Genomic DNA, 115,343 nt, shown 5'->3' on the forward strand with positions numbered 1-115,343 from the left:
GAGCGGTAGTTCAGTTGGTTAGAATACCTGCCTGTCACGCAGGGGGTCGCGGGTTCGAGTCCCGTCCGTTCCGCCACCCTATTTAGGGGCGTAGTTCAATTGGTAGAGCACCGGTCTCCAAAACCGGGTGTTGGGAGTTCGAGTCTCTCCGCCCCTGCCAGATAAAAACCCTTCATTTCATTATGAAGGGTTTTTTTTCGTCCCTGTTTTCCCTTTCAATATTTACTTTTTATCCTCACTGTTTTGCTTTATCGCAGAAAAAAACATTTATCCTAACCATAAATATTTAAATAACCAACCCATTGCGGTAACTACTCAGACTACTTTTTACAGGGAGGCAAAAATAAGAGTCGTCATCTATTGATAGAGACCCTGATATATTCAACGGCATGAAGAAAATGTACGATTGCATTAACACCAAATATGGCTAGTCCTACGCTTGATACATTTCAGGTAATGAAAAAGGATGAGAAAAGTCGGATGAATTTATTTAAACAGAATCACGAGTATTATTACCGGGTACAGTAAAACAAAAAAGACTTGGCTACGGATATTTTCTGTGGTGAACATTTCTGCTCGTCATGATTTTATGTGAGTAATCATTCTGTCGTATTAAGCTTGTTGAGGCTTGATAGCGGCAAGATAGTGGTCTTGCTTCGGCTGAACGCTGTAGAGAAATCCACACTGATAAAAATGCTTTCCGGGATTATAGTCATTCAAGTAGGGAAATTATTCTTGAAGGGATACTGATTAACTCAACTAATATAGTACATTCGCAATTATTAGATGTTGATGCGGTATATCAGCAAGAAAATCTATTGCTTAACTTATCTGTTGCAGCAAATTTATTTATGGGTCGTGATCTACCCCGGTTATCTATCGTTGATTAAAAAAATATTAATCGTTATCGGATTACTGCTGTTCGCTTTGAGAGGTTTATAAAAAACATTAAGCACGTTCTGATTAGCTCAGACGTGCTTAAGCAGTGTGTATTGCTACGTCGATATAGCAATCGGTGTTTTGAGTAGTTGACGAATTAGCGCCTGTTGATCACTGTTTTGTAGCCAGACGGCATAAAATGGCCGTACTACGGGCGGCGTGTCGTTTAATGCTTTCAGATGAGGATAAATCTGTAGCCAATGGCTGGGCAGGAAGGCGCAGCCGCCAGTGGTCACCAGTAGCTGGCGAGTAAGATGTGCGGACGTGGTGGTGAGCACGGGAAGTTGATCACTGAGTAATAGCCGACTTTCTTGCTGATGAAAATCAGCCCCCCATTCCAGCTTGATGTAAGGCAGATCCTGATTATTCTCGTTTTCTTCGGAGGTGAAAAGCGAGAGTGAAAAGTTGCCTAAAAGTTGGCTTGCCAATTCTTCCATTTTCGGCTGTTCTGTCGTGATCAACAGATCCAACTGACGTTCATGCAGTTGCTTTACCAATGAGTGACGCAGTGCGATACGTGCTTCCAACTGTAGCAAAGGCCGTTTCTGATAGAGCGACTGTAACCACGGCGTAAGATAAGCCTCCCACAGTGAGGCGGTGGCGCCGACGGAGAGCAGGCTATGCTGTTGTGAACGTGCGACCTCTTTTTTGGCGATTTGCCAGGTGCCTATCAAGCTTTCCGCATAGGGTAACAGCCGCTCTCCTGCTGGCGTTAAGCGGATATTATTTCGGTGACGGGTAAATAAATTTGCACCAAGCTGGGTCTCTAACTGACGAATACGGAAACTTACCGCCGACTGTGTCAGATAAAGCGATTCTGCGGCGCGGCCAAAGTGTCGGGTCCTGCTGACTTCCAGAAAGGTTTTTAGTAATTCGGTATCCACGCCTATCTCCAAAAAAATTTGTCGTAATGATTTAAATGTTTTGTTTTACACAATGTCAAGCCTATCTAATACTCCGCGCCATAAACAACACGACCATAGAAGAATTAGGAGCGTGTAAGATGGCGGAAAGCTTTTCTACAAATAATCGTTTTTTTGATAACAAGTTTTATCCACGTGGTTTTTCCCGGCACGGCGACTTTACTATTAAAGAAGCACAACTGTTGGAACGCCATGGTTATGCCTTTAACGAACTTGATCTGGGTAAACGTGAACCGGTTACCGAAGAAGAAGTTCAGTTTGTGGCGATGTGTCGTGGCGAGCGTAAGGCTGAAACAGACATGGAAAAAATATGGTCCAAATATCTGGATCGTATCCGTCGTCCCAAGCGTTTCCACACGTTGTCCGGTGGTAAGCCGCAAATGGACGCGGTTGAAGAATACACCGAAAGTGATGATTAGTAATAAAATGGGGCGAAAGCCCTATTTTTTACGATGAGCATCCTTGTCCATCACTTTCTGGGCGGTAGCTGCGCAATGCTAAAAATACGCCTGACATTATTTATTCCTAATCTTCAAACGTTAATCGCTTCATGTGCATCTTTCCTGGAAACCGAGCAGTTATTCTCATCCAAGGCTTTTGTGTAGTTGTATTAACAGGCGATCCATACATCGATAACTGAGTGCTTCAGCAAGGTGATTTTTCTGAATCTCAGATTGATCGGCGAGATCGGCAATGGTGCGGGCAACTTTTAATATTCTGTGCCAGGCGCGTACTGATAATCCCAGCTTGCTCATCACCTCTTCCAGATAACCAGCATCTTCCGATTTTAACTGGCAGTATTTCTCGATTTCATTCGGCTTCAGTAGCGCATTGATTTTATTGGCACGGTGGATTTGCCGCTGTCTTGCTGCCAGCACGCGTGCCCTGACGGTGGCGCTGCTTTCCCCGTGAGCGCTTTGCTGGCGTAGGACACCAGGCGGCAATAATGGCACTTCAATAGAGATATCAAAGCGATCCAGAAACGGGCCGGACAGTTTGCTGAGATAACGCAGAATTTGCTGCGCTGGAAGGCGGTTATGTATCCCCTGATAATGACCCGAAGGACTTGGGTTCATGGCGGCAACAAGTTGAACACGTGCGGGATAACGAACTTTGGCGCGAGTCCGGGAAATAACGATCTCACCCGATTCCAGCGGCTCTCGCAGTGCGTCTAAAACCCGTCTTTCGAACTCTGGAAGTTCATCCAGAAACAAAACGCCATTATGTGCGAGGGAAATCTCCCCTGGTTTGGGCAGCGATCCTCCGCCGACAAGCGCCGTCATGGAGGCGCTATGATGCGGGGCTCTGAATGGTCGTACACGCCAGTGTTTCATGATCGCATCGATATTGATCAAACAGTTTATTGCTGCGCTTTCCAGCGCTTCTTCATCGCTCAATGGCGGCATCAGGTCACCAAGTCGGCTGGCCAGCATGGTTTTCCCTGTACCGGGCGGACCGAGCAGCAACAGATTATGGCCGCCAGCGGCAGTGATCTCCAGTGCCCGTTTTGCCTGCTCCTGACCAATAATATCTTTTAGATCAGGCGCGTCATCATCGGTCACGGTTTGCAGAAGAACATCACGGCTACTGAGTAATGCTTCCTCACTCTGCAAGAAAGCACAAACCTGCAACAGATGTTCGGCCATCAGCACGTCTCCCTGAGGGATAAGCGCCATTTCCTGCTTATTGTCTTCAGGCAAGATCAGTTGGCGACCGGATTTTATGGCAGCCAGCGCCGCTGGGATTGCGCCGTTTACGCCACGTAAAGTACCTGAAAGGCCTAACTCGCCAAGAAACTCATACCGGCTGAGTCTTGTGCCGTCAATTTGTTCTGAGGCCGCCAGAATCGCCAGAGCGATAGGGAGATCGTAACGCCCGCCTTCTTTCGGCAGATCGGCTGGCGCAAGATTTACCGTTATCCGCTTAGCGGGGAACGTAAAACCGCAATTAATCAGCGCGCTGCGCACGCGATCGCGAGCCTCTTTGACGGTGGTTTCGGGTAAACCAACCAGGGTTAATGCCGGTAATCCACTGCTGATGTGTACCTCAATGTTCACATCCGGCGCCTGTACGCCTATCATCGCCCGTGTGTAGGTAACCGCCAGTGACATCTATTCTCCTCCTTGTGTATGGCGACATAATGCGCTATCACCCCGCTTGCCGGGAGCATGTCGTGATGAGTTTGCGAAGGCGGAGCAAGGAAGTTTTTTCTCTCTCATTGCGTTACCGCATTTGTGCGAGCCGTATCGCGGTTTCTAATGACAAGAGAGGGGATACCCGATAATTTCCCCTGATCCGATGGAAATAAACGAAAATTACTCTACCCTATGATTAGACTGTGTTTTTTAATGTTCTGACGCTGCCGCTTAAAATTGATCATGCAAAAAATGGTTGTCATCTAATGACTGACTGTGATAACTCTGTAGGTATTCGTTCAACAGTGGGTTACTGAACAGCCTATTTATGAAAGCCCTATCCCTGGTGATTAGCCTAGTCGTGATTAGCGTGGTGGTGATTATTATCCCACCGTGCGGGGCAGCACTTGGACGAAGAATGGCTTAGAAATCAAGCCCGAATTCAAGAAAACCCCCGCACCGTAAGGTCGGGGGTTTTTTATTGGGCGCAATGTCTAACGTAAGGGAACAGATGATGAGTAGTAGCGTAAAATCCTGTTATTCCAACAAAAGCTTGGGGGAATAACGATGAATGGGGCAAGGTGGGTGGTACAAGCGTTGCGAGCGCAGGGAGTGGAAACCGTATTCGGTTATCCAGGGGGCGCGATAATGCCCGTCTATGATGCACTTTATGACGGTGGCGTAAGACATCTACTGTGTCGCCATGAGCAAGGCGCAGCAATGGCGGCGATCGGTTATGCGCGGGCAACAGGGAAAGTTGGCGTGTGTATTGCCACATCAGGTCCCGGCGCAACCAATCTGATCACCGGGCTGGCCGATGCTTTGCTGGACTCTGTTCCCGTTGTCGCTATCACCGGTCAGGTCGGTTCGTCGCTGATTGGTACGGACGCTTTTCAGGAGATCGACGTACTAGGACTTTCTCTGGCCTGCACTAAGCACAGTTTTCTGGTTGAGTCGCTGGAGTCGTTGCCGGAGGTGATGGCCGAAGCGTTCGCCATTGCCAGCAGTGGTCGCCCCGGTCCGGTTCTGGTGGATATTCCAAAAGATATCCAACTGGCTGTCGGGGATTTCGCGCCGCACGTTGCGGCGGTTGACAGCGGTTTTGATTTCCCGGATCAGGAAATTGCATTGGCGCGTGAGATGATATCGCAGGCGAAAAAACCCGTGTTATATGCTGGAGGCGGTGTCGGCATAGCGCAGGCGGTGCCCGCCTTGCGCCAGTTTCTGGCGATGACCGATATGCCTTCCGTGGTGACGCTGAAAGGGTTGGGGGCTGTTGACGCCGAACATCCTTACTATCTTGGCATGATTGGCATGCACGGCACTAAAGCCGCCAACCTGATGGTGCAGCAGTGCGACCTGTTGATCGCCGTCGGATCGCGGTTTGATGATCGTGTGACTGGCAAACTGAACGCCTTCGCGCCCCATGCCAATGTGATCCACATGGATATCGATCCGGCTGAACTGAGTAAATTACGTCAAGCTAATGTGGCGTTGCAAGGCGACCTGAAAGCGTTATTGCCCGCGCTGCAACAATCGCTGAACATCGCTGACTGGCAACAGCAAGCTTCGATGATGAAGGCGGAGTACCCCTGGCGCTATGATCATCCAGGGCAGGCTATTTATGCGCCAGCCTTGCTGAAGTCTATCTCCGATCGTATGGATAAAGATACCGTGGTGACGACGGATGTCGGTCAGCATCAGATGTGGGCTGCTCAACATATGACATTCAGCCGCCCGGAAAATTTCATCACGTCCAGCGGCCTCGGCACCATGGGTTTTGGCGTGCCTGCCGCGGTTGGCGCGCAGGTCGCCCGCCCGGAGGATACGGTAATTTGTATCTCCGGTGACGGTTCTTTTATGATGAATGTTCAGGAACTGGGCACCATCAAGCGAAAACGGCTGCCGCTGAAAATCGTCTTGCTGGATAACCAACGGTTAGGCATGGTGAGGCAATGGCAGCAGCTGTTTTTTGATGAACGCTACAGTGAAACGAACCTCTCCGATAACCCTGATTTTCTGACGTTGGCAAGTGCTTTTGCTATCCCCGGCCAACGTATCACGCGTAAAGACCAGATTGATGCAGCATTGGATGCCCTGTTTAACAGCGAAGGGCCATATTTACTGCATGTCTCCATCGATGAATATGAAAATGTCTGGCCTCTCGTTCCCCCCGGCGCTGGTAATGAAACCATGTTGGATAAAACCGAGTAATGGCTGGCCACAATAGGATAAGTGTTGGAGAAAACAGAATGACACATCATCAACTTTCCATTCAGGCGCGCTTCCGTCCCGAAGTTCTGGAGCGTGTATTACGCGTTACCCGCCACCGCGGTTTTAAAGTATGCGCCATGAATATGGTGCATACGACGAATAATGAGCAGATTAATATTGAACTGACCGTTGCCAGCCACCGTCCGGTGGATCTATTGTCGGCTCAATTAAGTAAATTGTTGGATATCTCTAATATCGATATTCAGCCGATGACAGCGACGCAACAGATCAGTGCTTAACGTACAAGTGAAGGGAAAATAAAGAATGACCAAGAAAGCTGATTACATTTGGTTTAACGGGGAAATGGTGCCGTGGGCGGAAGCGAAAGTACACGTCATGTCGCACGCATTGCATTATGGCACCTCGGTGTTTGAAGGGGTTCGTTGCTATAGTTCGCATCAGGGGCCGGTGGTGTTCCGCCATCGCGAACATATGCAGCGTCTGCATGATTCGGCAAAAATCTACCGTATGCCGGTACAGCAAAGCGTTGACGAACTGATGGAAGCCTGCCGGGAAACGCTGCGCAAGAATAATCTGACCAGCGCCTATATTCGTCCGTTGGTATTTGTCGGCGATGTTGGCATGGGCGTCAACCCGCCAGACGGCTATAAAACCGACGTCATTATCGCGGCATTTCCGTGGGGCGCCTATCTGGGTGAAGAAGCGCTGGATCAGGGCATTGACGCCATGGTTTCCTCCTGGCACCGTGTGGCGGCGAATACCATCCCTACTGCGGCGAAAGCGGGCGGTAATTATCTTTCTTCGTTATTGGTGGGAAGTGAAGCTCGTCGTCATGGCTATCAGGAAGGGATTGCGCTGGATGTACACGGCTATGTGTCGGAAGGCGCGGGTGAAAACCTGTTTGAAGTGAAAGACGGCATTCTTTTCACGCCACCCTTTACCTCGTCCGCGTTGCCCGGTATTACGCGCGACGCCATCATCAAACTGGCGAAAGATTTGGGCTTCGAAATCCGTGAACAGGTGCTGTCTCGCGAGTCGCTGTATCTGGCCGACGAAGTGTTTATGTCCGGTACGGCGGCGGAAATCACGCCAGTGCGCAGTGTGGACGGTATTCAGGTGGGGATCGGCAAATGTGGGCCGGTGACGAAAAAATTGCAGCAGGCGTTCTTTGGCCTGTTCACCGGTGAGACGGAAGATAAATGGGGCTGGCTGGATCCGGTAAATCGTTAATAGATTGTTAATTAATAGACATAAGATCAGGCGGTGGTTCATTTCACCATCGTCCATTACGTTATTATTGGAGTAATAAGAGCATGCCTAAGTACCGTTCAGCCACCACCACGCATGGCCGTAATATGGCGGGCGCCAGAGCCTTGTGGCGCGCCACCGGGATGACCGACGACGATTTTGGCAAACCCATCATCGCGGTGGTTAACTCCTTCACCCAGTTTGTTCCCGGCCATGTGCATTTACGCGATCTAGGGAAACTGGTCGCCGAGCAAATCGAGGCCTCCGGCGGTGTCGCTAAAGAATTCAATACGATAGCGGTTGATGATGGTATCGCCATGGGGCATGGCGGCATGCTCTATTCTCTGCCTTCCCGTGAATTGATCGCCGACTCGGTGGAATATATGGTTAATGCGCACTGTGCCGATGCGATGGTGTGTATTTCCAACTGCGATAAAATCACGCCCGGCATGTTGATGGCATCGCTGCGCCTGAACATTCCGGTGATTTTTGTTTCCGGTGGGCCAATGGAAGCCGGAAAAACCAAATTATCCAATCAGATCATTAAGCTGGATTTGGTGGATGCCATGATCCAGGGCGCCAATCCGAATGTCAGCGACGCCGACAGCGATCAGATTGAGCGCTCCGCCTGCCCGACTTGCGGTTCCTGTTCCGGGATGTTCACCGCCAACTCCATGAACTGTCTGACCGAAGCGTTGGGGCTGTCTCAGCCGGGGAATGGTTCGCTGCTGGCGACGCATGCCGATCGTAAGGAATTGTTCCTGAATGCGGGCAAACGAATTGTCGGTCTGGCGAAACGCTATTACGAGCAGGATGATGAAAGCGTGCTGCCGCGCAATATCGCCAACAAAGCGGCGTTTGAAAACGCCATGACGCTGGATATCGCCATGGGCGGTTCCACCAATACCGTGCTGCATCTGCTGGCGGCGGCGCAGGAAGGCGAAGTCGATTTCACCATGACCGATATCGATCGTCTGTCCCGGCAAGTGCCGCACTTGTGTAAGGTCGCGCCGAGCACGCAGAAATATCATATGGAAGACGTGCATCGTGCGGGGGGCGTCATCGGTATTCTGGGCGAACTGGACAGAGCGGGCTTGCTGAACCGGGATGTGAATAACGTGCTGGGCAAAACGCTGCCGCAAACGCTGGAAGCCTATGACGTGATGTTGACGCAGGATGAGAGCGTGAGAAGCATGTATTCCGCAGGTCCGGCGGGTATCCGCACCACCAAAGCATTTTCGCAGGATTGCCGTTGGGATTCGCTGGATACCGATCGTCAGCAAGGGTGCATTCGTTCCCGCGAATTTGCCTACAGTCAGGACGGCGGGCTGGCGGTGTTGTACGGCAATCTGGCGGAAAATGGCTGTATCGTGAAGACGGCGGGGGTGGATGAAGGCAGCCTGGTATTCCGTGGCCCGGCTAAAGTTTATGAAAGTCAGGATGATGCCGTGGAAGCGATCCTGGGCGGCAAGGTAGTGGCGGGCGATGTGGTGGTGATCCGTTACGAAGGGCCGAAAGGGGGGCCGGGCATGCAGGAAATGCTGTATCCGACCAGCTTCCTGAAATCAATGGGGTTAGGCAAGCAGTGCGCACTGATTACGGATGGCCGCTTTTCCGGCGGAACTTCCGGTCTATCCATCGGTCATGCTTCGCCGGAAGCGGCCAGCGGCGGCACCATTGGTCTGGTACAGGACGGCGACATGATTGCCATCGATATTCCGCAGCGCAGCATCGTACTGGACGTAGCCGACAGTGAGTTGGCCCGCCGCCGCGAAGCGGAGGAAGCACGGGGCGAGGCGGCCTGGACGCCGCATCATCGTGACCGTCAGGTTTCTTTTGCCCTGCGCGCCTACGCGAGTCTGGCGACCAGCGCCGATAAAGGGGCTGTTCGCGATAAGAGTAAGCTGGGAGGCTGATTCTGATGGCAGTGTCACAACCACTTCCTGCCGCGCCCGGTGGCGCGGAATATTTGCGGGCGATCCTGCGCTCGCCGGTTTATGAAATTACTCAGGTCACGCCGCTGGAGAAAATGGACAAACTGTCTTCGCGGTTGGGTAATGTCATTCTGGTAAAACGTGAAGACAGACATGCGGTGCACAGTTTCAAGCTGCGCGGTGCTTACGCGATGATGGCGGGGCTGAGCGATGAGCAGAAATCGCATGGCGTGGTGACGGCATCGGCAGGTAACCATGCGCAAGGCGTGGCGCTCTCTTCCAGTAAACTTGGCATTAAATCATTAATCGTGATGCCGGTGGCGACAGCCGATATCAAGGTTGACGCGGTGCGGGGCTTCGGCGGTGAAGTGTTGCTGTATGGTGCCAACTTTGACGAGGCGAAAGCCAAAGCGATAGCGTTGTCGCAACAGCAGCATATGACTTTCCTGCCGCCGTTCGATCATCCGGCGGTAATTGCCGGACAAGGTACATTGGCGATGGAGCTGTTGCAGCAGGACGCGCATCTGGACCGGGTGTTTGTACCGGTTGGCGGCGGTGGACTGGCCGCGGGCGTGGCGGTGTTGATCAAACAGTTGATGCCGCAGATTCAGGTCATCGGCGTGGAAGCCGAGGATTCCGCCTGTCTGCGGGCGGCGTTGGATGCCGGACATCCTGTCGATCTCCCGCGCGTGGGTTTGTTTGCCGAAGGTGTTGCGGTGAAACGTATCGGTGATGAAACCTTCCGCGTGTGCCGTGAATACCTGGATGATGTGATCACGGTGGATAGCGATGCGATTTGCGCGGCGGTCAAAGATCTGTTTGAAGACGTGCGGGCGATTGCGGAACCATCCGGGGCGCTGGCGCTGGCGGGAATGAAGAAATACATTCAGCAGCACCAGATCCAGGGCGAACGTCTGGCGCACGTGCTGTCAGGCGCTAACGTCAACTTCCACGGCCTGCGTTACGTTTCCGAACGCTGTGAACTGGGCGAACAGCGAGAAGCGTTGCTGGCGGTCACCATTCCAGAAAAGAAAGGCAGTTTTCTGAAATTCTGCCAACTGCTGGGCGGTCGTTCCGTGACCGAATTCAACTACCGTTATGCCAATGCCAACGATGCCTGCATTTTTGCCGGCGTGCGTCTGACACGTGGCTATGCCGAGCGTGAAGAAATCATCGCCGAGTTGTCGGCGGGCGGTTATGAAGTGGTGGACCTGTCTGATGATGAAATGGCGAAGCTGCATGTTCGCTACATGGTCGGCGGGCGGCCTTCAAAACCGTTGCGGGAACGGCTCTATAGCTTTGAGTTTCCCGAATCGCCGGGCGCCTTGCTGAAATTCCTGCATACGCTGGGCACGCACTGGAATATCTCGCTTTTTCATTATCGTAGCCACGGTACGGATTTTGGTCGCGTATTGGCGGCGTTTGAACTGGACGTGCGAGATCCTGAGTTTGAGCATCATCTCCAGGCGCTGGGTTATGAGTGTCATGATGAAACCGATAATCCGTCTTTCCGTTTCTTTCTGGCGGGTTAAGGAGGAATCGCGCTCCCGGTGGTGTTTCACTGTCGGGAGCGTTATCTTTATGCCATCAGATACAGCATGGATGACAGACAACGATGGCTTCACATTTCACTGGATTTTCTCAGCAAGGGCTGACATTCCTGCAACAGGTGCGTCAGCACAATGATAAAGACTGGTTCGAAACTCATCGCGCTATTTACGATGAACAGTTGATCGCGCCTTTTCGGGCGCTGGTGGATGAACTGAGTCTGACCATGTTGCAGATTGACGATCATTTCGAAACCCGTCCGGCCATCGGCAAGACATTGTCGCGCATCCATCGCGACACTCGGTTTTCCCACGATAAATCACGTTACCGCAGCCAGATGTGGCTGACCTTCAAGCGTACTCGTAAAGACTGGACGGACGCGCCGGTCTATTTCTTTGAGATATCGCCGGATAGCTGGCGTTACGGGCTGGGATATTACAGCGCGACGCGCACGACCATGGATTTGTTCCGTCAGACGTTGCGCGGTAACCCCGCACAGTTTCTGGCGGTGGCTGGTTGTCTGGGGAATACCTTCACGCTGGAAGGTGAAAGTTACAAGCGACCGCTGATTAAAGAGCAGCCGCCGGCACTGGCCGATTGGTATAACCGTAAATCCTTTGCCGCGATTTGTACCCGGTACGATATGGAAGCGTTGTTTTCCGGTCAGCTGGTCACCACGCTGGCGCAAGGATTTAGCCGGCTTGAGCCGCTCTATCACTACCTGATGAACATCGAAACCATGAAGAGAACCGCGCAGGAATCTGAAGCGCCAGGTTCGCGCGCCTTTCCTACCGACAAGTGGTTTGAACGCTAGAGAATCGGACGTGTTGGTGAACCCTGTTTCATGGTTTGTCCGGCAAGGTTTGCCAGAAAGCTGAGATTAACGGTTCGCTGAGCCGTTTTTTCTGTACGCAGACGCCCAGTTCAAGCGGCTCCATGGCTTGTTCGGCAAAAATGGAGACGCGGTTGCGCACCGGTTCCGGGCTGTTTTCCAGCACCACATCCGGGATGAGCGCAATGCCGCAGCCCAGCGCGACCATCGACACCATCGCTTCATGGCCGGACACGGTGGCATAAATTTGCGGATTATTGATGTGGTGGCGACGGAACCATAGGTCGATACGCTTACGCACCGGGCCGTGTTCCGGCAGAATAAACGGAATTTGCGCCCAGTCAGGGTGGGGGACTTTAACCTGCGCCTGAACCGGACACGGTAGCGCGGGGATAATCAGCGCCAGCGGAATTTTACCGATCGGCATAAACTCCACGCTGGCGGGTAAGGTTTCCGGGTTTCCGGCTATTCCCAGGTCAGCCTCGTTCGACTGGACTTTCTCAACCGCGTCGGCGGCATCACCGGTGGTCAGTTTGATCTCCACCAGCGGATGCTCCGCACGGAAGCGATCAAGAATGGGGGGCAAATGACTGTAAGCGGCGGTCACCGAACAGAAAATGCGCAACTCGCCGCTCAGCGACGGCCCGCGTTGGTTGAGGACATGCCTGAGTTGCTGATATTGCAACAGCGTTTGCTGGGCGAACAGTTTCAGGTGTTCCCCGGCATCGGTGAGTTGCACGGTGCGGTTATCGCGCTGGAACAAGGTTTGCCCCACGTCTTCTTCCAGCCGTTGAATTTGCCGCGACAGCGTAGAAGGACTGATGTGCATCGCCTTGGCGGTACGACCAAAATGTCGGCTTTCCGCCAAATGCAGAAATAATTTGAGATCACGTAAATCCATGCGATGCGAGCCTCGTTTTTATCTTGCAGATCTTGCAATATGACGTTGTTAATATATCAATTTAAGCAACGCATTTCCTGTCATATGATGAAAGCCATAATGGTTTTCGCTGCGGCGGGAGCCTTTTTCGAATAACAGACAAACAAAACCGGATACGGAGCATGACATGGCTAACTATTTCAACACATTGAACCTGCGCCAGCAGTTGGCGCAACTGGGCAAGTGTCGTTTTATGGGACGTGATGAATTCGCCGATGAAGCGAACTACCTGAAGGGTAAAAAAGTGGTGATTGTCGGCTGTGGCGCGCAGGGCTTGAACCAGGGCTTGAACATGCGTGATTCCGGTTTGGATATCGCTTATGCGCTGCGTCAGGAGGCGATCGCCGAAAAACGCGCTTCATGGCGCAAAGCCACGGAAAACGGTTTTACCGTCGGCACTTACGAAGCACTGATCCCGCAAGCCGATCTGGTGGTTAACCTGACGCCGGACAAACAGCACTCAGCCGTGGTTCAGGCGGTTCAACCGCTGATGAAGCAAGGCGCGGCGCTGGGCTACTCGCACGGTTTCAACATTGTTGAAGTGGGCGAGCAGATCCGTAAAGACATCACGGTAGTGATGGTGGCGCCGAAGTGCCCCGGTACGGAAGTCCGTGAAGAATACAAACGTGGTTTTGGCGTACCGACGCTTATCGCGGTTCACCCGGAAAACGATCCGCAGGGCGAAGGCATGGCGATTGCCAAAGCCTGGGCCGCCGCGACTGGCGGTCACCGTGCTGGCGTACTGCAATCTTCTTTCGTTGCGGAAGTAAAGTCCGACCTGATGGGCGAACAAACGATCCTGTGCGGCATGTTGCAGGCCGGTTCGCTGCTGAGCTTCGACAAACTGGTGGCGGAAGGCGTCGACGCGGCTTATGCGGAAAAACTGATTCAGTTCGGTTGGGAAACCATTACTGAAGCGCTGAAACAAGGCGGCATCACGCTGATGATGGACAGGCTGTCCAACCCGGCGAAACTGCGCGCCTATGCGTTGTCTGAGCAACTGAAAGAGATTATGGCGCCGCTGTTCCAGAAACACATGGATGACATCATCTCTGGCGAATTCTCCAGCGGTATGATGGCAGACTGGGCGAACGATGATGTTAAGTTGCTGACCTGGCGTGAAGAAACCGGCAAAACAGCGTTTGAAAACGCGCCGCAGTTTGACGGAAAAATTTCCGAGCAGGAATACTTTGACCACGGTGTGCTGTTGGTGGCGATGGTGAAAGCCGGTGTTGAACTGGCGTTTGAGACTATGGTGAGCGCGGGCATCATTGAAGAATCCGCTTACTATGAATCACTGCATGAACTGCCGCTGATTGCGAATACCATCGCGCGTAAGCGTCTGTATGAAATGAACGTGGTTATCTCCGATACCGCGGAATACGGTAACTATCTGTTTGCCAATGCTGCCGTGCCGTTGTTGAAAGAAAAGTTCATGGCTTCACTGCAACCGGGTGATCTGGGTAAAACGGTCGCCGCGACCGAAGTAGACAATGCGCAACTGCGTGACGTCAATGAAGCGATCCGGAATCACCCGATCGAAACCGTTGGTCGCAAACTGCGTGGCTATATGACGGATATGAAACGTATCGCCGTTGCGGATTAATGCTGCGGTTATAATGCTAAACAAGGCACAGCTTCATGCTGTGCCTTTTCTTACGGGTTATACCGACCTGAATTCCGTTTCCGCTTTATGAAAACGCTCGGTAATCGTCTGAGACGGCGGACGGCCCATCAGACTGACGATAAAGATGGTCAGGCAACTGAACAGGAAGCCGGGGATGATTTCATACAGTCCCAGCCAGTTATACTGTTTCCAAATCAGTACGGTCGCCGCGCCGACAATCATCCCAAGCAGAGCGCCGTTGCGGGTCATTCGCGGCCACAGCAGAGAAATCAGGATCACCGGCCCGAAAGCGGCGCCGAAACCAGCCCAGGCATAGCTGACCAGCCCCAGTACGCGGTTCTCCGGGTTTGCCGACAGGATAATGGCGATTGCCGCCACCAGCAGCACCATCGCTCGTCCTACCCACACCAACTCTCTTTGCGTGGCTTTTTTACGGAAAAAAGGACGGTATAAATCTTCGGTGATCGCGCTGGAACAGACCAGAAGCTGGCAGCTTAAGGTACTCATGACCGCCGCCAGGATCGCCGACAACAGCACGCCGGCAATCCACGGGTTGAACAGCAGCATGGACAGTTCAATAAACACGCGCTCACTGTTTTGCGCAACATTACCCGCTTGTTCCGGGTGGTTGCTAAAGTAGGCAATGCCGAAGAAGCCGACGGTCACCGCTCCCGCCAGACACAGGATCATCCAGGTCATACTGATGCGACGCGCGCTGCGAATGGTATGGTGCGAATCCGCCGCCATAAAGCGCGCCAGAATATGTGGTTGCCCGAAGTAACCGAGTCCCCAGCCCATCAGGGAAATGATGGCGACGAAATTCAAACCTTTAAACATATCCAGATTGGCCGGGTTTTTCGCTTCGATTACCATCAGCGAGGTATCAATGCCGCCCAGCGACAGGATCACCATTACCGGCGTCAGGATCAGCGCGAAAATCATCAGACTGGCCTGAACGGTATCCGTCCAGCTTACCGCCAGAAACCCGCCGATAAACGTATAGGCGATAGTTGCGGCGGCGCCAGCCCACAATGCTGCGCCATAGCTCATATCAAAGGTGCTTTCAAACAGGCGAGCGCCGGCCACCACGCCGGATGCACAGTAAATAGTGAAAAAGATCAGGATAATTACCGCTGAAATCACGCGCAGTAATTTACTGGTATCCTCAAAACGATGAGTAAAGTAATCCGGCAGCGTCAGCGCGTTATGGTTGACTTCGGTATGAACGCGTAAACGACCGGCGACCCATTTCCAGTTAAGGTAGGCCCCGATCGTCAGGCCGATGGCGATCCAACTTTCAGAGATACCGGAAATAAAGATGGCGCCCGGCAACCCCATCAGCAGCCAGCCGCTCATGTCGGAAGCGCCGGCGGAGAGCGCGGTGACCACGCTGCCCATTTTGCGTCCGCCCAGAATGTAATCGCCAAAGTTATGGGTGGCGCGATAGGCGAACAGGCCGATAAGTACCATCCCGAAGATATACACCAGAAACGTCACCAACATAGGTGTGCTCATTGTCATTCAACTCTCCATTTTCATTATTATTCGCACACCTTGTGGTTGCGATGGATCTTCATGCTTCCACGCTGGCCGGAACGAGACGCAGCATGGAATTGTGATTTTTTTCTCACCATAACATCATTTATTAACAAGGTTGCACAAAGTTGCAACATGACTGATATTGATGTTTTACCGATATGTCCTTTTCATCACAGGAGTGACGTGTATGGGCTTTACCACGATGGGCGTAAAACTCGACGAGGCCACGCGTGATCGTCTCAAGGCCGCGGCGCAACGGATTGATCGCACTCCGCATTGGCTGATCAAACAAGCCATCTTTAACTATCTCGAACGGCTCGAAAGCACTGGCGACACGCCTGAAATACCGCAATCGGCTATGCCCAGCCCCATCGAAGCGCAAGAGATTATGCCGCAATCTCAGGAAGAAGAAACCCATCAACCCTTTCTTGAGTTTGCACAACAGGTATTGCCCCAATCCGTTATACGCGCCGACATCACTTCCGCCTGCCGTCGTCCTGAAAGCGAACTGGTGCCGATATTACTTGAACAGGCTAAACTTCCTGCGGAAATGGCGAAATTGACGCAGGAAATGGCTTATCGGCTGGCGGAGCGCCTGCGAGGACAAAAAGGGGCGAGCGGGCGTGCGGGCGTGGTACAGGGATTGTTGCAGGAATTTTCTCTTTCTTCGCTGGAAGGGGTGGCGTTGATGTGTCTGGCCGAGGCATTGCTGCGCATTCCTGATAAACCCACGCGTGATGCGCTGATCCGCGACAAAATTAGTGCCGGCGACTGGCATGCGCATCTTGGTCACAGTCCGTCGCTGTTTGTTAACGCGGCGACCTGGGGACTGTTATTCACCGGTAAGCTGGTTGCGACGCATAACGAGGCGAACTTGTCGCGTTCGCTCAACCGGATCATTGGCAAAAGCGGTGAACCGTTGATTCGTAAAGGCGTGGATATGGCGATGCGTCTGATGGGCGAGCAGTTTGTGACCGGCGAAACCATTGCCGAGGCGCTGGCTAACGCCCGCAAACTGGAAGCGAGGGGATTCCGCTACTCCTATGACATGCTGGGGGAAGCGGCGTTAACGGAGAAAGATGCCGCCGCTTATCTGGCGTCCTATCAGCAGGCTATCCATGCTATTGGAAAAGCATCCAATGGGCGCGGCATCTATGAAGGGCCGGGTATTTCCATCAAGCTGTCCGCGCTGTATCCCCGCTATAGCAGGGCGCAATACGCGCGGGTGATGGACGCGTTGTATCCGCGTTTATTATCACTCACATTACAAGCGCGTCAGTATGACATTGGCATCAATATCGATGCGGAAGAGGCGGATCGACTGGACATTTCGCTCGATCTGCTGGAAAAGCTCTGTTTCGAACCGCAACTGGCGGGCTGGAACGGTATCGGATTTGTCATTCAGGCTTACCAGAAACGTTGCCCGTTCGTCGTTGACGCCGTGATCGACCTGGCTAGACGCAGTCAGCGACGGCTGATGATCCGTCTGGTGAAAGGCGCGTATTGGGACAGTGAAATCAAACGTGCGCAAGTCGATGGGCTGGAAGGCTATCCGGTTTATACGCGCAAGGTCTACACTGATGTGTCCTATCTGGCTTGTGCGCGTAAATTACTGGCGGCGCCAAACCTGATTTATCCTCAGTTCGCCACGCATAACGCACAAACCTTGAGTGCGATTTACCATCTGGCTGGCAACAACTATTACCCCGGTCAGTACGAGTTTCAGTGTCTGCATGGTATGGGCGAACCTTTGTATGAACAGGTGGTGGGCAACATCGCCGAAGGGAAACTGAATCGTCCGTGCCGCATTTATGCGCCGGTCGGAACCCATGAAACGCTATTGGCTTATCTGGTGCGCCGTCTACTGGAAAATGGCGCGAATACGTCCTTTGTCAACCGTATCGCCGATACGACCTTACCGCTTGAGACGCTGGTGGCCGATCCCGTCGGCGAAGTGGACGCGCTGGCGACGGCGGAAGGGCGGATCGGTCTGCCGCATCCCCGCATTCCTCTCCCGCGCGATTTATACGGAGCGGCGCGTCATAACGCCAGCGGGCTTGATCTGTCCAATGAACATCGCCTCGCCTCGCTCTCCAGCGCATTGCTGACCAGTGCGGCGCAACCGTGGCAAGCCGCGCCGGTGATTGACGGCAACGCTGAACCGCAAGCGGCAAAACCAGTACTCAACCCTGCCGAGTCGCGCGATATTGTGGGCTATGTCTGTGAGGCCAGCGAGCAGGATATTGCTCACGCGCTGGATTCGTCCGTCAGCGCGGCGGCGATCTGGTTCGCCACGCCGCCAGCGGAGCGTGCATCGGTGCTGAATAAAGCGGCGGACATCATGGAAAGTCAGTTGCAGCATCTGTTGGGGTTATTGGTGCGCGAAGCCGGTAAAACGTTCGCCAATGCGATTGCCGAAGTGCGTGAAGCGGTGGATTTCCTGCGTTATTACGCCGCACAGGTGCGCGAAGCATTCGCCAATGACTCACATCGACCGTTGGGACCAGTGGTTTGTATCAGTCCGTGGAATTTCCCGCTGGCGATTTTCACCGGGCAGGTTGCGGCGGCGCTGGCGGCGGGTAACAGCGTGCTGGCGAAACCCGCCGAGCAAACCCCGCTGATTGCGGCGCAGGCGGTGCGTATCCTGCTGGAAGCGGGCGTGCCAGTCGGCGTCTTGCAGTTATTGCCGGGGCAGGGGGAAACGGTTGGCGCCGCATTGGTCAATGACAGCCGGGTACGTGGTGTCGTGTTTACCGGCTCAACGGATGTGGCGAAACTGTTGCAGCGCGACATTGCCGGACGACTGGATGCGCACGGACGCCTTACGCCGCTGATTGCCGAAACCGGCGGATTGAATGCGATGATCGTGGACTCTTCCGCGTTGACAGAGCAGGTGGTGAACGATGTGATCGCTTCTGCTTTTGACAGTGCCGGTCAGCGCTGCTCGGCATTGCGTATTCTGTGTATTCAGGAGGATGTCGCGGAACATACGCTGCAAATGCTGCGCGGGGCGATGGCCGAATGCCGGATGGGGAACCCGGAATGTTTATCCACGGATATTGGGCCGGTGATCGATGCGCAGGCGAAGCAGGCCGTTGAGCGCCATATTCAGCGTATGCGGACAAAAGGACGCAAAGTGTATCAGCCGACATTGCTGCCGCAGGATGAACAGCAATGGGCGCGCGGAACCTTCGTCAAACCAACGTTGATCGAACTGGAAAGCATGGATGAACTGCAAAAAGAGGTATTTGGGCCGGTATTGCACGTCGTGCGTTACCATAGCCGGGATCTCGACGCGTTGATCGCGCAGATTAATTCAGCAGGGTATGGTTTGACGTTGGGCTTACACACACGTATTGATGAAACCATCTCGCGCGTGACCAGCAACGCCCGTGTGGGCAATCAGTACGTCAACCGCAATATGGTCGGCGCGGTGGTTGGCGTTCAGCCATTTGGCGGAGAGGGGCTTTCCGGCACCGGCCCGAAAGCAGGCGGGCCGCTCTATCTGTATCGGCTGTTGTCACACAAACCGGATGATGCGCTGCTGCATGGGCTGGCTGGTCAGGATAGCGGGCAAACCGTGGATGCCAGTGTGCGAACGACGCTATTAGCGGCATTGCAGGCGTTGGAAAAATGGGCGCTTGCCGAGCATCAACGCGATTTGGCGGCGTTATGCCAGCAGTACGCGGAGCGTGGATTGGCTGGGACGACGCATCTGTTGCCGGGGCCGACGGGAGAACGCAATACTTATACGCTGACGCCGCGTGAGCGCGTGTTGTGTCTGGCTGACAACGACGAAGATGCGCTGATTCAGTTGGCGGCAGTGCTGGCGACGGGAGGATGCGTATTGTGGCTGGATACGTCATTATTGCAGACGCTGTATCGTCGTTTACCGGATGTCGTACAATCGCGCATTCTGTTCAGTCAGGACTGGCGGCGAGATGATCAGGCATTTGATGCGGTGATCCATCATGGCGATACCGATCAATTGCGCCAACTCAGTCAACAGCTTGCCGAACATCAGGGGCCGATTATCGCCGTACAGGGTTTTAGTCGCGGTGAAACCAATATCGCGCTGGAGCGACTGCTGCACGAACGTTCGCTGAGTATTAACACTGCCGCTGCGGGAGGCAACGCCAGCCTGATGACCATCGGCTAGATGCGTTGAAATATCGTCACCTTGCCGGACGCAACGGCACCGGCAAGGTGAATGCTGGGATTAATTGCGGTACAGCACTTTAATCAAATGATAGCCGAACTGGGTTTTCACCGGGCCGAACGGTTGAAGCAACTCGCAGGAAAAGACCGCTTTATCAAAGGCGGGAACCATATCGCCTTTACGGAATTCACCCAAATCGCCGCCATTACGTTTTGACGGGCAGGTGGAGTATTTTTGCGCCAGTTGCTGAAAATCGGCGCCCTGGTGCAACTGGGTCAGAATGTCGTTGGCCTGCTGTTCGGTATCCACCAGGATATGCAGTGCCGCTGCGGTATTTGCCATGTCGTTACCCTTATTTAACAGAGAGGGGGATTCCTGAGCGCAATGTAACATCTGCAACGTCAGATGTGGATTGCGATGTGCTTTCCATGACGATAAATCCCCGCTCAAGATCGATTCTGCTTTCTGCTACAATCCCCTTCCGTTTGATGAGTGAGCCATATCGTTATGCGTTTAAATCCCAGCCAACAACATGCTGTCGAATTCGTTACCGGCCCTTGTCTGGTGCTGGCGGGAGCCGGTTCGGGTAAAACGCGCGTTATCACCAATAAAATTGCGCATTTAATCCGTCAGTGCGGCTATCAGGCCCGTCATATCGCCGCGGTAACCTTCACCAATAAAGCCGCCCGCGAAATGAAAGAACGTGTCGCGCAAACGCTGGGCCGTAAAGAAACCCGCGGGCTGGTGATCGCCACCTTCCATACGCTGGGGCTGGAAATCATCAAGCGCGAGTACGCGGCGCTGGGTATGAAAGCCAACTTTTCCCTGTTCGACGATCAGGATCAGATGGCTTTGCTGAAGGAGTTGACCGAACAGTGGCTGGAAAATGATAAGACGCTGTTACAGCAATTAACGTCAACGATCTCGAACTGGAAAAACGATCTTATCGATCCCGCAGGCGCGGCGGCAACGGCGCGCGGCGAACGAGATCGGTTGTTTGCTCACTGTTATTCGTTGTATCAAGACCATTTGCGCGCCTGCAATGTACTGGATTTTGACGATCTGATCCTGTTGCCGACGTTGTTGTTCAAGCGTAACGATGAAGTACGGGAACGTTGGCAGAACCGCTTACGTTATTTGCTGGTGGATGAATATCAGGACACCAACACCAGTCAATATGAGTTGGTGAAATTGCTGGTGGGTAGCCGCGCACGCTTTACCGTGGTGGGCGATGACGACCAATCGATCTATTCCTGGCGCGGCGCCCGCCCGCAGAATCTGGTGCTGCTACAACAGGATTTCCCGCAGCTTGAAGTCATCAAGCTGGAGCAGAACTACCGCTCTTCCGGCCGCATCCTGAAGGCGGCGAATATTCTGATCGCCAACAACCCGCATGTGTTTGAAAAGCGGTTGTTTTCGGAACTGGGTTATGGCGATGAACTGAAAGTGATTACCGCCAACAACGAAGATCATGAGGCAGAACGGGTGGTGGGCGAGTTGATTGCCCATCATTACATTAACAAGACCCAGTATGGCGACTATGCCATTTTGTATCGTGGTAATCATCAATCCCGTCTGTTTGAAAAAATGCTGATGCAGAATCGAATTCCTTATCGAATTTCCGGCGGCACATCGTTTTTCTCACGCCCCGAAATCAAGGATCTCCTGGCGTATCTGCGCGTTTTGACCAATCCAGATGACGACAGCGCTTTCCTGCGTATCGTCAATACGCCAAGACGTGAGATTGGGCCGGCAACGTTGCAGAAGCTGGGCGAGTGGGCGAATCAGCGCAACAAAAGTCTGTTTAGCGCCAGCTTTGATCTGGGACTTGGTCAATCGCTGACTGGCCGTGGGCTGGAATCGCTGCAACGGTTTACGCAGTGGCTGTCAGATATCGCTCGGTTGGCCGAGCGCGAACCGGTGGCGGCGGTGCGTGATCTGATCCACGGACTGGATTATGAAAGCTGGCTGTATGAAACTTCGCCCAGTCCCAAAGCCGCGGAAATGCGGATGAAAAACGTGAATCAGCTTTTTAGCTGGATGACGGAGATGCTTGAAGGTTCGGATTTAGATGAGCCAATGACGTTAACGCAAGTCGTCACACGTTTTACTCTGCGGGATATGATGGAGCGGGGAGAGAACGAAGACGAACTGGATCAGGTGCAGTTAATGACGCTGCACGCTTCAAAAGGCCTGGAGTTTCCCTATGTGTTTCTGGTAGGGATGGAAGAGGGGCTGCTGCCGCACCAAAGCAGCATTGATGAAGACAATGTCGATGAAGAGCGGCGGCTGGCTTACGTGGGGATCACCCGCGCTCGGCGCGAATTGATCTTTACCCTGTGTAAGGAACGGCGTCAGTACGGGGAACTGGTGCGTCCTGAGCCCAGCCGTTTTCTGCTTGAGTTGCCGCAGGATGATCTGGTTTGGGAAACGGAGCGTAAAGTAGTGAGTGCTCAGGAACGGATGCAGAAAGGACAAAGCCACCTGGCCAGCCTCCGCGCGCAGTTGGCGAAAGCCAAAGGGGAATAACACTCCCCTTATCTTCTCTTGTTATGACATCAACCCGTCAGTCAAATGGGAATTTCTTCCAGCATCAGCGTCCAGTGGACATAGCTTTGCCAGCGACTTTCCTGCTCCAGCGCTTCGGCTCTTAACGGATGTTGAGCCATCCAACCAGCAGGCAACATGACCCGCAGACTTTCTCCCTCAACGTGCAGTCGTACTGCGGGCAAGGTGTCGTCACGGCGACGGCTGGCAAAAATAATCGCCAGACGCAGCAAGCGGCACAGATGCTGAGCCTGTATCACAGGCAACGCATTTTGCTGACTGAGCGGCATCAAATCGATAGGGTTGCTTTGGTTTTGCAGCAAGGTCGCCAGCAGTTTCTTTTGTGCGGGAGTAAAGCCGGGAAGATCGCTGTGACGGATAAGATAGGCCGCATGTTGGGGAGACTGGCGGAAATCAATGCTCAGGCCAATTTCGTGCACCAGACTGGCGCTTTGCAGTAGCTCGCGACATCGATTGTCCAACTGCCAGTCGCGCGCGACCTGTTGCAGAAAGTTATCGGCCAGCGCGCTCACCCGTTCGGCTTGCTCGCTATCCAGCAGATAACGACGCTGCAAATTATGCAAGGTTCGATGGCGGATATCCTGCTCAATCGGCAGATGAAGCATGCCATACACCAGCCCTTCGCGCAGCGCGCCGCCGGCCAGCGTCATGGTTTTAATGTCGAGCTCCTGAAAGATAGCCAGCAGGATCGCCAGCCCGCTGGGGAAAACCAGGGCTCTTTCCAGCGTCAGACCTTCAATTTCAAGCTCTTCCAGCTTATCGCACTGAATCGCATGTTGTTTTAACTGCTGGAGTTTCGTCAGCGTGATGTATTCGTCCATCCCCTGCGTGACCATAATCTCCTGCAAAGCCTGTACCGTACCGGATGCGCCGACGCAGATTTGCCAGCCCTGTTCTTGCAAGGAAGCGACCACCGGACGCAACATCTCGCGGGCAGCCTGTTCAGCGCGTTCGAAATTGCCCGCTTCCAGATTACGATCGCTGAAATAACGTTCCAGCCAGGTGACGCAACCCATGGGCAAGCTGATAAGCCGGGTCGCGCTGGCGCCGATGCCGGTAGCCAGTTCCGTACTGCCGCCGCCAATATCAACCACCAGACGCTGCTCCGGCCCGCCGGTGGTGTGAGCAACGCCCTGATAGATTAGCCGGGCTTCTTCTTCGCCGCTGATAACCTGAACTGGTAATCCCAGAATTCGCTCGGCCTGTTGCAGAAACTCGCCAGCGTTGGTCGCCAGCCGTAAGGTCGCCGTGGCGACGACACGTACCTGCTCTCGTGGGATATCCTGCAATCGTTCTGAAAACAGTTGCAGACACTGCCAGCCACGCAGCATCGCGTCTTGCGATAACCGATTTTGCTTATCCAATCCTGCGGCGAGACGGACTTTTCGTTTTATCTTTGCCAGCGTCTGAATGCTGCCCGCGACTTCCCGGACAACCAACATATGAAAGCTGTTGGAGCCGAGATCGATAGCGGCATAGAGTGAGGATACGCTTGGCATTTGCGATCAACCTGGCCGTTTACGATTATTACGCGGCGCTCCACCTCGACGCGGCGCATTGTTTCTGCGCGGGCCGTTGTTGGTGCGTGGCGGGCGCGTTATGCGCTTCGGCGCCGGTAAATCGTTGAGCAATGCGTCGCTGTTGTACTTGCTGACCGGAATACCGTGACCGATATAGGTTTCGATAGCAGGCAGATTCAGCGCGTATTCTTCACAAGCCAGACTGATGGAGAAACCGCTTTGACCGGCGCGACCGGTACGACCAATACGGTGAACATAGTCTTCACAGTCATCCGGCAGATCATAGTTGAAGACATGGGTGACTGACGGAATATGCAGGCCGCGCGCCGCCACGTCCGTCGCAACCAGAATGTCCAGATTGCCGTTAGTGAACTCATCCAGAATACGCAGACGTTTTTTCTGCGCCACGTCGCCCGTCAGCAGACCCACGCGGTGACCATCGGCGGCCAGATGGCCCCAGATATCTTCACAACGGTGTTTGGTATTGGCGAAAATAATGCAACGATCCGGCCACTCTTCCTCAAGCAGTGTCTGGAGCAGGCGCATTTTTTCTTCATTGGACGGATAGAACAACTCTTCTTTGATGCGGTGGCCGGTTTTTTGCTCCGGTTCGACTTCCACATACTCGGCATTATTCATCTGTTCAAAAGCGAGTTCGCGAACGCGGTAGGAAAGCGTCGCGGAAAAGAGCATATTCAGGCGCTGGGTGACCGGCGGCATGCGGCGGAACAACCAACGGATGTCTTTGATAAAGCCGAGATCGTACATGCGATCGGCCTCATCCAGAATCACGACCTGGATTGCCCCCAGATTGATGTGATTCTGTTTGGCGTAGTCGATCAGGCGGCCAGTGGTGCCGACCAGAATATCGACGCCGCTTTCCAGCACCTTGAGTTGTTTGTCGTAGCCGTCGCCGCCATACGCCAAACCGAGTTTCAGCCCAGTCAGACGAGAAAGGGCTTCGGCGTCAGAGTGAATTTGCACGGCCAGTTCACGTGTCGGCGCCATGATTAAAGCACGCGGCTGGTTGGTCTGACGCTCTGGGCTTGCCGGGTGCGAAAGCAAATAATGGAAAGTAGACGCGAGAAAAGCCAGCGTCTTGCCAGTACCTGTTTGCGCCTGACCTGCTACATCGCGCCCTGATAAAGCCAGCGGCAATGCTAACGCCTGAATTGGCGTACAGTTATGAAACCCTTTACTTTCAAGAGCTTCTATAACCTGCGGGTGCAGGGCGAAGTCGGAAAACTTCTGTTCTGTTAAGTGTGTTTTGCTCATAGTGTGGTAGAATATCAGTTAACTATTGCTTTACGAAAGCGTATCCGGTGAAATAAAGTCAACCTTACCGTTGGTTAATGCTACACCAACAAGGTAGATATAATCCTGTGGAGTAAAACATGAGCGATAAAATTATTCACCTGACTGATGGCAGTTTCGATACGGAAGTATTGGACACTGAGGGCGTAACCCTGGTTGATTTCTGGGCTGAGTGGTGTGGTCCCTGTAAAATGATCGCTCCTATACTGGATGAAATTGCAGAAGAATTCGCGGGTAAACTGACCGTTGCCAAACTTAACATTGATGAAAACCCAGCGACGGCGCCGAAATTCGGTATCCGTGGTATTCCTACGCTGTTGCTGTTCAAAAATGGCGAAGTCGCGGCAAGCAAAGTCGGGGCCTTGTCTAAAGGACAACTGAAAGAATTCCTGACTGCCAATCTATAATTCATTTCACATTCCTGAGGGGCGGCCAACAATTGAGTAATTCTCTATTGACTGCTTGCCGCCCGCCAGGAAGCGTGCTAGATTCATCAACACTGCATATCGTACTTACCTATGTTTAAGCCCTTAGGCTTAAGCCTGAAAGTTAGAATCTAAAGTATTATTCTATGTCAAAATCAGAAAGTCATTGATTTACAAAAATGTTCGTCATCTGGTTTGGACAATCTAATAGTTTTAAAATAACTGGTTTTATGTATCTTTGAATCCCTTACGGTCGTTTTGTGCAGATACTGCATGCGTCAGGAACGCAACAAAACGGATGTTCGGTGATTGAAGGTTATTATAGAGGCACGGATGACCCTGCCATACCATTCACGTTAATAGTTCGAGATTTACCCCGAGTTTAAGAACCCACCACTATGAATCTTACCGAATTAAAGAATACGCCGGTTTCTGAGTTAATTACTCTCGGCGAAAATATGGGACTGGAAAACCTCGCTCGCATGCGCAAGCAGGACATTATTTTTGCCATTCTCAAGCAGCACGCAAAAAGCGGCGAGGATATTTTTGGCGATGGTGTGCTGGAAATATTGCAGGATGGCTTCGGTTTCCTCCGTTCCGCAGACAGTTCCTACCTTGCCGGCCCTGATGATATCTACGTTTCTCCCAGCCAAATCCGCCGTTTTAACCTTCGTACTGGTGACACTATTTCAGGCAAAATTCGTCCGCCAAAAGAAGGGGAACGCTATTTTGCGCTGTTGAAAGTGAACGAAGTTAACTACGACAAACCTGAAAACGCCCGCAATAAAATCCTGTTTGAAAACCTGACCCCTTTGCACGCGAATTCCCGCCTGCGCATGGAGCGCGGTAATGGTTCAACAGAAGACTTGACGGCTCGCGTGCTGGATTTGGCCTCCCCTATTGGTCGTGGTCAGCGTGGTCTGATCGTTGCGCCGCCAAAAGCGGGTAAAACCATGCTGTTGCAAAATATTGCACAAAGCATCGCCTACAACCATCCTGACTGCGTGCTGATGGTGTTGCTGATTGACGAACGCCCGGAAGAAGTGACCGAGATGCAGCGTCTGGTCAAGGGTGAAGTGGTTGCCTCCACCTTTGATGAACCCGCTTCCCGCCACGTTCAGGTTGCCGAAATGGTGATCGAAAAAGCCAAGCGTCTGGTCGAGCATAAAAAAGACGTTATTATTCTGCTGGATTCCATCACCCGCCTGGCGCGTGCCTATAACACCGTTGTGCCTGCTTCCGGTAAAGTGTTGACCGGTGGTGTGGACGCCAATGCCCTGCATCGCCCGAAGCGTTTCTTTGGCGCCGCTCGTAACGTTGAAGAAGGCGGCAGCCTGACGATCATCGCAACCGCACTGGTCGATACCGGTTCGAAAATGGACGAAGTCATTTACGAAGAGTTTAAAGGCACCGGTAACATGGAATTGCATCTGGCCCGTAAAATTGCCGAAAAACGCGTATTCCCGGCTATCGATTACAACCGTTCCGGTACGCGTAAAGAAGAATTGCTGACCACGTCTGAAGAACTCCAGAAGATGTGGATTCTGCGTAAGATCATCCACCCGATGGGTGAGATTGACGCCATGGAATTCCTGATTAACAAGTTGGCGATGACTAAAACCAACGATGAATTCTTTGACATGATGAAGCGTTCATAAACCACGGATGAACTCGGGGAACGCCACGCTGGGTCGTGGCGTTTTTTATGGCAGGTTATCTTTGCCCGCCATCCTACGGGTCGTTGCAGGCGACGTTGAAAATCGTTCCCGGCGATTTTTTATATTAATGCCGGTAAAATGGTCGTTTGAGCTATTCAGGTTACGAATCGTGTCCCTTTTGACTATGCTGATCGCCCGCACAGCAAGTGCGTCTTATTGAATGTCGATGTATCAATGCGCTGGTGGTATTTATGTGATGATAGTATCTAAGCGACGATAGTATTTAAGACACAAACCGAGCATATATTGAGCAGCCGCAGCGAAGCTGTGAACGGTGAATTTACTCATTATGAGTATCGAATTATTAATCATTTTCCTGTTTTCTCTGGGCTTCCTGTTTTTAGCTCGCCGGATGGCGAGAAAAATAGGACTTGTCGATCGCCCGAACTACCGTAAACGGCACCAGGGGTTGATTCCTCTGGTGGGCGGCGTTTCCGTGTACGCCGGGATCTGCTTTACCTTTCTGATCACCGATTACTACATTCCCAATTTCCGACTTTACCTGTTTTGCGCCGGTATTCTGGTGTTTGTCGGCGCATTGGACGACCGCTTTGATATCAGCGTGAAAATTCGCGCCATCGTACAGGCATGCGTCGCGGCTATCATGATGGGGTTTGCCGGGCTCACTTTGCATAATCTGGGGTATATTTTCGGACCGTGGCAGATGGGGTTGGGGCCGTTTGGTTATCTGGTGACGCTGTTTGCGGTCTGGGCCGCGATCAACGCATTTAACATGGTGGATGGGATTGACGGATTGCTGGGCGGCTTATCCAGCGTCTCCTTTGGCGCGTTGGGGATACTGTTGTATCTCAACGGTCATGCGAATCTGGCGCTATGGTGTTTTGCCATGATTGCCGCCACCCTGCCTTACATTCTGCTCAACCTTGGCGTTTTCGGTAAACGGTATAAAGTTTTTATGGGCGATGCCGGCAGCACCATGATCGGTTTTACGGCAATCTGGTTGCTGATCCAGACGACGCAGGGGATACAGCATCCCATTAATCCGGTAACCGCGTTATGGATTATTGCGATCCCGCTGATTGATATGATTGCGATCATGTATCGCCGGTTACGTAAGGGGATGAGTCCATTTTCGCCGGATCGTCAGCATATCCATCATCTGATGATGCGGGCAGGCTTTACCTCCCGACAAGCTTTTGTATTGATTACCCTGGCCGCCGCATTATTAGCCGCAGTAGGAGTCGTCGGAGAATATCTCTCTTTTGTTCCAGAATGGGTTATGTTGGCCTTATTCTTGCTTGCGTTTTTGCTCTATGGATACTGCCTGAAACGCGCATGGCGAGTCGCTCGTTTTATCAAGCGGCTCAAGCGTCGTATGCGGCATGTCGATGAGCAAAAGCAGTTACCTTAACCAAATAACATTGGGGAAGTAATGAAATCAGAGAACCAGCCTGCCGGGAATACGTTAGTTGATAACGAACTGGACATTCGCGGCTTATTTCACACGCTGTGGCGTGGTAAGCCTTGGATCATCGCTATCGCCGTGTTGTTTGGCGTTATCGCGTTACTCTATTCCTACCTGGTAAAACAGGAATGGAGCGCGACGGCGATTACGGATAAACCGACGGTGAATATGTTGGGCGGTTACTATTCCCAGCAACAGTTTCTCCGCAATCTTGATGCGCAAGCCTTTTCTGTCCCGCAAGGGGAGCAACCCTCCATCTCATCCGATGTTTATGCCGAGTTCATTGTGCAACTGGCGGCATATGATACCCGCCGAGATTTCTGGTTGCAGACCGACTATTACAAACAGCGGCAGGAAGGGGATGCGAAGGCTGATGCCGCGCTGCTGGATGAACTGGTGAATAATATTCAGTTCACACCGCGTGATGACGCCAAGAAAACCCGTGATACGGTGAAGCTGGTGGCGGAAACGTCGGCTGATGCCAATACTTTATTGCGTCAGTATGTGGTGTTTGCCAGTCAACAGGCCGCCGGTAATCTGAATGAAGAAATTACTGGCGCATGGGCGGCCAGAACCATCTTCATCAAGTCGCAGATTAAACGGCAGGAAGCCGTCGCCAGGGCGATTTACGAACGGGAAATCCAGAGCGTCGAACAGGGGCTGAAAATCGCCCAGCAGCAAGGTATCAGCCGTAGCCAGACCGATACGCCGGCGGATGAATTGCCGGCATCGGAAATGTTTTTACTGGGAAGACCGATGTTGCAGGCGCGTCTGGAATCCTTGCAAGCCAGCGGGCCGCACTATGATCGTGAATACGATCAAAATCGCGCCATGCTGACCACACTGAATGTCGGCCCCACGCTTAACGCTAATTTCCAGACCTACCGCTACCTGCGCACGCCGGAAGAACCGGTGAGACGTGATAGCCCGCGCCGCGCCTTCCTGATGGTGATGTGGGGCGCGATCGGCACGTTAGTGGGGGCGGGTTTTGCTTTGGTTCGTCGTTCACGTTAACCCGCTTAACGGGTAACGTCCGATTCGCAGTGAAAAGTCTGCGTCTAACTTGATTAAAGAGATTCACCGTGAAAGTGTTGACTGTTTTCGGCACCCGGCCTGAGGCCATCAAGATGGCCCCGCTGGTTCATGCCTTGGCTCAGGATAAAGCCTTTGAATCGAGAATTTGCGTAACGGCCCAGCATCGGGAGATGCTGGATCAGGTGCTGCGCCTGTTCGATATTACGCCAGATTATGATCTGGATATCATGCAACCGGGACAGAGCCTCAGTGAGATATCCTGCCGCATTCTGACCGGACTTGAGCCGGTCATGACTGAATTCAAACCCGATTTGGTGCTGGTGCATGGCGATACCACCACGACGCTTACCGCGAGTCTGGCCGCGTTTTATCAGCGTATTCCTGTCGGCCACGTAGAGGCCGGTCTGCGTACCGGAAACATCTATTCTCCCTGGCCGGAAGAAGCGAATCGTAAGCTGACCGGGCATCTGGCGATGTACCATTTCGCGCCGACGGAAAATGCCCGTCAGAATTTGCTGCGTGAGCATTTGTCGGATCGACACATTGTCGTCACCGGGAATACGGTCATTGATGCGTTGTTCTGGGTACGGGATCGCATCATTCGTGATGCGGAATTGGGGCGTCGTCTGGATCAACAGTATGCTTTTCTGGATACGACCAAAAGGTTGATCCTGGTGACCGGACACCGGCGAGAAAGCTTTGGCGGCGGTTTTGAGCGTATTTGCAGCGCGTTGGCGGATATCGCCAAACAGCATCCCGATGTGCAGATTGTTTACCCGGTTCACCTTAATCCTAATGTCAGTGAACCGGTCAACCGCATCCTGAGCGGCATTAACAATGTGATGTTGATTGCGCCGCAGGATTACCTGCCATTTGTTTATCTGATGAATCGTGCGTATATGATTTTAACCGATTCCGGCGGCGTTCAGGAGGAAGCGCCCTCGTTAGGCAAACCGGTGCTGGTGATGCGTGAAACCACCGAGCGGCCTGAGGCGATAGAAGCCGGTACGGTGAGATTAGTCGGCACTGATGTGACGAAAATCGTGGATACGGTTTCCCTGCTGCTGACCGACGAAAACGAATACCAGATGATGAGCCGCGCGCACAACCCTTATGGCGATGGTCAAGCCTGCCAACGCATTGTTGATGCGATAAAAAATCGCCAGGAGCGATTTTAAACGCCGCTTGCGGCGGCCCGAAGGGAAGCGGGCAGGGATAGCCCGCGATAAAAAATCGCCAGGAGCGATTTTAAACGCCGCTTGCGGCGACCAATACAATGATGGCGGAGCGCCGCCATCACACAAGAATATCAGGTGACGCTATGAGTTTTGACACAATCTCGGTTATCGGACTGGGATATATCGGTTTACCGACCGCCGCTGCATTTGCCTCTCGTAAAAAACGGGTGGCAGGTATTGACGTAAATAAACAAGCGGTGGACACCATTAACCGGGGTGAGATTCACATTGTCGAACCGGATCTGGATGCGCTGGTGAAAACGGCGGTGGAAAATGGCTATCTGCGCGCGTTTAACAAACCCGTTGCGGCGGATGCTTTTCTGATTGCGGTGCCAACCCCGTTCAAAGGCGACCATGAGCCGGATATGGCCTATGTACAGGCGGCAGCGGAGTCACTCGCGCCGGTGCTGAAAAAAGGCGATCTGGTCATTCTGGAATCCACCTCGCCTGTCGGCGCGACCGAGCAAATGGCGGGATGGTTGGCGCAGGCTCGCGCTGATCTCCGTTTTCCACAGCAGGCGGGGGATGAGGCCGACATCAATATCGCCTATTGTCCTGAGCGCGTTTTGCCGGGGCAGGTGATGGTCGAGTTGATTAACAACGATCGGGTCATTGGCGGCATGACGCCGACGTGTTCCGCCCGCGCCCGCGAACTGTATAACATTTTTCTGGAAGGTGAGTGTGTAATCACTAACTCTCGAACCGCCGAAATGTGCAAGCTGACGGAGAATAGCTTCCGTGACGTTAATATTGCGTTCGCCAATGAGCTATCGCTGATTTGCGCCGAGCAAAATATTAACGTATGGGAACTTATCCGATTGGCAAACCGCCATCCGCGCGTCAATATTCTGCAACCCGGCCCTGGCGTGGGCGGACACTGCATTGCCGTTGATCCCTGGTTTATTGTCGCTCAAAACCCGCGGCAGGCAAGACTGATCCACACCGCCAGACTGGTGAATGACGGCAAACCGCTGTGGGTTGTCGATCAGGTTAAAGCGGCGGTGGCGGATTTTCTGGCACAGACGGACAAACGCGCCAGCGAAGTCACGGTAGCCTGCTTTGGTCTGGCGTTTAAGCCGGATATTGACGACTTGCGGGAAAGTCCTGCCGTGGAAATTACGGAAATGATTGCACAGTGGCATGCGGGTACGACGCTGGCGGTGGAGCCAAACGTAAAACAGTTGCCCTCCGTGCTGGTGGGGTATGCACAGTTGGCTGATACGGCATCGGCGTTACGGGATGCCGATATCCTGGTGATGCTGGTCGATCACCGCCAGTTCAAAGCGATTAACCCTGAAGATGTTAAACAACAGTGGGTTATTGATACAAAAGGAGTGTGGCGTTGAAACGTATTTTAATCACTGGCGGAGCCGGATTTATTGGTTCGGCTTTGGTAAGACATATTCTGACTGCAACACCGGACAGTGTGGTGGTGGTGGACAAACTGACCTACGCCGGCAACCTGTCTTCGCTGGCGCCGATCGCAAACAGCGACCGTTTTGCTTTTGAACAGGTGGATATTTGCGATCGGGCGGCGCTCGATCGGGTGTTTGCCAACTATCAACCCGCCGTGGTAATGCACCTGGCGGCGGAAAGTCACGTCGATCGCTCTATTGATGGTCCGGCGGCGTTCATTGAAACCAATATAGTGGGTACTTACACGCTGCTTGAGGCGGCTCGTCACTACTGGCAAGAGATGGAATCTGTCGCAAAAGCGGCGTTCCGTTTCCATCATATCTCGACCGACGAAGTCTTTGGCGATTTGCACGGCACCGACGACCTGTTCACGGAAACGACGCCGTATGCGCCCAGCAGCCCTTATTCCGCCTCCAAAGCATCCAGCGATCATCTGGTGCGCGCCTGGCTGCGTACCTACGGCCTGCCGACCATGATCACCAACTGCTCCAATAACTATGGTCCCTATCATTTTCCTGAGAAATTGATCCCGCTGGTGATCCTCAATGCGGTGGCGGGTAAGCCGTTGCCGGTTTATGGCGATGGCGCGCAGATCCGTGACTGGCTGTTCGTCGAAGATCACGCCAGAGCGCTATATAAAGTCGTGACCGAAGGTGAGGTGGGGGAAACCTATAACATCGGTGGTCATAATGAGCGTAAGAACATTGAAGTCGTTCAGACGATCTGTGACTTGCTGGAAGAACTGGCGCCGAACAAACCTGCTGGCGTGCGGCACTACCGTGATTTGATCACCTATGTGAAAGATCGTCCTGGGCATGATATGCGCTACGCTATCGACGCCGGTAAAATTGAGCGCGAACTGGGCTGGCGTCCGCAGGAAACCTTCGAATCCGGCATGAGAAAAACCGTTGATTGGTATCTGAATAATGAAGCCTGGTGGCGCAGCGTTCAGGACGGCTCCTACACCGGCGAGCGTCTGGGGTTGAATGACTGAACGGCAAGTTGAGGAGCGAAGATGAAAAATTCTGATCGCAGACTGACGGCGGAGACGCCAATGTCCTCAGCGGTGTCTGCGATCCGCGCCACGATTGATCCGCTGCACTGGGAAAGCGAGTTTTTCAATCTGAGCAGCGGTAAGTTGAATTTCTCATCCAGCGCGCCGGTCCTGACGCCAGCGGCGTTGGCGCGCTATGCGCTGACGCAGGCGAAGATACCGGCCAATAATCTGGCGTTGGCCGATGCATTGGCGAATATCGGTTTCCGGCTGGTTGAAGGTGAAGTCGACCTCTGTTTGTCTGTGGATGATGCGCCAGCGACGATGGTATCGCTTCGCCAGCGTCTGGCTGAGCGCGCCGATATCCCGCAACTGCGGCAGGCGGCGGCGCAGGTCTTTTCCCTGAGCCGTTTCCGCGCCCCGTGGTTTCAGTCCACGGACAGTGGCCGTTTTTACGCCCGATGGATCGAAAACGCCGTGCTCGGGGTCTTTGACGATCTGTGTCTGTTGGTTGAAGACGACAATGGGCAACCACAGGGCTGGGTAACGATTCGTCAGTGTGATGATCAGGAAGCGCGTATCGGGCTACTTGGCGTTTTTCCCGGCATCGCCGGTCATGGCGTGGGTTCGCAACTGATGGCGCTGGCTGAAACATGGTGTCGGCAGCAAGGGATACAACGTTTACGCGTCGCGACACAGGTCGGCAATGTGGCGGCACTTCGTCTTTATCTTCGTCGCGGTGCCCGAATTGAGCGTACCGCTTATTGGTTATACAGGTGATCACATGATTCCGTTTAATGCGCCTCCGGTTGTGGGTACAGAGCTCGATTATATGCAGGCGGCCATGAGCAGCGGCAAACTATGCGGCGACGGTGGTTTTACTCGTCGCTGCCAGCAGTGGCTGGAGCACTATTCCGGCAGCAAGAAAGTGCTGTTGACGCCATCCTGTACCGCCTCGCTGGAAATGGCGGCCATCTTGCTGGATATCAAACCCGGCGATGAAGTCATCATGCCGAGCTATACTTTCGTTTCGACGGCCAACGCCTTTGTGCTGCGCGGCGCCAAAATCGTGTTTGTCGATATACGGCCCGATACCATGAATATTGATGAAACCAAAATCGAAGCCGCGATCACCGATAAAACACGCATCATTGTACCGGTACACTATGCCGGGGTTGCCTGTGAGATGGACGCTATCATGGCGCTGGCGAAGAAATATGATCTGTTTGTGGTTGAAGATGCCGCGCAGGGCGTCATGTCCAGCTACAAAGGGCGAGTGCTGGGTTCAATCGGCCATGTCGGTTGTTTTAGTTTCCATGAAACCAAGAATTATACGTCAGGCGGAGAAGGCGGAGCTACGCTGATTAATGACCCAGGGCTGATTGAACGAGCGGAAATCGTGCGTGAAAAAGGGACTAACCGCAGCCAGTTTTTCCGTGGACAGGTCGATAAGTACACCTGGCGCGATATCGGTTCGAGCTATTTGATGGCGGATATTCAGGCCGCTTATCTGTGGGCGCAACTTGAAGCCGCCCGCCCGATCAATGAGCGCCGTTTACGTCTGTGGCAGAATTATTATGCTGCGTTCAAATCGCTGGCTGATGCCGGTCGCATCACCTTGCCGACGGTGCCGGCCAGTTGTATCCACAATGCGCATATGTTTTATATCAAGTTGCGCGATGCGGAAGATCGTAGCGCCTTTATCGATTATATGAAAGAAGCCGAAATCCTGACGGTTTTTCATTATATACCGTTGCATGACAGCCCCGCCGGACTGAATTTCGGACGTTTTGCCGGTGAAGATCGTTATACCACGCAGGAAAGTGAACGTCTGGTGCGTCTGCCGTTGTTCTATAACCTGTCAGACGTCAATCAGCGCACGGTAATCAACACTATCCTGAGCTTCTTCGCCTGATATGTCGCTGGCGAAAGCATCAATCTGGACGGCGGGTTCCACGCTGATAAAAATCGCCGCGGGGCTACTGGTGGTCAAACTCCTGGCGGTGGCATTCGGACCCAGCGGGGTGGGGCAGGCGGGGAATTTCCGCCAACTTATTACCGTGCTGGGTGTGTTGTCCGGCGCCGGTATTTTTAACGGCGTGATCAAGTACGTCGCCGAATATCACCAGCAACCGGATCGGCTAACGCCTCTGCTTGGCACCGCTGTTACGCTGGTGTTGGGGTTTTCCACGCTGCTGGCCGCCGTTTTTCTGTTTGCCGCGACCCCCATCGCTAATGCGTTGTTCGGACACGATGAATATCGGGATGTGGTGCGGGCGCTGGCGTTTATCCAGATGGGCATCGCCTACGCCAACCTGTTTCTGGCGATACTCAAAGGCTATCGGGATGCTATCGGGAATGCGCTGGCGATCATCAGCGGCAGCCTGATTGGTCTGGCGGCCTATTGGTTGTGCTTTTCGCTAGGCGGATACCGTGGCGCGCTGGCTGGACTGGCGTTGGTGCCCGCGCTAGTAGTCTTACCCGCAGGCTGGTTGATGTTGCGGCGTACACCGCTCTCATGGACGCGCTTAAAGCCGGCCTGGGACTCGGTGATTGCCGGTCATCTCGGCAAGTTCACACTGATGGCGCTGATGACCGCTGTCACGCTACCGGTGGCCTATATCATGATGCGCAATCTGTTGGCGGCGCACTATAGCTGGGACGAGGTGGGGATCTGGCAAGGGGTAAGCAGTATTTCCGATGCCTACCTGCAATTTATTACGGCGTCGTTTACCGTTTATCTGCTGCCGACGCTCTCGCGCCTGACGGATAAAACCGTGCTGGCGCAGGAAATCGTCCGGTCGTTGACGTTTGTCCTGCCTGTGGTGACCGTCGTCAGTCTTTGTGTCTGGCTGCTGCGCGATGTGGCTATCTGGCTACTGTTTTCCAGCCAGTTTACCGCGATGAGAGATTTGTTCGTCTGGCAACTGGTGGGCGATGTCATGAAAGTGGGCGCTTACGTATTCGGCTATCTGGTAATAGCTAAAGCCGCGTTGCGCTTTTATCTGCTGACGGAAGTGAGCCAGTTTCTGTTGCTTACCGGCTTTGCGCATTGGTTGATCCCCCAGCATGGCGCCTTGGGCGCGGCGCAAGCGTATATGGCGACCTATTTGGTCTATTTTTTGCTTTGTTGTAGCGTATTCATTATTTACCGTAGGCGAGCATGACGACACTGATTCATGTGCTGGGATCGGATATCCCACACCATAACCAGACGGTTTTGCGTTTCTTTAATGATGTTCTGGCAAGCGAATTGCCGGAGCAGCAGGTGCGTCATTTTATGGTGGCGACACGCGACGCGTTGCCGTCGGCGGATTTTCCGGCGCTCGACATTGAAATGCATGCGGATAAAAAGACGCTGGCGCAGGCGGTGATGGCGAAAGCCAGTGCTGATCGCAATACGCGATTCTTTCTGCATGGGCAATTCAACCCCACGCTGTGGCTGGCGTTGTTGAGCGGTAAAATCAAGCCGACGCAGGCGTATTGGCATGTCTGGGGCGCGGATTTGTACGAAGAAGGCCGCGGTTGGAAATATCGATTGTTCTATCTGCTGCGTCGTATGGCGCAAAAACGCATCGGACACGTCTTTGCGACGCAAGGGGATTTAGCATGGTTCCGGCAGCGGCACCCTCGTGTCCCTGATTCCTTGCTTTATTTCCCGACACGGATGGATCCTGCGTTGACGGACATGACGGTTGAGAAACCGCTGGCGGGGCCGTTGACGATTCTGGTCGGTAACTCCGGTGATCGCACCAATCGTCATCAGGAGGCGTTGCGGGCTATTCATCAGCAGTTCGGCGCCAATGTGCGGGTGATTGTGCCAATGGGCTATCCCGTCAACAACACGCACTATATTGCGCAGGTTGAGGAAGAAGGGCGAGCGCTGTTTGGTGTAAAACATTTTCAGTTATTGAAAGACCAACTGGCGTTTGATGATTATCTGAATATGTTGCGCACCTGCGATTTAGGTTACTTTATTTTTGACCGCCAGCAGGGTATCGGCACGCTGTGTCTGTTGATTCAGTTTGGCGTTCCTTTTGTGATTAGCCGCAAAAATCCGTTCTGGCAGGATTTGGCGCAGCAACATCTGCCGGTGTTGTTTTACGGCGATGACCTGAATGAAGCGCTGGTGCGTGAGGCTCAGCGTCAACTGTCATCCGTTGATAAGCATCAAATCGCGTTCTTTAATCCTAATTATCTGCACGGTTGGCGGCAGGCATTAGCGTTGGCGGCGGGAGAACCAACATGACGCTGGGACAATTTGGCGGTCTGTTCGTGGTTTACCTTATTTCAGTGATTTTTATCCTGACGCTGACCTGGCAGGAGTTCCGTCGTGTTCGCTTTAATTTCAACGTGTTGTTTTCGCTACTCTTTCTGCTGACGTTCTATTTCGGTTTTCCGTTCACCTGCCTATTGGTGTTCCGTTTTGGCGTTGAAGTGACGCCGGCGCCGTATTTACTCCAGGCGCTGCTTTCCGCCACGGCGTTTTACGCGATTTACTATGTCAGTTATAAAACCCGGCTGCGCAGTAAAGAGGCCGTTGTCCGTTCGTCTTTATTTACCATGAACCGGGTGGAAACGCATTTGACCTGGATGTTGCTGGCGCTGATCGCGATAGCGACGGTGGCGGTGTTCTTCCTTAATAACGGTTTTCTGTTATTCAAATTGCGTTCTTACAGCCAGATTTTCTCCAGTGACGTCTCCGGCGTGGCATTGAAGCGCTTTTTCTACTTCTTTATTCCGGCCATGCTGGTGGTCTATTTCCTGCGTCAGACCCAGCGCGCCTGGCTGTTGTTTCTTATCGCGACGGTGGCATTCGGCATGCTGACGTATGTGATCGTCGGAGGAACGCGGGCGAATGTGATCATCGCTTTCGCCTTGTTTCTGTTTATTGGCATTGTGCGTGGCTGGATAACGCTGTGGATGCTGGCGACGGCGGGCATGTTCGGCATCGTGGGCATGTTCTGGCTGGCGCTTAAGCGCTACGGTATGGATGTCAGCGGCGACGAAGCGTTTTATACCTTCCTGTACCTGACGCGTGATACGTTCTCGCCGTGGGAAAATCTGGCGTTATTGTGGCAGAACTACGACAAAATCGATTTTCAGGGGCTTGCGCCTATCGCACGAGATTTCTATGTGTTTATTCCTTCCTGGCTGTGGCCTGAACGCCCTAATCTGGTATTGAACAGCGCCAACTACTTTACCTGGGAAGTGTTGAATAACCATTCCGGGCTGGCTATTTCGCCGACGTTATTAGGTTCGCTGGTGGTGATGGGCGGGGTGATGTTTATTCCGCTGGGGGCGGTTGCCGTTGGGCTGATTATCAAATGGTTCGACTGGATTTATGCGTTGGGCAAAAACGACAGTAACCGATATAAAGCAGCCATTTTACAGGCGTTCTGCTTCGGGGCGGTGTTTAACATTATCGTACTGACGCGTGAGGGGGTTGATGCGTTTGTTTCCCGCGTGGTGTTTTTCTGTCTGGTCTTCGGTTTTTGTTTGTTGGCGGCAAAATTGCTGTATTGGTTGCTGGAAAGCGCCGGGTTAATCAGGCAGCGTCTATCGCGTCCCCGAGCACAAACGAGTCCACCGTCAACCGCGTCGCCGGTCCCGCCCACGCGTAGCGTGCTGTAAAGGATTCAGAATGATGGAAGAAAAAGTCGTTATTCCACAGTATTCAATTCGTGGTTTATCTATCCACGGATTTCGCCATATGGCGCAATGTGTTGATTATCTGTTTGCCGATCATCGGGTAAGAACCGGTACGTTGGTGGCGATTAACGCCGAAAAAGTCTTAACGGCTGAGCAGGATAGCGCCCTGCGTACCTTGCTGGAAAAAGCGGAATATCCCTACGCGGACGGGATCAGTATTGTTCGCTCGATTCGTCGCAAGTATCCGCAAGCTGAGGTGAGCCGCATTGCGGGCGCGGATTTGTGGGAAGCATTGATGCAGCGTGCCGGTCAGGAAGGCGCGCCGGTTTTTCTGGTGGGCGGTAAACCTGAAGTGTTGCAACAAACGGCGGCAAAACTGCGGGCGCAGTGGGATGTCAATATCGTTGGTTGTCAGGACGGTTATTTCGCGCTTTCCGCGCGTGATGCGTTGTTTGAACGCATTGGCGCCAGCGGCGCACAGATTGTGACTGTGGCGATGGGATCGCCACGCCAGGAAATCCTGATGCGTGATTGTCGTCGTCATTACCCTGATGCGCTCTACATGGGCGTGGGCGGCACCTACGATGTGTTTACCGGGCAGATAAAACGCGCGCCGCTGGCTTGGCAAAATTTGGGGCTGGAATGGCTTTATCGTTTGATGTCGCAACCGAACCGTATTTTCCGCCAACTGAAGCTATTGAAATATCTTGCTTATCATTACAGCGGACGGTTATAGGTTTTTGATCGGCGCGCCGACTTTTCCTGTCGTCTTGGCCATTCTGTCCAGAAATGGGATAAAAAAGGGCGGTAATCAGCGTGAAATCATCGCTTTTTGGGGAAAGAAGTATTGATTTGTACGTTATTTAACTTGAAATGAGCAAAGCATAAGCAAACACATCAATTCGATAAAAAAGCACTAGACAGGCACTCGTTAAATCCGTAGTATCCCCTCCCGCAACGGCGCTAAGCGCCCGTAGCTCAGCTGGATAGAGCGCTGCCCTCCGGAGGCAGAGGTCTCAGGTTCGAATCCTGTCGGGCGCACCACTAAGTTGTGTGCAAGAGCTGCGGTGGTACAATTACCCCGTAAAGGAAGTACCGCGTAATAAAGCAGTAAATGTAGTAAAGCGTGGTTTATGGTGGCTATAGCTCAGTTGGTAGAGCCCTGGATTGTGATTCCAGTTGTCGTGGGTTCGAGTCCCATTAGCCACCCCAGATTCAAGTTTGTGATTGATGGTAATGCGAAGGTGGCGGAATTGGTAGACGCGCTAGCTTCAGGTGTTAGTGTCTTAACGGACGTGAGGGTTCAAGTCCCTCTCTTCGCACCACACAAACGAAAAGCATCAGTGATGCTATAGCAGTACATTCGGCGAGTAGCGCAGCTTGGTAGCGCAACTGGTTTGGGACCAGTGGGTCGGAGGTTCGAATCCTCTCTCGCCGACCATACATTAAAAAAAGCACATCGCAAGGTGTGCTTTTTTTTTCGCTGGCGATTTTGCACTATTAATTAGGCCTGGGCGTTGTTATCCCTTTGGAATCGCCAAGGGCAACATGGCGCCCTGGCAATTCGCTTCGTTTTCTTATCGTCCCGTCAATTAATTTGCCAATACCTGATCACTGCCGAAATATTTCTCCGCCAGCGTTTTCAATTGACCGTTCTGACGTAATACATTGAGTTTTTCATTAAAGCCAGCGAGGAGTTTTTCGCCTTCAGGCGTTTTGGCAAAAGGAAAACTGACCAGTTCATTGGACAGCGGTTCGCCCACCAGTTTGAGCGGCAATTGATGCTTATTGATTTCCGCCAATAGGATCGGGCGGGAATTCACATAACCTTGCACTCGGTTATTCACCACATCATTAACCGCGGCATCACGGGTTTCATAGGTACGGATAGTGACGCTGTTATCAGGAAAGGCATTACGCAGATTCGCGACGTGCGTCGATCCTAATACGCCCGAAATGGTTTTGCCTTTTAAGTCGGCTATCGACTGAATGTGATCATTTTTTACACTAGTAACGATTTGCGACGCATAAGTTAAATAAGCATCGGAAAAATTGTATTTTTTCTGGCGTTCGGCGGTATTGACGAAATTATTTGCGATGGTATCAAGTTTGCCCGCTTCCAATTGGCCCATTAATCCGCTGAAATCGGCGGTTGTCCACTGAATCTTGTATCCCAACTCTTTGGCGATGGCTTCCGCTACATCAACGTCATAACCGACTAATTTATTATTTTCTTTATAAGAACCGGGAAAGCTTTGTCCGGTGGTGCCGATCCGCAGGACATTATCTTGCTCGGTAGAGGCTTGATTATCACACCCGGTGAGCGCAACGGCTATTCCGATGGTTAACAATAGGGCTTTCAGGCCTGTGGAGAATGTTTTTTTCATGCTGGCGTTCCTGTTTGAAATTAAATTGGACACCGCCTTATCATTAGATTGTTATTTAAAGGGGGCCGATGCGGTGTATCCGCAAGGGACTATATCATCCGCAAAAAAGCGGGATTTATACCTTAACGTTATAATTTATTCCTTTTACTTGCATTACAAATCTGCGGGGGATTCTTATTATGACAACCTCGTGCGGTTGGAATTGCCGGTAACGTAAACGGTGGTTATTGGTAAAAGAAAATGAAGGAATCCTCGTGTTAACCATAAAGTCCCCCCTCGCTTATCACCATCGGGCTGGTTTATGCGACCAGGTGGGTGAACTGATCCGCGAGTTTGCCCAACGCATTGCCATCTTGACCAGCCCGCGAGCCTGGCAAGCGGTAGAAGCATCGCTAACGGCTAGTCTGGACAACAACGGGATCGAGTTTGATGTACATTTTCTTACCGGCGAATGTACTCGCACGGCGGTGGAATACCATCGGGAACGCATCGCGCAGCAGCAAATTCAATTTGTTTTGGGCATAGGCGGCGGACGCGTGCTGGATTGCGCCAAAGCGGTCGCGGATGGTCTGGATAATGGGCAAGTGGCGACGCTGCCAACGATTGCCGCTACCTGCGCGGCGTGGTCGCCCATCAGCATCCTCTATGATGAACAGGGCGGGCATCAGGGAACCTATCCGTTAAAACGGATGCCAGTCATGGTTCTGGTGGATAGCTTGGTGATTGCGCGCAGTGATGTGCGTTATCTGAAAGCGGGGATCGTTGACGCACTGGCCAAGTGGTATGAATTTCAACCCTATCAGCAAAAAAATGGCAATAGCCTGGCGTTGAATCTCAAAATTCAGGCGGCGGCTTTCGCCCGCGATGCCTTTGATCGGTGGGGCGATCAGGCCGTGCGCGATAATCAGGATCAGCAAGTCACCGTCGCGTTGCAACATGTCATTGATGCCAATATTGCTGGCGCGGGATTAGCCAATAGCATGCGTGACGAGGACCCTTCGCCGGGGGTGGCGCATGCTATCCATAATCGCCTGACGCACCTGCCTGAACTGCATCATTGGCTGCACGGTGAAAAGGTCGGGTTCGGATTATTGGTGCAATCGATTCTGGCGCGAGGCGACGGGCGGCCCGATAAAGAATTGCTGGCGCAATTACGCCGTTATGATGCGCCATTGACGCTCTCTGTGGCAGAGGAGCAACAGCCGGAGATCGCGAAATATTTGGCGAATAGTTTCAAGTTCCCTGCGGCCAGCGCCGCCATGTTGCCGTTCTCGTTGGCGCCAGAGGCAATAGAACAGGCTATTCTGGCGGTGGAGAAGCTATAATGGAGACGTTGTAAGATCGGCGTGTCGGTTTTATGGCAGAAATGGTATGGTAAACCCTGATCTTCTGGATCTAAGATAGATCCAGAAGATATATATCGGGGCTATAAGCTGCATGTTATATTCCCAAGATTAACAACGATAAAATCCCGCCTGATAAATCCAAACAAACGAGTAATCCATATGGCATCACATCTTATTGATTTTCTTCTTATAGGGAATAACTTTGGCACGCCTGAAATGCGGGACGTGTGGTCAGAACATAACCGTCTGACAAAGCAGGTTGAAGTGGAAGTCGCGCTGGCGCTGGCTGAAGGGGAGCTTGGCGTTATCCCGCAGGACGCGGCAAACACGATTGCCGAAAAAGCGGATGCCAGCACGCTGAATGTGGAGGACATTGCCAAGGATGCGGCCCGTATGAAGCATTCTCTGATGCCGACGATCACCGCCATCCAGAAACAGTGCGGCGCGGCTGGCGAGTTTATCCATTACGGCGTAACCACGCAGGATATTGTTGATACCGCCACCGTCCTGCAATTAAAGCAGTCTTTTGACATTGTTTTCCGTGATACTCAACTGCTGGCGGTTGAACTGAAACGTCTGTCGAAAAAGCATCAATACACGTTGATGACTGGCCGTACCCACGGTATGCAAGCGCTGCCGACCACGTTTGGTTTCAAGCTGGCGGTTTGGTTGGATGAGTTTGTCCGCCATCTTGAGCGCCTGCGCGAGATCAAGGAACGCGTGCTGGTGGGTAACATCAACGGTGCGATCGGAACCTATGCGTCCTTCGGTGAAAAAGGGCCTGAAATTGAGCGTTTAACGCTGGATAAGCTGGGCTTGAACACGCCAAACATCGGCTGGCAGTCCGCCCGCGATCGCTTTTCCGAATATGCTTCCGTTGTGGTGTTGATCAGCGGTACGCTGGGTAAGATTGGCAACGAACTGTATAACCTGATGCGCACCGAAATCAATGAGATCGAAGAACCTTTCTCAGAAGGTAAAATCGGTTCAACCACCATGCCGCATAAACGTAATCCGGCAGCCCTGGAAGGGCTGGCAAGTCTGACCGCGCCAGTGTTCAAAAGCGCTGCGTTGATCCATGAATCGATGAAAGTGGAACATGAGCGTGATGCGATGAGTTGGCGTGCGGAGTGGATCGCCTTACCGGAAATCAATATCTACCTGTCGGCACAGCTTCAGAATGCGTTGGGTATTTTGCGCGGTATGTCGGTGAATGAGAAACAGATGCTGGCGAACCTGGAACTGCAAAACGGCTTGTTGCTGTCTGAGAAGGTAATGTTTGAGATTGGCAAACGTCTGGGTAAACAGACGGCGCACCATCTGATATATGAGTGCTCCATGCAGGCATTCGAGCAGAACCAGTCATTCAAATCGGTTCTGTTGGCGCACCCGGTGTTATCGGCACAACTGACGTCCGCTGAACTGGAAGAATGGCTGAATCCGGCCAATTATCTGGGCAGCGCGCCTCAGAAAGTGGATGACGTGATCCGCTATGCGGATAACTCCGGCTTGCTGCCAGCGTAAAAAGGTGACGTCATGAGTACTGTATTTCGTCAGGCGACGCTGGAGGATGATGAATCCTTTCTGGCATTGGCATTGGCCGCTTTTGAACCGATACGTCAGCTAGGCATCAATTTTTCCGCCGCGCATGCGGATATTGAGTTGGTGCGCAGGCACATCGCTTCACACGGGGTGTATGTCATGGTGAAAGACGGCATCATGGTGTCGTCATTCACCATCCGCTATCCCTGGGGGCCGGAGCCCGGCCCTTATGGTTTGCCGCATCTGGGGTGGTTCGCCACTCATCCTGACTATAAAAAGCAGGGGTTGGGCAGGCAAATGATGACCTGGCTTGAGCAGAATGTTTTGATTGCTCAGCTTAAGGCGCCCGCCGTATCGTTGGGAACGGCGCAAAGCCATCCGTGGTTGGTTGAGATGTATAAAAATTATGGTTTCAGGGAGATCGGGCAAGCCAATTTAGGGAAAGGGCACCTGACGATTTATATGGAAAAAGTTCTTGATGACCAACGCTATGACCAGTGGAAAAAAAGAAATTCAAGATGAGGGGCATGCAAGTGATAATGAAAAAATTAACGTTGTCTGTTATTGCACTGACGACGGCCTTTCTTGTGGCTGGCTGTGATCCTCAGGATGGCGCGGCGCAAGGTGAGAAAGTATTGAAAGTGGGCTCGACAGGCCAGAGTTATCCCAGTGGTTTCAAGCAGGATAACAAACTGGTTGGTTTTGATGTTGAGGTCACGGAAACAATCGCCAAGGATCTGAACTACAAGGTTGAGTGGGTGACGGCTGATTTCAGCGGTCTGATGGGACAATTGGAAGCGGGTAAACTGGCTACGGTAGCCAATGTGGTGGCGATAACGCCGGCGCGTCAGGAGAAATACAATTTCGCGCAGCCTTACAGCTATTATGGGAGCCAGATTGTCACCCACAAAGATAATACGGCGATCAATACGCTGGATGATCTGAAGGGAAAAACCGTTGCCGGGGTGCTGGGTTCCAACCATGTAAACAACCTGAAGAGCGCCTTTCCTGACGGCAGCGTGACTATCCGTACCTATGAAACGCGTGACGGCGCGATGAATGATGCGTTGTCCAAACGCGTGGAAGGTTACGTGAACTCCCGTCCGATTCTGCTGGCGGAGATTAACAAGCGCAATCTGCCATTCAAATTGGTCGGTCATTCGCTGGTGGTGGAAGAAGTCAGCTTCCCGTTCCATAAAAACGAACAGGGTGACATTCTGCGTAAGCAGTTCGATGAAGAACTGAATAAAATGCGTGCTGACGGGCGTCTGAAAGCGCTGGCGATAAAATATTTCGGTGAAGATATCACCACGCCTCCTTCCGCGCTGTAATTCGTGGCAGTCTCACGACAATTTTAATGCCATCGCTGCGGTATTGACCGCACGATGGCACTATCAATGGTATGACTCATGAATATCGATTTTGCTTACCTGCTAAAAGTCTTTCCCCAGGTATTGAGCTATTTACCGACCACGTTGCTGCTTGCTGTGGTGTCGATGTTTTTTGCCATGGTTATCGGCCTGGTGCTGGCGCTGGTGCGTGAAACCAAAAACATCGTCGTGGTGAAAATCGTGGAACTCTACATTTCTTTGTTCCGCGGTATCCCTTCTCTGGTGCAGTTATTTATCATCTATTTTGGTTTGCCGCAGCTTTTCCCTGGGTTATCCAACCTGGATGCGATGTCGGCCGCCATCATTGGCTTCAGTCTGAAAAACTCGGCTTATATGGCGGAAATATTCCGTGCGGCGCTGGCTTCGGTGGATTACGGTCAGACAGAGGCCGGGTTATCCATCGGGATGAACAAAGCGCAGATTTATCGCCGTATTGTGCTTCCTCAAGCGATGCTCAATGCGTTGCCCGCGACAGGCAATACGTTTATTTCTTTGATTAAAGACACATCGGTCGCATTCGCGCTGGGGGTGTCCGAACTGTTCGCCGAAGGCAAGATGATTGCCGCGGAGTCGTTACGTTTCTTTGAAACCTTCCTGGTTGTCGGTCTGATTTACTGGTTGGTGATCATTGTTTACGCCTGGCTGCAAAAGCAGTTGGAAAAGAAACTGAATCACTCGCTACAGCGATAAGGGGCTGAAATGATCAGTGTAAAAAATCTCACTAAAAGCTTTGGCGATCAGGTGGTGCTGGAGAATATCAGCCTGGATATTGCGCAGGGTGAAGTTGTCGCCATCATCGGACCTTCCGGCTCCGGTAAATCGACCTTATTGCGCTGTCTGAACCTGCTGGAAAAACCGGAATCCGGTACGATTGAGATCGGAGATCAGCGGCTGGATACGCATAGTTATTCCACCAAGGATGCCTACGCGCTACGTCGTCAGACCGCGATGGTATTTCAGAATTACAACCTGTTCAAAAACAAGACGGCGCTGGAAAATATTACGGAAGCGCTGATTGTGGTGAAGAAAATGCCCAAAAAGCAGGCCACAGAAATGGGGCTTGCGCTGTTGGAGCAGGTCGGTCTGTTGCCGCAGGCGGCGCAGTATCCGGTAACGTTATCCGGCGGACAACAGCAGCGCGTCAGTATTGCGCGCGCGCTGGCGGTGGATCCGAAAGCGATTCTGTTCGATGAGCCAACGTCGGCGCTGGACCCGGAACGCGTGCACGAAGTGTTGCAGGTCATTCAGAAGTTGGCGAAAAACAAAACCACCATGGTGATTGTGACGCATGAGATGCAGTTCGCCAAGGAAGTCGCCGACCGGGTGATCTTCATGGCTGACGGTCATATTGTGGAGCAAGGTCCGGCGGAAAAAGTGATCAGTTTTTCTGATAATCCGCAGACACAGCGCTTCCTGCGCCAGTTGACCAAGCTCCCTGAACCCGTTGAGTACGATATTTAACTGAAAAAAAGTATCCTGACGGCCAGGCACAACCTGCATGCCCCGTATACAGGGCGGATAATGTGGAGTAAGCAGTAATGAAAATAGCATCTCAGCATGAGCCACTGGCTCAGTTTATTCAGGCATTTCGCCACGATTTGCATCGGCACCCTGAATTATCAAACGAAGAATTTGAAACGACTCGCAAAATCAGAGAAGTGCTGGAAAAAGAAGGTATCCGTATTCTCGATTTGCCGCTGAAAACAGGGCTGGTCGCCGAAGTGGGCGGACAACAAGACGGTCCGTTGGTGATCGTTCGTTCCGATATTGATGCGCTGCCGATAGAAGAAGAGTCTGGTGTGGAATTCACCTCAACCAGCAAAGGCGTCATGCATGCCTGCGGACATGATTTTCACTCTTCCGCCGCATTGGGCGCGGCAATACTATTGAAGAAAATTGAACCTGAGCTAAAAGGCACGGTGCGTATTCTGTTCCAGGCCGCCGAAGAAACGGGGCTGGGCGCCCCGCAAGTCATTGCCACTGGCGCGTTGGACAACGCGGCGGCAATCTTTGGCATTCATAACGATCCGACGCTGCCCGTTGGCGTGATTGGCGGTAAAGATGGTGCACTGACGGCAGGCGTGGACCGGTTTGAAATCAAGATTGCGGCGAAAGGGTGTCATGCGGCGAAGCCGCATGAAGGAAATGATCCGATTATCATTCTTGGCCAGTTGATCTCATCGGTGCAGACCATCATCAGTCGCACTGTTCCGTCTGATAACAATGCCGTGGTATCGATCACTCAGGTGCACAGCGGCAGTACCTGGAACGTGATCCCTGATACGGCTTATCTTGAAGGAACGGTAAGAACATTCAGTCAGGACGTGCGTGAGTTGATAGAGCGGCGCTTTCGTCAGATTGTGGCCGGTATCGCCAGCACCTTTGGCGCCGAAATTGAGTTTATCTGGCACGCCGGGCCGCCATCGGTGGTCAATACGGCGGAGTGGGTCGATTTCGCGCTGAAAGTGGCGAGCGAAGAAGGCTTTGAAGCGCGTCGTGTCGAGGCCAGCCCGATCGGTGAGGATTTCGCGTTCTATCAGCAAAAGCTGCCTGGCACCTTTATGATGGTGGGGTCTGGCGGCCCGTATGCGCTGCATCATCCTAAATTCCGTGTGGATGACCGCGCGTTGTTCCCAACGGCTCACTATCTGTACCAGATGGCGAAACAAAGTCTGGAGCAACTCGCTCAGGCATAAGCGTCGGCGCCTCCGGCCTGACAGCGAGTCATGCCGGAGGTAAACACAAGGATTGTTGTGATTTAACGACAAGGTCTGTGCTGAATGTCGCCGAAAGGTGACGTATAATTTATTGATTCATAAGAACTTAAATGTAAATTTAGTAATCTGTCTCCTGGCAGCGACGTTTTTTGTCAAGCCTTTCGCTTCGCTTATTCTTCGCTCGGTTTGCTCATCGTGCATCGCTCGCAGGAAAATAAAAATATCATTTTTTATCAGTAGATTATGATTTTTTTATATCGTCGTGGTAATTGCGATGTATGCATTGGCATATTTTGTGCTTAAATATAAGCGTAGATGCTCATTCCACCTTCTATGTTTGCTTCGGCTTCATAATCCTGGGAATGACGCAGAGCCAATTTAAGGCGCCTATCGTCCAACGCCAGATGAAGAGGTCTTTTCATCGGATTTTCCCGGACTAACGTTGAGTGAGGCGCCATACTGTAGTCTTACAGACCTGATTTTTTTAACGCTTATCATTTATTGATAAGCGTTTTTTTTCGCCATAAATAAAAACGGCACTGAATATTGTTTCAGTGCCGCCAGAGTATGACCGGGAACGATTCAGGCCAATAGTTTCAGCAATTCGGTGGCGACCGGTGCGGAACTGGCAGGATTTTGCCCCGTCACCAACAAGCCGTCAGTCACCACATAGGGCTGCCAGTCCGCGCCTTTCTCGTAGAGCCCGCCTTTTTGTTTAAGTTCGTCCTCAACCAGAAACGGCACAATATTCGTCAACTGCACGGCATCTTCTTCGGTATTGGAGAAGCCAGTGACCTTGCGGCCTTTGACCAGCGAGTCGCCATCGGCGCCACGGACATGACGCAACACGCCCGGCGCATGGCAAACCACCCCGATGGGTTTACCGGCCTGAGAGAACGCTTCGATCAAGGCGATGGAGTGACGATCTTCGGCCAAATCCCACAACGGACCGTGACCGCCAGGGTAGAAGACGGCATCGAAGTCCGCTTCTTTGACCTCAGATAACCGTTTTGTTGAGGCCAGTGCCGCTTGTGCTTCGGCATCTTGTTTAAAACGATCGGTGTCCTCGGTCTGGGCATCCGGTTCGTCGCTTTTGGGATCGAGCGGCGGTTGCCCGCCTTGTGGTGAAGCCAGCGTGATAACGGCGCCGGCATCTTTAAACGCATAATAAGGCGCAGCGAATTCCTCCAACCAGAAACCCGTTTTCTTGCCGGTATCGCCCAACTGATCATGTGAGGTTAACACCATCAATATCTTCATCTTTTACTCCTGGTATGTTGGATTCGTCGTGACAGGTTTTGTAACGGCAGCGCGATCAATACATGCCAGTGGCCTGACATTCGCTTTTGAACCATGAATATTCACTTACCGTCAAAGCATAGCAGACGGGATAAGAGCGCTTTCACGGTCATACATTGAGGGCAATGCGGGTAAATCAAGGGGCGGGGGAGAAATTGAGACAATTCAGGATAATGGGGCGCCCCTATCGACGCCCCATCGCGTTTACTCTGCCGAAGGCTGCTGTAACGTCAGCAGCAAACCTTCTCTGCGCATTTGAGCGGCTTCCTCCGGTAAATGAAGTCGATCAAGCGCATCCGCGCGCCAAGCGTAGTCATACGCATCCGGGCGTTGTTCCAGCGCGTCCCGGAAAGCATTGCTGGCCTGTTGCCACTCGCCATGTTTCATCAACAATTGCCCCAGCGTACTGTTCAGCAGTGGCGTAGCGCCGTGCTGCTTGATGTGCTGACGCAGCATTTTTTCCAGTTGGTCCGGGTTGCCCGCTTTAAGACGCGGCATCAACAGGATCAGACGTTCGTCATACTGGCGCTTGAGCCCATCAAGAATAATTTTCTGCGCGGTATCGTGGTCGTCGCATTCAATCAAATGTTCGACCATCGCCACCTGTAAAGGCACTTCATGACGAACTTTACGACTTTGGCTGTTCCACCATTGCTTCAGTCCTTCATTGCCGCCATCCGCCATGGCGTGATCCATCAGGCCGATGTAAGCCTGCTGTTGCAGTTGCCGGACATGCTCTTCGTCATAAGAAGGCAGTTTGCGCATGGCGGGCAGAATATCCAATAACGCGCTGTAAGCATGAGTGCGCAAAAACGCCTGTTCAGCCAGACGCAAGACTTCGGGATGACGAGGGGCGACTTCCAGCAGGCGGTCGACGCCATGACGCGCGGCATGATCTTCATGGCGCGCCAACTGAATGCGCACGCGGGTAATATCCACTGGTAGCGGGTCGCTATCGGCAATTTCCGCCGCGCGTTCCAGATATTGCTTGGTGCGGAATTCATCACCGCGCTGTTGCGCGGCTTCCGCCGCCAGCAGGTAATTGACCACAGGCTGTTCGGCATGATCGGCATTGCGCGTCATTAATTTCTCAACCTGTCGATAATCTCCTTCGGCCAGTTTGAGCAACGCCGCTTTGGTCTGTTTTCTGGCTCGGTTGCGCTTACGGCCAAGGAACCAGCCCCGGGTGCGCGCTCCGGTACGAAAAACGCGACGGATAATCCATTCGACGGCCAGCAGGATCAGAAACAGCAACACCAGCATAATCACCAGACCGGTCACGCTGGTTTCAATGTTGTAGTTGTCCGTTTGAATCAGCACATAGCCTTGATGACCGGCCACTATCGGGCCGAGCACCACGCCTGCAATCAGCAGTAGAAACAGCAACAAGACTCTCAACATGTTCAGCCCTCCTGCTGTATCGCCGGCGTCTGTGCCAGCAAGTTACGAACTCTGGTCTGCATCAGTTTTTCCAGCAACGGCTGACTTTGCAATTCGGCGGGCACATCCATCGAGATCGATTGTTGGCTCAGTTCATCAAGCTGATCCAGAAAGACCTGAGTCGTTGGGTCTGTAGTGTCGAAATAGGCTCTTACCCATGTAGCGGCGGTTTCCAGGGATTGTTTATACACTTCATTCTGATGACGCGGTATCGCCTGCGCCGCAACCAGCAGGCGCGAACGGATATTCTCACGCAAATACACATCCTGGCTGGGGGCTAACAGTGGTTCCGCCGCGCTGTCCCGGCGGCGAATAGTAATGAAGTCGGTCAGAAAGTTGCGCCAGCTTTTGCTGAGGTTCTGCCGCCATTCGCTGAGCGAGGCGGATAACTCCGTGCTATTTTCATCCATCGGCGCTTCGTCGATATCGTTATCGGCCAGACGCAAGTTATCTATCTGATCGGTCAATTGGTTCACTTTGAGAATGATACCGTCGAAATCGATTTGACTGACGCCAGCCAGCGCACTGATGTCATTGGTCAGCGCGCGGCGAACTTCAATCAGGCTCGGATCGTTCATTTCCGCCAGACTGTTATCCGCGCTTTTCAGTAACGCGCCGGCTGTGGCGACGTCTTTATCACTCCATAGCTTTCGGGCGGCCATTTTTACCAGAAAATCAGATTGCGCCAGCAACCAGGTGTTGGTGTCGTGATCGGACAATGCCGCCAGCTTTTCACGCAGTTCATCCGACTGACGCGTTAAGGCGTTAAGACGCTGTTCGGCCTCATCCTGCGCTTTGGCATGTTGCTGCTGCGCATCTTGCCGTTGCTGGCGTTCCTGCTGTTGCTCTTGTTGTAGCGAGCTTAACCGGGATTCCAGCCGCACAATGGCGGCAGACGCTTGTTGGGCTTGCTGCTGGCTGTAATAGTAAAGTCCGCCGCTCAGCGCCAGCGCAATAATAATCGCGATAGCCCCCAGCAGGGCGCCTGTCCGTTTGGGCGGTTGCGGTGCGGGCTCCTGTGGCTGATGAGCGGGGTCAACCCGCTCTGTCACCTCTTCGGACGGGGCTGTCGGGGTATTGTGTTCCGTCATAATGGTACATCCCATGATCAGGTTTATTGTAGTGCGCGCACGAGCGCATCGTTGTCGGCGTTATCGGCTACTCGAACATGGCGCCAGCCAAGCTGACGCGCCTGCGTTGCCAGGCGTTCACTGACCACTATCACCTGACATCCGAGTAACCAGGAAGTCCGATAGTAATCAGGAACTAAATTATAGATCTGTTGTAGCATTTCTCCGCTGGTGATCACTAGCCTGTCAATGCCAGCCTGTTGCCAGTGACGACTCTGTTCCAGCCTGTCGTAATGTATGGCGCGGCGTTGATAACATTCACAGTAAATCACGCTGGCGCCCCGTTCGGTGAGAGTGGCGCCAAGCAGTTCCCTGCCGCCGTTACCTCGTAATAATAGCGCTTGTTTACCATTAACATGCTGAAGTTCGGGAAGTTGCAACAATGTTTCGCTGGTTTCTCTATCCTGAGGATAGGAAACAGGCTGTGCGCTGACTTTGTGCAACGTCAGTGCGGTTGTCCTGCCAATAGCATAGTAGATTAGCGTGGAAGGCCAGCCATTGCCTGTTCTGGTCAGCAGCGGATCGGCATAATTTATCGCATGCTGTGAGAGTGCAAACACCATGTCGCCGGGCTGCAACGCGGCCAGCCGAGTCGGTAACTGGTTCAATTCATGGCCCGGTGAAAACTCAATCAACGGGCTGTGCCAGGCGCTGTAGCCCAGTTTTCGCAATCGGGTCACCAGTTGCTCGCCAGCCGGTGACGGACGGGTCACCAGAATGGTCATGATGAGGACGTTTCCTGATAGACGGATTGAAGGATTTTGCGGGCGCCTTTCGCTAACAACGCTTCCGCCAGCGAGGTGCCGATTTGCGCGGCATCCGCGATGTTGCCAGTACATTCACCGACGATAATCCGGCTGCCATCCGGGGCGCCGACCAGCGCGCGCAGCCACAAGGTGTCATCTTTTAATTCGGCGTAACTGCCGATAGGCACCTGACACCCGCCTTCCAGACGGAGATTCATCGCCCGTTCCGCCTGCACGCGGGCGGCGGTGGCGGCGTGGTTCAACGGGGCGAGCAATTGCCGGGTACGTTCGTCATTTAACCGGCATTCAATGCCGATCGCTCCTTGTCCGACGGCAGGCAATGATTCTTCCGGGCTGAGCGCGCAGCGGATGCGATCTTCCAGCTTCAGACGTTTCAGGCCCGCCACTGCCAGAATAATGGCGTCGTATTCGCCGTTGTCCAGTTTTGACAAGCGCGTACCGACATTGCCGCGTAAATCCCGAATGATCAGATCAGGCCGTCTGGCTCGCAACTGGCACTGGCGGCGCAGGCTGGACGTGCCTACGCAACTGCCGGCGGGTAATTGATCGAGGCTGGCATAGTGATTGGAAACGAAAGCGTCACGCGGGTCGTCGCGTTCACAGATGGTGACCAGTCCGAGGCCGTCAGGGAATTCGACCGGCACATCTTTCATGGAGTGAACGGCAATATCGGCGCGGCCCGCCAGCAGCGCCAACTCCAATTCTTTAACAAACAAACCCTTACCGCCCACCTTCGCCAGCGGGGTATCCAGAATGACGTCGCCTCGGGTCACCATAGGGACCAATTCGACCTGAAGTTGGGGATGGAATTGCGTCAGACGTTGTTGCACATATCGTGCTTGCCACAGGGCGAGCGGGCTTTGTCGGGTCGCAATTCTGATAATGTTGTCTACCATGCTTGATACCGTTTTTATCATTTTCCACCATCGTATCATTGATGGTGCGCAAGTGTCAGGTTACGGACATGGCCGGTACGTCTTTAAAGGGACAGGCGAGACGCAGAGAGGTGGAGATGAAAGATCGGGCTGGTTCGGGCAACGGAAAAAACGTAATAAAAGCAAGATAAATAAGTCTACCTTTCTTTACTTTCTTTACGCTCAATCAGCAAGGTGTTAAATTGATCACGTTTCCAGCAATATTTTGCCAAACATTCTTATAATTTCATCATCGGCAGATTTGGAATACGGGGTTTTTTCTAGGCACTGGGATAATCATCAGGCGAAACGTCTTGTACTTCTATATCGAGACTTTGAAGCAAAGACTGGATGCGATCAACCAACTGCGGGTCGATCGCGCTCTGGAAGCAATGAAGCCCGCTTTTCAGCAGGTCTACAGTCTTCTGCCGATCTTATTACATCATCATCACCCGTTGATGCCAGGCTACCTTGAAGGCAAGGTTCCGCACGGTATCTGTTTTTACACGCCTGATGAAAAACAACAGCGTTACCTGGATAACATCGAATTAAAATGGGGCCAGTTGGCGGATTCGCATGAGCAAGGCGAGTTGCCGATCACTGGCGTCTACTCAATGGGCAGCACTGCTTCCATTGGTCAGAGTTGCAGTTCTGATCTGGATATCTGGGTTTGTCATCAGTCCTGGCTCGATAATGAAGAGCGTTCCCGATTACAGCAGAAATGTACGCTGCTGGAACAGTGGGCGGCCGCGCAAGACGTGGATGTCAGTTTCTTCCTGATGGATGAAAACCGCTTCCGCCATAATGAAAGCGGCAGCCTCGGCGGTGAGGATTGCGGTTCCACACAACATATCCTGTTGCTGGATGAGTTTTATCGTACTGCGGTGCGTATGGCGGGTAAGCGTATTCTATGGAATATGGTGCCGGTTGAAGAAGAGTCAAACTACGACGAATACGTGCTGTCGCTGTACGCTCAAAGCGCCCTGGCGCCGAACGAGTGGCTGGATCTGGGCGGGTTGAGTACGCTCTCTGCGGAAGAGTATTTCGGCGCCAGCCTGTGGCAGTTGTATAAAAGTATCGATTCCCCCTATAAGGCAGTGTTGAAAACGCTGCTGCTGGAAGCCTATTCCTGGGAATATCCCGATACGCACCTGCTTTCAATGGATATCAAAGCGCGTCTGCATAAAGGCGAGATCGTTTCTTTCGGTCTGGATCCCTACTGCATGATGCTGGAACGGGTTACCCGTTATCTGACGGCGATTAACGATCCAACCCGCCTGGATCTGGCTCGTCGCTGCTTCTATCTGAAAGTGTGTGAAAAATTATCCAGGGAGCGCGCCTGTGTAGGCTGGCGCCGTCAAATCCTGAGCCAACTGGTGCAGGAGTGGGACTGGAGCCCTGAGTATCTGGCGATGCTGGATAATCGCGCCAACTGGAAAATCGAGCGTGTGCGTGAAGCTCATAATGAACTGCTTGACGCGATGATGCAGACTTATCGCAACCTGATTCGCTTTGCCCGCCGTAACAATCTGAGCGTGAGCGCCAGCCCGCAGGATATCGGCGTTCTCACCCGTAAGCTCTATGCCGCATTTGAAGCCTTGCCGGGCAAAGTGACGCTGTTGAATCCGCAGATTTCGCCTGATTTATCCGAGCCGAATCTGACTTTTATTTATGTGCCTGCCGGACGTGCCAACCGTACCGGCTGGTATCTGTACAATCAAGCGCCGTCCATGGACGCCATCATCAGCCATCAGCCGCTGGAGTATAACCGCTATCTGAACAAGCTGGTGGCCTGGGCCTACTTTAACGGCTTGCTGACGCCTGCGACGCGCTTGTACATCAAAGGCAGCGAACTGTGCGATATCACCCGCTTGCAGGCGCTGGTGGCCGATGTCTCAAGTCATTTCCCGCTGCGCCTGCCTGCGCCGACGCCGAAAGCGCTCTACAGTCCGTGCGAGATCCGTCATCTGGCGATCATCGTCAATCTGGAACATGATCCCACCGCCGCGTTCCGTAATCAGGTGGTGCATTTTGATTTCCGCCAACTGGATGTTTTCAGTTTCGGTCAGCAGCAGCAATGTCTGGTGGGAAGTATCGATTTGCTGTATCGCAACTCCTGGAATGAAGTGCGTACTCTGCATTTCAGCGGCGAGCAGGCGGTACTGGAAGCGCTGAAAACCATTTTGGGCAAGATGCATCAGGATGCCGCGTTGCCGGAATCGCTGGAAGTCTTCTGTTATAGTCAGCATTTACGCGGCCTGATTCGTACCCGCGTACAGCAACTGGTATCGGAATGTATTGAACTGCGCCTGACCAGCACACGTCAGGAGCCTAGTCGCTTCAAAGCGGTAAAAGTGGCCGGACAAACCTGGGGGTTGTTCTTTGAACGGCTGAGCGTCTCCGTGCAGAAGCTGGAAAACGCCGTTGAGTTTTATGGCGCGATCTCCAACAATAAACTGCAAGGTCAGCCTGTGCAGGTGGAAACCAACCATGTGCATCTGCCCCCGGTGGTGGATGGCGTCGCCAGTGAAGGGATTATCCAGTTCTTTTTTGAAGATCTGGAGGAAAATCGGGGCTTTAATATCTATATTCTGGATGAGTCCAACCGGGTTGAAGTGTACCACCACTGTGAAGGCAGCAAAGAAGAACTGGTGCGTGACGTCAGCCGGTTCTATTCGTCTTCTCACGATCGCTTTACCTATGGATCAAGCTTTATTAATTTTAATCTGCCGCAGTTTTATCAGATTGTACAACTGGATGGCCGAACTCAGGTGATCCCTTTCCGCAGCAGCGCGCTGTCGCATTTGTGTATTACGCCTGCCGCAGAGGGTCAATCAATGGTCATGAAGCAGCGCTTACAGATACTTTAGTTTTCTATTCCCTGACATTATTCGCCAGATCTGGCTTTATTTTTTTCGCTCTATTGAGAAAAGGACTCCACTATGGATGCATTATCACGCAACAATCTGATATTACTTGCGTTAGGTCAGGGGTTGACGGGCAGTATCATTTCGCTGATAACCCTTTCTTCCACCTTAGTCGGTGTTCTGATGACGCCGGTTCCGCTGTTGACGACGCTGCCAATTACGTCAACAGTCTGCGGCGCCACGCTGATGATTTACTCGGTTTCTTCCCTGATGGCGAAATATGGCAGACGCAACGCCTTTATCTTCGGCGCCTTGCTGGGGGTGACGGGTTCGTTGCTGGCGGCGTGGGCGATAGTGTTGAACAGCTTTGCCCTGTTTGTGTTTTCCACCTTTGTGCTGGGCATGTCCTGCGCGTTCAACCAGTATTATCGTTTTGCGGCGGCGGAAATCTTTACAGATCACCAGCAAAAAAGCAGTGCGATTTCATGGGTTATCAGCGGCGGGATCCTGGGCGGTTTTCTCGGACCTTTCGCCGCCAGCCAATCCGCTTACTTGTGGTCGCCGTATCCTTTTTTTGGCAGCTTTATTGCCGGGGCGGTTATTTGTACGTTCACGGCGCTATTGCTGTTGGGTCTGAAATTACCCAGTCCGGCGCCGGTCGCGGCAACGCACAAGGAAGAGGCGTCGTTGTCCTCCATTCTGAAAAGCCGTGCGTTTATGTTGGGAACGGTCAGTTGCACGGTCGGTTTTGTGGTGATGACGCTACTGATGAATTCAGCACCGCTCGCCATGCATCAGCACCACTTTTCGGTGGATAACAGCGCGACGGCATTGCAGTGGCATTTTGTGGCGATGTATGCCCCGGCGTTGCTGCTGGTGGTGTTGGCAAAACGGATGAGCGCGACGCAGGTGATCGTCACCGGTATTCTCTGCAACGTGATCGGTATTGTTGTCGCGTTAAGCGGCGTGACGTTCTGGCATTTCCTGGGGGCGTTGATAATGTACGGCATCGGCTGGGCGTTCATGTACAACGGCGGTACGTTTATGTTGAATACCTTTACCCATTCCGTGCATAAATCCCGGTTACAAGGGATCAACTCACTGGCTATCGCGATCCCCAATGCACTGGCGTCGCTGTCGGCGGGAAGTATGATGGCGCTTACCAGCGGCTGGCCGCTGGTGAATATGTTCGGCATCGCTGTGCTGTTGCTGATGGTGCTTCTGCTGGTGCGTACCTGGCGCGGTTAACCGCAAAAGTCTGACGGTATTATGCGAAGTGAACGTCTTCGCCTGCCTGCTCGGAACAGGCGGCGGACAGCAATGCCATAAAATCATCGCCGCGGCGATCGCATATCCAGCGACCTGCCTGATAATTGAAGTGATAGCCGTTAGTTTTGGTCGCCAGCCAGACCTGATGCATCGGTTCCTGACGGTTAATCACGATTTTGCTGCCGTTTTCAAAACGTAACGTCATCACGCCCCCGTTGGTTTCATAATCGATATCGGCATCGCCGGCAAACTGATCCAGCGTTTCTTCCAACTGAAGCATCAATTTGTCGGCTAATTGATGGAACTCGCTATCGTTCATTTTCGATTCCTATTGATTTTCATGATCCACCTGCGATTATAGAGAGCATACGAGTAGGAATTACAGGTCTTAATGTTATGAAAAAAGTATTTCGTCGGTTTTTTCTGGCGTTATCGTTACTAAGCCTGTTCGGGTGCGGCCTAAAAGGGCCGCTGTATATGCCCCCCGAACAGAAGGCCGCATCGACAGGCGCCGAGCAGAATGCGAATCAGGCATCACATCAAAATGTTCCCGTGCAACGTTAGTGCGTGACGATGTGTTTCTATCATTATTGTATAACAGGTCACGATAGCGTTTTTACCGCGCCCGGTTAAGCCAGCGGAGTCAGGATAATGCAGTTCGCTAAAATGCACGGCTTAGGCAACGATTTCATGGTTGTTGATGCAGTCACGCAGAATGTTTATTTTTCCCCCGAATTGATCCGTCGTTTGGCGGACCGGCATTGCGGCGTCGGTTTCGATCAATTGCTGGTGGTGGAGCCCCCTTACGATCCTGAACTGGACTTCCATTATCGTATTTTCAATGCCGACGGCAGCGAAGTCGCCCAATGCGGCAACGGCGCACGCTGTTTTGCCCGTTTTGTCCGCTTGAAAGGGTTGACCAATAAGCGCGATATCGCGGTCAGCACCCAGACCGGGCGCATGATCCTCTCCGTCACCGATGACGAACTGGTACGGGTCAATATGGGCGAACCCAATTTTGAGCCGCAGCAAGTGCCGTTTCGGGCGGTCAAGGCGGAAAAAACCTATATTATGCGCGCCGCAGAGCACACCATACTGTGCGGCGTCGTCTCCATGGGAAATCCGCATTGCGTGATCCCGGTCGATGATGTGAATAGCGCGAATGTGGAAGTGATCGGACCGTTGCTGGAAAGCCATGAGCGTTTTCCAGAACGTGCTAATATCGGTTTTATGCAGGTTATCGATCGTCATACGGTTCGTCTGCGGGTTTATGAACGTGGCGCGGGCGAAACGCAGGCATGCGGCAGCGGCGCCTGTGCTGCTGTGGCCGTTGGGGTACAGCAAGGGTTGCTGGCTTCGCAGGTGCGGGTGACGCTGCCAGGCGGTGATCTGGATATTCATTGGGACGGTCCGGGGCATCCGTTGTTTATGACCGGTCCTGCAACGCATGTTTACGATGGATTTATTCATTTATGAAGAATGTCGAGGAGCAGGCAGAGCGCCAAATCGCACTCAGTGACGAGATGGTTTTGCAGTTCCTGCAACAGAATCCTGATTTTTTTATCCGCAATGCCCGTCCTACCGAGCAGATGCAGATCCCGCATCCCGTCAGAGGAACGGTATCGTTGGTCGAATGGCAGCTTGCTCGTCAACGGAATCACATTACACAGCTTGAAGAAGAAATCACCTTGCTGATGGAACAAGCGAAGGCGAACGAGGTGCTGTTCAAGCGGCTGCTCAGCCTGCAAACTGAACTGACCTCTGCCGATAGCCTGCTGGATATGCTCGACCGGCTTCAGCGCTGGGCGCGCAAGCTGGGCTTGACCGGCGCATCCGTTCGCCTGTTCAGTGATAAATGGCGTATTGGCGCCCCTTCCGATTTCACGCATCTGGCGCTGAACCGAACGTTATTTGAACCGTTGCGTATTCAACGTTTCGGTCATTCCAACCATTATCTGGGCAACCTGAACGGCCCCGAATTGCTGATGCTGTTGCCGCAGGCCAAACAGGTAGGATCGGTCGCGTTATCCTTAATGGGTGAAAGCCATGATTTAGGGTTGCTGATCTTCAGTAGCCGTGACACGCATCATTATCAGGATGGTATGGGAACCGTGCTGTTGCAGCAACTGGCGACCATGTTGCCCGCCATGCTGGAGCGCTGGGTTGAGCGGATATGAGCCAGCCGGATCGACCTTCAGAGTGTGGCGCGCTGCAATCCGGCGTCGATGATTTCCTGCGGTATCTGAAAGTGGAGCGTCAATTAAGTCCGCTGACGCAAATCAGTTATGCCCGCCAGTTGGCCGCGATCATCACGATGGTGTCGGCTATCGGCGTGACGGAATGGAAAAAACTGGATGCGGCGGGCGTACGCGCCGTGGTTTCCCGCAGCAAGCGAGAAGGGTTGCAGGCGGCAAGTCTGGCGCAGCGTTTATCGGCATTGCGCAGCTTTCTTGATTGGATGGTATCGCGCGGCGCGCTGGGCGCGAATCCGGCCAAAGGGGTTTCTACACCGCGAGCCGGTCGTCATCTGCCCAAAAATATGGATGTCGATGAGATAGATCGTCTGCTGGATATTGATCTGAACGATCCGCTGGCGGTGCGCGATCGGGCGATGCTGGAAGTGATGTACGGAGCCGGCTTGCGTCTGGCTGAACTGGTGGGTATGGACTGTCAGCACGTTAATCTTGATACGGGCGAAGTCTGGGTGGTGGGCAAAGGCAGCAAAGAACGTAAATTGCCGATAGGAAAAATGGCGGTTACCTGGCTGGAACAGTGGCTGGCGCAGCGCGAACTGTTCGGACCGCAGGACGACGCTATTTTTGTTTCCAACCAGGGGCGACGTATTTCCATGCGCAATGTGCAGAAGCGCTTTGCCGAATGGGGCGTGAAACAAGGCATCAGCAGCCACGTTCATCCGCACAAACTGCGACACTCTTTTGCCACTCACATGCTGGAATCCAGCGGCGATTTGCGTGCGGTTCAGGAATTGCTGGGGCATGCCAACCTGTCAACAACACAGATTTATACCCATCTGGACTTTCAGCATTTAGCGTCGGTATATGACGCAGCGCATCCACGCGCCAAACGAGGAAAAACCTGATGCATTTTTACCGGCCTCTGGGTCGAATCCGCGCAATCACGTTCGATTTGGATGACACGCTGTACGACAATTATGAGGTGATACGGCGAACTGAGCGGGAGTCGGTGAACTTTCTCCAACAGTATCACCCCGCGTTAGGCGATTTTCAGGCAGAGGATTTCCATCGTCTGCGCGATGAACTGCGGGCGCGGGAGCCGGAGATTTATCATGACGCCACCCAATGGCGTCTGCGCACGGTTGAACAGGTGATGTTGAATGCGGGCCTGAGTGCAACGCAGGCGGCGGCAGGCGCGAGAGAAGCGATGGCGGATTTCGCCCGCTGGCGCAGCCGAATCGAGGTGACGGATGAGACGCACCGTGCGCTGTCCGCGTTGGCTGAACATGTGCCGTTGGCGGCGATCACCAATGGCAACGCCGAACCGCATCGATTTGGGTTGGATCGCTATTTCAGGTTTATTCTCCGCGCCGGCCCCGACGGGCGCGCAAAGCCGTTTGAGGATATGTATCATCTGGCCGCGGAAAAACTCGATTTGCCTGTGCATCAGGTTTTGCATGTGGGCGATGATCTCACCGCCGATGTCGCTGGCGCGGTACGCGTTGGCATGCAGGCGTGCTGGATCAATCTGCGCGCAGGCAATCTGATGCGGATTGATGACGCCCGGCTGTTGCCGCATATTGAAATTTCACGGTTGGCATCGCTGACAGCATTGTTATAATCATTTTATCAAACTGTATAAATCACCAGTGGAAAGGTGTCCTCCTGATGATGACACCCCTTCCCGCCAACGGATAACCGGTATCTATGGACGTTTCTGAACTGCTCGATGGCCTCAACGACAAACAACGTGATGCGGTAGCCGCGCCACGCGGCAATGTATTGGTGCTGGCCGGGGCGGGCAGCGGCAAAACCAGGGTATTGGTGCACCGTATCGCCTGGTTGCTGGCCGTTGAAAACTGTTCGCCTTATTCCATTATGGCGGTGACTTTCACCAACAAAGCCGCGGCGGAAATGCGTCATCGCATCGATCACCTGATCGGCACCAGCCAGGGTGGAATGTGGATCGGCACTTTTCATGGCCTGGCCCATCGTTTGCTGCGCGCGCATCATACGGATGCCGGGCTGCCGCAGGATTTTCAGATCCTGGATAGCGATGATCAACTCCGGTTGCTCAAGCGTCTGATACGTGCGCTGAATCTGGATGAGAAACAGTGGCCGCCGCGTCAGGCCATGTGGTACATCAACGGCAAAAAAGACGAAGGGCTGCGTCCTCAACATATTGAAAGCTATGGCAACCCTATCGAACAAACCTGGCAGCGGGTGTATCAGGCTTATCAGGAAGCCTGTGATCGCGCCGGACTGGTGGATTTTGCCGAGTTGCTGCTGCGTGCGCATGAATTGTGGTTGAACAAGCCGCATGTGCTGAACCACTATCGCGAACGCTTCACCAATATTCTGGTGGATGAGTTTCAGGACACCAACCGTATCCAGTATGCGTGGATCCGTATGCTGGCGGGCGACAGCGCCAAAGTGATGATCGTGGGCGATGACGATCAGTCTATCTATGGCTGGCGCGGCGCGCAGGTCGAAAATATCCAGTTGTTCCTGAAAGACTTTGCCGGCGCCGAGACGATTCGGCTGGAGCAAAATTACCGTTCGACCAGCAATATCCTGAAAGCGGCCAATGCGCTGATTGCGCACAACGGCGGACGTCTGGGGAAAAATTTGTGGACGGACGGCGTGGAAGGCGAGCCGATTTCACTCTATTGCGCGTTTAATGAACTGGACGAAGCCCGGTTCGTCGTCAACCGCATCAAAGTCTGGCAGGAAAATGGCGGATCGTTGAACGACAACGCCATTTTATACCGCAGCAACGCCCAGTCGCGTGTGCTGGAAGAAGCGCTGTTGCAACAAAGCATGCCATATCGCATCTACGGCGGCATGCGGTTCTTTGAACGTCAGGAAATTAAAGATGCGTTGGCCTATCTGCGCTTGATCGCCAACCGGAATGACGATGCGGCATTCGAGCGGGTGGTGAATACTCCGACGCGCGGCGTCGGCGACAGAACGCTGGATGTGGTGCGCCAAACCGCGCGCGACAGGCAGTTGACGCTGTGGCAGTCAACGCGCGCGTTATTGCAGGACAAGGCGTTGGCGGGACGCGCCAGCGCATCGCTACAGCGCTTTGTGGAACTGATTGATGCGCTGGCCTATGAAACCGCTGAACTGCCGTTGCATGTACAGACTGACCGGGTGATTAAAGATTCCGGTCTGTGGAGCATGTACGAGCAGGAGAAAGGGGAGAAAGGCCAGGCGCGCATAGAAAACCTCGAAGAACTGGTCACTGCCACACGGCAGTTCAGTTATCAGGATGAAGATCAGGATCTGATGCCGTTACAGGCTTTCTTATCGCACGCGGCGTTGGAAGCGGGGGAAGGACAGGCGGACGCCAATCAGGATGCGGTGCAACTGATGACGCTGCACTCGGCGAAAGGACTGGAATTTCCGCAGGTTTTCATCGTCGGGATGGAAGAGGGCATGTTCCCCAGCCAGATGTCGCTGGATGAAGGCGGTCGGCTGGAAGAGGAGCGCCGTCTGGCCTATGTGGGCGTGACGCGCGCCATGCAAAAACTGACGTTGACCTATGCGGAATCCCGGCGTTTGTACGGCAAGGAAGCTTATCATCGTCCTTCGCGTTTTGTGGGTGAATTGCCGGCGGAATGCGTTGAGGAAGTCCGTCTGCGGGCCAGCGTATCGCGTCCGGTTAATCATCAGCGGCTGGGTACGCCCGTCAGCCAGAATGACAGTGGCTATACGCTGGGACAACGGGTTCGTCACACCAAATTTGGCGAAGGCACCATCGTCAATCTGGAAGGCAGCGGCGACCACAGCCGGATTCAGGTGGCGTTTCAGGGACAGGGAATTAAATGGCTGGTTGCGGCTTACGCCAGGCTTGAAGCGGTGTGATATATTAAATTGGTATCTTCCAAAGTCGTGACTACTGTAAAAAAAACGAGGGAAAGCTTATGGGAAATAATATCTACATTACTGTCAGACGAGCCTGAAAATGAAAGATGTCCTTAATCGGTTTTCCCGCATGCGGCGTATTTCATCTCTTTTCATAATTGCGGAGAATTTTCGAACAGCTTTCTTTATTAAATAGCCTGAGAGTGGCGTTTATATTTCTTTATTCTTCGAAATAAAAGGTTAATTGACAAGTATGAAATCGTATTAAAAATCGCCATATATAATATAATGCTATAATAAATAAAGTTATTATTCTGATTTTATTCTTTTTTACGAAAAAAAATGGAATAAATAAAGGAAAAATAATGAAGAAGAAAAATCCATCGCCATCGCCTTTAGGAACTTCGCAAAGACTTTTGATCTCCCTATCATCGATCATCCACTCATATTCTATTGTGGAGAATGCATAGATTAAAAAAACACACATAATTGAGTAACCATAGAATAAAAAAGAGGGTAAAAATTTTTTTGTTTTTAACATCTGGCGTAAATCCTGTTTTTAGCTTATGAAATCATGAACATTTCGTTGAATACCTCAGACTTTACTACTATCAACTGCTCGTCGGTTAGATGAAGAGTATCGTGATTGAGATAATCATATTTGATTAAATCATAGCGTTGTGCATCACCCATATCTGAGGGATAAAACCAGAAAATTTATTCAATCGGCGACAGCGGGTTTTAACGGCGGTTTTAAAGTTGACAGCCTTTTTCATCTCGGCGTAACATGCGCGCATCATCATTCCCGGAGGACCTACGCCTTGGACACACCCAGTCGATGCTGGCTCATAAACCTGCTCATTAGGTACAACTTCTAAGGCTATCTCCTGCTGATAGCCTTCGTGGTTGTCAGCGATACTATTCATGTCGCGACGAGTCAGATCCGTCGAACGGACTGAAACCTGCCGGTGACGTTTTCACCTCTGTTTCTGTGCTTCAATCGCGTTGTCCATCTCTGTTACTGAAATGGGAGCTATGGCCTATGCTAAGCGCATTTAAACTGGATCACTGCCGTTTATCTCGTCTGGAACTGGATGACTCCGATGATCTCACTTCATCCGTGTGGGTCGATCTGATCGAGCCTGACGATGATGAGCGAGATAAAGTACAAAACGAACTGGGGCAAAGTCTGGCTACCCGGCCAGAACTGGAAGATATTGAAGCGTCGGCGCGTTTCTTCGAAGACGAGGACGGGTTGCACATTCACTCCTTCTTCTTCTTTGAAGACGCGGAAGATCATGCCGGCAACGCGACTGTGGCGTTCACCATCCGTGATGGTCGCTTATATACGCTGCGCGAACGCGAACTGCCCGCCTTTCGTTTGTATCGGATGCGGGCGCGCAATCAAACGCTGGTCGATGGCAATGCGTATGAACTGCTGCTGGATTTATTCGAAACCAAAATTGAGCAGTTGGCGGATGAAATCGAGAACATCTATAGCGATCTGGAATCATTGAGCCGCGTCATTATGGAAGGTCGTCAGGGCGAGGAGTACGATGACGCGCTTTCCACGCTGGCGGAACTGGAAGATGTGGGCTGGAAAGTTCGTCTGTGCCTGATGGATACGCAGCGTGCGTTGAACTTTCTGGTTCGCAAGGCGCGTTTGCCATCCGGTCAACTTGAGCAGGCGCGCGAAATCCTGCGCGATATCGAATCCCTGTTGCCCCATAATGAATCGTTGTTTCAGAAGGTTAACTTCCTGATGCAGGCGGCAATGGGCTTCATTAACATTGAACAAAGCCGCATCATTAAAATCTTCTCGGTGGTTTCGGTAGTGTTTCTGCCGCCGACGCTGGTGGCATCCAGTTATGGGATGAACTTCGAGTTTATGCCTGAACTGAAATGGTCATTCGGCTATCCGGGCGCCATTGTGTTGATGATCCTGGCAGGTCTGGCGCCGTATCTCTATTTCAAACGCAAAAACTGGCTGTAAACGCTATCTGAAAGTTGTCGCGCTCCCGCTTTTGTGGAGCGCTTTATCCTTTCTAACTGCTGCTATTACGTTATGTTCATCCGATACATCGACCCGCGCCGACTTTAAGACCGATTGGTTATCATCGCACGTTATCTCACCATCAATTGCCATATTCATTCTCTGACTAATCAGTTTAAAATGGCGGATAATGATTTATGGTTGAAACAGGTTGTGCGCATGAAAAGGGTTTCACCCTTAATGCAATGGGGCGTCCTGCTGTCGGTTTCACTCATTCTGGGGTTCGGGTTGCAGGTTTGCCATGTCCCGGCCGCGTTGTTGCTCGGCCCCATGTTGGTTGGCGTGGTGATGGGGTTGAATGGCGCAACCATCCGTATTCCACCAGTATGTTTTGCTGGCAGCAACGCGGTGCTGGGTTGCCTGGTGGCGCAAAGTCTCTCATTTTCCATCCTTAGTCCGTTACTCAGTGAATGGCCGCTGGTGCTGTTTATTTTGCTGGCTACGCTTGCCGCCAGTGGGCTTTCCGGTTGGCTGTTGGTGAAGTTCAGCGAATTACCGGGAACGACCGGCACCTGGGGCGCGTCTCCCGGCGGCGCTTCCGCCATGGTCGCCATGTCGGGGGAGTTTGGCGCGGATGTGCGGCTGGTGGCTTTTATGCAGTATCTGCGCGTGTTGATGGTGACGGCCAGCGCCGCGTTTGTCGCGCGCCTCAGCCTGGGAGACGCCGCTGCCGAAAACAATGCCATGCTGGTATGGTTCCCTTCGCTTGACTGGCGTTTCCCCGCGACATTGTGCGTCGCGTTTGGCGGCGCATGGTTGGCAAGGCGTCTGCGTATTCCTTCCGGCGCGCTGTTGGGGCCGATGATTATTGGTTCATTTCTGCACGCCAGCGGGGTGATGCATTTACAGACGCCGGAATGGTTGCTGGCGCTGGCTTATGCTTTCATTGGCTGGAGCGTCGGTTTGTGTTTTACCCGCCCGATATTTTTCCTGGCCTTGCGTACCTTGCCGCACATGATGGCGTCCATCGTCGGGTTGATGTTGCTGTGCGGCGGCATGGCGCTGCTGATCACGCGGATATTGCCGGTTGATTTGCTGACGGCTTATCTGGCGACCAGCCCCGGCGGGCTGGATTCGATCGCCATTATTGCGGCAGGCAGTAGGGTCGATATGGCGTTTGTCATTGCGATGCAGACGTTGCGACTGTTCTCGACGCTGCTCTTTAGCCCATTACTCTCGCGCTTTATTTCGCGTCGTGTTGTACCTGATGCGGCGTAACCTGAACCTGACGTCGCTTACGTTGCGTATGCAGCGCATCCAGAATAAACAGCGCCAGCGCACTCCAGATAAAGGCAAACGTGATCAGTTTGTCGCTCCCCATCGGCTCACCGTACAACATGACGGCCAGCAGGAACATCATGGTTGGCCCAAGGTATTGGAAAAAGCCTAATGTCGAGAGGGGCAGGCGCATCGCGGCGGCGGTGAAAAGCAGCAACGGGACGGTGGTGACCATGCCCGCGGCGATCAGCAGCAGGTTCAGCGACCACGGGTTGTCGATCATATGACTGCTTGGGCTATCGGCGATAAAAAACAGGTAGATAACCGCCAGCGGCAACAGCCACAGGGTTTCGATCAACATGCCGGTTTGCCCGTCAATCCCGATCTTTTTACGCAACAGGCCGTATAACGCAAAACTGAAGGCCAGCGTTAACGCAACGATGGGCAGTGAACCGAAAGTCCACAACTGGACGAGCACACCGACCACCGCCAGCAGCACCGCCATCCATTGCAGACGGCGCAGGCGCTCACCCAGAAACAGCACTCCCAGCAATACGTTAACCAGCGGGTTGATAAAGTAGCCCAGACTGGCTTCCAGCAGATGATTGTTATTGACCGCCCAGATATACAGTAACCAGTTACCGCCGACGAGCACGGCGGTCAGGGCCAGCAACAGCAGGTGTTTGACATTGCGGCAAACATAACGCACCTGGCGCCATTTCCGGCTGACGGTCAGCAGGATCAACATAAAGAAAAACGACCAGATAATGCGGTGTGTCAGGATTTCATCTGGCGGAACATGCACGAGCAACTTAAAGTAAACCGGTGCGATTCCCCAAATGAAATAGGCGCCCAGGGCGAAAAAGATCCCCTGGCGGGTTTGCTGCGAATTCATGGATGACTCGATAAAGAAGGCGGGTGAGAGTGGCTCTAGTCTACTCGAAATAGCGGGTGTTTTCATCCCAGCGGTTAACCGATGACGTGTTTTGCTGTCGATCGGGCAAGAGGACATTCTTTTCTTTGCAGAAAAGACTGAGAAAGCATCGAACACGGGTTCAAATACCGCCGAACTGTGTAGAATGTCGGGTTTGTGTTGGTATTGGTTGTCCGGCGGGACAGCGATCTTGAATGCTCTGGGGGAGAAGTGAATGCGTAAAATTGTTGGTATGTTGGTCGCGCTGCTGGCGACATCCGCTCATGCGGAAGAAACAAAAACAGAGCCGGGGAAGGGGCAACCCGCCGTGCGCGGCAGCATTATCGCCAGCTTGTTGCAGGATCATGACAGCCCGTTTGTTCTCTATCCTTATGAAAGCAACTATCTGCTGTATACCTATACCAGCAATATCAATAAAGCCGCGATACAAAGCGATAACTGGGCTGATGACGCGCGCAAGGATGAGGTGAATTTCCAGCTTAGTCTGGGGTTTCCGTTCTGGCGCGGGATTTTTGGGGATAACTCATTGTTGGGCGGTTCGTACACCCAGCGCTCATGGTGGCAGCTTTCCAACCGGGGCCAGTCCTCGCCGTTTCGTGAAACCGACTATGAACCGCAGATTTTTGTTGGTTGGGCGACAGACTACACCGTTGCCGGCTGGACGCTGCGGGATATTGAAGTCGGTTTCAATCATCAGTCCAACGGACGTTCTGAGCCTACTTCACGTAGCTGGAACCGCGCCTATGCGCGTCTTATGGCGCAAAACGGCAACTGGCAACTGGATCTGAAACCCTGGGTCCGTTTATCAGACAGCGAGGATGATAACCCGGACATCACCAAATACATGGGACACTATCGTCTGCGTGTGGGCTATGTCTGGGGCGATAGCGTATTCAGCGCGGAAGGGCGCTACAACTGGAATAGCGGTTATGGCGGCGGCGAACTGGGCTGGAGTTATCCATTGACGCAACACGTGCGCTTTTATACCAAAGTGTTCAGCGGCTATGGCGAATCGCTGATTGATTACAATCATCGTCAGACGCGCTTCGGTATCGGGGTCACGCTAAACGACATGTTTTAGACGCTGGGGTTGGCGGTTTGCTCGCATCGTCTTTTGCTCGCATAGCATCGCCTTTTGCTCGCATAGTTGTTTGCGCCATCTGAAGAAACAGGGAAAATTTTTCGGACGGACGCGCAAGTATGGCGATAACCTGACGCACAGCTATTTAAAACATTGCAGTTTTACCGGACGGCGCTGAAAATAGCGCCTGTTGGATTTCATCGGATTGGGGAACGCGTGTCTACGGCGGAAGTATTGAATAAGGAAACGCTTGCGGTTCAGGTGTTACGGGAGACGTTTGGCTACCAACAATTCCGGCCCGGTCAGCAAGCGATCATCAACGCGACTATCGGTGGGCGGGATTGTCTGGTCGTGATGCCGACGGGCGGGGGAAAATCGCTCTGTTATCAGATCCCCGCGTTGGTGATGGATGGCCTGACCCTGGTCGTTTCTCCCCTTATTTCGCTGATGAAAGATCAGGTCGATCAGCTACAGGCTTATGGCGTCAGCGCGGCTTGCCTGAATTCGACCCAAACGCGTGAGCAGCAGCTTGAGGTGATGGCGGGTTGCCGCAGCGGACAAATCAAGTTGCTGTATATCGCGCCGGAGCGTCTGGCGACAGACAGTTTTCTCGATCACCTGATTCACTGGCAGCCAGCCTTGATCGCCGTTGATGAAGCGCACTGCATCTCCCAGTGGGGCCATGATTTTCGCCCTGAATACCGGGCGTTGGGGCAGGTTAAACAGCGCTTTCCCCACCTGCCGGTTATTGCGCTGACCGCGACGGCGGATGAAACCACGCGGCGCGACATTATCCGGCTGCTTGATCTCCAGTCGCCGCTTATTCAGATCAGTAGTTTCGACCGCCCCAATATTCGCTACACGCTGGTGGAGAAATTCAAACCGCTCGATCAGCTTTGGCTGTTCGTTCAAGGGCAGCGCGGCAAAAGCGGCATTATTTATTGCAACAGCCGGGCCAAGGTGGAAGATATCAGCGCGCGTCTGCAAAGCCGCGGGCTGAGTGTGGCGGCCTATCATGCCGGACTGGATAATCAACGGCGGGCTCAGGTGCAGGAAGCCTTCCAGCGTGACGATCTTCAGGTGGTGGTGGCGACGGTGGCGTTTGGCATGGGCATCAATAAGCCGAATGTGCGCTTCGTTGTGCATTTTGATATTCCGCGCAATATTGAATCCTACTATCAGGAAACCGGGCGCGCCGGGCGCGACGGGCTGGCGGCGGAAGCGGCGCTGTTTTACGATCCGGCGGATATGGCCTGGTTGCGGCGTTGTCTGGAAGAAAAACCAGCCGGGCAGCAACTGGACATTGAGCGCCATAAGTTGAACGCCATGGGCGCGTTTGCCGAAGCGCAAACCTGCCGCCGTCTGGTGTTGCTGAACTATTTCGGCGAAGGCCGGCAGCAGGCGTGCGGTAACTGCGATATCTGCCTCGATCCGCCGAAGCGCTATGATGCCCTGATCGATGCGCAAAAAGCGCTCTCCTGCGTTTATCGAATCGGACAGCGCTTTGGGATGGGGTATACCGTCGAAGTGCTGCGCGGGGCGAATAACCAACGTATCCGTGAGTTCGGTCATGACAAATTGCCGGTTTACGGCATCGGACGGGAAAAGTCGCAGGAGCATTGGGTCAGCGTGTTGCGCCAACTGATTCACCTCGGCTTGCTGAGTCAGAATATCGCCTTGCATTCCGCATTACAGTTGACCGAATCGGCCCGTCCGGTACTGCGTGGCGAAGTGCCTTTGCAGTTGGCCGTGCCGCGGGTGATCAACCTCAAACCGCGCGCCAGTCAGAAATCCTACGGCGGTAATTACGATCGCAAGCTATTCGCCAAATTGCGCAAGCTGCGTAAATCCATCGCCGATGAAGACAATATTCCGCCTTATGTGGTGTTCAGTGACGCCACGTTGCTGGAAATGGCCGAACTGATGCCGATTACTGCCGGTGAACTGCTGAATATTAATGGCGTCGGTCATCGCAAACTTGAGCGTTTTGGCGCGCCGTTTATGAATATGATCCGCGATCACGTTGATAACGGCGACGAGTAATGACGGTAACCCCGGCTGGCATCAAATCCGTTAATAAACGCGTCAGGTTTTTCTGGCGGTAGCCAGCAGCGCGCCGATCAGCACAAACAGCGAACCGAATATCCGGTTGAGCGTTTGCATTTGACGCGGGCCTTTCAGCCAGCCTGCAATGCGTGTGGCTAGCGTGGCATAACCAATCATCACCAGCACGTCGACGACAACGGTTGTAATGCCTAACACCAGATACTGCGCGGCTTGCGGTTCATGCGGCATGATGAACTGCGGAAACAGCGCGGCCAGAAACACAATGCTTTTGGGATTGGTCAGATTCACCAGCACGGCCCGTTTAAACAGCCGGCGACGCGGTATGGCGCTGGCGATCGCATGTAGATCCAGCGCGCCGGCGGCGCGCCATTGCTGGATACCCAGCCAGATGAGATAGGCTGCTCCCAACCATTTAAGAATATCGAACGCCAACACGGAGTTGGCCAGCAGTGCGCCCAGCCCAATCCCCACCAGCACAATATGTATCGACAGCCCGACCTGCAAGCCGCAGATTGACGCGACCGTACCGCGATAGCCGTGGCTGATGCCCGTACTCATGGTGTTGATGGCGCCGGAACCCGGAGAGAGGCTGAGAATGAATGTTGTCAGTAAATAGGTTAGCCACCAGTCAATGGTCATTGCGAATGCTTCCTGTTGATTGTTTTCGCTGGCCGCGTCCTGCCTGCCACCTTTCAGGCCGTTGCTGCGCAACGTTAAAAATTTCTCCTGGAAATTTTTTATGCAACAATACGCTGTTATTGATATTTCAAAAAGCCTTTCAGTTAGCTTTATTGTCTGCGCCGGAGACGTGTGATGATTCCGTATTACAATAACCTGTTAACGCGAGAAGCACAGTTTTCTGCCTTTGCTACCGGAGAGTTGCTGAACTTTTGGCTTCAGCGTGAGGAAGGGGAGTTCCTCGGCGTCGATAATGTGCCGATCCGCTTTGTTCGTTTCTCTGCGCCGCAACATCAGCATGTGGTGACGGTTTTTCCTGGCCGCATTGAAAGCTATGTAAAATATAGCGAAGTGGCTTACGATCTGTTTCATCATGGCTATGACGTGTTGATGATGGATCACCGTGGACAAGGGCGATCCGGTCGGCTGTTGGATGATAGTCATCGTGGGCATGTATTACGCTTTAGTGATTATGTGGATGACATTGCCCGACTGTGGCAACAGCAAATCGAGCCGCGAGCCTATACGCGCCGATTTGCGCTGGCTCACTCAATGGGCGGCGCGATCCTGGGCCATTTTCTGGCGCGTCAGCCGGAAGCATTCGATGCCGCAGCGCTGTGCGCGCCGATGTGCGGCATCCATTTGCCCATCCCTCATTGGCTGGCGTGGCGCGTGCTCGACTGGTCGGAGCGACGTCCTGCAATGCGTGACTATTATGCGGTTGGCACCGGACAGTGGCGGCCTTTGCCCTATATGGTCAATATGTTGACCCACAGTCGTGAACGCTATCAACGCAGTGTCAGGTTTTATGCGGATTACCCGGAGTTGCGCGTCGGCGGGCCGACTTATCATTGGGTGCGTGAAGCGATGATTGCGGGTAAACAGTTATTGGCGCGGGCGGCGGATATCACCACGCCGATCTTGCTGTTGCAGGCGCAGGAAGATCGAGTAGTGGACAATCGTAGCCAGGATGCCTTTTGTCAGGCGTTGGCACAGGCCGGTCACCCTTGCGCGGGCGGTGCGCCTCAGGTTATCGAGGGCGCGCGTCATGAGATCCTGTTCGAAAAAGATAACCTGCGTGCTCAGGCATTTGCGCTGATTCTAGCTCATTTTGCCGATTATCATTAAATTTTGCGGCGTGCGCCGCTTACACCACAGAGGTTAAATCTCATCGTTATGTACCATGTCGTTGCTTCCGATTTAGATGGCACGCTGCTGTCGCCCGACCATACCTTATCGCCGTATGCCAAAGAAACGCTCAAGCTGCTGACCGAAAAAGGAATTCATTTTGTGTTCGCCACTGGGCGGCATCATATGGATGTGGCGCAAATTCGTGATGGTCTGGGTATCAGCGCGTTTATGATCACCTCTAACGGGGCGCGGGTACATAACACACAGGGAGAACTGATTTTCAGTCACAATCTGGATCAGGATATCGCCCATGATCTGTATCACATGATGCACGCTAGCCCGGATATCCTGACGCATGTCTACCGCAACGATGACTGGTTCATGAACCGTATCCGGCCCGAAGAAGAGCGTTTTTTCCGCGAGTCGGTTTTCAAATACAAATTGTTCGAACCAGGTCTGCTGGAAACGGATGGTATCAGTAAGGTGTTCTTTACCTGTGATTCGCACGAGCAATTGTTACCGCTGGAAGAAGCGATCAATGCGCGCTGGGGCGATCGCGTCAATGTGAGCTTTTCGGCGCTCACCTGCCTGGAAGTGATGGCGGGCGGCGTATCTAAAGGACATGCGTTGGAGCAGGTGGTGAAAATCATCGGCTTTTCGTTGAAAGAGTGTATCGCCTTCGGCGATGGCATGAATGATTATGAAATGTTGTCGATGGTGGGGAAAGGCTGTGTCATGGAGAATGCGCATCAGCGTCTGAAAAATCTGTTGCCGGACCGCGAAGTGATCGGCTCCAACGCCGAAAGCGCTGTGCCGAAGTATCTGCGTGATCTGTTCCTGAGATAATGACGGACGGGGGAGATGAAGGCGGATAATGAAAGAAAAGGCGGCGTCCACGACACGCCGCCAGAAGAATACTGACAAGATAAAATTATGCGCGATTCGCTAATTCCTCTTTGTGTTTTTTCTCGCTGAACATCACCACCACCAGCAATATCACCGCCAGTATGCTGCCGCCGATCATCACCATGAAGCCGCCGTCCCAGCCGAAGAAATCGACGGTATAACCGACGATGGCGCTGGCTGCCACCGAACCGCCGAGGTAGCCGAACAGACCGGTGAATCCCGCCGCGGTGCCCGCCGCTTTTTTCGGCGCCAGTTCCAGGGCATGCAGGCCAATCAGCATAACCGGGCCGTAAATCAGGAAGCCGATGATGATCATGCAGGCCATGTCCACCGCTGGATTCCCCGCCGGGTTCATCCAGTAGACGATGGTGGCGATGGTCACCAGTATCATAAAGAACACGCCGGTCGCGCCACGGTTGCCCCTGAAGACCTTATCGGACATCCAGCCGCATAGCAGCGTGCCGGGGATGCCGGCATATTCATACAGGAAATATGTCCAGGACGATTTATCCAGAGCAAAGTGTTTCACTTCTTTGAGGTAGGTTGGCGACCAGTCAAGGATGCCGTAACGCAGCAGATACACGAAGACGTTGGCAATTGCGATGTACCACAACAGTTTGTTGGGGAAAACGTATTGCATGAAAATTTGCCTGGCGGTGAGCTCTTCTTCCGCTTTTTCATTGTAATCGACTGGGTAGTCGTTTTTATATTCTTCAATGGGCGGCAGACCGCAGGATTGCGGGGTGTCGCGCATCAGCGCAAACGCGATCAACGCCACCAGAATGGCGGCAAACGCCGGCATATATAACGCGGCTTTCCAATCGTTAAACCAGGCCATTCCCAGCAGGAACAACAGTGGCGGCAATCCGCCGCCGACGTTGTGCGCGCAATTCCAGATTGACACGATGCCGCCGCGCTCTTTCTGCGACCACCAGTGAACCATGGTGCGTCCGCATGGCGGCCATCCCATTCCCTGAAACCAGCCGCATAGGAACAGCAGCACGAACATCACCGCAATGCTCGATGTCGCCCAGGGGACAAAGCCCATGAACAGCATGACGGCAGCCGACAGGATCAAGCCGGCAGATAAGAACACACGCGGATTGGAGCGATCGGATACCGAGCCCATGATGAATTTGGAAAAACCATAGGCAATTGAAATACCGGATAACGCGAAACCCAGGTCGCCACGGGAAAAGCCCTGTTCGATCAGATAAGGCATTGCCAGCGTGAAGTTTTTACGCACCAGATAGTAGGCGGCGTAGCCAAAAAATATCCCCATGAAAATCTGCCAGCGCAGGCGGCGATAGACAGGATCAATATGATCTTTTGCCATTCGCGGCCGATGAGCGGCAGGCTTAAAAATACTCAGCATAGATATCTCCAATGCGAAAGAAAACGACAATTTATTGTTCTATTGCGAGCGTAATTGTAACGGGGACGCGGGCTATTATCTGTGATTCATCACTCAAATGTTACGCTTTTATGACAATGTGATCTTTTTGGAGATGATGTTAACAATATTGACGGGATAAAAAGTTGATTTTTAGTGATTCAAGTCACATCTATAACCTTTGGTTAGCCATTGGTTTTCGTTTTTTGTTCGTTATTGCTCTTTATCAAACATTGCGCCGCTATTTTGTGTCCCAATAGCAACATGTGATGAGCGTCTGGGGCATAAACATGATGCAGAAAAGTGAAGCATACCAGGAAAGCGATGTCGTTATCATTGGCGGTGGCGCGACAGGCGCCGGTATTGCGCGAGATTGCGCATTACGCGGATTACGCTGTCTGTTGCTGGAGCGCCATGATATCGCGACCGGGGCGACCGGACGTAATCATGGTCTGTTGCACAGCGGCGCGCGTTATGCCGTGACGGATGGTGAATCCGCACGCGAGTGTATTGAAGAAAACACCATTTTGCGGCGTATCGCTCGGCACTGCATTGAACCCACGGACGGCTTGTTTCTGACGCTGCCGGAAGATGATCTTGGCTGGCAGAGCCAGTTTATTACCGCCTGTCGGCAGGCGGGGATCAATGCGCAAGCGATTGATCCGCAGGAAGCCTTGCGGCTGGAACCGGCGGCCAACCCTGCGTTGATCGGCGCGGTTCGAGTACCTGACGGCACGGTCGATCCTTTCCGGCTGACGGCGGCCAACATGATCGACGCTTGTGAGCACGGTGCGAGCGTATTGACGTATCACGAGGTGATGGGGTTGATCCGTCAGGGCGATCGCATTACTGGCGTGCGTGTTTTCGACCATAAACGATCCATTGAAACAAAAATATACGCGAACATCGTCGTTAATGCGGCTGGGATCTGGGGACAGCATATCGCCGAATATGCCGATCTGCGGGTGCGTATGTTTCCGGCCAAAGGCGCCTTGCTGATTCTGGGCCACCGGATTAACAACATGGTTATTAATCGCTGCCGCAAACCGGCGGATGCCGACATTCTGGTGCCGGGCGATACCATTTCTCTGATTGGCACCACCTCGACCCACATCGATTACGACCAAATCGACAACATGGTGGTGACGCCCGCGGAAGTCGATACCCTGATTCGTGAAGGCAGTATGTTGGCGCCGACGCTGGCGACCACGCGGATCTTGCGCGCTTATGCCGGGGTACGTCCATTGGTGGCGAATGATAGCGATCCGACTGGGCGCAGTGTGAGCCGCGGCATTGTGCTGCTTGATCATGCCAGCCGCGATGGGCTGGAAGGCTTTATCACCATCACCGGCGGTAAGCTGATGACCTATCGGCTGATGGCCGAATGGACCACGGACAAAATTTGCGAAAAGCTGAGCCATAACGTTGCCTGTTCGACGGCCCAGCGAGCGCTGCCGGGTTCCGAACCTGTCGCCGGACGCAACCAGAGCGCGCAATCCGCATCCAAACGCCCGGATGAAAAAACGTGGTCCGCGCCGCTGCGCGGATCGGCGATTTACCGTCACGGCGATCGCGCCGGACGTTTGCGCTCAGGCGAACGTCTGGATGGCAGTCTGGTTTGCGAATGTGAAGCAGTTACCGCGGGCGAAGTGCGCTACGCGGTGGAATCGTTACAGGTGAATAACCTGATTGATTTACGTCGGCGAACGCGCGTCGGCATGGGAACCTGTCAGGGAGAACTGTGCGCGTGCCGGGCCGCGGGGGTGTTGTGCCGTCTGGGGCAATCGACGCCGGAGCAATCCATCAGTCAACTCAGCCAGTTTCTGAATGAACGCTGGAAGGGCATTCGCCCGGTTGCCTGGGGCAACACGCTGCGCGAAAGCGAGTTTACCAACTGGGTCTATCAGGGACTATGTGGTTTGACGGCGGATGACGCTCAGGAGGAATACCATGCGCTATGACGTAGTCATCATTGGCGGCGGACTGGCCGGGCTAACCTGCGGCATCCGATTGTCTGAAGCGGGAAAACGTTGCGCGATCGTCAGCGCCGGACAAAGCGCGTTGCATTTCTCTTCCGGCGCGTTGGATTTGCTCGCTTGCCTGCCGGATGGCCGGGCGGTCAGTCAGCCTCTGTCGGCATTGGCCGAGTTGGTCAGCCTGGCGCCGCAACATCCCTATGCGCGTATCGGCGTCGAACGAATTACGGCATTGCTGCCAGAGGCGCAGACGTTGCTCAACCGTTCTGCTGTCGCGGTGCAGGGCGATTATCGGCAAAACCATCAACGCATGACGCCGCTGGGCAAGTTTCGCCCCTGCTGGCTCAGTCCCGCCGACAGCGTGACGCGCGGTTGGTCGGACGCGCTGCGCTGGGAAAAGCCGTTGATTGCCGGTATTGAGGGGTTTCTCGATTTTCAATCCCGTATTGTGGCGGGCACATTGCAGCAGCAGGGGATCGCCGCCCGCAGTGATGAATTAAAACTGCCGGTGCTGGATGGTTTACGGCTCAACTCCAGCGAATTTCGGTCGGTAAATATCGCCCGCGTATTGGATGATCCTGAAAATCTGGCGATGTTGAGCGATGAACTGAGCATGTTGTCCAGCGGCAATGATGTGGTCATCATGCCGGCGTGTCTGGGGCTGGAAAGCACATCGGTGTTGCGCGAATTGCACAATGCCATCGGCAAACCCGTGATGCTGTTGCCGACGTTGCCGCCATCATTGTTAGGGTTGCGTTTGCATCAGGCGTTGTCGCGCCGTTTTCGTCAATTGGGTGGCATGGTGATGCCGGGCGATAGCGTGGCGCGCGCCGAACTGGGGCCGCATAAGGCGCGGTTGTATACCCGCAATCACGGCGATATCCCGCTACGCGCGACCCAGGTGGTTCTGGCCAGCGGCAGTTTCTTCAGCAATGGTCTGGTCGCGCAATTCGACCGGATCACTGAGCCGGTATTCGGGCTGGATGTGCGTTTTGAGGCCCGTCGCGAATGCTGGAGTCAACAGGATGTCTTTGCCGCTCAGCCCTATATGCAATTCGGCGTGATGACGGATGAGTGCCTGCGGCCCGCCGTTAGCGGTAAAACCGTGGCCGGTCTGTATGCCATTGGCGCCGTACTGGAAGGGTTCGATCCTATCGCTCAGGGATGTGGCGCGGGCGTCTCCATGTTAAGCGCGTTGTATGTCGCCGACCAGATACTGAAGGAGAGCAACCCATGAGTCTGCTGACCGACAACAGTTTTGAGAATTGCATCAAGTGTACGGTATGTACCACCTATTGCCCAGTATCGCGGGTTAACCCAGCGTATCCGGGGCCGAAGCAGGCTGGCCCGGATGGTGAGCGGTTACGGCGTAAAGATCCCGCTTTGTACGATGAAGCATTAAAATATTGCACCAACTGTAAGCGCTGTGAAGTGGCTTGTCCTTCGGATGTGAAAATCGGCGACATCATTCAGCGTGCGAAAGCCAGCTACAGTGAACACAAACCGACATTGCGTGACGCAATCCTGAGTCATACCGATTTTATGGGAACGCTGGCGACGCCCTTTGCGCCATTGGTCAATACCGCGACCAGCCTCAAGCCAGTGCGCCAGTTGCTGGATAACGCACTGAAAATCGACCATCGTCGTCAGTTGCCAAAATATGCTTTCGGGACGTTTCGGCGCTGGTATCGCCAGCAGGCAGAACAGCAACGGCGCTATTGCGAACAAATCGCCTATTTTCACGGCTGCTACGTGAACTACAACCATCCCCAATTGGGGAAAGACCTGATTCGGGTGTTTAATGCGCTGGAAATCGGCGTGCAACTGCTGAGCAAAGAGAAATGCTGCGGGGTGCCGCTGATTGCCAATGGTTATCACGATCAGGCGCGTAAACAGGCGCGGATCAACATCAACGCGCTGGACGAGGCGATCAACGGCAAAGCGTTGCCGGTGGTGGCGACCTCATCCAGTTGCACCTTTACATTACGGGATGAATATCCGCATCTGTTGGGTGTCGATAACGGCAATGTGCGTGAAGGTATCGAACTGGTTACTCGTCGTCTCTATCGCTTATTGGAAGAGGAGGGACGCACCTTGCCGCTGCGTGCGCTGCCGCTGCGTGTGGCCTATCATACACCATGCCATCTGGAGCGCATGGGATGGACGGCTTATACGCTCGCGCTGTTGCAGCGCATCCCCGGTATTGAACTGACGGTGCTGGATTCTCAGTGCTGTGGTATTGCCGGCACCTATGGCTTCAAGAAGGAAAACTACACGACGGCGCAGGGCATCGGCGCGTCACTGTTCCGCCAGATAGAGGAAAGCGGAGCGGATGTGGTGGTGACCGATTGCGAAACCTGTAAATGGCAAATCGAAATGTCTACCAGTAAACCCTGTGAGCATCCTGTCACGCTACTTGCGCGGGCGTTGATGGAGACTGCGTAGCGGACAGCGTATTAAAAAACACTTTACAAATACGAATGATAATGATTATTATTGCCATGCGTTCCGGGGAAACCGGCGATATAGCGTGTATTGATGGTTTATATAGACGATGTTTGCATACATGATGTCTCTATAAATGATGTTCACGTGATAACCGCGGTTTTGCTGTGAAGGCACGACATTGCTCACATTGCTTCCAGTATTTTATTTAGCCAGCTTGGGTGCTGGCTTTTTTTTGTCCGTTTCTTGCCTTACTCTGAGCGTCTTCCATCGCGTGTTGCCACATCTGTTCTGATTTTTTGAACAGAGCGTTAAGTTTTTTACGCTATCTTATTCCCTATCACCCGTTAGACTTTGATTTATCAAAACGCGGGAGTGACTGACATGATTTATTTACGTAAAGCGCAAGATCGCGGACACGCCAACCACGGTTGGCTGGACAGCTGGCATACCTTTTCCTTTGCCGATTATTATGATCGTCAATTCATGGGTTTTTCAGCGTTGCGTGTCATCAATGAAGATCGGATCGAAGGCGGACAAGGTTTTGGCACACATCCGCACAAAGACATGGAAATCCTGACCTATGTGTTGAGCGGAACGGTTGAACACCAGGACAGCATGGGCAACAAAGAGCAGATTCAGGCCGGCGAGTTTCAAATCATGAGCGCGGGGACAGGCATCCGCCATTCCGAATATAATGCCAGCCGTGATGAACTGCTGCATTTGTATCAGATTTGGATTATCCCTGAAAAGGCCGGGCTGACGCCGCGTTATGACCAGAAGCGCTTCGATGTTCCGCAAGGGCGGCAATTGGTGTTGTCGCCGGACGCCCGTGAGGGCTCGCTGAACGTTTTTCAGGACATGACATTATGGCGTTGGGCATTGAAACCGCAGGAACAATCGGTTTATCAGGCCCAGGCGCAACGCCGTATCTGGATTCAGGTGGTGCGCGGCAGCGTGGAGATTAACGGTCATCAGGCGAAAACCAGCGATGCGCTGGCGATTTGGGATGAAGAAACGCTCTCGGTTCACGCCAGTCAGGACAGCGAAATCCTGCTGTTTGATTTGCCGCCGGTATAATCGGTTGATCCGACTCGTGAGTGTTGCAAGCGCATCAGGGGGCCGTTTTTATGGTGGGCTGTTCCTGCCCACCCATTTAACCCGCGCTGAAACGCGCCGGGATCACAGTTCCATATAGGCGCGCACGCCATCAAGGAACATCTGGGTCGAAAGCATGACCAGAATCAGTCCCATCAGTTTTTCCAGCGCGCTGACGCCTTTCTCTCCCAGCAGACGCAAAAACAGATCTGACATCAACAGAATAATAAAAGAGATGCTCCAGGCGATGAAAAGCGCGAGGGTCAGATGCGATAATTGATCCGGGTATTGGTGCGACAGCAGCATCAGCGCCGCGAGGATCGACGGGCCAGCCACCAGCGGGATCGCCATCGGCACCAGAAAAGGCTCCTCACCAGCGGGTAAACCGCTGCTGGTTCCCTCCTTCGAGGGAAATATCATGCGAATGGCGATCAGGAATAACACGATACCGCCCGAAATGGATACTGTTTCGGTACGCAGGTTGAGAAACGCCAGTATGCGCTCGCCGGCAAAAAGAAAAATCAGCATCAGCCCCAGCGCGATCAACATCTCGCGGATCAGCACCACGCGTCGGCGTTTCGGGTCCAAATGCTTGAGCACCGACATGAAGACAGGCAGATTGCCCAGAGGGTCCATTATTAGCAGCAACAGAACCGTTGCCGAGATCATTTCTGTCATGGTGTTTTTTTAACTCCTGAAATCCTGTTTCCTAAAAATTACAGCATGGCGATATTAGAATCACTGCTAAAAAACGTAGCGCCATCGAATAAATTCACTTGCGACTTTATGTACATTTTGTATGGTGGAAATACATCATTCTTAATGTATTTACGACATTAAAATAGCCAGAATTCTTTTTATTGCCCCAAGGCAGGACAGTTACCATGAAAAATGTTGGTTTTATTGGCTGGCGCGGTATGGTCGGTTCAGTTCTCATGCAACGCATGCTGGAAGAACGCGACTTTGATGCCATCCGCCCGGTATTCTTTTCCACTTCGCAGCACGGCGAACCTGCACCGGCATTGGGTAGTCAGCAAGGCGTATTGCAGGACGCCTATAATCTGGAGGCGTTGCGCGCGCTGGATATCATCATCACCTGTCAGGGGGGTGATTATACCAATGAAGTCTATCCGAAGCTGCGTGAAAGCGGCTGGCAGGGTTACTGGATTGATGCCGCGTCTTCTCTGCGCATGAACGATGACGCCATTATCATTCTGGATCCGGTTAACCACGCGGTGATTAAGCAAGGTCTGGATAAAGGCATTAAAACATTTGTCGGCGGTAACTGCACCGTTAGCCTGATGTTGATGTCGCTGGGCGGTCTGTTTGCCAACGATCTGGTTGACTGGGTATCGGTCGCTACCTATCAGGCCGCTTCCGGCGGCGGCGCACGGCATATGCGTGAACTGCTGGTGCAGATGGGGATGCTGAATGGCGAAGTCGCCAAAGAACTGCAAGATCCGGCATCGGCTATTCTGGATATCGAACGCAAAGTCACGGCGCTGACACGCAGCGGCACCTTGCCGACCGATAATTTCGGCGTGCCGTTGGCGGGTAGCCTGATCCCGTGGATCGATAAACAACTGGATAACGGCCAGAGCCGCGAAGAATGGAAAGGTCAGGCGGAAACCAACAAAATCCTGGGCGCCAGCCAGCTGATCCCGGTTGATGGATTGTGTGTCCGCGTAGGGGCGCTGCGCTGCCATAGTCAGGCGTTTACTATAAAACTGAAAAAAGATGTGGCGCTGCCGGAAATCGAGCAACTGCTGGCAACCCATAATGATTGGGTGAAGGTGGTGCCGAACGATCGTGAGATCACCATGCGTGAACTGACGCCCGCCGCCGTCACTGGTACGCTGTCAACGCCGGTTGGCCGTCTGCGTAAACTGAACATGGGGCCGGAGTACCTGTCCGCTTTTACGGTCGGCGATCAGTTGCTGTGGGGAGCGGCTGAACCGTTGCGTCGCATGCTGCGCATTCTGCTGTAACGCCGGTTTGTTTGGTGGCGCAACCTGCTGGGGTTGCGCCAATGTTCTTCTTCTTCTTTCCTTCCAACGCTCGGCGATTAAGCCGCCTTTCCAATATTCTCCAGCGCTTTACGCGGTGAAATCAGCGGTACACGCACCTCAACACGGGTAAATTTTTCGGATTCGCAGACCACCGTAATGCCGTAACGATTGCCGTAGCGGGCCTTGATGCGTCGATCCACCAGATTCATGCCCAGCCCGTCGCCGCCTGCCGGTGGCTGATACATGCCTGCATTATCTTCAACCGTCAGTTCCAGCGTATTGGCGCGCATACGTCCGCGGATGTGGATATAACCGCTGTCGATCATCTGGGAAATGCCGTGCTTGATGGCGTTTTCGACAATGGGTTGCAGGGAAAAGGCGGGTAATCGGGCTTCCAGCAAGTCGTCAGGCAGGGAAATTTCCACCGTCAGATGATCGGCGAAGCGCGCTTTCTCGATTTCCAGATAGGCATTAACGTGTTCCATTTCGTCGTTAAGCGATACCTCATCGTTGCTGCGTTTGAGGTTTTTGCGGAAAAAAGTCGACAGGGACAACACCAACTGACGGGCGTGGTTGGGATTACGACGGATCACCGCCGATAATGTGTTCAGCGCGTTGAACAGGAAATGCGGATTGACTTGCGCGTGCAGCAGCTTGATTTCCGACTGCGCCAACAACTGTTTTTGCTGCTCGAAGCGTCCGGCAAGAATCTGCGCGGACAGCAGGTGGGCGATACCTTCTCCTAACGTCCGGTTGATGCTGGAAAACAGTTTGTTCTTGGGCTCATACAGTTTGATGGTGCCGATAACGCGCTGTTCTTCGCCGCGCAGCGGGATCACCAGCGTTGAACCCAGCTTACAGTGAGAGGAAATTGAACAGGTGTAAGACACCTCGTTGCCATCGGCGTAGACCACCTGATTGTTATCAATGGCGCGTCGGGTATGAGATGACGTTATCGGCGAGTCGACCTTATGGTGATCGTCGCCCAGCCCGATAAACGCCAGCAATTTGTCGCGGTCGGTGATGGCGACCGCGCCGACGCCGAGTTCCTCGTACAGAATACGCGCCACGCGCATGCTGTTCTGCTGATTGAAGCCCTGACGTAAAGCACCTTCCGCGCGGGCGGCGATTTGCAGCGCCTTGGCGGAAAACGCCGAGGTGTATTTCTCGAAAATCGCCCGCCTGTCGAGCAGGATACGCATAAACATGGCGGCGCCGATGGTATTGGTGATCATCATTGGCAACGCGATATCCCTCACCAGTTCCAAAGCGTTGCCGAAGGGACGAGCCACCAGCAGAATAATCACCATTTGCAGGATCTCCGCCACCAGCGCGGTCAATCCCACCACCAACGGCTGGAACAGCAGATCGATGCGATTGCGCCGCGCCAGATAGCGATGCAACAGACCGCCGATCAATCCTTCGGCAATGGTCGACAGCATACAGGCCAGGGCGGTCATGCCCCCCATGGAATAGCGATGAAGCCCACCGGTCAATCCCACCAGAAAGCCGACCGAAGGGCCGCCCAGCATACCGCCCAACACCGCGCCGGTGGCGCGGGTATTGGCAATGGAATCATCAATGTGCAGACCGAAATAGGTTCCCATGATGCAGAATACGGAGAACACCAGATAGCACACCAGTTTGTGGGGCAAACGGATCGTGACCTGCATCAAAGGGATGAATAGCGGGGTTTTACTCAACAGATAGGCGATAACCAAATACACGCACATCTGTTGCAGTAAAGAAAGAATCAGATCGATCTGGCTGATCATGGCGGATCACTCTTAATCATGCACACGTTAAACGGATTATACCTGGCTTGCCGAACATAACAGCATGCTTGAGATTACCGTATTGGCGTGAGAGAGAGACTCATCCACATCATTTATTTGGCAATAAATCCGCTGACGTTCATTGGCTGATTACTTTTGACTATATCGCTTTTTCGCCGGATGGAAATTGATGATGTGCGATATAGGCGAAAAACACACTTCCATAACTTAGTTGTATAAATATAAAAAGAAAAATTCGAGGGTGTCTCGGATATTTCCTCATTTTTTGGCTACGCTGAATAATAGAGAGTTAGCCAAAGAATTATTTTACACAGTAAATTATTCTTTTGCATTTTTCATTATTTATTTATCTCAACTTTATGTTTCTATTGGCTTTATTTTTAACAGTCCATCAAGGGACAGTAAGCGCATTATGATGAACGATGTCTATAACATATTTATTTAATTCAAGTGGTTAATCAGAGGATGAATACCATGCCAGAGCTTTCTGATGTGATTAACGCACTTATTGCCGGACATTATGCCGACCCTTTTTCACTGCTGGGAATGCATCAAACCGATAAAGGTATAGCGGTCAGAGCATTATTACCTGATGCTCAGACGGTATGGGTGATAGACGCGACTAACGGGAAAAAAGTTGTTGAATTAGAAAAGATTGATGCGCGTGGTTTTTTTTGCGGCCTGTTGCCGCGCAGAAAAAAACTCTTTCATTACCAACTTGCCGTCACCTGGCGGCAGGAAACTTGGGTGATAGAAGATCCCTACCGTTTTGGCCCGCTATTGCAGGATTTGGATATCTGGTTGCTGGCTGAGGGCACGCACTTACGTCCTTATGAGCGTTTAGGCGCTCATCTGGAAACGCTGGATGGGGTGGAAGGCACGCGTTTTGCGGTGTGGGCGCCCAATGCGCGGCGGGTGTCGGTCGTCGGGCCGTTCAATTTCTGGGATGGACGTCGTCATCCCATGCGGTTGCGCAAAGAGAACGGCATCTGGGAACTGTTTCTGCCCGCGGTCGCTCAGGGGCAACTGTATAAATATGAAGTGGTTGACTGTCATGGCAATGTGCAACTGAAAGCCGATCCATATGCATTTGAAGCGCAAATGCGTCCCGATAACGCCTCTTTGATTACGCCGTTGCCGGAAAAGGTGCCGGTGAGCGACGCGCGCCGTCAGGCGAACGGCTTGCAGTCGCCGATTTCCATCTATGAGGTGCATCTTGGTTCCTGGCGGCGGCATACGGATAACAATTTCTGGCTCAGCTATCAGGAACTGGCAACGCAGTTGATTGCCTACGTCAAAGAGATGGGCTTTACCCATATCGAATTGATGCCAGTCAATGAACATCCCTTTGACGGCAGTTGGGGCTATCAACCGCTCGGCCTTTACGCGCCCACCCGCCGCTTTGGTACGCCGCAGGAATTCAGGCGATTTATCGACGCGTTTCATGAGGCGGGCATCAATGTGCTGCTGGATTGGGTGCCGGGCCATTTCCCCGGCGATGAATATGGTTTGGCGCGGTTCGACGGTACGGCGTTGTACGAATACGCCGATCCGCGCGAAGGCTATCATCAGGATTGGAACACCCTGATTTATAACTACGGACGGCATGAGGTACGCAACTATCTGGCAGGCAACGCCTTGTTCTGGATGGAGCGCTACGGCATCGATGGAATGCGGGTGGACGCGGTGGCGTCGATGATTTACCGCGACTACAGCCGGAACGAAGGAGAGTGGGTGCCGAACCACTACGGCGGCAACGAGAACCTCGAAGCGATTGCGTTTCTGCGTTACACCAACCAGATGTTGGGTCATGCCTATTCCAGCGCGGTGACGATCGCCGAAGAATCCACCGATTATCCGGGGGTGACATTGCCGCCTGACTGCAACGGTCTAGGGTTTCACTACAAATGGAATATGGGCTGGATGCACGACACGCTGACTTATATGCAGCTTGATCCGATTCACCGTAAATATCACCACGACCTGCTGACGTTCGGCATGTTGTACGCCTATAGCGAGAATTTTGTCCTGCCGCTCTCTCATGACGAAGTGGTGCATGGCAAGCGATCGCTGTTGGATCGGATGCCCGGCGATGCCTGGCAGAAGTTCGCCAACCTGCGCGCTTACTACGGCTTTATGTGGGCTTATCCCGGTAAAAAACTACTGTTTATGGGCTGTGAGTTCGCCCAGGGTCGTGAATGGAATTATGACGCCAGTCTGGACTGGCATTTGCTGGATGAACCGGAAGGCTGGCATCGCGGCGTTCAGTTGTTGGTGCGTGATCTCAACCACTGCTACCGCCAGCAGTCGCCGCTCTATCAGCTTGATTTTCAATTATCAGGATTTGAATGGCTGGTGGTGGATGACCGGGAAAACTCGGTTTTCGCTTTTGTGCGGCGGGATGAACAAGGCAATGAGGTGCTGGTGATCAGCAACTTTACGCCGGTGCCGCGTTACGGTTATCGCATCGGAATCAACCAACCTGGCCGCTGGCGCGAAATCATCAACACCGATTCAGGTTACTACCGTGGCGGTAATCTGGGCAACGAAGGGCCAGTGGAGAGCGAGAATATCGCCAGCCACCAACGTCCGCAGTCATTGGTGCTGACGATCCCGCCTCTGGCGACGCTGTATCTGGTGTTGGAGGCGTAAATGACGGTATTGCAAGCGGGCGCCGCCCATCCGCTGGGCGCAAGTTTTGACGGTGAAGGGGTCAATTTCGCGCTGTTTTCGGCGCAGGCCGAACGAGTCGAGTTGTGTTTGTTTGATGAGCGGCAACAGGAGCAGCGGTTGGAACTGACGCAGCGCAGCGGAGATATCTGGCATGGCTATCTTCCCGGCGCGCAGCCGGGGCTGCGTTACGGCTTCCGGGTGACGGGGCCGTTCGCGCCAGATCAGGGGATGCGTTTCAACCCTCACAAACTGTTGCTTGATCCCTGCGCCCGCTTGCTGGACGGCTGGGTGGTCGATGACGATTGTCTGCATGGCGGGTTCGATCAGCCCGATGAGCGTGACAGCGCCGACGTGATGGCGAAATGTGTCGTTATCGCGCAGGACTACGACTGGCAGGACGACCGTTATCCGCAGACGCCGTGGCGTCAGACGGTGATTTATGAGGCGCATGTGCGCGGGTTGACGCAATTGCACCCGGAGATTCCCGAAGCCCTGCGCGGCAGTTACGCGGCGCTCGGCCACCCGGTCCTGATCGACTATCTGACCACGCTGGGCGTGACCGCGCTGGAGCTATTGCCGGTGCAGCAACACGCGGATGAGCCCAGGCTACAGCAGATGGGGTTGCGTAACTATTGGGGTTACAACGTATTGTTGCCGTTCGCGGTGGATAATAGTCTGGCGGCCGGTGAAGATGCGCTGAATGAATTTCGGGATGCGGTTAAAGCGCTGCATAAAGCGGGTATCGAAGTCATTTTGGATGTGGTGTTCAATCACAGCGCCGAACTGGATGTGGCGGGACCGACGCTTTCCCTGCGCGGGATTGATAATCGCAGCTATTACTGGCTGACCGAACAGGGCGACTACCATAACTGGACGGGGTGCGGCAACGTGCTGCGCCTCAATCATCCCGCGGTCATGGAGTGGGTGATGGAGTGTCTGCGTTTCTGGCGCGAAGTCTGCCACGTCGACGGCTTTCGTTTCGATTTGGCGACGGTGCTTGGGCGCACGCCTGATTTTACCGCCGCCGCGCCGTTATTGACCGCCATGATCAATGACCGCCGTCTGCAAGGGTGCAAGCTGATTGCCGAGCCGTGGGATATTGGCGACGGCGGCTATCAACTGGGACGGTTTCCCGCGCCGTTCGCCGAATGGAGCGATCGTTATCGTGACGATATGCGGCGTTTCTGGCTGCATGGCGACGTGTCCCTCGGCGGGTTCGCCCGCCGTTTCGCCGCTTCCAGCGATATCTTCCGGCACCATGAACGCCTGCCTTATGCCTCGATCAATAAACTGACTGCGCACGACGGTTTTACGCTGCGCGATCTGGTCTGTTTTAACCACAAGCACAATGAGGCGAACGGTGAAGACAATCGGGACGGCGCCGACAGTAATTTCAGCCATAACCACGGCACGGAGGGGCTGGAGGCGGACGCGCAAACGCAGCAGCGCCGTTACGTCAGTCAGCGCGCCTTGCTGACGACGCTGCTGTTGTCACAGGGAACGCCGATGCTGCTGGCGGGCGATGAACACGGTCACACTCAACAGGGCAACAACAATGCCTATTGTCAGGATAACGAACTGACCTGGCTGCATTGGGATGAGGCCGACAGCACGCTGTGCCGCTTTACCGCCGCGCTGATCCATTTACGCCGCGCCATACCCGCGCTGACGCAGGAACAATGGTGGCAGGAAGGCGATGGCGCGGTGCGCTGGCTTAACGCGCAAGGTCAGCCACTGACGCCTGAGCAATGGGAACACGGGGAGCATCGGTTACAGATTGTGCTTTCTGAAAACTGGCTATTGCTGATTAACGCCAGTGAACAGGCGGGGACGTTTACCCTGCCAGCCGGGGAGTGGCGGCTTGCTTCCCCGTTCGATGAACCCCTGCCATTTAGCGAACCAGGTGAAACAGCATCCCTTCTTGATTCAGGCATATGGCAAGGGGATGCACGGATGGTATGCGTCCTGATAAAAACCTCTGACATAACGGACCAGAAGGAGAATAGTCATGGTGATTAATGACCGACATGATCCGCTGATGCTGGCGAGGCAATTACCACTGAAGTCCGTGGCGCTGATCCTTGCTGGCGGTAGGGGAACGCGTTTGAAAGATCTCACGGCGTTACGGGCCAAGCCTGCCGTTCATTTCGGCGGCAAATTTCGGATTATCGATTTCGCCTTGTCCAACTGTCTGAATTCAGGCATCCGGCGCATCGGCGTGATCACGCAATATCAATCCCACACGCTGGTGCAGCATATTCAGCGCGGCTGGTCGTTCCTGAATGTGGAAATGAACGAGTTTATCGACCTGTTGCCTGCCCAGCAGCGTAATGCCACCGAGCACTGGTATCGCGGTACGGCTGATGCGGTCTGCCAGAATCTGGACATCATCCGTCGTTATCAGGCGGATTATGTGGTGATACTGGCGGGCGACCATATCTACAAGATGGATTATTCGCGCATGCTGATCGACCACGTCGAAAAAGAGGCGCAATGCACCGTGGCCTGCCTGCCGGTGCCGCTGAAGGAAGCCAGCGCCTTTGGCGTGATGAGCGTGGATGAGCAGCACCACATCCTCGATTTCGCGGAAAAACCGGCGAATCCCGTCCCGATGCCGGATAACCCGGATATGGCGCTGGCGAGCATGGGGATCTACGTTTTTAATGCGGACTACCTTTATCGCCTGCTGGAAGAAGATCGCAACGAAACCGAATCCAACCATGATTTTGGCCAGGATCTGATCCCGAAAATTGTCGGGCAGCGTTCGGCCTGGGCGCATCCTTTTACGCTCTCCTGCGTTACGTCGAGCGAGGGCGGGCGTCCCTACTGGCGGGATGTCGGCACGCTGGAGGCTTACTGGCAGGCGAATCTCGATTTGGCTTCCGTGACGCCGGAACTGGACATGTACGATCGTAACTGGCCGATCCGTTCGGCGATTGAGTCATTGCCGCCGGCAAAATTCGTTCAGGACCATTCCGGCAGTCACGGGATGACCATGAACTCGCTGGTTTCAGGCGGCTGCATTGTTTCCGGTTCAGTGGTGACGCATTCGGTGCTGTTCCCCCGCGTGCGGGTCAATTCATTTTGTGGCATTGATTCAACGGTGATCCTGCCGGATGTCACCATCGGGCGTTCCTGTCGTTTGCGCCGCTGCGTCATCGACCGCGCTTGCCAACTCCCGGATGGCACGGTTGTCGGCGAGAACGCGGATGAGGACAGCCGCCGTTTTTATCGTTCGCCGGAAGGGATTGTACTGGTGACGAGGGCGATGCTGGAAAAACGTTAATTATCATCATGATAAAATATTCATCGCAACAAACAGGAGTAATGATGCGGGTATTACACGTTTGTTCGGAGCTATTTCCATTATTGAAAACCGGCGGACTGGCTGATGTCACCGGGGCGTTGCCAGCGGCGCAGATTGCCGCGGGAATGGATGTCCGGGTGCTGTTGCCAGCGTTTCCCGATCTGAAAAAAGGGATTGCGAATACCCAGGTGGTGTGCGAACTGGACACGTTTGCCGGGCGAGTCACGTTGCTGTTCGGTCATTTTAACGGGGTCGACATTTATCTGATTGATGCGCCGGGTTTGTATGCCCGTGCGGGCAGCCCTTATCATGACCCGGCGCTATATGCCTATGCGGATAACTACTTACGCTTTGCGTTGCTGGGGTGGGTGGGCTGCGAGTTGGCCTGCGGGCTCGATCATTACTGGCGCCCGGATGTCGTACACGCCCATGACTGGCATGCGGGGTTGACCTGCGCTTATCTGGCGGCGCGCCAGCGTCCGGCAAAATCGGTATTTACCGTGCACAATCTGGCCTATCAGGGGCTGTTTAACGCCCATCATATGGCGGAGATCCAGCTTCCGCCGTCATTCTTCCAGATTTATGGCCTGGAGTTCCACGGACAGATTTCCTATCTCAAAGCGGGGCTGTTTTACGCTGATCATGTCACCACCGTCAGCCCGACTTATGCGCATGAAATCACGCTGCCGGCTTATGGCTACGGCATGGAAGGCTTATTGCGAACCCGTGAAGAGGAAGGGCGGTTGTCCGGCATTCTCAACGGGGTGGACGATGCGATCTGGAACCCCGCGCATGATCATTTATTAACCAGCCACTACAATCGTGATGTGTTGGCCAATAAAGCGGAGAACAAACGGCACCTGCAAACATCGATGGGACTGAAAATCGATGATAAGGCGCCGGTGTTTGCCATCGTCAGCCGTCTGACCAGCCAGAAAGGGCTGGATATCGCCTTGAGCGCCGTACCGGATTTGCTGGAACAAGGCGGACAACTGGTGGTGTTGGGCGCGGGAGATGCCGATTTGCAGGAGGGATTTCTGGCCGCCGCCGCGAAGCATAATGGTCAGGTCGGCGTACAGATTGGTTATCACGAGGCGTTCTCGCACCGCATTATCGGCGGAGCGGATGTCATTATGGTGCCCAGCAGGTTTGAGCCTTGCGGGTTAACGCAGCTTTACGGATTGAAATACGGAACCTTGCCGTTAGTACGTTGCACTGGCGGGTTGGCTGATACTGTCTCGGACTGTTCGCTGGAAAATCTGGCGGACGGGTTGGCAAGTGGCTTTGTGTTTAATGACTGTAATGTGGGTTCGCTCTCCAGAGCGATTCGTCGTGTGTTTGTACTGTGGTCGCGTCCATCGCTGTGGCGTTATGTCCAACGTCAGGCGATGGCGATGGATTTCAGCTGGCAGGTAGCTGCTCAGGCCTATCGTGCGCTGTATCAACGCTTGTGGTGACACTCTCTTGGGAATGAATACTATGAACTCTCCATTTCTCTATACTTCACCAACGCTCAGCGTGGAAGCGCTGAAGCATTCTATTGCTTACAAACTCATGTTTGCCGTGGGTAAAGATCCGTCCATCGCCACCCAGCGTGACTGGCTGAACGCCACGCTGCTGGCGGTGCGTGACCGCATGGTGGAGCGGTGGCTGCGTTCCAATCGGGCGCAGCTTTCGCAGGATGTCCGTCAGGTTTACTACCTCTCTATGGAGTTTTTGCTGGGACGAACGCTGTCCAATGCGTTACTGGCGATGGGATTGTACGACGATCTGAAGGCCGCGCTGGATGATATGGGATTGGAATTGGACGATTTGTTGCAGGAAGAGACCGATCCCGGTTTGGGCAACGGTGGTTTGGGCCGACTGGCCGCCTGTTTTCTGGATTCGCTGGCGACTATGGCATTGCCGGGGCGCGGCTACGGTATTCGTTATGAATACGGCATGTTCAAGCAGAACATTGTGGACGGGCGACAGGCCGAATCGCCGGATTATTGGCTGGAATACGGCAATGCGTGGGAGTTTCCGCGTCACAGCACGCGTTATAAAGTCCGTTTCGGCGGACGCGTGCAGTTGGAAGGGAGCAAAGCCCGCTGGCTGGAAACCGAAGAGGTGGTGGCATGCGCATACGATCAGATCATTCCCGGTTTTGATACGGATGCGACCAATACGCTGCGGCTGTGGTCAGCGCAAGCCAGTAATGAAATCAATCTGGGTAAATTCAATCAGGGGGATTACTTCGCGGCGGTGGAAGATAAAAACCACTCGGAGAACGTGTCGCGCGTCTTGTATCCCGACGATTCAACCTATTCCGGGCGTGAGTTGCGTCTGCGACAGGAGTATTTTCTGGTTTCCGCGACAGTGCAGGACATTCTCAACCGTCACTGGATGATGCACAAAACCTACGATAATCTGGCGGAAAAATTTGCCATCCACCTGAACGATACCCACCCGGTGCTGGCTATCCCTGAGTTGATGCGGTTGCTGATCGACGAACATAAATTCAAGTGGCAGGACGCATGGGCAGTGGCGAGCAGCGTCTTCTCCTATACCAACCATACGTTGATGCAGGAAGCGCTGGAAACCTGGCCGGTGGATATGCTGGGCAAGATCCTGCCGCGTCATCTGCAATTGATTTTCGAGATTAACGAAAACTTTCTGGAATATGTGCAGCAGCAGGTCCCAGGGGATAATGACCTCCTGGCCCGCGTCTCCATCATTGAGGAAACCAATGGGCGCCGGGTTCGTATGGCTTGGCTGGCGGTGGTGGCCAGTCACAAGGTGAATGGCGTATCGGAACTGCATTCGGATCTGATGGTGCAGTCGCTGTTTGCCGATTTCGCCAAACTTTTCCCCAATCGCTTCTGCAACAAGACCAATGGCGTGACGCCGCGTCGCTGGCTGGCGCTGGCAAACCGTCCGCTGTCCAGGCTGCTGGATGATACCATCGGACACAACTGGCGCACCGATTTGAGCCTGTTGAGCGAACTTAAGCAGCATATTGATTACCCTGCCTTTATTCAAAAAATCCGCCAGGTCAAACTGGAGAACAAAGCGCGTCTGGCGAGTTATATCGCCGAAAACCTGAACATTGTGGTGGACCCTGAAGCGCTGTTCGATGTACAGATCAAACGTATTCATGAATACAAACGACAGTTACTCAACGTGTTGCACATCATCACGCTGTATAACCGCATCAAGGATGATCCCGACGTCGAGCGTGTGCCGCGCGTGGCGATTTTCGCCGGGAAAGCGGCCTCCGCGTATTACATGGCGAAACACATTATCAATTTGATCAATGATGTCGCAACGCTGGTCAATAACGATCCGGCGCTGCACGATCGGCTGAAAGTGGTGTTTATCCCGAACTATGGCGTGAGTCTGGCGCAGATCATTATTCCGGCGGCGGATCTTTCCGAGCAGATCTCGCTGGCGGGAACCGAGGCGTCCGGTACCAGCAACATGAAGTTTGCGTTAAACGGCGCGCTGACCATCGGTACGCTGGATGGCGCCAATGTAGAAATGCTGGAACACGTCGGCGACGAAAATATGTTCATCTTCGGCAACACGGCGGATGAAGTGGAGGAACTGCGCAAAAACGGCTATAACCCGCGCCAGTTCTACGATAATGATGAAGAGTTGCACCGGGTGTTAACGCAGATTGCGACGGGATTATTCAGCCCGGACGATCCCAGACGTTACAGCGATCTGTTTGATTCACTGGTGAACTTTGGCGATTACTATCAACTGCTGGCCGACTATCGCAGCTATGTCGATACGCAGGATCGGGTGGATGAGCTTTATCGCAACGAAGAAGAGTGGGCGCGCTGCACGGCGTATAATATCGCCAATATGGGCTATTTTTCTTCCGATCGCACTATCGCTGAATACGCGCAGGAAATCTGGAATATCAAGCCGATACGGTTATAGCGGCCCCGTTCCGCCAAAGCCGTAAGGTTATTTCCGCGCACCCAATAGCGCTGAACTTATCGACATCATTATCGGCAAATCTGTGAGTAACGAGCGGCCTGTGCAGGCCGGTCGTTACTTACAGGCTTCCAGCCGATCCCAACGAATGGAAGCAGACTCATCCGCGGGGAGCACGTGTTTGAACACATCATGTGAATAACAGTACACAAAATCGCGTTGTAGCTGAGCGTAGTTACACCACAACCCCATATCGTCAAATACGTTTAATGCGACAAAATTGGCGATGACCTTACCCTCGCCTTTTTCCTCAAAATCTTTGGGGCCGTGCGGGAACAGCGAGCTATGCGCGGTTTGGGCGACACAGGTATTCCGCCAGTGGTCGGAACGCCGTATTCGCTGGCTTGCGGAACTTTCAACTGCGCAGAGCAGCGGATGGGGCAGGCGTGGCATCCGCCCATTTTCACCGTGTATTTTTCTCCGGCTGGGCCGATAGCGGCGACGCACGCTTCAACATTGGCGGCCCGGCAAATTTCCTCGGTGGTGGCGCGGGTGCCTTTTCCCCACAGGACAGCGGCGTTTTCAATGCTGACCGTGTCGTCCTGAATATTAATCCATACCGGTTTGGCGGCTTTGCCCTCGATAATAATCGCGTTGTAACCCGCGTATTTCATATAAGCGGCGAAAAATCCGCCCATATGCGCATCGACAACCAAATTACCGCGGGTAAACGTGGAGAGTGAGGTGATATTAACGCGCGAGCTACAGGGCGCGCCGGCACCGGTTAAGGGGCCGACGGCGAAGATGATTTTATTGGCTTCATCAAAAGGTTTGGTTCCCGGCGCCACTTCGTCATACATAATTTTATAACCAAAACCCATACCGCCAATAAACGCTTTATATTTACTGGAGTCTTCTTTGGTATTTGGTAATAGCGCCGGAGCTTAAGTTGATGCGTAATATATTACCCGTTCAACCGTTAATCATCATTTATTTTCCTGAGTGTGAAGCATCTTCTGGATAAAGAAAAAGCAGCGACGGCGGATCACGCCGTAATCTCTTTCAGCGGGCCTTTTTGTTACCAGAACGCCTTTTGGGGGGGAAGTCCGACGCTTCCGCTATTAATTTCCTTCTGGTCACATCTCAGTAAAGACAACAATGCCGGCGCAATGGTTATTCCCGCCAGACCTTTGCCTGAAACACGCAGGAACTCCAATCTTGTTAATCGCAGATCCAGTAAAGGACGTTCAACCTGATTAGGCATTTAATGCTCATCTCCCGCAAAATGAGTAGGGAAGTACGCCCATAGCAAAATGGGTAAAGACAAGTACGATAGAAAATAAGTGGCAGCCAGTGTTAAAATCGTTATAGAAAAAATAAATAATGGTGATGTTATTCTCAGTGATTATGTTTACCAATGCTATTGGTTAGCACTCTATTAACTATATTTATAGTGTGATTAATGTGCCTTTTATTCTGTGATTGGCATCTTAGGGATTATTATTTTGAGTATTTTTGTTGGTATTGATTTTTATTCGCTATATTTATTATTCTGACTTTTAATCCACTTAAAGGGTAAATAATAAAATATCACCAGTAGCGTGAAATAAGACCAATGACCGTTGATCATGACGATTATTTTCAAAGGCGAGGTTGCAGGCTAAAAAGAGAGGTAAATAATCTATTTTTTGATTTATTACGGAATGGCAGAATATAAAAGAGATGAAGAAAATGATTTAAATATTAATTCAGCGGCATATTGCCGGTTAAATAAGGATAGACGGCATAGCGCGGGCAAGCCGAACAGAGACGCGGGGGATCTTTCTGATACGAAAATGTTACTTCCAGGTAGCGGTTCGTTTTTTTGAGCGGTATCGCCGCCGTGAGGCCCGCGCTCATCGCGGGCCTTAAAACATCGGCTGACTACCGGCAGAGTTAGCTGACGCGGGCTGCCTGATGGCGGTAGGTATCCAGCCACGCGCTGACGCGCTGTTTCTGCTCTTCACTCAGCAGCATGCCCAGTTTGGTTCGCCGCCAGATGACATCATCCAGGGAAATGGCCCACTCTTTCTCCGCCAGATAACGCAATTCCGCTTCATACAGGTCATGACCGAAGTTTTCCCCCAAATCGCCGAGCCCTTTGGCGTTAGCCAGGATCAATTCGCTGTTGGCACCGTATGTGCGGCTATAGCGTCGCGCCAGCGCTTCCGGCACGTTAAAGCGACGGCGCAGCGCGGCGGCGTAATCGTCACGCGTACCGGCGATATCCCCGCCGGGCAACACCGCATTCTGGGTCCAGGCTTTGCCCGCTTGCGGATAATATTTTTGCAACTTGTCCAGCGCATGTTCCGCCAGCTTGCGATAGGTGGTCAATTTGCCGCCAAACACGGAAAGCAGAGGCGCCTGACCGTTGTCATCGTCTACTGACAGCGTGTAATCGCGAGTGATGGCCTGTGGAGAATCCGATTCATCATCACATAGCGGACGCACGCCGGAATAGGTCCAGACGATATCTTCACGGGCTAGCGGTTTCCTGAAGTGATCGTTATACACATCCAGCAGATAGCTGATTTCGTTATCATCGATCTCTACGTTATGCGGATCGCCATGATATTCCACATCGGTAGTGCCGATGATCGAGAACGCATCCTGCCACGGGATGACAAACACGATACGGTGATCTTTATTTTGCAGAATATAAGCCTGAGGCTGGGCGTGGACTCTTGGCACCACAATGTGGCTGCCTTTGATAAGGCGAATACCATAGGGTGATTTCAACTGTAAACCATCGTCGAAGAATTGTTTCACCCAGGGACCGGTGGCGTTGACCAGTCCTTTAGCGCGCCAGGTGAATGTCTCACCGCTGAGCGAGTCAACGGCTTGCACCACCCACAGACCTTGCTCGCGGCGTGCGCTAACCACCTTCGTGCGGGTGCGCACTTCGCCGCCGCGTTTTACGACTTCCTGCGCATTCAGCACCACCAGCCGCGCATCGTCCACCCAGCAGTCCGAATACTCGAAACCGCGCGTCAGTTCGGGTTTCAGCACCGAGTCCGCACCGAATTTTAATCCCTTGCTGGCGGGCAGACTGACCCGCTTACCAATATTGTCATACATAAAAAGACCGATGCGGATCATCCAGGCCGGACGCAGATGCGGCTGGTGCGGGAGACGAAAGCGCATCGGGAAGATGATGTGAGGCGCCATTCTGAGCAGCGTTTCACGTTCGGACAGCGCCTCGCTGACCAGCCGGAATTCATAGTGTTCAAGGTAGCGCAAACCGCCATGAATCAATTTAGAACTGGCGGAAGAAGTCGCGCTGGCCAGATCCTGCGCTTCCAGCAGCAGAACAGATAATCCACGCCCGGCGGCATCCGCGGCGATGCCCGCACCGTTAATCCCGCCGCCGATCACAATCAGATCTTGGGTTTCCACGTTTCTTCCTCCACCGTAAAAATAAATTAAATGCTCGTTTTCGAGCATATTCTAATCGAAAACAAACAATTCAGCCAATGCTTAACCAAATAAAAACATTTATGCGTGATGTAGATAACAATTTTGCGAAGGGTATCTTTGCAAGGATTGTCGATAACAGAAGAAAGTGTGTTAGCGCCGTGCCGTCATCAGTCAAATCACCGCTGGATGGCGGCTGAAACTGCCTTTCCGGGTCGTTGTCTGCGCACCGAGTTCAAATTTCTCGGCAACCAATAGCTTATCAGAGCCACTCACCAGTGAAGCGCCCTGATAGTCCCGTAAAACCTATTGAATATATAGGGATAAACTATTTCGAATAAATCATTGTTAACTTAAATTTTAATGGTATAACAAATGGCGGCGTCTATATATTTATAATATTCTGAGTTTATTATGAACAGGCGCATTAGTTGTTTTTTAACGATCGCTGATAATGTTTTTATTATCGACCAAAACCTGTTGTTTAATATAACTTCTGTAGAATTATTCTCTGTAACGAATAATCTTTAATTAATTGAAATTATTAGATTATTTTCCTAATTGGATATAACCAATATAAGTTTTTTGACTGATCATGCCACGAATTCGATTAAATAAGGAAGTAGCGGACATAAAGGATGACGGTGAGCCGCCTGCGCGGGGCCTGCGGTTTGGGTATGGTTCAATCCTGGGTAAAGTCACATTATTTATTGTCATCGGCATTGTTTTTTCTTATGCCATCGGCGCGGCGGCGGGCTGGATGATCGTGGACAGAAGCTCGCAGGAACAGTGGCACCGTCAGGCGAAAATGAACGCCCATATCACCAGTTATATTATTCGCAGCATTTACACCTCGATTGCGGTGGATATGAACGAGATGGGGCAGATTACCGGGATCGTGACCGATCGTTTTCCGGGCGATGACGAATACATCCTTGAGACGGGGTTTAGCCCCGCCGATGTTCTGGCGCTGGCGGCAACCCAGACGCGCAATGATGTCTGGCTGTTCCGTTATGCCGAAGACACAGGGTTTATCAGTATCGCCAATGCGGACGGCGTTGCCGGCGGCATCATGCTCGAATCCGAATACGGGAAAGCCATCACGCCGCAGGCGTTGCAGAATGTGTTCTCCGGCTTTATCCGCCTTGAGCGGCAGGTGTACTTTGCCAGTATTCTTCCGGTCGTCACACCCTCCGGCACGATGCTTGGCGCCATTGTGAGCAGCATCGGCGGGAAATCGGATCTGTATAAAACCCACAATACGCTACTGCGTAATTCTTTGCTGGCGTTGTTTGCGATTTTGATCGCCACCAGCCTTATCGTTATTTTCCCCGTGAGACAATTTTTCTATTCGGTTCCGGTGCTGATTCAGGCGTTGGCCCGTATCGCACAGGATAACACCGGCAACGTCACGCCTTTTCTGGATCGCAGTGATGAAATTGGTCGCCTGGCGGCGGCGATCGAAAAGCTGAGGCAGGCGGTGGTGGAGCGGGAATATCTGCAACAGGTAAAGGAAACAGCGCAAAGAATGGAATATATGGCGCACCACGACTCGCTGACCGGTTTGCCGAACCGCACCTTTTTCAGTCTGGCGCTGGATACCGCCATCGCGAAACTGATGTCGAAGGGCGTGCATTTTAATCTGATGTTGCTCGATCTCGACCGCTTTAAAGCGGTCAATGATACGTTCGGACATGCGGCTGGCGATGAACTGCTGAGCACCGTAAGCTCACGCATCACAGTGTTGCTTGGCAGCGATGATATTATCGCCAGACTGGGAGGGGATGAGTTCGCCGTGATCCAGTCGGTACGGCGCAACCAGGTGCTGGAAGCGCGCCAACTGGCCGAACAGATTATCAAAGAGATTTCCTTGCCGTTTTATTACGCTGGCAATGAACTGCGTGTTGGAATCAGTATTGGCATCGCCTGCGCGCCGTTATATGGCGATACCGCTCATGTTCTGATGGAGAATGCCGATCTCGCCCTCTATACCTCTAAAAATAACGGACGCGGGAATTACCACTTTTTTGAATGCGGCATGACCATGCCTCATTTACGCAGCCATCTCTATGAGTGGGATATCGAGGGTGGGATCGAACGCGATGAATTTGAACTTTATTACCAGCCGCAGTGCCTTGCCGACCGTACCATCGTCGGTTATGAAGCATTGGTTCGCTGGCGTCATCCCGAACATGGATTACTAAAGCCGGATGCGTTTATCACTCTGGCGGAAAAATCCGGGCTGATCGTCATGCTGGGCGAATGGATTATCCGGCGTGCCTGCGTTGACGCCGCACTGTATATGGATGACCAGTTTGTGTCGGTGAACGTCTCGATGGTTCAGCTTAATCGCGCCGGGCTGACAGCGATTATTGAGCATGCATTGGCGGAAAGCGGCTTGCCGCCTTCCCGTCTGGAGATTGAAGTGACGGAATCCGTGATGCTGGATCGGCAGATCGCTCTGCCGGTGTTGCAGGCGATCCGCGAACTGGGGATCGGCGTCGCGCTGGATGATTTGGGAACAGGTTATGCCTCGCTGAATTGTCTGACGGACTTTCCGTTTACCCGAGTGAAGCTGGATCAAGAACTGATAGCGGGTCTGACCGAGCGTGACGCCAACCGGATTATCGTCAGTACGATTATCGGGCTGGTGCAGCGCCTGGGAATGGAAGCCGCGGCGGAAGGGGTGAAAACCGAGCAGCAACAGCAATGGCTAATCAACGCCGGGTGCCAGTATATGCAAGGCGAGCTTTTCGGCGACGCGCAACCCATTACCCGTATTGCGACACCGCGTGATGTGCGCGCTATTCAGAGTTGAACCATCCAGAGTTGAACCATCGGGGGCGGGCAGGGAGAATATGCAGAGACAAAAAACGGGGTGTCCCGATGTGGGCGCGGCGTGGTATCGCCGTTGGCGCACTGTTATCAGGGCCGGCGCGATGATCGCGGTCATCTCTTTGCTGCCCTGGCAACCAGGCAGCGCGGCGATCCCGCCAGACAGCGCGCTGGCGACCATTACGGCCACCAAAACGATAAAGCTCGGACACCGCGCCGACGAATTGCCTTTTTCTTATGTGGTGGACGACAAGGTGGTGGGGTATTCGGTCGATCTCTGTTTACGGATTGTTGATGAGGTCAAAACGTATCTGAAACTTGATGAGATCCATGTCGAGTTCGTCCCGGTGTCGACCGCGACCCGTTTTCCCCTTATCAGAAACAAAGGGATCGATCTTGAATGCGCGGCGACCACCAACAACGCCGAACGGCGCAAAATAGCCGAGTTTTCCTTTCCTCATTTTGTGACGGCGACGCGTTTTGTGGCGAAAAAAAGCACGGGGATAAACCGTATTGGCGATTTGGCCGGACGCAGCGTGTCGGCGGTGAGCGGGACGATTAACGTCGGGCAACTGATCGCTACGAATCTCCATAGGAAACTCAATATTTCCGTCGTGTTGAAAAAAACCAATGAGGAAGCGTTTGTACAGGTGGCGAACGGCAAAGCCTCGGCGTTTGTGATGGATGATATTTTGCTGGCCGGATTAATCGCGTCTTCGCCCAACCCTGATGATTTTGTGATTTCAGAAGAGGCGTTAAGTCGGCCTGAGCCCTATGGTATTTTAATCCCGCCGGGCGATCTGGCTTTCAAAGAGGTGGTGAACACCGCGTTGCGCGCTATTTTTACCAGCGGCGAAATTAATGACATCTACGCTAAATGGTTTTTGGCTCCCCTCCCGCCACAGGGCATAAACCTGAATTTCCCGATGCCGTCGCACCTTAAACCTTTTTTCACCGAGCCGACAGCGTATCTGGACTAAAGGAGAATGACGTATGCGAGAACATGGCAGGCGCTTGTACCGTATCTTTCTCTCTATGCTGTTTGCTATCGCGCAAAGCGGCCTGTCACAAGCCGAATCATTACCCGGTTCAACGCTGGAGCGAATTCGGCAAACGCAAACGTTGCGCATTGGTTACGGCATTACACCGCCTTTTTCCTATATTGGCCCCAATGGGCGCGTCATGGGTTACTCCATTGAACTGTGTGAACGGGTGGCGCAATCGTTGCGGGTCCAGCTTGGGCTGCAACGGATTAATATCGAATATGTCTTTCGTACCCCCAGCAACCGGGTGCAGTTACTCAATAGCGGGATGATGGATATTGAATGCGTGGCGAGCTCCAACAATGCCGAGCGTCGTCGACGCGTGACGTTTACCCGCAGTCATTTTCTCGTTACCACCTACTATGTCTCATTGGCGAAAAATAACCTGCGTACGCTGGCCGATCTGCGCGGCAGGAGCGTAAGCGTCGCACTGGGTACGGTGAACGTCAGCCAGATCACGCAGATGAACCGGGAAAAAAAGCTGAATCTGTCGATTATCGCGGTCGATACGCTGCAAAAGGCATTCGAGTTGGTTGGTCAGGAAAAGGCGTCCGCTTTTGCGATGGATGATATTCTGCTCCATACCATGATCGCCGCCTCGCCCAATCCCCAGGATTATGCGTTATCCAGCGAACCGGTGAGTGAACAGGTGTCTTATGGTTTTATGGTGCGACTTGATGATGACGTTTTCAGAAAGGCCGTTAATACCGCGCTGAATCATATTTTTCACAGCGCCGACATGGAAAGCATCTATGCGCGCTGGTTTACCCAGCCGCTGCCAGGTAGCGGCATCAATTTAAACTGGCCGATGAGTGATAGCCTGAAAGCGGAATTACTCACCCGCGAATAGCGGTTACGCGCTGTCCGTCGTCCGGGAGCGGTAAGTCCTCGTTGGCGGAACGATTTAACTGCCGCGATAGGTGGACCACGACCACGGCGAGATCAAAAACGGCAGATGATAATGACCGCCGTCATCGGGCAGCGTGAATTCAATTTGGGCGATCACATACAGGGTATCGCGCTGGTGGGCGGCGAACCACGCGCCGATATCGGCGGTCAGTCGGTAATGGCCGCCGGCCAGCGGTGTCGGCGTCAAATCGCGGATGCGTCCGTCCTGATCGGTCTGGCGCTCAATCAGGCCGCGCCAGCGCTGCGCCTGATACTGTTCCAGCCGCACGGTCACCCCTTGCGCCGGCATGCCCAGAGCGGTGTCCAGAATATGTGTGGTAATGGTGTTCATGGTTGTACTATCCCTTCCAGTCGCAATAAGGTGATCTGGCGTAACTGCGCCAGCGCTTCCTGAATTTCCTGCTGTTCGCTGTTCTGCAAACGTCGCTGTAATTCCTGCAAGATTTCTTCGGCGCTGCGCCCGCTGGCGCGAATTAAAAAAACCCGTCCGAACGTCGCTTCATAGCGGGCATTGCCTGCCTGTAGCGCCAAAAGCGCCTCGTTGTGCGCTGGCGTCACTCCGGCCTGTTCCTGACGCGACAGACGTGCGTGCGCCGCCTCGCCCTGCGGTTTCTCGCCGATACGCGGGTGCGCCGACAGCGCCTGATCCAGATCGCCGATCCGCCAGCCCTCACTGGCTTGGGCGGCGGCGGCCAGCAATGCGGCCCGGTCAGGATAGGGACGACCGGAAACCACGCGCGCCGCCCAGTCGGGCAACGCGACGCACGGAGACAACAGCGCCGTGGCCTGCGCCGCCTCGATCTGATTGAAATGGTCGAGTGTTATCACAATAGGACTGCTCCTGTGTGCCGATGTCATTATGGTTTACTGTAAACGTGTAGCAATTCATATGCCACGCCGATAATGGCCGTTTAAAAATGCTGCCAGGTTACTTCGCCGGTCATGCAACAAAAGGTTTATCTCTGAGCCAACAAGCAACATTAATTTCACTTTTAGCGCAAATTTCCGCTTTTTTGCACAAAAATAGTGCGAACGGGCATTAGCATTGTGGCGCGTTGCGCCTATCTCCCTTGTATTCAGAGTGATCACCGGGGTTGGTATGCAAATTGCTGGCTTGAAGAGAGCATCTGATGGAGAGCGATATGAAAGCCTTGGTGATTGGCGCGGGGATCGGCGGTTTGTCCGCCGCCGTCGCGCTACGCAATATTGGCATCGACTGCGAGGTATTTGAAGCTGTAGAGGCCATCAGACCGGCGGGCGCGGCGATATCGGTGTGGCCTAACGGCGTGAAATGCATGAACTACCTGGGAATGGGCGACATGATGCGACGCCACGGCGGGCTGATGAACAGCATGGCCTATTGCGATTTCCGCAGCGGCGATGATCTAACGCGCTTTAGTCTGGAGCCGTTGGTAGAGCGGGTGGGAGAGCGCCCCTATCCGGTGGCGCGGGCGGAACTGCAACAGCACATGCTGGCGTTCTGGGGAGAGTCGCGCGTGGCGTTCGGTAAGCGGTTGAATCAGGTGCAGGCGGATGACAACGGCGTGCGCATTGGATTCACCGATGGCGGCGAGGCATATGGCGACTTCCTGATCGCCGCCGACGGCACCCATTCGGCGGTGCGTCCTTACGTGCTGGGTTACGCCCCGGAACGCCGCTATGCCGGCTATGTCAACTGGAACGGTCTGGTGACGGCGGATGAAACGCTGGCGCCGACCCAGCAATGGACTACCTTCGTCGGCGAGGGCAAACGCGTGTCGCTGATGCCGGTGGCGGATGGCCGCTTCTACTTCTTCTTTGACGTACCGCTGCCCAAAGGCTTGCCGGAGGATCGCTCCACGCTGCGTGCCGATCTGCAACGCTATTTCGCAGGCTGGGACGATCGCGTGCAGCGGCTGATTGCCACGCTGGAGCCGCAGACCACCAACCGGATAGAGATCCACGATATTGAACCGTTCAGCCCGCTGGTGCGAGGCCGGGTCGCGCTGCTGGGGGATGCCGCGCACAGCACTACGCCGGATATCGGGCAGGGCGGCTGCGCGGCGATGGAGGATGCGGTGGTGCTGGCCATGACGTTGCAAACCCATTCGCTGGGGATAGAGGATGCGCTGGCGCGGTATCAGGCGCGACGTCTGCCGCGGGTGACGGATCTGGTGCTAAAGGCGCGCAAACGTTGCGATATCACCCACGGCAAATCCTGGCCGCACACCCAGGCGTGGTATGACTCGCTGCGCAGCGAAACGGGCGAGCACATTATGGCCGGTCTGTATGACACCATCGTCGGCGGTCCGTTGGGCTGACGGTGTGGTTCCTTTATCGGTGCGGCTGCGTGCGCCATGCCGCTGTCACCAATTACCGGCCCGTCGACCGGAGTGACGTTAGACAGGAGAACCAATGATTGAATTCCTGCTTGGATCGACGCTGGTCAGCGAAACATCCGTTGATCCGAATACCACCGTACTCAACTACTTGCGCCTACAACGAGGGCGTACCGGCACTAAAGAGGGCTGCGCGTCCGGTGATTGCGGGGCCTGTACCGTCGTCGTGGCGGAGGTAGAGGATGATCGGCTGCGGTATCGCAGCATCAACGCCTGCCTGACATTATTGTCCGCGCTGCATGGCAGGCAGTTGCTGACCGTGGAAGATCTTCGTCAACAGGGACAACTGCATCCGGTGCAACAGGCGCTGGTGAAGCATCATGCCTCGCAGTGCGGCTTCTGTACGCCGGGCATCGTCATGTCGTTATTTGCCCTGCACAAGCACCCGGAAGCGGAGGCGCGTCACAGCCAGGCGTTGAGCGGCAACCTGTGCCGTTGTACCGGTTACCGGCCGATTGCCGATGCCGCGCGCGAATGCGATCGCGCGCTGGCTGATAGTTTCAGTCAGGATGAGCGGCAAACCGTCGCCAGACTGCGGGCGATTGCAGGGCCGGCAACGCTCACCGGCGCGGGCCATCACTGTCAGATCCCGACGGATCTGGCGCAGTTGGATGCCGCTATCGCCGGCGCGCCCGACGCCCGCCTGATGGCGGGCGGCACCGATCTGGCGCTGGAGATAACTCAACATCGACGCGTCTTATCGCACTTGATTGATATCAGTCAGGTGGCGGAACTGCATACGCAGGAAGCCAGACCAGACAGTTTGCTGATTGGCGCGGCGGTGACGCTGAGTGACTGTGAAACCTTTCTACAATCTCATCTGCCTGCGTTCAGCAAGATGCTGACCCGCTTTGCCTCGCGCCAGATCCGTAACCGCGGCACGCTGGGCGGCAACCTTGCCAACGCTTCTCCTATCGGCGATGGCGCGCCGACGCTGCTGGCATTGGGCGCCCGGCTGCGGCTGCGTTGCCGTGGGCAGGAGCGGGAACTCCCGCTGGAGCAATTCTTTTTGAGTTACCGCCAGACTGCGTTACAGCCGGGCGAATATATTCGTCAGATTGTCATCCCGCGTCCGGCGACGACGCAGCGGCTGCTGATCGCTAAAGTATCCAAGCGGCGAGAGGACGATATTTCCGCAGTGTTTGCCGCTTGTCTGCTGGAGTTGTGCGACGAGCAGGTGGCGAGCGTGCGGCTGGCCTACGGCGGCATGGCGGCGATCCCGGCACGAGCGGCGGGCGCCGAAGCCGCGTTGCTGGGACGGCGGATGGATGCCTCGGCGCTGGCGGATGCGGCGCAGGCGCTGGCTCAGGATTTCGCGCCGATCAGCGATCTGCGCGCCAGCAGCCACTATCGGCTGCGGGTGGCGCAGAATCTGCTGCGCCGTTTTGCCTTATCCAGCCACCTGTCGGCGGCGCAACTGGAGGTTGATGACTATGTCTGAAACGTCTTTCGGCCCTGAGGTTGATGATCGCCGGCAACGGTTTACCGAACCTGCCGTTGGTCAGGTCGGCAAATCGCTGCCCCATGAGAGCGCTGAACGCCATGTGAGCGGCGAGGCGTTGTACATCGACGACAGGCCGGGAATGGCTGGCGCTCTGCATCTGGCGCCCCGACTGAGCGAACACGCGCATGCCCGCATCCTCGGCATCGATATCGCCCCTTGCTATCGCATCCCCGGCGTCGAGAAAGTGATCACCTGGCAGGACGTGCCGGGCGAGTTGGACGTCGGCCCGTTGGTGCCTGGCGATCCGCTGCTGGCGCGTGACGAAGTGACCTATCTGGGGCAAGTGGTGCTGGTGGTGGCCGCCATTGATGAGGACACCGCCCGCCGTGCCGCCGCTGCCGCGGTGATCGACTATCAGCCGTTGCCCGCCCTGCTGGATGTTGAGGAAGCGCTGGCGCGTGGCGAATTCGTCGATCAACCGCACCAGCACCGGCGCGGCGATGCTGACGCGGCGCTGGCCGCGGCGACGCACCGGTTGACGGGACGGCTGCATATTGGCGGACAGGAGCATTTTTATCTGGAAGGACAGGCGGCGATGGTGGCGCCGGAAGAAAACGGCATGCTGGTGTACAGTTCGACCCAGAATCCCACCGAGGTGCAGAAGCTGGTGGCGTCGGTGCTGGGGCTGCATCAGCATGACGTTACGGTGGACACGCGGCGCATGGGCGGCGGTTTCGGCGGCAAAGAAACCCAGGCGGCGGGCATCGCTTGTTTGTGCGCGGTGGCGGCCCGTATTACCGGGCGCATGGCGCGCATGCGGCTCAATCGGCGCGACGACATGCTGATGACCGGCAAACGGCATCCGTTTCTGGTGCGTTATCAGGTGGGCTACGACGATCAGGGCCTGCTGCTGGCCCTGAAACTGGATTTGATCGCCAATTGCGGTCACTCGGCGGATCTGTCGGGATCGATTGTCGATCGCGCCATGTTTCATGCCGACAACGCTTACTACCTGAGTGATGTGATCATCACCGGTTATCGCTGCCGCACCCATACCGCGTCTAATACTGCGTTTCGCGGTTTCGGCGGGCCGCAGGGAATGATGGCCATCGAAAATATCATGGATGCTATCGCCCGCGAGCGCGGACGGGATGCGCTCGCGGTGCGTCGGCTAAATTATTACCGCGATCCGCAGCGTAACGTTACCCATTACGGCCAGCAGGTGGAAGACAACCTGCTGGAAGAGATGACCGAACAGTTGTGTCGCAGCGCGCAGTACGCGCAGCGACGGGCGGAGATTGACGCCTGGAACCGCGCCGATCCGGTGCTGCGCCGCGGGCTGGCGCTAACGCCGGTCAAATTCGGCATCTCCTTTACCGCCAGCTTTCTCAATCAGGCCGGCGCGCTGCTGCTGATGTATACCGACGGCACCCTGCAACTCAACCACGGCGGCACCGAAATGGGACAAGGGCTGCATACCAAGGTCATCCAGGTGGTGGCCAGCGTATTGGGCGTGTCGCCGGAGAATATCCGCATCACCGCCACCAGTACCGGCAAGGTGCCTAATACCTCGCCTACCGCCGCCTCTTCCGGCACCGACCTTAACGGCAAAGCGGCGGAACAGGCGGCGTTGACCTTGAAACAACGGCTGGTGGATCTGCTGTGCCGCGAGTATGGCCTGACCGCCAGCGACATCGACTTTAATAACGGACTGGCGCGCGCCGGTGAACGGCTGATGACGCTGGCAGAGGTGGCGAAACTGGCGCATTTCCGTCAGGTGTCGCTGGCCAGCCAGGGTTATTATTCCACGCCTACAGTGCACTACGACCGTAGCAACGCGCACGGCAGCCCGTTCTACTATTTCGCTTACGGCATGGCGTGCGCCGAAGTGGTGGTGGATACCTTAACCGGCGAATACCGGGTGACTCAGGTGGATATCCTGCATGACGTCGGCGCCTCGCTGAATCCGGCTATCGACATCGGCCAGGTGGAGGGCGGTTTTGTGCAAGGCATGGGCTGGCTGACCAGCGAAGAACTGGTATGGAACGACGAGGGCCGTCTGCTGACCGACGGCCCCGCCAGCTACAAGATCCCCACGTTCGGCGACAGGCCAATGCGTTTCAATGTCCGTCTGGTGGAGAACCGGGCCAACCCGAAACAAACCGTGTTTCACTCCAAAGCGGTGGGGGAGCCGCCGTTTATGCTGGCGATTGCGGTATGGTGCGCGTTAGGCGACGCGGTGGCCGGGCCACACGGGAAAGCGGTGCGGCTGGATGCGCCCGCCACGCCGGAACGGGTATTGGCAGCGATTGAAGCGATGCGATCATAGGCTGTCTCAACAGGAGCAACGGCAGAGGATCACCACGCCGTTGCACTGTATCGGCGCACCAGAATGAGACGTCCGGTGAACGGTTCAGCGCTATCGTTGCCGACGATGAAATGAGTTTTATATTTCATATCAAAGAATTAATAAATATAACCCGATGATGGCGACCTGGTATCGATGTTGTTTTATTTGGCACAGTTGTTTTGGTTTTTATGTTTTTCTGAAAATGTTGTGCCAATCGTTATCCATAGCCAGCTGTCGGCTGCCCGACATGACCCTGACAAAAGGAAAGTAAAACGATGCTGATCCCCTGGTTTCACTCGCTGTCTCAACTGTATCGCGCGGCTGTGTTCGCCGCCGCCGCTCTGTCGCTGACTGCCAATGCCGCCGAACCGGTAAAGGTCAAATTTTCTCTCGACTGGCGTTTTGAAGGCCCTTCCGCGCCGTTTCTCATGGCGCAGGCCAAGGGCTATTTCCGTGATGAAGGATTGGATGTGACGATTGATTCCGGCAATGGTTCGTCCGGCGCCGTCACTCGCGTCGCCACCGGCGCTTATGACATGGCTTTTGCTGATTTCAACTCGCTGGTCGAGCAGGAATCACAGCATCCGGGCATGGGGATCAAAGGCGTGTATATGCTCTACAACTCCACGCCCGCCGCCATTTTCGTATTGAAAAGTTCAGGCATCACCACGCCGGAACAGCTTCGCGGCAAGACGCTGGCGGCGCCGGTGTTCGAAGCCTCACGCAAGTCCTGGCCCGCGCTGGCGCAAAAGGCCGGTATCAATAAGGACGATGTCACCTGGCAAACGGTGGATTCCACCGTCAGCGCCAACATGCTGGTGCGGCGCAACGTGGACGGCATCGCCAACTTCTTTTTCACCGGTCTGCTGAATCTGGAGGCCCGTGGGCTGAAAGAGAGCGATCTGGTGATCTTTCCCTATGCCGACTACGGCGTGAACCTGTACGGCAATACTGTGATCGCCAGCAAAAACATGCTGGATAACCATCCTGAGGCGGTAAAAGGATTCCTGCGCGCGCTGAACAGAGCGCTGAAAGAGACGCTGGCCGATCCAGAAGCCGCGGTGCAGTTCGTCAAGCAGAAGGATCAACTGATCAATGTCGCGCTGGAAAGCCGCCGTCTGAAGCTGGTGATCGATAAGCTGATCATCACGCCGGAAAGCCGTCGACTGGGGCTGGGCGATGTGGACCCGGCGCGGATGCGGCAATCCATTACCACCCTTGTTGACGCTTTCGGTCTGAAAAACGCCCCGGACAGCACCACATTGTTTACCAACGAGATGCTGCCCGCGTTGGCTGAACGCACGTTGCCGTAATCCGTAATGTTTAACCGTGGTTAACGGAGAGGGAACCAGATGAGCTTCGTGAAATTTGATAATGTCAGCCTGGCTTACAACGCCGATGGTCAACTGGCGATTAAAGACATTAATTTCCAGATTAATGAAAACGAGTTTGTAGCGCTGGTCGGGCCATCTGGCTGTGGTAAATCCACTTTTATGAAATTGACGTCAGGTCTGATTTCCCCCACGCAAGGCTATGTTTTTGTCAACAATCGCGAGGTGAAAGGGCCGCAGAAAGGGGTGGGCATGGCGTTTCAGGCGTCCAATCTGTTGCCGTGGCGCACCACCTTACAGAACATCATGCTGCCGATGGAAATTGTTGAGCCATTCCGCAGTACGTTGCGCCGCCAACGCAAGGCGTACGAAGAACAGGCGCGTGCGTTGCTGGCGTGCGTGGGCCTGGCGGGATGCGAGGACAAATATCCCTGGGAACTGTCCGGCGGCATGCAGCAACGCGCCTCTATTTGTCGGGCGCTGATCCACAAACCGCGACTGCTGATGCTCGACGAACCATTCGGCGCGCTGGACGCCTTCACCCGTGAGGAACTGTGGTGCATGGTGCGCGATCTGTGGCAGGACTCGCCGTTTACCGTGGTGCTGGTGACGCATGATCTGCGGGAGGCGGTATTTCTGGCCGATACAGTATATGTGATGAGCACCCGGCCAGGACAGATCGTCAGCCGCCGTACTATCGATCTGCCGCGTCCCCGGCAAATCGACGTCACCTTCACTGATGCCTTCTCAGCCCATGTGCTGGCGCTGCGCGGGCATATCTCTTCCGTGCGTTCTTCGCAATAAAGGCGTTTATCCATGGCTCGTGTTTCCCATTCAACCCTGATGAAGCTGGCCCCCTGGTTGCTTTTGCTGTTCATTGTGCTGCTGTGGCAGATGATTGTGACGGCGTTCAGCATTCCTGAATACCTGTTTCCGTCGGTGACGCAGGTGGCGGTCGCGCTGGTGGCCGACTGGCGTCCGATCATGACTCACTCATTACAAACGCTGTACACCACGCTGGCGGGGTTTGCGCTATCGATTGTGATCGGTCTGCTACTGGGCATTGCGGTTGGCGCGTCCTCGCTGGTCTATCGTTCGCTGTATCCCATTCTGGTGGGATTCAACTCGATCCCTAAAGTCGCCTTTGTGCCTGTGCTGGTGGTGTGGTTCGGCATCGGCACCATTCCAGCCATCGCCACTGCGTTTCTGATCTCGTTTTTTCCGATTGTGGTCAACGTGGCGACCGGGCTGGCGACGGTGGAGCCGGAGCTACAAGACGTGCTGCGTTCGCTGGGCGCCTCGCGTTTCGACATACTGAAGAAAGTCGGCTTGCCGCGAGCGCTGCCGTACTTTTTCGCCTCGTTGAAAGTGGCGATTACACTGGCGTTTGTCGGTTCGGTGATCTCGGAGACGGTGGCCTCCAATCTGGGTATCGGCTATCTGATGATGTCCGCCAGTTCCACCATGAATATGGCGCTGGTGTTCGCCGGGTTGCTGGTGATCGGCGCCATGGGCGTGGTGATGTATGAACTGTTCGCATTTATCGAAAAGCGCATGACGCATTGGGCGCATCGCTAAGCCGCTGCGGGCGGCAAGGCGTTCGCGGCGGTTAAGGGAAAAACATGAACCAAATCTGACAATCAACGGCGATCGGCGCACACCGCGGGGGACGTTTCGCTCAGGCAGCTTATTCAGGATTACGGCGCCCGACTGGTGCCGGTGGATGACCCCGCCATTAACTGGAATATGGACGCGCCATGTCAGTAAGCTCAATTGCAGGCGCATCAGTCGGGGCGCGTCGGCGTAAGCGATTAGTTTTCGCCGGACGCGGCATTCAGCGGGATAGCGATTTTATCCACCACATTCATGGATTGCCCGTGAGTGCGATTTTTCACCTGCAACAGTTCGGCCAGGACGCTGATGGCGATCTCCTCCGGTGTTTCCGCGCCGATATCCAATCCGATAGGCGAGCGCAACTGAGTGATCGTCTCTTCGCTAACGCCTTGCTTGCGCAGCGCGGCTTTTAGCGTCTGCACTTTGCGTCGGCTGGCGAGCAAACCCAGATAAGCAACCTGAGTAGGGATAAGCCGGGTCAGCGCTTCCCGATCCTGATTGTTGGTGGCGATAATCACGAAGCAGTTGTCATTCAACTGTAGTTCGTCAATGGCCAGGGTGAAGGTATCGGCGTGAATGCGTCGGCATTGGGGCGGTAATTGCGCAGGGTCCAGATTACCCGGCCAGATATCCAGTACCGTAATACGAAACCCCAGCGGGGCGGCTGCCTGCGCAATCGCCCGGTTGACGTGGCCGCCGCCAACCAGGATCAACTCAGGCCGGTGCAGATGCACCGCGATATGTACAGTCATCGCCCCGCCGCAGTCCGAACCAATGGCGCCTTCCCCTTGTCGGGCCATACGTCCCTGAAAGACGCGCGACTCGCCTTGTGCCAGCGCTTGCAGCGCCTGTTCCAGCACCAGTCTTTCCATCATGCCCCCACCGATGGTGCCCGTCATATTTCCCTGATCATCCACGATCATTCCGGCGGCATGGCGAGGCGTGGAACCGCGACTCTCGATAATCTGAATAAACGCGAAACTGAGGTTGTTCTTTTCCAACTCAGCCGCATGAGCAAACAGTCCGATCATTCAGGTTTTCCCCTTTTTGTTGTCAGTTGGCCTGCACCGCCGTGCGTCGAGGTGCCAGAGCGGATGGACCAGGGCAGATGTGCCATAGCGATTTACCCAAAAATTAAGCAAAAGTTGTGCCTGTTCGCCGCACCGGTAGCGTTTATTTTTTTAACCGTATCTGTTTTAAATTTTCACTTTTTTTAAATTTTAATTGTGGTACGGCAATTGCTAATTAATTGTTAATAGATACATCATGAGTAGGATCAGCAACAGGGGATGAACATGTCGGCGACCTATACGCAGGCCATACGAGGCAGTTTTTTTGATATTACCGGGCCAGCGCAAAACCCGGCGCAGATTGTCCGTCAGGCGCGTTACCTTGAAGATGGATTGTTATTGATTAATGCAGGCAAAATTCTCAGTCTGACGCCGTGGCATGAGGGAGAAAAACAGCTTGATGATGGGCAGGAATTTATTGATTACCGTGGAAAAATTATTGTTCCTGGGTTTATCGATACTCATATTCATTATCCGCAAACTGAAATTATCGGCGCTTACGGCGAGCAGTTGCTCGAATGGTTGCAGCGTTACACCTTTCCGGCGGAAAGCCAGTATGGTTGTCCGCATCACGCGGCGCGGATGTCGGCGTTTTTTCTACGGCAGTTGCTCAGTAACGGCACCACCACCGCACTGGTTTTCGGTACGGTGCATCCTGAGTCGGTGGAAGCGTTGTTCGGCGCGGCGCAACAGTTGGAGATGCGGTTGATCGCCGGCAAAGTCATGATGGATCAGAACGCGCCGGATGAATTGATCGAAACCCCGGCGGACAGCTATCAACGGACGCGGGAACTGATCCTGCGCTGGCATAAGCGCGGTCGCCTGGGTTATGCCCTGACGCCACGTTTCGCCCCCACTTCGTCGCCTGAATTGTTATCCGCCGTTCAGCGTCTGCGTGAAGAGTTTCCTGATGTCTGGATGCATACGCATCTGAGTGAAAACCAGCAGGAAATCGCCTGGGTCAAATCCCTGTATCCTGAACATAACGGTTATCTGGATGTATACGATCACTATCATCTGACCGGGCGGCGCAGCGTGTTTGCTCACTGTGTGCATCTTGAGGAACACGAGTGGGATCGCCTGAGCCACACCCGGTCATCGATCGCGTTTTGCCCTACCTCCAACCTGTTTTTGGGCAGCGGCTTATTCCGGCTGCAAACCTGCTGGGATAAATCGGTATTGATGGGCATGGGGACGGATGTCGGCGCGGGAACCACGTTCAGCATGTTGAAAACGCTGGGAGAAGCCTACAAGGTGGGCCAGTTGCAGCATTATTCCCTGTCCGCCTGTGAAGCGCTTTATCACGCCACGCTCGGCGGCGCCAGAGCGCTGGATCTGGATACGGTGGTCGGCAACTTTACTAGCGGCAAAGAGGCCGATTTCGTAGTGCTTGATCCGGCGGCGACGCCATTGCAGCGATTGCGTCAGGCTAACAGCCAGACCATTTTTGAACGGTTGTTTATCCTGATGACGCTGGGCGACGAGCGCAATATTGCCGCTACCTGGGTAAACGGCCAATGTGTCTGGCGGCAGGGCGACGAGGAGATGGCGGCCTGATCCCATTGCGGCGTGGCATGGCTTTTCTCCGGTTCGCCGCCGCGCCGCAGCCTTGTCACCGCTGCCCGTAATAGGCATTGGGGCCATGTTTGCGGCTGAAGTGTTTGTTCATCAGGTGATCGTCGATAAGTTGCAGGCCCGGATTAATGGAGCAAGCGATCCACGCCATTT

Annotated in this window: 91 protein-coding genes, 5 tRNA genes and 2 pseudogenes (1 of these 98 running past the window's edge); 70 read left to right on the top strand and 28 right to left on the bottom strand. The window is 53.6% G+C overall.

Annotation, left to right across the window (positions count from 1 at the left end; genetic code table 11):
* Positions 1-84: 84 nt before the first annotated feature.
* Positions 85-160, top strand: a tRNA-Trp gene (locus NC856_RS09510).
* A gap of 835 nt (positions 161-995) precedes the next feature.
* On the opposite strand, the gene hdfR is transcribed toward NC856_RS09510, so the two are convergent.
* Positions 996-1,823 carry an HTH-type transcriptional regulator HdfR gene (hdfR, locus tag NC856_RS09515; RefSeq protein ID WP_264090204.1) on the bottom strand — a complete coding sequence of 276 codons (828 nt, stop codon included), beginning with the start codon at positions 1,821-1,823 and terminating at the stop codon, positions 996-998.
* 119 nt (positions 1,824-1,942) lie between these two features.
* On the opposite strand from hdfR, the gene NC856_RS09520 reads away from it, so the two are divergent.
* Positions 1,943-2,281: a DUF413 domain-containing protein gene (locus NC856_RS09520; protein ID WP_264090205.1), complete on the top strand. Its 339-nt coding sequence runs from the start codon at positions 1,943-1,945 to the stop codon at positions 2,279-2,281.
* 165 nt (positions 2,282-2,446) lie between these two features.
* On the opposite strand, the gene NC856_RS09525 is transcribed toward NC856_RS09520, so the two are convergent.
* Positions 2,447-3,973 (bottom strand): YifB family Mg chelatase-like AAA ATPase, encoded by a 1,527-nt coding sequence (locus tag NC856_RS09525; RefSeq protein ID WP_264090206.1) that lies wholly within the window; start codon positions 3,971-3,973, stop codon positions 2,447-2,449.
* A gap of 352 nt (positions 3,974-4,325) precedes the next feature.
* Here NC856_RS09525 and ilvL point away from each other — a divergent pair, with 352 nt between their 5' ends.
* The 7 genes from ilvL to NC856_RS09560 all read left to right on the top strand — a co-directional run bounded on the left by ilvL (position 4,326) and on the right by NC856_RS09560 (position 11,776).
* A complete protein-coding gene (gene ilvL, locus NC856_RS09530) occupies positions 4,326-4,424 on the top strand; it encodes an ilv operon leader peptide (RefSeq protein ID WP_071531109.1) in 99 nt (32 codons plus the stop codon).
* A gap of 140 nt (positions 4,425-4,564) precedes the next feature.
* Positions 4,565-6,211 (top strand): acetolactate synthase 2 catalytic subunit, encoded by a 1,647-nt coding sequence (gene ilvG / locus NC856_RS09535; protein WP_264090207.1) that lies wholly within the window; start codon positions 4,565-4,567, stop codon positions 6,209-6,211.
* Between the two features lie 38 nt (positions 6,212-6,249).
* On the top strand, positions 6,250-6,510 hold the full coding sequence (gene ilvM / locus NC856_RS09540; RefSeq protein ID WP_264090208.1) for an acetolactate synthase 2 small subunit: 261 nt from the start codon (positions 6,250-6,252) through the stop codon (positions 6,508-6,510).
* 25 nt (positions 6,511-6,535) lie between these two features.
* Positions 6,536-7,462, top strand: a complete 927-nt coding sequence (locus tag NC856_RS09545; RefSeq protein WP_264090209.1) for a branched-chain amino acid transaminase — start codon at positions 6,536-6,538, stop codon at positions 7,460-7,462.
* A gap of 83 nt (positions 7,463-7,545) precedes the next feature.
* A complete protein-coding gene (gene ilvD, locus NC856_RS09550) occupies positions 7,546-9,396 on the top strand; it encodes a dihydroxy-acid dehydratase (RefSeq protein ID WP_264090210.1) in 1,851 nt (616 codons plus the stop codon).
* Positions 9,397-9,401: 5 nt separating this feature from the next.
* A complete protein-coding gene (gene ilvA / locus NC856_RS09555) occupies positions 9,402-10,946 on the top strand; it encodes a threonine ammonia-lyase, biosynthetic (protein ID WP_264090212.1) in 1,545 nt (514 codons plus the stop codon).
* 83 nt (positions 10,947-11,029) lie between these two features.
* Positions 11,030-11,776, top strand: coding sequence for a DUF2461 domain-containing protein (locus NC856_RS09560; RefSeq protein WP_264090213.1), 747 nt, complete (start codon positions 11,030-11,032; stop codon positions 11,774-11,776).
* A gap of 28 nt (positions 11,777-11,804) precedes the next feature.
* On the opposite strand, the gene ilvY is transcribed toward NC856_RS09560, so the two are convergent.
* Positions 11,805-12,695: an HTH-type transcriptional activator IlvY gene (gene ilvY / locus NC856_RS09565; RefSeq protein ID WP_264090214.1), complete on the bottom strand. Its 891-nt coding sequence runs from the start codon at positions 12,693-12,695 to the stop codon at positions 11,805-11,807.
* Between the two features lie 166 nt (positions 12,696-12,861).
* On the opposite strand from ilvY, the gene ilvC reads away from it, so the two are divergent.
* Positions 12,862-14,340, top strand: a complete 1,479-nt coding sequence (gene ilvC / locus NC856_RS09570; RefSeq protein ID WP_264090215.1) for a ketol-acid reductoisomerase — start codon at positions 12,862-12,864, stop codon at positions 14,338-14,340.
* 57 nt (positions 14,341-14,397) lie between these two features.
* Here ilvC and putP read toward each other — a convergent pair whose 3' ends face one another.
* Complete coding sequence (gene putP / locus NC856_RS09575; protein ID WP_264090216.1) at positions 14,398-15,882, bottom strand: sodium/proline symporter PutP; 1,485 nt, start codon at positions 15,880-15,882, stop codon at positions 14,398-14,400.
* A gap of 205 nt (positions 15,883-16,087) precedes the next feature.
* On the opposite strand from putP, the gene putA reads away from it, so the two are divergent.
* On the top strand, positions 16,088-20,059 hold the full coding sequence (gene putA / locus NC856_RS09580; protein ID WP_264090217.1) for a trifunctional transcriptional regulator/proline dehydrogenase/L-glutamate gamma-semialdehyde dehydrogenase: 3,972 nt from the start codon (positions 16,088-16,090) through the stop codon (positions 20,057-20,059).
* Positions 20,060-20,119: 60 nt separating this feature from the next.
* Here the strand turns inward: putA and ppiC are convergent, their stop codons facing one another.
* The gene (gene ppiC, locus NC856_RS09585) at positions 20,120-20,401 is read right to left on the bottom strand and encodes a peptidylprolyl isomerase PpiC (RefSeq protein WP_113866077.1); all 282 of its coding nucleotides are present in this window, start codon (positions 20,399-20,401) and stop codon (positions 20,120-20,122) included.
* 165 nt (positions 20,402-20,566) lie between these two features.
* On the opposite strand from ppiC, the gene rep reads away from it, so the two are divergent.
* On the top strand, positions 20,567-22,588 hold the full coding sequence (gene rep / locus NC856_RS09590) for a DNA helicase Rep (protein ID WP_264090218.1): 2,022 nt from the start codon (positions 20,567-20,569) through the stop codon (positions 22,586-22,588).
* Between the two features lie 41 nt (positions 22,589-22,629).
* Here the strand turns inward: rep and ppx are convergent, their stop codons facing one another.
* Together ppx and rhlB are read right to left on the bottom strand one after the other, a co-directional pair.
* On the bottom strand, positions 22,630-24,126 hold the full coding sequence (gene ppx / locus NC856_RS09595) for an exopolyphosphatase (protein ID WP_264090219.1): 1,497 nt from the start codon (positions 24,124-24,126) through the stop codon (positions 22,630-22,632).
* A gap of 6 nt (positions 24,127-24,132) precedes the next feature.
* Positions 24,133-25,422: an ATP-dependent RNA helicase RhlB gene (rhlB, locus tag NC856_RS09600; RefSeq protein WP_264090220.1), complete on the bottom strand. Its 1,290-nt coding sequence runs from the start codon at positions 25,420-25,422 to the stop codon at positions 24,133-24,135.
* A gap of 119 nt (positions 25,423-25,541) precedes the next feature.
* On the opposite strand from rhlB, the gene trxA reads away from it, so the two are divergent.
* From trxA to NC856_RS09685, 17 genes are all read left to right on the top strand, one after another.
* Positions 25,542-25,868 (top strand): thioredoxin TrxA, encoded by a 327-nt coding sequence (gene trxA, locus NC856_RS09605; RefSeq protein WP_264090221.1) that lies wholly within the window; start codon positions 25,542-25,544, stop codon positions 25,866-25,868.
* Between the two features lie 416 nt (positions 25,869-26,284).
* A complete protein-coding gene (gene rho, locus NC856_RS09610; protein WP_113866068.1) occupies positions 26,285-27,544 on the top strand; it encodes a transcription termination factor Rho in 1,260 nt (419 codons plus the stop codon).
* A gap of 349 nt (positions 27,545-27,893) precedes the next feature.
* On the top strand, positions 27,894-28,976 hold the full coding sequence (gene wecA / locus NC856_RS09615; protein WP_404802321.1) for a UDP-N-acetylglucosamine--undecaprenyl-phosphate N-acetylglucosaminephosphotransferase: 1,083 nt from the start codon (positions 27,894-27,896) through the stop codon (positions 28,974-28,976).
* A gap of 21 nt (positions 28,977-28,997) precedes the next feature.
* Positions 28,998-30,044, top strand: a complete 1,047-nt coding sequence (wzzE, locus tag NC856_RS09620) for an ECA polysaccharide chain length modulation protein (protein WP_264090223.1) — start codon at positions 28,998-29,000, stop codon at positions 30,042-30,044.
* 68 nt (positions 30,045-30,112) lie between these two features.
* On the top strand, positions 30,113-31,243 hold the full coding sequence (wecB, locus tag NC856_RS09625; protein WP_264090224.1) for a non-hydrolyzing UDP-N-acetylglucosamine 2-epimerase: 1,131 nt from the start codon (positions 30,113-30,115) through the stop codon (positions 31,241-31,243).
* Positions 31,244-31,386: 143 nt separating this feature from the next.
* Positions 31,387-32,649: a UDP-N-acetyl-D-mannosamine dehydrogenase gene (wecC, locus tag NC856_RS09630; RefSeq protein WP_264090225.1), complete on the top strand. Its 1,263-nt coding sequence runs from the start codon at positions 31,387-31,389 to the stop codon at positions 32,647-32,649.
* Positions 32,646-33,713: a dTDP-glucose 4,6-dehydratase gene (gene rffG / locus NC856_RS09635; RefSeq protein WP_264090226.1), complete on the top strand. Its 1,068-nt coding sequence runs from the start codon at positions 32,646-32,648 to the stop codon at positions 33,711-33,713. Before wecC ends, rffG begins: the two co-directional genes overlap by 4 nt.
* A 21-nt stretch (positions 33,714-33,734) precedes the next feature.
* Positions 33,735-34,493, top strand: coding sequence for a dTDP-4-amino-4,6-dideoxy-D-galactose acyltransferase (gene rffC, locus NC856_RS09640; RefSeq protein WP_264090227.1), 759 nt, complete (start codon positions 33,735-33,737; stop codon positions 34,491-34,493).
* A gap of 4 nt (positions 34,494-34,497) precedes the next feature.
* Complete coding sequence (gene rffA, locus NC856_RS09645; RefSeq protein ID WP_264090228.1) at positions 34,498-35,628, top strand: dTDP-4-amino-4,6-dideoxygalactose transaminase; 1,131 nt, start codon at positions 34,498-34,500, stop codon at positions 35,626-35,628.
* A gap of 1 nt (position 35,629) precedes the next feature.
* Positions 35,630-36,880, top strand: a complete 1,251-nt coding sequence (gene wzxE, locus NC856_RS09650) for a lipid III flippase WzxE (RefSeq protein WP_264090229.1) — start codon at positions 35,630-35,632, stop codon at positions 36,878-36,880.
* The gene (locus NC856_RS09655) at positions 36,877-37,962 is read left to right on the top strand and encodes a TDP-N-acetylfucosamine:lipid II N-acetylfucosaminyltransferase (protein WP_264090230.1); all 1,086 of its coding nucleotides are present in this window, start codon (positions 36,877-36,879) and stop codon (positions 37,960-37,962) included. Before wzxE ends, NC856_RS09655 begins: the two co-directional genes overlap by 4 nt.
* A complete protein-coding gene (gene wzyE, locus NC856_RS09660; RefSeq protein ID WP_264090231.1) occupies positions 37,959-39,347 on the top strand; it encodes an ECA oligosaccharide polymerase in 1,389 nt (462 codons plus the stop codon). The genes NC856_RS09655 and wzyE overlap by 4 nt, the downstream gene beginning before the upstream one ends.
* Before the next feature lie 13 nt (positions 39,348-39,360).
* Entirely contained in the window at positions 39,361-40,101 is a 741-nt protein-coding gene (gene wecG, locus NC856_RS09665) for a lipopolysaccharide N-acetylmannosaminouronosyltransferase (protein ID WP_264090367.1), read from the top strand.
* A gap of 231 nt (positions 40,102-40,332) precedes the next feature.
* A tRNA-Arg gene (locus NC856_RS09670) sits at positions 40,333-40,409 on the top strand.
* A gap of 92 nt (positions 40,410-40,501) precedes the next feature.
* Positions 40,502-40,577: transfer RNA gene (locus NC856_RS09675), tRNA-His, on the top strand.
* A gap of 26 nt (positions 40,578-40,603) precedes the next feature.
* Positions 40,604-40,690 (top strand) — tRNA-Leu (locus NC856_RS09680).
* Positions 40,691-40,729: 39 nt separating this feature from the next.
* Positions 40,730-40,806 (top strand) — tRNA-Pro (locus tag NC856_RS09685).
* A gap of 151 nt (positions 40,807-40,957) precedes the next feature.
* On the opposite strand, the gene NC856_RS09690 is transcribed toward NC856_RS09685, so the two are convergent.
* Complete coding sequence (locus tag NC856_RS09690; RefSeq protein ID WP_264090232.1) at positions 40,958-41,752, bottom strand: amino acid ABC transporter substrate-binding protein; 795 nt, start codon at positions 41,750-41,752, stop codon at positions 40,958-40,960.
* 254 nt (positions 41,753-42,006) lie between these two features.
* On the opposite strand from NC856_RS09690, the gene NC856_RS09695 reads away from it, so the two are divergent.
* The 7 genes from NC856_RS09695 to NC856_RS09725 all read left to right on the top strand — a co-directional run bounded on the left by NC856_RS09695 (position 42,007) and on the right by NC856_RS09725 (position 48,727).
* Positions 42,007-43,077: an iron-containing alcohol dehydrogenase family protein gene (locus tag NC856_RS09695; RefSeq protein WP_264090233.1), complete on the top strand. Its 1,071-nt coding sequence runs from the start codon at positions 42,007-42,009 to the stop codon at positions 43,075-43,077.
* A gap of 180 nt (positions 43,078-43,257) precedes the next feature.
* A complete protein-coding gene (purB, locus tag NC856_RS09700; protein ID WP_264090234.1) occupies positions 43,258-44,622 on the top strand; it encodes an adenylosuccinate lyase in 1,365 nt (454 codons plus the stop codon).
* A 12-nt stretch (positions 44,623-44,634) separates the two neighbouring features.
* A complete protein-coding gene (locus NC856_RS09705) occupies positions 44,635-45,162 on the top strand; it encodes a GNAT family N-acetyltransferase (RefSeq protein WP_264090235.1) in 528 nt (175 codons plus the stop codon).
* Between the two features lie 17 nt (positions 45,163-45,179).
* Positions 45,180-45,971, top strand: coding sequence for an amino acid ABC transporter substrate-binding protein (locus NC856_RS09710; protein ID WP_404802322.1), 792 nt, complete (start codon positions 45,180-45,182; stop codon positions 45,969-45,971).
* 78 nt (positions 45,972-46,049) lie between these two features.
* Complete coding sequence (locus tag NC856_RS09715; RefSeq protein ID WP_264090236.1) at positions 46,050-46,721, top strand: amino acid ABC transporter permease; 672 nt, start codon at positions 46,050-46,052, stop codon at positions 46,719-46,721.
* Between the two features lie 9 nt (positions 46,722-46,730).
* Entirely contained in the window at positions 46,731-47,492 is a 762-nt protein-coding gene (locus NC856_RS09720) for an amino acid ABC transporter ATP-binding protein (RefSeq protein WP_264090237.1), read from the top strand.
* Positions 47,493-47,569: 77 nt separating this feature from the next.
* A complete protein-coding gene (locus tag NC856_RS09725) occupies positions 47,570-48,727 on the top strand; it encodes a M20 peptidase aminoacylase family protein (RefSeq protein ID WP_264090238.1) in 1,158 nt (385 codons plus the stop codon).
* A gap of 603 nt (positions 48,728-49,330) precedes the next feature.
* Here the strand turns inward: NC856_RS09725 and NC856_RS09730 are convergent.
* The 5 genes from NC856_RS09730 to hemC form a co-directional block, all read right to left on the bottom strand.
* Positions 49,331-50,008: a type 1 glutamine amidotransferase domain-containing protein gene (locus NC856_RS09730; protein ID WP_264090239.1), complete on the bottom strand. Its 678-nt coding sequence runs from the start codon at positions 50,006-50,008 to the stop codon at positions 49,331-49,333.
* Between the two features lie 243 nt (positions 50,009-50,251).
* Positions 50,252-51,448, bottom strand: a complete 1,197-nt coding sequence (gene hemY, locus NC856_RS09735) for a protoheme IX biogenesis protein HemY (RefSeq protein ID WP_264090240.1) — start codon at positions 51,446-51,448, stop codon at positions 50,252-50,254.
* A 2-nt stretch (positions 51,449-51,450) separates the two neighbouring features.
* Entirely contained in the window at positions 51,451-52,578 is a 1,128-nt protein-coding gene (hemX, locus tag NC856_RS09740) for a uroporphyrinogen-III C-methyltransferase (protein ID WP_264090241.1), read from the bottom strand.
* 23 nt (positions 52,579-52,601) lie between these two features.
* Positions 52,602-53,342 carry a uroporphyrinogen-III synthase gene (hemD, locus tag NC856_RS09745; RefSeq protein WP_264090242.1) on the bottom strand — a complete coding sequence of 247 codons (741 nt, stop codon included), beginning with the start codon at positions 53,340-53,342 and terminating at the stop codon, positions 52,602-52,604.
* Positions 53,339-54,280, bottom strand: coding sequence for a hydroxymethylbilane synthase (hemC, locus tag NC856_RS09750; protein ID WP_264090243.1), 942 nt, complete (start codon positions 54,278-54,280; stop codon positions 53,339-53,341). Before hemC ends, hemD begins: the two co-directional genes overlap by 4 nt.
* Positions 54,281-54,612: 332 nt before the next feature.
* Between hemC and NC856_RS09755 the strand changes: the two genes are divergently transcribed.
* Together NC856_RS09755 and NC856_RS09760 are read left to right on the top strand one after the other, a co-directional pair.
* Positions 54,613-57,168 (top strand): class I adenylate cyclase, encoded by a 2,556-nt coding sequence (locus tag NC856_RS09755; RefSeq protein ID WP_264090244.1) that lies wholly within the window; start codon positions 54,613-54,615, stop codon positions 57,166-57,168.
* A gap of 72 nt (positions 57,169-57,240) precedes the next feature.
* Positions 57,241-58,413, top strand: a complete 1,173-nt coding sequence (locus NC856_RS09760) for an MFS transporter (RefSeq protein ID WP_264090245.1) — start codon at positions 57,241-57,243, stop codon at positions 58,411-58,413.
* 19 nt (positions 58,414-58,432) lie between these two features.
* On the opposite strand, the gene cyaY is transcribed toward NC856_RS09760, so the two are convergent.
* Positions 58,433-58,753, bottom strand: a complete 321-nt coding sequence (gene cyaY / locus NC856_RS09765; protein ID WP_264090246.1) for an iron donor protein CyaY — start codon at positions 58,751-58,753, stop codon at positions 58,433-58,435.
* 77 nt (positions 58,754-58,830) lie between these two features.
* Here cyaY and lptM point away from each other — a divergent pair, with 77 nt between their 5' ends.
* The 6 genes from lptM (at position 58,831) to uvrD (ending at position 64,499) form a co-directional block, all read left to right on the top strand.
* Complete coding sequence (lptM, locus tag NC856_RS09770; RefSeq protein ID WP_211185851.1) at positions 58,831-58,998, top strand: LPS translocon maturation chaperone LptM; 168 nt, start codon at positions 58,831-58,833, stop codon at positions 58,996-58,998.
* 87 nt (positions 58,999-59,085) lie between these two features.
* Positions 59,086-59,910: a diaminopimelate epimerase gene (dapF, locus tag NC856_RS09775; protein WP_264090247.1), complete on the top strand. Its 825-nt coding sequence runs from the start codon at positions 59,086-59,088 to the stop codon at positions 59,908-59,910.
* Positions 59,907-60,611 carry a DUF484 domain-containing protein gene (locus NC856_RS09780; protein WP_264090248.1) on the top strand — a complete coding sequence of 235 codons (705 nt, stop codon included), beginning with the start codon at positions 59,907-59,909 and terminating at the stop codon, positions 60,609-60,611. The genes dapF and NC856_RS09780 overlap by 4 nt, the downstream gene beginning before the upstream one ends.
* Complete coding sequence (gene xerC / locus NC856_RS09785) at positions 60,608-61,534, top strand: tyrosine recombinase XerC (protein WP_264090249.1); 927 nt, start codon at positions 60,608-60,610, stop codon at positions 61,532-61,534. The genes NC856_RS09780 and xerC overlap by 4 nt, the downstream gene beginning before the upstream one ends.
* Entirely contained in the window at positions 61,534-62,250 is a 717-nt protein-coding gene (gene yigB / locus NC856_RS09790) for a 5-amino-6-(5-phospho-D-ribitylamino)uracil phosphatase YigB (protein ID WP_264090250.1), read from the top strand. Before xerC ends, yigB begins: the two co-directional genes overlap by 1 nt.
* 86 nt (positions 62,251-62,336) lie before the next feature.
* On the top strand, positions 62,337-64,499 hold the full coding sequence (gene uvrD, locus NC856_RS09795) for a DNA helicase II (protein ID WP_264090251.1): 2,163 nt from the start codon (positions 62,337-62,339) through the stop codon (positions 64,497-64,499).
* Positions 64,500-64,719: 220 nt separating this feature from the next.
* On the opposite strand, the gene NC856_RS09800 is transcribed toward uvrD, so the two are convergent.
* Entirely contained in the window at positions 64,720-65,040 is a 321-nt protein-coding gene (locus tag NC856_RS09800; protein ID WP_264090252.1) for a YjeO family protein, read from the bottom strand.
* Between the two features lie 124 nt (positions 65,041-65,164).
* Positions 65,165-65,425 (bottom strand): hypothetical protein, encoded by a 261-nt coding sequence (locus NC856_RS09805; protein ID WP_264090253.1) that lies wholly within the window; start codon positions 65,423-65,425, stop codon positions 65,165-65,167.
* Positions 65,426-65,541: 116 nt separating this feature from the next.
* Here NC856_RS09805 and corA point away from each other — a divergent pair, with 116 nt between their 5' ends.
* Complete coding sequence (corA, locus tag NC856_RS09810) at positions 65,542-66,492, top strand: magnesium/cobalt transporter CorA (protein WP_113866002.1); 951 nt, start codon at positions 65,542-65,544, stop codon at positions 66,490-66,492.
* A 219-nt stretch (positions 66,493-66,711) separates the two neighbouring features.
* A complete protein-coding gene (locus NC856_RS09815; protein WP_264090254.1) occupies positions 66,712-67,770 on the top strand; it encodes an AbrB family transcriptional regulator in 1,059 nt (352 codons plus the stop codon).
* Here the strand turns inward: NC856_RS09815 and rarD are convergent.
* A complete protein-coding gene (gene rarD, locus NC856_RS09820; RefSeq protein ID WP_264090255.1) occupies positions 67,736-68,665 on the bottom strand; it encodes an EamA family transporter RarD in 930 nt (309 codons plus the stop codon). The genes NC856_RS09815 and rarD overlap by 35 nt on opposite strands.
* Before the next feature lie 253 nt (positions 68,666-68,918).
* Between rarD and pldA the strand changes: the two genes are divergently transcribed.
* Both pldA and recQ read left to right on the top strand, forming a co-directional pair.
* A complete protein-coding gene (gene pldA / locus NC856_RS09825) occupies positions 68,919-69,785 on the top strand; it encodes a phospholipase A (protein ID WP_264090256.1) in 867 nt (288 codons plus the stop codon).
* A 216-nt stretch (positions 69,786-70,001) separates the two neighbouring features.
* Complete coding sequence (gene recQ, locus NC856_RS09830; protein WP_264090257.1) at positions 70,002-71,828, top strand: ATP-dependent DNA helicase RecQ; 1,827 nt, start codon at positions 70,002-70,004, stop codon at positions 71,826-71,828.
* A gap of 42 nt (positions 71,829-71,870) precedes the next feature.
* On the opposite strand, the gene rhtB is transcribed toward recQ, so the two are convergent.
* Entirely contained in the window at positions 71,871-72,491 is a 621-nt protein-coding gene (gene rhtB / locus NC856_RS09835; protein WP_264090369.1) for a homoserine/homoserine lactone efflux protein, read from the bottom strand.
* Between the two features lie 174 nt (positions 72,492-72,665).
* Between rhtB and pldB the strand changes: the two genes are divergently transcribed.
* On the top strand, positions 72,666-73,658 hold the full coding sequence (gene pldB, locus NC856_RS09840) for a lysophospholipase L2 (RefSeq protein WP_264090258.1): 993 nt from the start codon (positions 72,666-72,668) through the stop codon (positions 73,656-73,658).
* Positions 73,659-73,706: 48 nt separating this feature from the next.
* Positions 73,707-74,507 (top strand): sugar/pyridoxal phosphate phosphatase YigL, encoded by an 801-nt coding sequence (yigL, locus tag NC856_RS09845; protein ID WP_264090259.1) that lies wholly within the window; start codon positions 73,707-73,709, stop codon positions 74,505-74,507.
* Positions 74,508-74,592: 85 nt separating this feature from the next.
* On the opposite strand, the gene glpT is transcribed toward yigL, so the two are convergent.
* The gene (gene glpT, locus NC856_RS09850; protein WP_264090260.1) at positions 74,593-75,942 is read right to left on the bottom strand and encodes a glycerol-3-phosphate transporter; all 1,350 of its coding nucleotides are present in this window, start codon (positions 75,940-75,942) and stop codon (positions 74,593-74,595) included.
* Between the two features lie 311 nt (positions 75,943-76,253).
* Between glpT and glpA the strand changes: the two genes are divergently transcribed.
* The 4 genes from glpA (at position 76,254) to NC856_RS09870 (ending at position 81,461) form a co-directional block, all read left to right on the top strand.
* Positions 76,254-77,921: an anaerobic glycerol-3-phosphate dehydrogenase subunit A gene (glpA, locus tag NC856_RS09855; protein ID WP_264090370.1), complete on the top strand. Its 1,668-nt coding sequence runs from the start codon at positions 76,254-76,256 to the stop codon at positions 77,919-77,921.
* Positions 77,911-79,173 (top strand): glycerol-3-phosphate dehydrogenase subunit GlpB, encoded by a 1,263-nt coding sequence (gene glpB / locus NC856_RS09860; protein WP_264090261.1) that lies wholly within the window; start codon positions 77,911-77,913, stop codon positions 79,171-79,173. The genes glpA and glpB overlap by 11 nt, the downstream gene beginning before the upstream one ends.
* Positions 79,170-80,381, top strand: coding sequence for an anaerobic glycerol-3-phosphate dehydrogenase subunit GlpC (gene glpC, locus NC856_RS09865; protein WP_264090262.1), 1,212 nt, complete (start codon positions 79,170-79,172; stop codon positions 80,379-80,381). The genes glpB and glpC overlap by 4 nt, the downstream gene beginning before the upstream one ends.
* A 384-nt stretch (positions 80,382-80,765) precedes the next feature.
* Entirely contained in the window at positions 80,766-81,461 is a 696-nt protein-coding gene (locus NC856_RS09870) for a pirin family protein (RefSeq protein ID WP_264090263.1), read from the top strand.
* Positions 81,462-81,563: 102 nt separating this feature from the next.
* On the opposite strand, the gene NC856_RS09875 is transcribed toward NC856_RS09870, so the two are convergent.
* Positions 81,564-82,157, bottom strand: coding sequence for a YhgN family NAAT transporter (locus NC856_RS09875; protein WP_264090264.1), 594 nt, complete (start codon positions 82,155-82,157; stop codon positions 81,564-81,566).
* Positions 82,158-82,363: 206 nt separating this feature from the next.
* On the opposite strand from NC856_RS09875, the gene asd reads away from it, so the two are divergent.
* Positions 82,364-83,467: an aspartate-semialdehyde dehydrogenase gene (asd, locus tag NC856_RS09880; protein ID WP_264090265.1), complete on the top strand. Its 1,104-nt coding sequence runs from the start codon at positions 82,364-82,366 to the stop codon at positions 83,465-83,467.
* A 77-nt stretch (positions 83,468-83,544) separates the two neighbouring features.
* Here asd and NC856_RS09885 read toward each other — a convergent pair whose 3' ends face one another.
* Positions 83,545-85,263 (bottom strand): sensor histidine kinase, encoded by a 1,719-nt coding sequence (locus NC856_RS09885; RefSeq protein WP_264090266.1) that lies wholly within the window; start codon positions 85,261-85,263, stop codon positions 83,545-83,547.
* A 495-nt stretch (positions 85,264-85,758) separates the two neighbouring features.
* On the opposite strand from NC856_RS09885, the gene glgB reads away from it, so the two are divergent.
* The 5 genes from glgB to glgP are packed head-to-tail and all read left to right on the top strand — an operon-like array spanning position 85,759 to position 95,191.
* A complete protein-coding gene (gene glgB, locus NC856_RS09890; protein ID WP_264090267.1) occupies positions 85,759-87,936 on the top strand; it encodes a 1,4-alpha-glucan branching enzyme in 2,178 nt (725 codons plus the stop codon).
* Positions 87,937-89,976, top strand: a complete 2,040-nt coding sequence (gene glgX / locus NC856_RS09895; protein ID WP_264090268.1) for a glycogen debranching protein GlgX — start codon at positions 87,937-87,939, stop codon at positions 89,974-89,976. It begins immediately after the preceding gene.
* Positions 89,966-91,243: a glucose-1-phosphate adenylyltransferase gene (gene glgC, locus NC856_RS09900; RefSeq protein ID WP_264090269.1), complete on the top strand. Its 1,278-nt coding sequence runs from the start codon at positions 89,966-89,968 to the stop codon at positions 91,241-91,243. The genes glgX and glgC overlap by 11 nt, the downstream gene beginning before the upstream one ends.
* 44 nt (positions 91,244-91,287) lie before the next feature.
* Positions 91,288-92,721 (top strand): glycogen synthase GlgA, encoded by a 1,434-nt coding sequence (gene glgA, locus NC856_RS09905; protein ID WP_264090270.1) that lies wholly within the window; start codon positions 91,288-91,290, stop codon positions 92,719-92,721.
* Between the two features lie 22 nt (positions 92,722-92,743).
* The gene (gene glgP / locus NC856_RS09910; RefSeq protein WP_264090271.1) at positions 92,744-95,191 is read left to right on the top strand and encodes a glycogen phosphorylase; all 2,448 of its coding nucleotides are present in this window, start codon (positions 92,744-92,746) and stop codon (positions 95,189-95,191) included.
* A gap of 123 nt (positions 95,192-95,314) precedes the next feature.
* Here glgP and NC856_RS09915 read toward each other — a convergent pair.
* The 3 genes and pseudogenes from NC856_RS09915 to glpD all read right to left on the bottom strand — a co-directional run.
* A pseudogene (locus NC856_RS09915) lies at positions 95,315-96,151 on the bottom strand (aldehyde ferredoxin oxidoreductase N-terminal domain-containing protein); the annotation flags it as partial.
* A 107-nt stretch (positions 96,152-96,258) separates the two neighbouring features.
* A pseudogene (locus NC856_RS09920) lies at positions 96,259-96,452 on the bottom strand (ferredoxin-like protein); the annotation flags it as partial.
* A gap of 671 nt (positions 96,453-97,123) precedes the next feature.
* On the bottom strand, positions 97,124-98,623 hold the full coding sequence (gene glpD, locus NC856_RS09925) for a glycerol-3-phosphate dehydrogenase (RefSeq protein WP_264090272.1): 1,500 nt from the start codon (positions 98,621-98,623) through the stop codon (positions 97,124-97,126).
* Between the two features lie 613 nt (positions 98,624-99,236).
* Between glpD and NC856_RS09930 the strand changes: the two genes are divergently transcribed.
* From NC856_RS09930 to NC856_RS09940, 3 genes are read left to right on the top strand one after another with little or no spacing between them, the layout of a single operon-like run.
* The gene (locus NC856_RS09930) at positions 99,237-101,459 is read left to right on the top strand and encodes an EAL domain-containing protein (RefSeq protein ID WP_264090273.1); all 2,223 of its coding nucleotides are present in this window, start codon (positions 99,237-99,239) and stop codon (positions 101,457-101,459) included.
* 40 nt (positions 101,460-101,499) lie between these two features.
* Positions 101,500-102,456, top strand: a complete 957-nt coding sequence (locus NC856_RS09935) for an amino acid ABC transporter substrate-binding protein (protein WP_264090274.1) — start codon at positions 101,500-101,502, stop codon at positions 102,454-102,456.
* A 13-nt stretch (positions 102,457-102,469) separates the two neighbouring features.
* Positions 102,470-103,369, top strand: coding sequence for an amino acid ABC transporter substrate-binding protein (locus NC856_RS09940; protein ID WP_264090275.1), 900 nt, complete (start codon positions 102,470-102,472; stop codon positions 103,367-103,369).
* Between the two features lie 54 nt (positions 103,370-103,423).
* On the opposite strand, the gene uraH is transcribed toward NC856_RS09940, so the two are convergent.
* On the bottom strand, positions 103,424-103,759 hold the full coding sequence (gene uraH, locus NC856_RS09945) for a hydroxyisourate hydrolase (RefSeq protein WP_264090276.1): 336 nt from the start codon (positions 103,757-103,759) through the stop codon (positions 103,424-103,426).
* A complete protein-coding gene (gene uraD, locus NC856_RS09950; protein ID WP_264090277.1) occupies positions 103,756-104,256 on the bottom strand; it encodes a 2-oxo-4-hydroxy-4-carboxy-5-ureidoimidazoline decarboxylase in 501 nt (166 codons plus the stop codon). The genes uraH and uraD overlap by 4 nt, the downstream gene beginning before the upstream one ends.
* A gap of 314 nt (positions 104,257-104,570) precedes the next feature.
* Between uraD and hpxO the strand changes: the two genes are divergently transcribed.
* From hpxO to NC856_RS09980, 6 genes are all read left to right on the top strand, one after another.
* Complete coding sequence (gene hpxO, locus NC856_RS09955) at positions 104,571-105,728, top strand: FAD-dependent urate hydroxylase HpxO (RefSeq protein ID WP_264090278.1); 1,158 nt, start codon at positions 104,571-104,573, stop codon at positions 105,726-105,728.
* A gap of 94 nt (positions 105,729-105,822) precedes the next feature.
* Positions 105,823-107,247, top strand: a complete 1,425-nt coding sequence (gene xdhA, locus NC856_RS09960; RefSeq protein ID WP_264090279.1) for a xanthine dehydrogenase small subunit — start codon at positions 105,823-105,825, stop codon at positions 107,245-107,247.
* Positions 107,240-109,579 carry a xanthine dehydrogenase molybdopterin binding subunit gene (gene xdhB, locus NC856_RS09965; RefSeq protein ID WP_264090280.1) on the top strand — a complete coding sequence of 780 codons (2,340 nt, stop codon included), beginning with the start codon at positions 107,240-107,242 and terminating at the stop codon, positions 109,577-109,579. The genes xdhA and xdhB overlap by 8 nt, the downstream gene beginning before the upstream one ends.
* A gap of 296 nt (positions 109,580-109,875) precedes the next feature.
* A complete protein-coding gene (locus NC856_RS09970) occupies positions 109,876-110,913 on the top strand; it encodes an ABC transporter substrate-binding protein (protein WP_264090281.1) in 1,038 nt (345 codons plus the stop codon).
* 39 nt (positions 110,914-110,952) lie between these two features.
* Positions 110,953-111,735, top strand: coding sequence for an ABC transporter ATP-binding protein (locus NC856_RS09975; RefSeq protein WP_264090282.1), 783 nt, complete (start codon positions 110,953-110,955; stop codon positions 111,733-111,735).
* A gap of 12 nt (positions 111,736-111,747) precedes the next feature.
* Positions 111,748-112,509, top strand: a complete 762-nt coding sequence (locus NC856_RS09980; protein WP_264090283.1) for an ABC transporter permease — start codon at positions 111,748-111,750, stop codon at positions 112,507-112,509.
* A 233-nt stretch (positions 112,510-112,742) separates the two neighbouring features.
* Here NC856_RS09980 and NC856_RS09985 read toward each other — a convergent pair whose 3' ends face one another.
* Positions 112,743-113,576 (bottom strand): XdhC family protein, encoded by an 834-nt coding sequence (locus NC856_RS09985; RefSeq protein WP_264090284.1) that lies wholly within the window; start codon positions 113,574-113,576, stop codon positions 112,743-112,745.
* Between the two features lie 264 nt (positions 113,577-113,840).
* Here NC856_RS09985 and guaD point away from each other — a divergent pair, with 264 nt between their 5' ends.
* Entirely contained in the window at positions 113,841-115,172 is a 1,332-nt protein-coding gene (gene guaD, locus NC856_RS09990; protein WP_264090285.1) for a guanine deaminase, read from the top strand.
* A gap of 55 nt (positions 115,173-115,227) precedes the next feature.
* Here the strand turns inward: guaD and NC856_RS09995 are convergent, their stop codons facing one another.
* On the bottom strand, positions 115,228-115,343 hold the 3' end of the coding sequence (locus tag NC856_RS09995) for an L-ribulose-5-phosphate 4-epimerase (RefSeq protein WP_264090371.1). Its footprint extends 571 nt past the window's final position; 116 of the gene's 687 nt are visible here — the last part of the coding sequence; its start codon lies off the right edge, out of view — the gene reads right to left on this strand; the stop codon is at positions 115,228-115,230.

It is taken from the genome of Brenneria izbisi, from assembly GCF_025840185.1.
Taxonomy (GTDB): domain Bacteria; phylum Pseudomonadota; class Gammaproteobacteria; order Enterobacterales; family Enterobacteriaceae; genus Brenneria; species Brenneria izbisi.

Coding starts and splice junctions, on each gene's coding strand:
- NC856_RS09930 (WP_264090273.1), top strand. CDS start 99,237: ATGCCACGAATTCGATTAAATAAGGAAGTAGCGGACATAAAGGATGAC.
- NC856_RS09560 (WP_264090213.1), top strand. CDS start 11,030: ATGGCTTCACATTTCACTGGATTTTCTCAGCAAGGGCTGACATTCCTG.
- xdhA (WP_264090279.1), top strand. CDS start 105,823: ATGATTGAATTCCTGCTTGGATCGACGCTGGTCAGCGAAACATCCGTT.
- NC856_RS09730 (WP_264090239.1), bottom strand. CDS start 50,008: ATGAAGATATTGATGGTGTTAACCTCACATGATCAGTTGGGCGATACC.
- cyaY (WP_264090246.1), bottom strand. CDS start 58,753: ATGAACGATAGCGAGTTCCATCAATTAGCCGACAAATTGATGCTTCAG.
- hemY (WP_264090240.1), bottom strand. CDS start 51,448: ATGTTGAGAGTCTTGTTGCTGTTTCTACTGCTGATTGCAGGCGTGGTG.
- NC856_RS09690 (WP_264090232.1), bottom strand. CDS start 41,752: ATGAAAAAAACATTCTCCACAGGCCTGAAAGCCCTATTGTTAACCATC.
- glpT (WP_264090260.1), bottom strand. CDS start 75,942: ATGCTGAGTATTTTTAAGCCTGCCGCTCATCGGCCGCGAATGGCAAAA.
- NC856_RS09545 (WP_264090209.1), top strand. CDS start 6,536: ATGACCAAGAAAGCTGATTACATTTGGTTTAACGGGGAAATGGTGCCG.
- yigB (WP_264090250.1), top strand. CDS start 61,534: ATGCATTTTTACCGGCCTCTGGGTCGAATCCGCGCAATCACGTTCGAT.
- hemX (WP_264090241.1), bottom strand. CDS start 52,578: ATGACGGAACACAATACCCCGACAGCCCCGTCCGAAGAGGTGACAGAG.
- xdhB (WP_264090280.1), top strand. CDS start 107,240: ATGTCTGAAACGTCTTTCGGCCCTGAGGTTGATGATCGCCGGCAACGG.
- NC856_RS09975 (WP_264090282.1), top strand. CDS start 110,953: ATGAGCTTCGTGAAATTTGATAATGTCAGCCTGGCTTACAACGCCGAT.
- NC856_RS09940 (WP_264090275.1), top strand. CDS start 102,470: ATGCGAGAACATGGCAGGCGCTTGTACCGTATCTTTCTCTCTATGCTG.
- dapF (WP_264090247.1), top strand. CDS start 59,086: ATGCAGTTCGCTAAAATGCACGGCTTAGGCAACGATTTCATGGTTGTT.
- hemC (WP_264090243.1), bottom strand. CDS start 54,280: ATGGTAGACAACATTATCAGAATTGCGACCCGACAAAGCCCGCTCGCC.
- NC856_RS09885 (WP_264090266.1), bottom strand. CDS start 85,263: ATGATCAGCCAGATCGATCTGATTCTTTCTTTACTGCAACAGATGTGC.
- NC856_RS09935 (WP_264090274.1), top strand. CDS start 101,500: ATGCAGAGACAAAAAACGGGGTGTCCCGATGTGGGCGCGGCGTGGTAT.
- NC856_RS09715 (WP_264090236.1), top strand. CDS start 46,050: ATGAATATCGATTTTGCTTACCTGCTAAAAGTCTTTCCCCAGGTATTG.
- NC856_RS09780 (WP_264090248.1), top strand. CDS start 59,907: ATGAAGAATGTCGAGGAGCAGGCAGAGCGCCAAATCGCACTCAGTGAC.
- hemD (WP_264090242.1), bottom strand. CDS start 53,342: ATGACCATTCTGGTGACCCGTCCGTCACCGGCTGGCGAGCAACTGGTG.
- ilvA (WP_264090212.1), top strand. CDS start 9,402: ATGGCAGTGTCACAACCACTTCCTGCCGCGCCCGGTGGCGCGGAATAT.
- glgB (WP_264090267.1), top strand. CDS start 85,759: ATGCCAGAGCTTTCTGATGTGATTAACGCACTTATTGCCGGACATTAT.
- NC856_RS09655 (WP_264090230.1), top strand. CDS start 36,877: ATGACGACACTGATTCATGTGCTGGGATCGGATATCCCACACCATAAC.
- NC856_RS09980 (WP_264090283.1), top strand. CDS start 111,748: ATGGCTCGTGTTTCCCATTCAACCCTGATGAAGCTGGCCCCCTGGTTG.
- NC856_RS09705 (WP_264090235.1), top strand. CDS start 44,635: ATGAGTACTGTATTTCGTCAGGCGACGCTGGAGGATGATGAATCCTTT.
- pldA (WP_264090256.1), top strand. CDS start 68,919: ATGCGTAAAATTGTTGGTATGTTGGTCGCGCTGCTGGCGACATCCGCT.
- rffA (WP_264090228.1), top strand. CDS start 34,498: ATGATTCCGTTTAATGCGCCTCCGGTTGTGGGTACAGAGCTCGATTAT.
- NC856_RS09800 (WP_264090252.1), bottom strand. CDS start 65,040: ATGTTAAAAACAAAAAAATTTTTACCCTCTTTTTTATTCTATGGTTAC.
- glgC (WP_264090269.1), top strand. CDS start 89,966: ATGGTGATTAATGACCGACATGATCCGCTGATGCTGGCGAGGCAATTA.
- ilvG (WP_264090207.1), top strand. CDS start 4,565: ATGAATGGGGCAAGGTGGGTGGTACAAGCGTTGCGAGCGCAGGGAGTG.
- glgA (WP_264090270.1), top strand. CDS start 91,288: ATGCGGGTATTACACGTTTGTTCGGAGCTATTTCCATTATTGAAAACC.
- glpB (WP_264090261.1), top strand. CDS start 77,911: ATGCGCTATGACGTAGTCATCATTGGCGGCGGACTGGCCGGGCTAACC.
- NC856_RS09720 (WP_264090237.1), top strand. CDS start 46,731: ATGATCAGTGTAAAAAATCTCACTAAAAGCTTTGGCGATCAGGTGGTG.
- uvrD (WP_264090251.1), top strand. CDS start 62,337: ATGGACGTTTCTGAACTGCTCGATGGCCTCAACGACAAACAACGTGAT.
- NC856_RS09520 (WP_264090205.1), top strand. CDS start 1,943: ATGGCGGAAAGCTTTTCTACAAATAATCGTTTTTTTGATAACAAGTTT.
- glgP (WP_264090271.1), top strand. CDS start 92,744: ATGAACTCTCCATTTCTCTATACTTCACCAACGCTCAGCGTGGAAGCG.
- ilvL (WP_071531109.1), top strand. CDS start 4,326: ATGAAAGCCCTATCCCTGGTGATTAGCCTAGTCGTGATTAGCGTGGTG.
- NC856_RS09985 (WP_264090284.1), bottom strand. CDS start 113,576: ATGATCGGACTGTTTGCTCATGCGGCTGAGTTGGAAAAGAACAACCTC.
- wzyE (WP_264090231.1), top strand. CDS start 37,959: ATGACGCTGGGACAATTTGGCGGTCTGTTCGTGGTTTACCTTATTTCA.
- NC856_RS09525 (WP_264090206.1), bottom strand. CDS start 3,973: ATGTCACTGGCGGTTACCTACACACGGGCGATGATAGGCGTACAGGCG.
- hpxO (WP_264090278.1), top strand. CDS start 104,571: ATGAAAGCCTTGGTGATTGGCGCGGGGATCGGCGGTTTGTCCGCCGCC.
- xerC (WP_264090249.1), top strand. CDS start 60,608: ATGAGCCAGCCGGATCGACCTTCAGAGTGTGGCGCGCTGCAATCCGGC.
- lptM (WP_211185851.1), top strand. CDS start 58,831: ATGAAAAAAGTATTTCGTCGGTTTTTTCTGGCGTTATCGTTACTAAGC.
- yigL (WP_264090259.1), top strand. CDS start 73,707: ATGTACCATGTCGTTGCTTCCGATTTAGATGGCACGCTGCTGTCGCCC.
- rhlB (WP_264090220.1), bottom strand. CDS start 25,422: ATGAGCAAAACACACTTAACAGAACAGAAGTTTTCCGACTTCGCCCTG.
- glpC (WP_264090262.1), top strand. CDS start 79,170: ATGAGTCTGCTGACCGACAACAGTTTTGAGAATTGCATCAAGTGTACG.
- wecA (WP_404802321.1), top strand. CDS start 27,894: ATGAGTATCGAATTATTAATCATTTTCCTGTTTTCTCTGGGCTTCCTG.
- ilvD (WP_264090210.1), top strand. CDS start 7,546: ATGCCTAAGTACCGTTCAGCCACCACCACGCATGGCCGTAATATGGCG.
- rhtB (WP_264090369.1), bottom strand. CDS start 72,491: ATGACCATTGACTGGTGGCTAACCTATTTACTGACAACATTCATTCTC.
- rho (WP_113866068.1), top strand. CDS start 26,285: ATGAATCTTACCGAATTAAAGAATACGCCGGTTTCTGAGTTAATTACT.
- rffC (WP_264090227.1), top strand. CDS start 33,735: ATGAAAAATTCTGATCGCAGACTGACGGCGGAGACGCCAATGTCCTCA.
- wecC (WP_264090225.1), top strand. CDS start 31,387: ATGAGTTTTGACACAATCTCGGTTATCGGACTGGGATATATCGGTTTA.
- ppiC (WP_113866077.1), bottom strand. CDS start 20,401: ATGGCAAATACCGCAGCGGCACTGCATATCCTGGTGGATACCGAACAG.
- NC856_RS09815 (WP_264090254.1), top strand. CDS start 66,712: ATGAAAAGGGTTTCACCCTTAATGCAATGGGGCGTCCTGCTGTCGGTT.
- NC856_RS09710 (WP_404802322.1), top strand. CDS start 45,180: ATGAAAAAATTAACGTTGTCTGTTATTGCACTGACGACGGCCTTTCTT.
- NC856_RS09875 (WP_264090264.1), bottom strand. CDS start 82,157: ATGACAGAAATGATCTCGGCAACGGTTCTGTTGCTGCTAATAATGGAC.
- wecG (WP_264090367.1), top strand. CDS start 39,361: ATGGAAGAAAAAGTCGTTATTCCACAGTATTCAATTCGTGGTTTATCT.
- wzzE (WP_264090223.1), top strand. CDS start 28,998: ATGAAATCAGAGAACCAGCCTGCCGGGAATACGTTAGTTGATAACGAA.
- ppx (WP_264090219.1), bottom strand. CDS start 24,126: ATGCCAAGCGTATCCTCACTCTATGCCGCTATCGATCTCGGCTCCAAC.
- NC856_RS09970 (WP_264090281.1), top strand. CDS start 109,876: ATGCTGATCCCCTGGTTTCACTCGCTGTCTCAACTGTATCGCGCGGCT.
- corA (WP_113866002.1), top strand. CDS start 65,542: ATGCTAAGCGCATTTAAACTGGATCACTGCCGTTTATCTCGTCTGGAA.
- NC856_RS09760 (WP_264090245.1), top strand. CDS start 57,241: ATGGATGCATTATCACGCAACAATCTGATATTACTTGCGTTAGGTCAG.
- glgX (WP_264090268.1), top strand. CDS start 87,937: ATGACGGTATTGCAAGCGGGCGCCGCCCATCCGCTGGGCGCAAGTTTT.
- uraH (WP_264090276.1), bottom strand. CDS start 103,759: ATGAACACCATTACCACACATATTCTGGACACCGCTCTGGGCATGCCG.
- trxA (WP_264090221.1), top strand. CDS start 25,542: ATGAGCGATAAAATTATTCACCTGACTGATGGCAGTTTCGATACGGAA.
- NC856_RS09805 (WP_264090253.1), bottom strand. CDS start 65,425: ATGAATAGTATCGCTGACAACCACGAAGGCTATCAGCAGGAGATAGCC.
- guaD (WP_264090285.1), top strand. CDS start 113,841: ATGTCGGCGACCTATACGCAGGCCATACGAGGCAGTTTTTTTGATATT.
- ilvY (WP_264090214.1), bottom strand. CDS start 12,695: ATGGATTTACGTGATCTCAAATTATTTCTGCATTTGGCGGAAAGCCGA.
- wzxE (WP_264090229.1), top strand. CDS start 35,630: ATGTCGCTGGCGAAAGCATCAATCTGGACGGCGGGTTCCACGCTGATA.
- pldB (WP_264090258.1), top strand. CDS start 72,666: ATGATTCCGTATTACAATAACCTGTTAACGCGAGAAGCACAGTTTTCT.
- putP (WP_264090216.1), bottom strand. CDS start 15,882: ATGACAATGAGCACACCTATGTTGGTGACGTTTCTGGTGTATATCTTC.
- ilvM (WP_264090208.1), top strand. CDS start 6,250: ATGACACATCATCAACTTTCCATTCAGGCGCGCTTCCGTCCCGAAGTT.
- glpA (WP_264090370.1), top strand. CDS start 76,254: ATGCAGAAAAGTGAAGCATACCAGGAAAGCGATGTCGTTATCATTGGC.
- NC856_RS09870 (WP_264090263.1), top strand. CDS start 80,766: ATGATTTATTTACGTAAAGCGCAAGATCGCGGACACGCCAACCACGGT.
- rep (WP_264090218.1), top strand. CDS start 20,567: ATGCGTTTAAATCCCAGCCAACAACATGCTGTCGAATTCGTTACCGGC.
- purB (WP_264090234.1), top strand. CDS start 43,258: ATGGCATCACATCTTATTGATTTTCTTCTTATAGGGAATAACTTTGGC.
- asd (WP_264090265.1), top strand. CDS start 82,364: ATGAAAAATGTTGGTTTTATTGGCTGGCGCGGTATGGTCGGTTCAGTT.
- putA (WP_264090217.1), top strand. CDS start 16,088: ATGGGCTTTACCACGATGGGCGTAAAACTCGACGAGGCCACGCGTGAT.
- NC856_RS09725 (WP_264090238.1), top strand. CDS start 47,570: ATGAAAATAGCATCTCAGCATGAGCCACTGGCTCAGTTTATTCAGGCA.
- rarD (WP_264090255.1), bottom strand. CDS start 68,665: ATGAATTCGCAGCAAACCCGCCAGGGGATCTTTTTCGCCCTGGGCGCC.
- ilvC (WP_264090215.1), top strand. CDS start 12,862: ATGGCTAACTATTTCAACACATTGAACCTGCGCCAGCAGTTGGCGCAA.